Source organism: Primorskyibacter marinus (assembly GCF_003313245.1).
In the GTDB taxonomy this organism is placed as follows: domain Bacteria; phylum Pseudomonadota; class Alphaproteobacteria; order Rhodobacterales; family Rhodobacteraceae; genus Primorskyibacter; species Primorskyibacter marinus.
This window is the reverse complement of record NZ_QJSD01000010.1, coordinates 1-114,072: the sequence shown is the minus strand read 5'-3', so window position 1 is coordinate 114,072 and position 114,072 is coordinate 1. Positions and strand designations below refer to the sequence as shown.

Here is a 114,072-nt window from a genome sequence, read left to right as displayed (position 1 = left end):
GACTGGGAGGCTGAAGGTCGGCTTGCGACTATCGCGCCTGACGATCCCATCGTGCCGGAGATCTGTCTGCTCGCGGACGGTCTCCACCAGGCATTGCATTCAGCCGGACTCGCCGCGGTGGCGGACGAGCATACAATCTAAAGCCCGGAGCCCAGTCCCGCATCGCCGTAGGTCATCTTCGGCGATGCGAGGCGAAACCCGTCTATCACGATACGCGGAACATGACGCCGATGAATCAGGCAAACCGATACCGCATGAAAAGGGAGATCATCATGCTTAACACCACCACCCTCGACATTGACGAGGCGCGTTTCAACACTGCCTACTTGGTGGAGCAATACCTGCGCCGCCACGGCGCAAGTCTCTGCGACCTGCTCGATGCCCTCGATGACCCGAGCGGCTTCGCGGCGCTCTGCGATCTGCATGCGGCATACGGGCAGCCGATCCCGGATGTCGAAGCCGTCGAGTCCGCACTGCGGGACATCCACCGCATCCTGGCCGAACAGCCACTGTCATCGCTCGATCGGATCGGTCATGAGCGGTGCCTGTCGGCCGCCGACATGACGCGGTGGCATGGCGCGCGCGTCAGCGAGCTTCTCGCACGGTGCCGCCATGTCGCCTGAAACCGGGGTAAGCTGTGGCCTTCAGGTGGCACGGGCACGCCGCCTGAGCGTCTATCCCGATGAATTCGGGATGGAGCAAGAAATCTGCGACGTGACGCTATGGCTCATCGAGAAGCACAGCCTATCTCGTGTTCGCATATGGATCGACCGGCATTACACGCAAATCGGTCGGAAGTTTGCTGACTTGACCGTTGTGGCCTCTCCAAGCTATCCCGCGCGGTTGACCGAGGCGGCACACGAAGCCTTCCTCGCTCTCGGTTACAGGATCGAAGATACGGGCACCGATACATATGCCCACCCGTCCTGCTTCGGTCATCACTCTAAACACGATGCCCTGCGCGCCTATGGACGGATCGAAGCGGCCGTCAAGGCGTCGCGGGCGACCAACTGACAAAGAGCCGTTGACCGCCTCAAGTCGGTGGTCGACGGTCACCCCCCCTCATTCCTGCATGGGAAATTAGCTGTTTTGCGTCCCATAGATTCCGATGAGGTCAAGACAGAATGATTGCGAGCTCATTGTACGGATCATCGCCATTTTCGCGCATCTGAAAGCCTATGCGGTGGGGCCTGCGGCTGGTATCAATTTCAAACAGAAAAATTCCGAACGCAGCAAGGCAGGCCAGTCCAGATGTGACCGAACATACCACTCGAAATCTGACACACCTACCAGTATCCAACCCTCCGCCGGCGCCGCGCGAGACTGTATTCTCTTATCTTTCTCGCCTCGCTGCCACGTGGGACACAGATGTCATCGAGGTTGCCAACGATATGGGCACCTCGTTCAAACGGTTTCTCGAGCAAGGGCCCGAAGCGTTCGAAGCCCTTGCGGCATGGGCTGACCTTGAGCCGGGGCAATTGGAGGAAATGCTTTCTTGGACCGGTGTTCGGACGGGTAACGTACGTATGACGTTCCGTGGCGAGGTCTTCGTATCGCGTGCGCTTCGCAATCCGGTCATGCGAGGGTGCCCAGTCTGCCTGCGAGAAGACACCATGCAAAAGGACGGTCCGTCGACCGCCGCCATGGTAATGCGTGGCGACTGGCAGATGCGCGAAGCCAATATCTGCCTTCGGCACAACCACCCCCTGGTAAAGCTCTGGTCATCCGATCGCCCGAGAGAACGATATGACATCGCAGCGCGCCTCTCCGAGGTTAAAGACAGCATCCTCGCGGGGAAGTATGACCTGACGTTAGTGGAACCCACGCCGTATGATATCTGGCTTGATGGTCGCCTTCAGGATGGCCGGGACGAGACGTGGTTCTCGGGCCATCCCCTGTTCGCCGCGACGACCTTCTGCCGCCTAATGGGGCAGGCCATTCTTCAAGATGAGGGCGCCGAGGAAGGCCTGCCTCCCGGCGCGGATAGCGCAGCGGGCTTCGAGATCACCAAATTGGGCGAGAATGCCGTGCGGGAATCCTTGGCAAAAATTGGTCGCAACTGCGATGGCGAGCCCAACAAAGCTTACGGATTGTTGTTCTCTCGTCTCAATGGTGAGTACGTTGCAGTTGAAGAGTTCGCCTCCTACAGGCATTTGTTGCGGGATGTAATCCTCGATCACTGGCCTGTTGCCGCCGGGAAGAAACTTCTGGGGGAGGTCGTTGAAGAGCGGCGACTGTACTCGCTAACCACAGCATCACAAGAAGCAGGCATCGTACACGGAGCCATCGCGCACTTCCTGGTCGAGGCGGGCGCGATTTCCCTCGATGATGACAGGCCCCCTCGTCGCCGCTTGTTTGATGCCAGAAAATACGCCGATCTCCTTAGCGAAATTCCGACTCTCGTCGGGCCGATCGCCCTGCGCAAGTCCATCGGCGCGACAAAAAAGGAATTGGAAGCCTTCGAAAAGGAAGGTCTCCTGATTCCGCGTACCCAGGTCGCCAGGGTCAAAAACCCGTGGCGAATTTCCGACGGAGTTGATTTTGTCGCGGGCCTTTGCGAGAGGGCAAAGCCAGTTGCAGATCATGACCCAGATTGGGAAACACTCCTGCTCGCCCGCAAACGGACCCGGGTGAGCTTGCGGGACCAGATCGATGCCATTCACGACAACCAACTGACTCTCGGGAAGCGAGCCGCGGTGCGCGGCCTCCATGGACTGGTTGTCAAAAAATCCGAAATAGATCGCCTTCTCGCAGCGCAGCTCCAAGATGAAACTGTCGTCAAAACAGAGCCGCGCGGGGTGATGAGCGCCGCAGAATTCGGCCGATACATCGGGCTACGAAATCACGGGAACTTCATCTCCTTGATCGAAGCGGGTCATACTCCGGTTTTTCAAGAAACGAGCCCCAAGACTGGACGCCAGCAGTACCGGCTATCGGCTGAAGATATCGCATCCTTTCATGGGCGCTTCGTGACGCTAACCACACTTTCCAGGGAGACGGGGCAACATCGCAATACTTTAAGGAGCCTGCTTGAGGCTTCCGAAGTCGCTCCCTTCGCCCCTGGTGGCCAGGACTTCGGCCAAGTCTTCTTACGGGCAGAGGCGGTCAGGGCGTTTTGGTAGCTCCTATCCAGCGATCCTGGATGCGAAAGCTCGGCGTGGCCGAGCGGAAAATGCTAAAATAGCGAAACCTCAAAAAGATATATGGATATCATACCACTACGCGAATTCCCGCGATCTCGCAGGAATACTCTTGACACGGATTTGCATGAAAAGCCGCGTTTTGCGCACTCATATGCCCCCTCGGCAGTGAAGAAAGGAGTTGGCGACCCCGCCAGGACTTGAACCCGGAACCTAGCGCTTAGAAGGCGCTTGCTCTATCCAGTTGAGCTACGGGGCCGTGACGCCGTGATAACGGTTCGGAAAACGGTTCGCAACGCGCCCCGGAAAACCTAACCGGCTGTTTGCGCTCCTCTTTTCCTCCTCAGACCCTCCGCTTAGAAGTCGGATATTCTATCCAGTTGAATTACATGGGCGCACTTGATGATCTTCTATGCAAGTTCCACTTGATGTCAACCAACCCACGGACGAATAAGTGCCAATATGGCATTCATACTACCTGATATATACATATAAATCAGTGACTTAAGAAAACGTGGTAGGTGGTAGGGGGTTATTCCTGCTCTATCCAGTTGAGCTACGGAGCCGCTGAAAGCAGTCTGTAAAACAGTCCGCGATAATCTACTACTTGCTAATCAACGTCACTTCAAAGCAAAATTTTGGCTTGGCCAACCGATTGGAAGGTCGCACGCATCCGGCGTAGGCCGCGACGAGGTCAGCGCGCGTGCCCACGGTCCATTTCGATGAGTTGTGGCAAGTTTTCGATCCCGAACCTGATTTGCGGAACAACGCCCATGCGCTATCCTGGTGACGTCACCGGCCCGTCATCGTGAAACAGCCGGAAAATTCCAGTTTCAAACGGTCCAACCTTGGGGAGCAGAGCACGATATATATGGCTGTAAATCATACCGCACCACAAAAACGCGCATAGCTTTCGGCTGTTGATGGGGGTATCCGATGATGATCTCCGGAGGGTACCTGATTAAAACCATTTGAAAACCCTTGAAACCTTTCGGTTCCCGGCAGACATAGGGGCAGTCATAACAGGAGACCGCCCATGCCCGCGCCCAACCCCTCTGCGATGGAATTTCTATTGAGCCGGCGGTCGCGTCCCGCCAAGACCCTGACAGGCCCGGCACCCGACACGCAGGCGTTGGAGAAAATCCTGACCGCAGCGGCGCGGACGCCCGATCATGGCAAGCTGGAACCGTGGCGGTTCATCGTCCTTCAGGGGGCGGCGTTGCAACGTCTGGCCACTGCGGCCGAACGGCGGGGCAAAAGCCTGGGACTGGAGGAAAGCAAGATTGACAAGGGGCGGTCGCAGTTTTCCGACAGTCCGCTTTGTGTCGCGGTCGTGCAGGTAGAACGCAAAGCCGAGAAGGTGCCGTTGCTGGAGCAGACCTATTCCGCCGGAGCGGTGTGTCTTGCGCTTTTGAACGCGGCTCTGGCGACCGGCTGGGGGGCAAACTGGCTGTCTGGCTGGGTCGCGCATGATCGAATATTCATGGAAGAGGCGCTTGGCCTGACATCGCATGAACGTATCGCCGGATACATCCATATCGGGACAGAGACGACGGCCCCGCCTGAACGTCCGCGGCCGGTGCTGGACGACATCACGAGCTGGGTTTCAGAATGATCCTGTCGTCGTTTCTGGCGGCTGTCGCCCAGATCGGAGATATGCGGTTTCGCAAGGTTCTGGTGCTGGGGATCGGGCTGACAATCGCATTGCTGATAGGGGCCACGGCCGGTTTCTTGTGGCTGCTCGACGCAATCATCCCCGACGGCGTGACGCTGTTCGGCCGCGAGATCACCGCATTGGATGATTTCGCCAGTTGGGCGGCGATTGGCCTGATGATGGTTCTGTCGGTTTTTCTGATGGTGCCGGTTGCCTCTGCCATCACCTCGATGTTTCTTGACGATGTGGCGCAGGCGGTGGAGGACCGGCACTATCCCGATTTGCCTCCCGCAGCCCCAGTGCCTTTCGGGGACGCCCTGCGCGACACGGTCAATTTTCTCGGGGTGCTGATCCTCGCCAATATTATGGCGCTTATACTGGGGCTGATCTTTCTGCCCGCGTGGCCGTTTATTTTCTGGGGTGTGAACGGGTTTCTGTTGGGGCGGGAATACTTCACGCTTGCGGCGATGCGGCGGGTAGGCCGGGCCGAGGCGAAACGTCTGCGCAGGCGTCACATGGCGACGATCTGGCTGGCCGGCGTGCTGATGGCAGTGCCGCTATCGGTGCCGTTGGTGAACCTGTTGATCCCGATTTTGGGTGCTGCCACCTTTACCCATCTGTTTCATGAACTTCAGTCTCGGGTGCCATCCGGTTGAACATGTCCAGATCACGCACGGTGATCCACCCAGACAGGATGACGCCAGCGATAATGGCCCACAAGACCGCGGAGATCCCCGTGGTGATCAGGGCCTTCTTTTTCAGCCCGTGATGCTCTGGCGCACTTGCATGTGTGCCGGGCACGATCTTGTTCACATCGCCCTGGGTTTGCAAGCGAAGCGGAATGATGATCAGGAAGCACAGAAACCAGATCACCGCGAAAAGAACGACAGCAGAAACAATGGACATTTGACGATGCTCCTGGTTGTCAGACCTGTTCCAATTCGACCAGACAGCCGTTGAAATCCTTGGGGTGCAGGAACAGCACCGGCTTGCCATGCGCGCCGATCTTGGGCTCACCAGAGCCCAGCACGCGGGCACCTGTGGCCTTCAGGTGGTCACGCGCGGCCAGAATGTCATCGACCTCGTAGCAGATGTGATGGATGCCGCCTGCGGGGTTCTTTTCAAGAAAGCCGTTGATCGGGCTGTCGTCCCCCAAAGGGTAAAGCAGTTCGATCTTGGTGTTGGGCAATTCGATGAACACGACCGTTACGCCGTGATCGGGTTCGTCCTGGGGGGCACCAACGGATGCACCCAGCGCCGAACGATACTGAGCGCAGGCAGCGTCCAGATCCGGGACGGCAATGGCGACGTGATTCAGGCGACCGATCATCGGGAAATCTCCGTGGTTGTTTTGTCGCTTATGCATGGGGCGGGTGGTTGCGCGCAAGCAGGCTGCGTCCATTAACCGCTCATTAGGGCTGTTCAGGGCAGAGTGCCGAGGTCCGAATAGGAGGTTGCCATGGATGAACTGGACAAGATTGACCTGAGCCGACTGCCCACTGCCACGCGGCCCCTGCTTGGTCTGACCGTGCTGGTGGTCGAAGACAGCCGTTATGCGTGTGAGGCGATGCGCCTGATGTGCCTGCGTAGCGGGGCGCGTTTGCGCCGTGCCGATTGTCTGAAATCCGCGCGTCGGCACCTTCAGGTTTACCGTCCCTCGGTGGCAATCGTGGATATGGGGTTGCCGGACGGCTCCGGGGCCGATCTGATCGCCGAAATGGCGGGGGCGATGCCGCGTGTCGATGTCATCCTGGCCATCAGCGGCGATGATTTCGCCGAGACGGTCGCAATCGCGGCCGGTGCCGACGGTTTCCTGGCCAAGCCTCTTAGCGGTGTGTCACTGTTTCAGTCCGCAGTACTGGCTCACCTTCCAGCCGAGCGCAGGCCGGCGGGTCTGCGAACGGTTTCTGACGAGATCATTGTCCCGGATCCGGTCGCCTATCGCGACGATATGGCCCATGCCGCAGACGTGCTGAGCGATGCATGCGATGATCGCAGCATCGACTATGTCGTGCAGTTCCTGTCCGGTGTCGCGCGCAGCGCCGGGGATTCCACCCTTCTGGATGCGGCTGATGCTCTGGCCGCCTCACGCGAAAAAGGTCAGCCGGTGCAGTCGCTGGCGGCATCGCTTGCAGGTTTGGTACAGGAAAGGCTGGCTGAAAGGGTGGCGATCTGATCAGCGCACCAATGCGGGATCATCCGCGAAACGCACGGGTTTCGTCAGATCGCCAAGCCGTGTTTTCTGCTGCCCGTCGGACCCGAAGTTGTCAGGGTCCAGCCAGGTGTCAAAGGCGGCTTGCAAGGCTGGCCACTCCTTGTCGATCATGGCAAACCATGCCGTATCACGGTTGTGGCCTTTGACCACAGTGGCCTGTCTGAACACGCCTTCATAGCTGAAACCCAGCCGCTGCGCCGCGCGGCGCGACCCCATATTCAGCGCGTCACACTTCCATTCAAAGCGCCGATACCCGGTGTCGAACGCGTGGCGCATCATCAGGTAGATCGCCTCGGTTCCGGCACGGGTGCCTTGCAGAGCAGGCGCAAGGTTGATGTGTCCGACTTCGATAGAGCCTGCTTGCGGGGTGATCCGCAGATAGGCGGCGACACCGCCCCGGCGACCCGTGTCATTGTCGTGGATCGCATAGAAGGCCGGGTCGTCCAGCCCTTCGACACTTCGCAACCATTCTGCATAGTGGTCCAGGGACGAAAATGGCCCGTATGGCAGATAGTCCCAGACCGCATCATTCCCGTGATAGGCATCAAACAGCGCGGCTGCGTGGCGGTCCGTGCGCAACGGCTCGAGCAGGCAATACCGTCCCTTCATCGGCGCGACCGCGGGGCGCGGGGGCGGCGACCAGCCTTCGACGGTCTCGCGGCGACTGTACGGATCGCTCATTCAAGACCCTTTGCGATGAAAAGTGACATCAGGAACATTCTGCATTTCTGGCGCAGAACCATGTGACTTGCCATGATAAAATGGCCCCAACCTGGTTGACTGCATAGGGTTTCGCGACCTGGGAATTGGCGTTGCTACGATCCTGATGGAGCAGGGTCATAGCACCAGACGCGGGTTGTTTCCCATTTCCAGCCCCGGAAATATGGTGCTTTCCAAGTCACGGACCGACGTCCCGAACAGCTCGCGCATCAGCCATCCGGCATGTGCGCGCACGTCGCGGGTGGGCATCAGGTCCCGCCGTTTGTATAGCGCGCTTTCCTCCAGTCCCGGCCAATCGGTCACCACCCGCCCCCCCCGAATCGCGCCGCCCGCCATGACCATGGCACCTGCTGTTCCGTGATCCGTGCCGTTGGATCCGTTGAGGCGGACCGTTCGTCCGAACTCTGTCATCGCGACAACGGCCGTTTTGTCCCAGACCGGTCCCAGTCCTGATTTCAACTCCAGAATCACCTGCGCCAACCGCCCCAGCGCTTTGTTCAGGCCCTTGTATTGTTGAGAATGGGTGTCCCACCCGTTCAAAGAAAAAGACGCGATGCGGGTGGCACCGCGCAGCTGTTGCGCTGCAAATTCGGCAATCTTGGTTTCCGTCCCTCCACGCGTCGCCGCCAGCATGTTCTGCTGCATCTCGGCGAGTATCTCGCTTTCGCTGGCAAGGCTGCGCACCGGGTCGCCGTCCGACCCGGCAAGACCGTAAGCCTCTTTCAGGGCCGCGGAAAACAGAGGATCCTCGGCCATAACCATTTCCGCCAGCAACATGGCCTGCGGGCTGAGTTGCAGATCACTGTCGGGCGACCAGTTGGACACCGGGGTCTTGCCCGACAGAATCGCCATGTTGTCGCGCCCGATGGCAAAGGCCGACCGGGCGGTGATCCCCGGCATGGTTGTCATCATCCGGTTCAGCCAACCATCGCGCGCCAACCCCTGTGACAGATCGGGTGTTCCGGCCTCCAGCAGATCCTGCCCGTCGAAATGGCTGCGCTTGTCGCGATAGGGGGTCGAGACCGCGTGCACGAATCCCAGCTGCCCGGCATGCCACAAAGGCATCAGAGGGCGGAGAGCGGGGTGGATGGCAAAGAACCCATCCAGATCGACCGGTCCGGTGTCCGAGACCATGGGATGATGTCCGCGCAAGGCGCGATAGGCCGGATCGCCATAGGGGCGCACCACGCCAATACCGTCCATGCCACCGCGCAGGATGATCACGACCAGACGGTTGTCACCGGGGGCCGCGGCGAAGGTCATCGGCGTCAACAGCGGACTGGCCGCGACCGAGCATCCAAGGGCTGCGGAGCGTGTCAGAAAGGCGCGGCGGGTCAGGGGGCGTTGCGACATCGTGCTGCCTTTATTGGCGTTGAAATGCGGGGGAGGCGAGGATCAGGCCAATGCCATCCGCGCGGCTTTCGGCGGCCTTGGCGGCAAAGGCAGTGGCCGCGCTGCTGCGCGCACCAAGTGCAGTGCGCACAAAATCGCGTGGGTCCGGCAGGTCTGGTTGCAAGACTTGCGGCACGGCCACGGCCCATTGCAGGCGTGCGGCAATGCCTTGGGGCGTGACCCATTGGCGGTCTTCCTCTGGCCATCCATCGGGGCCTTCGGGGCGTTCCCAGATCTGGCCCATCAGCCCCATCGGTTGGATGATGTTCAGTTGAAGCGCGCGTTCGTCGAATTCCGCGATCAGCTCCGGCGCGACGGCAAGCGCACGGCAGGCGGAGCCGACAAAATCAATCGGTTGCTTGATGTTGCCTGCCGGGATCCAGGCGTCGGGGTGATTGAGCAGCGTTTCATACACCTGCATCAGATCTCCACGACTCTCATCGTAGCGTCGCGTCATCGCAACGACCAAGGCCTCTGTCGGGGTGTCGGATACGAAATGCACGGCAAGCTTCCAACACAGGTGCCGGGCTGTCGCGGGGTGGCGGGCCAGGTCGCGCAGGACAGCGTGTATGTCGCGAAGCCGCGCCGGACCGCCGCCATATTCCTTGCCAAGCACCGTCTTTACACCGGGCTCGGCGAAATGTTTGTTGAACTTGAACCCGGTGCGGATCTGAAAGGTCAGCCCGGTAAAAAGCTCTGCCAGTTGGCGCACATCTTGTTGTGTATATGGCCCGTCAACGCCAAGCGTGTGCAGTTCCAATACCTCGCGGGCAAGGTTTTCGTTCAGCCCGGTGTTCTTTTTCCGCCGCGTGGCCACGGCGCTGTTCGGCCCTACAGAGTTTTGCTGATCAAGGTAATGCAAGAACAACGGATGCTTTACCGCAGCGATCAAAAGCTCTTCAAACCGGCCGGCCAGATGCGGGCGGATGGCATCCTCGATATAGGGAGAGGTGGCGCGACGCAGCACGCCGGTTTTGCCTCGTGCCGTAAAGTGATCGCCCCAGAAATGCGCCAATCTTTCGCGCAATCCGTTTTCGGTCCAGGTGCGTCGCATCAATGTTTGCCCAAACCATCCGGCGGCGTCGATCCGCGCGGTCTGATTCAGGCGTCGGATCGCCTTTGTTGCCGCACGGGATGCGGGCGATCCGCGATCCTTGCGACGGATTGCGGACTGGCGTGCGCGCTCCAGCATCCGGCCCTGAAAGGTCTCGAACGATTCGATGGGAAAGCGGGCGGCCATCTTATCGGGGCCGGAAAGCGCGGCGAGTATTGCTTTGGTTGATTTTGCAGGGGCCAGCACCGGCGATAGCCCGCAGCCAAAGCGAATTTCTGCCAGATCTGGATCGAAGGACAAGACGGAACCTGCATCATGTTGTTGCTGAGCCTGAAGTGAATATAGCACCGGCAAAACGACATTACATCTGTCCTGATCGCAATGTCGGCGCTCCGCCGCCGAAGCCGTGCGGGAACGAATTTCGGGTGGGCTGCGTTTGCCTGCCATATCGAATTCGGAGGACAAGACATGCCATCTATCTACGACGCCATCCAAGAAGATCACAACCTGCATCGCGACCTTCTTGACCGGATTGCAGACACGTCAGGTGCCAGCGAGGAACGCAAGACCGCCTGGGACGCATTCTACCGCGAGATCAAATCCCATTCGGCGGCGGAGGAAGAGACGTTCTATTCCAAATTGATGCAGCAGACCTGGGGTCAGGACGCGGCACGCCACTCGGTGCACGAGCATGCACAGATGGACGAAATGCTGGAAGAACTGCGCGAGATGGATTTCTCATCGACCGGATGGCTGGCGCGGTTCAAGACGCTGAAACACGATTACGAACATCACATGGAAGAGGAAGAAGAGGACGTTTTCAAACGCGCTAGGCAAGTGATCGGAGAAGAAGAAAACGACGCTTACGGCGAACGGTTCCTCAAGCGCAAATCGCAAGAGGCCGAACTGATCCCTGAAAAGCGCGCGGATGCGCTTGAGGATTGATCAGGGCTTTTGGTCGCCCAAGGCGAAACGCGCCCCGGACTGGATCCGGGGCCTCGTCCTCAGCTCAAGTGGTGGCGGTTGGGCGAAAGGCCCCGGATCCAGTCCGGGGCACGCTCCAGATGAGCGAAACCATCGCCACCTTGGCAATCGTGTGGTTTGACAACAGTGCCGCTGCCCATCTGTGCTGATGTCAGGTGTCTTGCGGGATCACGCGCAGCGACAGTTCCATCAACTGGTCCGAAGTCGGTTCCGACGGGGCGTTCATCATCAGGTCTTCGGCGCGCTGGTTCATCGGGAACATGATGACTTCGCGGATATTGGCCTCGTCCGCCAGCAGCATCACGATCCGGTCGATGCCGGCCGCGCAGCCGCCATGGGGCGGCGCGCCAAAGCGGAACGCATTGACCATGCCGCCAAAGCGTTTTTCGACCTCATCCTTGCCGTAGCCCGCGATCTCGAACGCCTTGAACATGATCTCGGGGCGGTGGTTCCGGATCGCGCCCGATACCAGTTCGTAACCGTTGCAGGCAAGGTCATATTGATAGCCCAGCACATCCAGCGGGTCGCCGTCCAGTGCGGCCATTCCGCCTTGCGGCATCGAAAACGGGTTGTGTTCAAAGTCGATCTTGCCGGTCTCTTCGTCCTTTTCGTAGATCGGGAAATCCACGATCCACGCAAAGGCAAACCGGTCCTTGTCGGTCAGGCCGAGTTCCTCGCCGATGACGTTCCGCGCACGGCCCGCGACGGTTTCAAACGCTTTGGGCTTGCCGCCCAGGAAGAACGCGGCGTCGCCAATGCCAAGGCCCAATTGCTGGCGGATCGCCTCGGTCCGCTCAGGGCCGATGTTTTTCGCCAAAGGTCCAGCGGCTTCCATGCCGCCTTCGATCTCGCCGGATTTCAGCTTGGCTTGCGCTTCCTTGACCGTGATGCCCTGTTCCTGTGCAACGGCATCTGCCGTCTTTTCGCGCCAGAAGATGTAGCCCATGCCGGGCAGACCCTCTTTCTGGGCAAAGGCGTTCATCCGGTCACAGAACTTACGGCTGCCGCCCGTTGGGGCAGGGATGGCGCGCACCTGAGTGCCGTCCTGTTCCAGCAGCTTGGCGAAGATCGCAAAGCCGGAGCCTGCGAAATGCTCGGACACGACCTGCATCTTGATCGGGTTGCGCAGGTCCGGCTTGTCCGACCCGTACCAAAGCGCCGCGTCACGATAGCTGATCTGGGGCCAGTCCGCAGCCGCATCGACCTTGCGGCCACCGCCAAATTCCTCGAACACGCCGGCGATCACCGGGCTGATCGTATCAAACACGTCTTGCTGGCTGACAAAGGACATTTCCATGTCCAACTGATAGAAATCGGTGGGCGAGCGGTCTGCGCGCGGATCCTCGTCGCGGAAGCAGGGCGCGATCTGGAAATACTTGTCGAAGCCCGACACCATGATCAGCTGCTTGAATTGCTGTGGTGCTTGCGGCAGCGCGTAGAACTTGCCCGGATGCAAACGCGACGGCACCAGAAAGTCACGCGCGCCTTCGGGGCTGGAGGCGGTGATGATCGGCGTCTGGTATTCGCGGAACTTCCGGTCCCACATCTGCTGACGCAGGCTGCGCACCACGTCCGAGCGAAGGGTCATGTTGCGCTGCATCGCTTCGCGGCGCAGGTCGAGATAGCGATAGCGCAGGCGGGTTTCTTCAGGGTATTCCTGATCTCCGAAAACGATCAGCGGCAGCTCTTCGGCAGCGCCCAGAACCTCGATCTCTCGGATAAAGACCTCGATCTCGCCAGTGGGCAGCTTCGGGTTGATCAGGCTTTCGTCACGGGCCTTCACCTCGCCATCGATGCGGATGCACCATTCGCTGCGGACTTTCTCGACCTCGGCAAAGGCCGGGCTGTCGGGGTCGCAGATCAGCTGGGTGATGCCGTAATGGTCGCGCAGGTCGATGAACAGCACGCCGCCGTGGTCGCGGATGCGATGAACCCAACCAGAGAGCCGAACCGTCTGGCCCACATGGTCCTTGTTCAGCCCTTCGCAGGTATGGCTGCGGTATGCGTGCATGTCATTGCCTCTTCGAATGGATGGTTTGCGCGTCGGTACACCCGCGATAGGGCGGGAAGTCAAGCCAAACGCCCCGCGATTTTGCGCGAAATCGCCCGCATCCGCTGTGTTTGGGCGCTGAAATGCAATTCCACCCATCTGCGGCACCTTGTTGGCGCGCCAGATGCAAGCTGGCGGGCAGGGACAAAGACCGTGCAGGATTTGACTTGTGGGTCCGCGCCTGTGTACTGAGACGCGGCCCGCGCCTGCGCGTCGGTCTATTGTGATTTGTCTGTTTGCGGTCCCCACACCATACGAAAAAGCGCGTCGTTTTGGGGCTTGAACGTCAAGTTGCGATCACTATAACCCACGACAATTTGCGCCTTGGGGTGCGACTCCCCGCACCCTGAGCCCCGCCAACGCTGAAAGAGGTCTGCCCATGCCAAAACGCACCGATATTTCATCTATCATGATTATCGGCGCCGGCCCTATCGTGATTGGCCAGGCGTGCGAGTTCGACTATTCCGGCGCACAGGCCTGCAAGGCGCTGCGGGAAGAAGGCTACCGGGTGATCCTGGTAAACTCCAACCCTGCCACGATCATGACAGATCCCGGCTTGGCCGATGCCACCTATATCGAGCCAATCACGCCCGAGACCGTCGCCAAGATCATCGAAAAGGAACGCCCCGACGCGCTCTTGCCGACGATGGGCGGCCAGACCGGGCTGAACACTTCGCTCAAGCTGGAAGAGATGGGGGTTCTGGCGAAATACGGGGTCGAGATGATCGGCGCCAAGCGCGAAGCCATCGAGATGGCCGAAGACCGCAAACTGTTCCGCGAGGCGATGGACCGGATCGGGCTGGAAAACCCCAAGGCCACCATCATCACCGCGCCCAAAGGTGCGAAGGACAAGGTGGATCTGAACGCCGGGGTGCAACTGGCGCTCGATGCGCTTGAAGAGATCGGCCTGCCGGCGATCATCCGGCCCGCCTATACGCTGGGTGGCACTGGCGGCGGCGTGGCCTATAACCGCGAGGATTATATCCATTATTGCCGGACCGGCATGGATGCCTCGCCGGTGAACCAGATCCTCGTGGACGAATCGCTGCTGGGTTGGAAAGAGTTTGAAATGGAGGTCGTCCGCGACAAGGCGGATAATGCGATCATCGTCTGTGCGATCGAAAACGTCGATCCGATGGGCGTGCATACCGGTGACAGCATCACTGTGGCCCCCGCGCTGACGCTGACCGACAAGGAATACCAGATCATGCGCAACGGCTCTATCGCCGTGTTGCGCGAGATCGGCGTGGAAACCGGCGGGTCGAACGTGCAATGGGCGATCAACCCCGAAGACGGCCGTATGGTCGTGATCGAGATGAACCCGCGCGTGTCCCGGTCCTCGGCCCTGGCATCCAAGGCGACGGGTTTCCCGATTGCCAAGATCGCGGCGAAACTGGCTGTGGGTTTCACGTTGGACGAGCTGGACAATGACATCACCAAGGTCACGCCCGCCAGCTTCGAGCCGACCATTGATTATGTCGTCACCAAGATCCCGAAATTCGCGTTCGAGAAATTCCCGGGCAGCGAACCGCACCTGACCACCGCGATGAAATCGGTGGGCGAGGCGATGGCCATCGGCCGCACCATCCACGAGTCGCTTCAAAAGGCGCTGGCGTCGATGGAATCCGGGCTGACCGGCTTTGACGAGGTGGACATCGAAGGCGCGCCCGAAAAATCCGCTGTCATCAAGGCAATCGGCAAACAGACACCGGACCGGATGCGCACCATCGCCCAGGCCATGCGGCACGGGCTGAGCGACGATGAAATCCACGGCGTCACCATGTTCGACCCGTGGTTCCTGGCCCGCATCCGCGAGATCATCGAGGCCGAAGCCGTGGTGCGTGAAACCGGTCTGCCGACCGATGCGGACGGCATGCGCGATCTCAAGATGATGGGCTTTACGGACGCGCGTCTGGCCAAGCTGACAGGGTTTTCCGAAAAGGACGTGCGCAATCGGCGCCACGCACTTGGCGTCACCGCCGTGTTCAAGCGCATTGATACCTGTGCCGCCGAATTCGAGGCGCAGACGCCTTATATGTACTCCACCTACGAAGCCCCGATGATGGGCGAGGTGGAATGCGAGGCGCGCCCCTCGGATCGCAAGAAGGTCGTGATTCTGGGCGGCGGTCCCAACCGGATCGGGCAGGGGATCGAGTTTGATTATTGCTGCTGTCACGCCTGTTTCTCGCTGACCGATCAGGGCTACGAGACCATCATGGTCAACTGCAACCCGGAAACCGTCTCGACCGATTATGACACATCCGACCGGCTGTATTTTGAACCGCTGACCTTCGAGCATGTGATGGAGATCATGCGCGTGGAGCAGCAGAACGGCACGCTGCATGGCGTGATCGTGCAGTTCGGCGGGCAGACCCCGCTGAAGCTGGCAAACGCGCTGGAGGCAGAGGGCATTCCGATCCTCGGCACCACACCGGACGCCATCGACCTTGCCGAAGACCGCGAGCGTTTTCAGGCGCTGGTCAATCAGTTGGGTCTGAAACAACCGCGCAACGGCATCGCTTCGACCGACGCTCAGGCGCTGGCAATCGCGGATGACATCGGCTTTCCGCTGGTGATCCGTCCGTCCTATGTGCTGGGCGGCCGTGCGATGGAAATCGTGCGCGATATGGCGCATCTGGAACGCTACATCAAAGAGGCCGTGGTCGTGTCGGGCGACAGCCCCGTCTTGCTGGACAGCTACCTGTCGGGTGCCGTGGAATGCGATGTGGATGCCATTTCCGACGGCAAACAGGTGCATGTCGCGGGCATCATGCAGCATATCGAAGAGGCCGGCGTGCATTCCGGTGACAGTGCGTGTTCACTGCCGCCCTATTCGCTGTCCGACGAGATCATCGCCGAACTGAAAGTCCAGACAGAGGCGCTGGCGATTGCCCTGAACGTCGTCGGGCTGATGAACGTGCAGTTTGCCGTCAAGGACGGCGAGATCTACCTGATCGAGGTGAACCCCCGCGCCAGCCGCACCGTGCCCTTTGTTGCCAAGGCGACGGACTCGGCCATTGCCTCCATCGCCGCGCGTGTGATGGCCGGCGAACCGCTGTCCAACTTCCCCATGCGCGCGCCTTATCCGGCGGATGCGGGCTATGATGACGTGCTGCCGCTGGGCGATCCGATGACGCTGGCCGATCCGAACATGCCTTGGTTCAGCGTGAAAGAGGCGGTGCTGCCCTTTGCCCGCTTCCCCGGCGTGGACACAATTCTGGGACCGGAAATGCGTTCTACAGGCGAGGTCATGGGCTGGGACCGGTCCTTCCCGCGGGCCTTCCTCAAGGCGCAGATGGGGGCGGGTGCTGTCCTGCCGCAAGACGGCAACGTGTTCTTCTCTATCAAGGATACCGACAAGACGCCGGAACTGGTGGAAACCGCACAGGTCCTTGTGGGCCTTGGCATGAAAATCGTTGCCACGCGTGGAACGGCCACCTTCCTGGAAAAGCACGGCATCGACTGTCAGGTGGTCAACAAGGTTTACGAAGGCCGCCCCAACATCGTCGATATGATGAAGGACGAACAGATCGCGTTGGTTATGAACACGACCGAAGGCGCAATGGCCGTCGAAGACAGCCGCGAAATCCGGTCCGTCGCGCTTTATGACAAGATCCCCTATTACACGACTGCGGCGGGTGCGCATGCCACGGCTCTTGCGATGAAGGAACGCGGCGAGGCCGAACTGGTGGTGAAACCCCTGCAAGGCTGACGCCTGCACCTGACTTTCCAGGATGGCCGGGGGCGCTTGTGCCCGGCCATTTGCATTATCTCGTGCGTTTGACTCCTCACGCCCGGATCACGAGTTCGCGAGATCCGGAAATTTTCCAAGTTTTCCTGAAACTCTGCCCAAACCCGCTCGTGACTGTGTGCAGAAATCATCAACAGGAGGACTCACCATGGCCCATTTGGCCTCAAGCTACACATCCTTTGAAACCTTTCTGAACGGCGCGGATGCGTTCTGGTCGGTCGATCTGGCCGCGCTGAATTCCTCTGGCGTAACCGGCAATGCCGTATTGGCAATGGCCACCGAAGACGATGGCACCCGCTACCTGAATGTCTCCATCGCTGCTGAAGGGCTGGCGCCGTCGGTAACTCACCTTCAGCATATCCACGGACTGTTTGACGAAGATGGAAACCCGATCGATTCCACCACGCCCGGCCTGACAGAAGATGCCGATCTGGACGGCATGGTTGAGGTTCTCGAAGGTCTGACAAAATATGGTGACATCCTGTTGCCGCTGGTTTCACCCGAAGGTGGCGCATCGCCGATGGCAGATGTGAACGGGGAGTTGTCGTTCCTTCAGTCCTATAATCTGGAAGACGATTCCAACTTCTTCAGCCCGGTAACTTCGAACGATTACACCTCTGACGACATCATGCCTCTGTCCCTGCGCGAGATCGTTCTGCACGGGGTTGAAGTGCCTACGGGTATCGGCTCCGGCACGGGTGGCGAAGTTGATGGCAACCAGAATGGCCTTGTCACACTGCTACCTGCTGCGGCGGGCGAGATCGAACAGATCGATCTGACCCAAGCGCTTGATATCCTCGAAGACCAGCGGGCCGATGCCAGCGACATCTTCATCTTTGGTGCCGGCGCTGACGTGTTCGACGCGGGAGCTGGGGATGACGTGCTGCGCGGTGGTGACGGGAATGATACGCTTTCCGGCGGCACCGATGACGACTTCATTGACGGTGGCGCGGGTGATGACGTGCTCGACGGCGGGGCAGGTACGGATCATCTGATTGGCGGCACTGGCAATGACAGGTTGACCGGCGGCGGTGGCAGCGACCGTCTTGTTGGTCTGGACGGCAACGACATCCTGACAGGAAACGATTACGGTGACCAACTGCTGGGCGGCAACGGGGATGACTTCCTCAACGGTGGTCTCGGGTTCGACCGTCTGAACGGCGGCGACGGTGCCGACAGCTTCTTCCATGCCGGAACGAAAAAGCACGCGACAGACTGGGTGGCTGATTACGATGCGTCTGAAGGCGACCTTCTGGTCTACCGCAAGGGCGCGCAAGCCAGCGACTTCGCCGTTAACTTCGGAAACACGCCGGGCGCGGGTGACGGGGATGTCGACGAAGCTTTCGTCGTTCACCAACCCTCGGGCATGATCCTGTGGTCATTGGTCGATGGCGGCGCGCAGGACGAGATCAACTTGCAGATCGGCGGCGAGGTCTACGACCTGCTGGGCTGATCGGTTTGCGCGGGAAACAACTGCTCAAAAGCAGTGAAAGGGCACCGGATCAGGTGCCCTTTTTCCTGCGATCTGCGATCGACCTAAATTTGCATCAGCTTGTCGGATCAAGAAACGGCGCAAAGTGGGCGGAGATTATCCAACCCGACATCTGGCCGGGCAGGATGCTAGAAGTTGATTGTGACGTCGGGCAGTTTCAGCGCCTTCACCAAGTCGCGCAGTTCCTGACGCGCAGCGATATTGGAAATGTTAAGCTGCTTGACCCCGATATCCTTGAGGTCCAGCAGGGTCAGGCCGCGTGGAAACAACTCGCGGAATACCACCCGTTCGTTAAAGCCGGGGGAGACGCGAAACCCGATCCGTTTCGACAGCCGGTCCAGCGCCTGTTCCATTTTCTGCTTGTTGACCATGTTCTGTGAACCCAGGCGATTGCGCAGCACCACCCAGTCAATCGGCTTCAGCCCGGCCTGCGCGCGCAATTGGCGCGCATTCCAGACCATCTCGGAATAGACCGACGGACCCTTGATCGTGGTTCCGTTGGCATCCGTCTGGGCCAACAAATCAAAATCCACGAAACTGTCATTCAAGGGCGTGACCAGTGTATCGGCCAGCGAATGGGCAACCTGGCTAAGCCGGGTGTGCGAGCCAGGACAGTCGATCAGGATGAAATCGCTTTTGCCCTCCAACTCGGCAATGGCGGCGGACAGGCGGTGGTCGTAGATGTTTTCGCCTTCCGGAATGTTTGCCGGATCAATATCCGGAAGTTGCATGAAATTCGGTGACGGAAGGTCCAGACCTTCATGGGCAAGAAATTCACGCCGATTCAACGTGTAGCGCCCGAATGTCTGCTGGCGCAGATCAAGATCCAGCGCGCCGACCGTATGGCCCATTCTGACAAGGGCCGTCGCCACATGCATTGACACGGTTGACTTGCCCGCGCCGCCTTTTTCATTCCCGACTACGATAATATGCGCCACTGACCGACCCTTGTCTTTGAACCCACATGTTTGGCTGTGGTGCCTTTGCGAACACTCTATCTTGCGTGATTTCCCAAGAAAAGGGCCGCAAGACCTTGTCACCAACCGAATGTCGTGACGTGGCCGCCGGGCCGCAACTCTAGCAGCAGTCACGATGGGCATTTGTTGGAAAAGACGACCGGAGGCAGCAAAGAAAAACGCCGCCCCAGATGGAGCGGCGTTCTGCAAATTCGATTGAGCGAAGGCTTCAGAAGCCGAGGCCCTCGTATTTTTTCTTGAACTTGGTGACGCGGCCGCCGGTGTCCATCAGACGCGATGTGCCACCGTTCCAGGCAGGGTGCACCGATGGGTCGATGTCCAGTGAAAGCTGATCGCCTTCCTTGCCCCAGGTGGAGCGCATCTGAACCACGGTGCCGTCGGTCATTTTGACGCTGATCTCGTGGTATTCGGGGTGAATGTCTTTTTTCATCTCGCCGATCCTTACGCCTGAGCGCCCGCTTTGGGCTTGTAATTTGCGACTTCCGCAATCCGGGCCGACTTGCCGCGGCGGGTGCGCAGGTAGTACAGCTTGGCACGGCGCACACGGCCGCGACGCACCACGGTGATGCTGTCGATATTGGTCGAAAACAGCGGGAATACACGTTCCACGCCTTCGCCAAAGGAAATCTTGCGGACGGTGAACGATCCGGCAATGCCATGGCCGTTCTTGCGGCTGATGCAAACGCCTTCGTAGTTCTGAACCCGTGTGCGGGTACCTTCCGTCACCTTATAGCCGACACGAATCGTGTCTCCGGCTTTGAAATCGGGAACGTCTTTCCCGAGGGAGGCGATCTGTTCCGCCTCCAGTTGAGCGATGAGGTCCATTGACCTACTCCTATGTTGCCTGCGGTTGTTCCGCAAAGTTCTGTCGCGTCCTCAGAGCTCTTGGTCTTCTTCCGGGTCCCTGTTGTGCGCTGCACACCAAGCCCGCCAGAGGTCAGGTCGTCGTTCCTTGGTCAGCCTTTCGGCCATGTCCCGCTGCCAGTCCGCAATCTTCGCGTGATGGCCTGACAGAAGAATGTCAGGTATTTCGCGACCGTTCCAGACAGCTGGACGTGTGTATTGGGGGTGTTCCAGAAGGCCATGGGAGAAGGACTCCTCTTCCGTGGACGCCTGATTCCCAAGCACGCGGGGTATAAGCCGGACCGTGGCGTCAATCAAGGCCTGAGCTGCAATCTCTCCGCCGGTCATGACAAAGTCGCCCAATGAAACCTCGATGATGCCGTAATGGTCGATGACACGTTGATCGAGTCCCTCGAAACGGCCACAGATCAGCGTCACGCCGTCAGTCTGGCTAAGGCTGCGGGCCATGGCTTGATCAAACGGGCGTCCGCGTGGCGAAAGATAGATCAGCGGGACATTGCCACGGGTCCTGGATTGGACATGCTCAATCGCGGCACCCATGACATCGGCCCGCAGGACCATGCCCGCACCGCCGCCCGATGGCGTGTCATCGACATTGCGATGCTTGCCCTCGCCGAAACGACGCAAGTCGATGGCGTCAAGCTGCCACAGCCCCTCTTTTAGCGCCTTGCCGGTCAAAGACCCGCCGAGAACACCGGGGAACAGTTCCGGGAAAAGGGTGATGACCCGCGCCACCCATGCGCCCCGAAGCTCTGGCGTGTGGGTCATCAGCTCTTGCGGCTTGAGCGAGGCGCGGATGGTCTTGCGTCCGTGGGATTTTGGCTGGTCAGTCATAAGCCGCTGCATAGGGGCTTTGTGCGGGCTTGGGAATGCCTATTGCGTCGGTAAAGGCACGCGGCGGTGCATCGCGGAATAGTGGGACTGCTGTCGGGAATCCACTCATGGTTCGGCCCTGCACGGGTTCTGTCGATCCAGCCTTGCACAAGGCTGGAGGGCCATGGCTTGGCGGATGTCAGAACAGGCCGTCAGGCGGGTCGGCAACGATGCGGCCAGAGGCGATATCCACCGTCGGCACGCTGGCCATCGTGAAGGGCAGGAGCACGGTTTCGCTCTGCCCCGAGGCCTGAATTTCCAGAAGATCTGTGGCACCGTGGTTGAGCACCGCTTTCACGCGGCCAAGCTCTGCCCCGCCCGTGTCATGCACGGTGAGGCCAATCAGGTCGGCGTGGTAGTATTCGTCATCGGGAAGCGATGGCAGACGGTCGCGCGGCGCAAACAGCCTTGTGCCGCGCAGGGCGTCGGCCTGTTCCTTGGTGAGGATGCCGGACATCTGCGCGGCAAAGCCGTTCTTGACGGAGCGGGTCAGGGTGATGTCAAAGCTCTGCTTGCCGTCTTCCGTGCAGAGCGGCGCGTAGTCGGCAATGTCCCCAGGGTCAGCGGTGAAGCTTTTCAACCGCACCTCGCCCTTGACGCCAAAGGCACCCGCGATGGCCCCGACACAGATCAGATCGTTCATTTGATTGCCCCGACGCAATGGCCTTGTCGCATTTGTCCGGCCCCTTGCGTGCATTGTTCTGCCGCGTTGTTACGTTCGAACATCACGCCCGCAGCAAAGGCGAGAAGCGTGAAGATGGCAAGACGCAATAAGCGGAACATTTGGAATCCCGTCAAACAGGGGATGGGACCGGCGCTTTTTCAGCATGGCTGAAAATCGCCCCGCCCACCATCCCCGGCGGCACCCGCTTATTCTGCGGAGGCTTCTTCGTTGGCCGGTGCAGCAGCGGCTTCGGCTGCGGCGCTTGCCTTGGCGGTTTTTTCCTCGGCACGGTCCTGGGCTTTCTTGCCCGGAACAGCTTTCTTGGGGTTGCTGCGCTCTTTCTTGTCCAGAACGCCGGCGGCCTCGAGCATGCGCGACACGCGGTCGGTGACTTGCGCGCCTTCGCCCAGCCAATGCTTGACACGGTCGATGTCCATCTTGACGCGCTCTTCGCTGTCTTTGGCCAGCAGCGGGTTATAGGTGCCCAGCTTCTCGATGAAGCGGCCATCGCGCGGCATGCGGGTGTCGGTCACGACGATGCGGTAGAAGGGGCGCTTTTTGGAACCGCCACGGGCGAGACGAATTTTGGTAGCCATTGAGTTTCTCCTTTGAATGGCAGGGGTCGGCGAGGTGTTCCCGCCTTACGATTTGTGTTGTTCGTGATGTTTGATGACTTCCTGAATTATGAAGTTCAGGAATTTGGCGGCGAATTCAGGGTCCAGGTCGGCCTGCGTTGCCAGGTCTTGCAGCCGCTCGATCTGCCGTGCTTCGCGGGCAGGATCGGAGGGCGGAAGGTCGTGCTCTGCCTTCAGCGCGCCCACGGATTGGGTATGCTTGAAGCGTTCAGCCAAAGTGAAGACGAGGATCGCGTCCAGCCGGTCGATGCTTTCGCGATGCGATTTCAGCAATTCGGCGGCGCGGGTCACGCTATCGGTCATGTGCGGGCCTCGGTCATGGGGTGGAGAGCGCGATCCGTCAATTGCAAACCTCCATGGGCTTGAGCAGCGGATCAATGTCGTTCTGGCTTTCGCGCGTCGGGGTCATGCCAGCACCTCTGCCGGGCCGGGATGACGATAAAGCATCTCGTCGCCCATATGGATGTTCTTGTAGCTGCGCTCAAAACCGGCACCCAGACGTTCGGCCAGTGCCACGGAACGCGTATTTCCAGGCACGATGTTGGAGGTCAGCGTCTTCAGCCCCAGGTCCTCGTAGGCATATTGCCGGGCGCGGGTTGCGGCCTCATAGGCGATGCCGCGGCCTTCGAACCCTTCGAACACCACCCAGCCGATTTCTGGCTCTGGCCAACCTTCGGGATTCCAGATGCCGCAGATGCCTGCGGGCTGGCCGGTCTCACGGATTTCGATGGTGAAATAGCCATATCCGTGGATATGCCAATGCCCGACATTCAGGGCAAACCAGCGCCATGCGTCACCGCGGTTGGGCGACGCGCCAAAGCCCGCCGCGCGATCCTGATCCAGAAGGAAGGCGATCATCGGTTCGATGTCACGTTCTTCCGGGCCGCGCAGAATCAGGTTTGTCGTGTCCAGCACGGGGGCTTGAGTCAGGTTCATACGCGCCCCCCCGCCGCCGCAAGGCAGAGCAGGACGTCGAGATATGACGCGCGTGCATGATTATTGAAATCGGACATCACGTTACTTCTTCTTGCCGAAACCGCTGAGACCGGGTGGCAACCCGCCGCCGCCCAATCCGGGCAGCTTGCCGCCCGCGCCCAACTGCTTGGCCGCCGCTTCCAGCGCCTTGGGGTCCATGCCCTGCGCCATCTGCTCTGGCGTGGGGCCGCCTTTGCCCATCATGCCTTTCATCGCCTGTTTCAGCATGCCGCCTTTGCCCATCTTGCCCATCTTCTTCATCATGTCCGCCATCTGGCGGTGCATCTTGAGAAGCTTGTTGAGGTCGGACACCTCCATGCCCGCGCCGCGCGCGATGCGCTTTTTGCGGCTGGCCTGAAGCAGCGCGGGGTTGGCGCGTTCCTTCTTGGTCATCGACTGGATCAGCGCGATCTGACGCGTCAGCATCTTGTCGTCGATTCCGGCACCGTCCATCTGCTTGGACATCTTCGCGGCACCGGGCATCATCGACATCATGCCTTCCATGCCGCCCATCTTCATCATCTGCTCAAGCTGGCTCTTCAGGTCGTTCATGTTGAACTGACCCTTGGTGAAGCGGCGCATCATGCGCTCGGCCTGTTCGACCTCCAGCGTTTCCTGCGCCTTCTCAACCAGCGCAACAATGTCGCCCATGCCAAGAATTCGGCCCGAGATCCGTTCCGGTTCGAACGTCTCCAGCGCGTCCATTTTTTCGCCCAGGCCCACAAAGCGGATGGGCTTGCCAGTGACAGCGCGCATCGACAAGGCGGCACCGCCACGCCCATCGCCATCCATCCGGGTCAGGACAACGCCGGTCACGCCGATCTTGTCGTCAAATTCTGTCGCGACGTTGACCGCGTCCTGACCGGTCAGGCCATCGACCACCAGCAGCGTTTCGCGCGGGTTGGCGACGTCGCGAACGGCGGCGGCCTGTGCGATCAGTTCCTCGTCAATGTGCAGGCGTCCGGCGGTGTCCAGCATATAGACGTCGTATCCGCCAAGGCTGGCTTGGGTCTTGGCGCGCTTGGCGATCTGGACCGGATCTTCACCCTTGACGATGGGCAGCGTGTCCACACCGATCTGCGCGCCGAGTATTTGCAGCTGCTCCATCGCGGCCGGGCGGTTGACGTCAAGCGAGGCCATCAGCACGCGCTTGCCGTCCCGCTCTTTCAGCCGTTTGGCCAGTTTCGCGGTTGTCGTGGTCTTGCCCGAGCCTTGCAGGCCGACCATCAGGATCGGCGCAGGCGGGTTGTCGATCTTGAGCTTGCCGGGATCTTCGTCGCCGGTCAGCACATGGACCAGCTCGTCATGCACGATCTTGACGACCTGTTGGCCGGGTGTGACCGATTTGGTCACCGCCTGACCGGTCGCCTTGGCCTGCACTGCCTTGACGAAATCGCGCGCGACGGGCAGCGAAACGTCCGCCTCCAGCAGGGCGACACGCACTTCGCGCAGGGCGGTCTTGACATCGTCTTCGGACAGGGCACCCTGTTTGGTAAGCCGGTCGAAAACGCCGGAGAGACGCTCGGATAGATTTTCAAACATTCCCGCGGCTCCTTTGCCCGTTTCGATATGGTCCTACAGGTAAGCAGGGCCGGCCCAAATGCAATTGTCCCCCGTGGGCGAAACTCGCTGACGGGGGGCGATCCCTGACCACTCAGGGACCGGAAGCATGACAGACTTCCGGATGTATGTCGCGCGGATAGGCTAAAAGGGCGTAAGGAGTCAAGCCCGCACGGTCATATCCGGCACAGGGAGGATGGGATGCGGGACGGTGTAATCTTTGTAGCGACGGGGCAGGGCTATCTCGAACTGGCAATGCAGGCGGCAGAGAGCCTGCGCGCCACCAATCCGGGTTTGCCGGTGGATCTGTTCACAGATCTTCCGGATGCACCGGGGCTGGACCTTTTCGACGAAGTGCATGCCACGCAGGATTCGCACATGCGCGCCAAGCTGGATTGTTTCGCCCGCGCGCGATTCGAACGGGTGTTGTATCTGGATTGTGACGTTCTGGTGCTGGCATCCCTGGGGGATCTGTTTGCGTTGGCGGATCGGTTTGCGCTGTCGCTGGCGCATGACATGCGCCGCTGTTCGCCGTTGATACGACAGGGCCACGCTGTCACGACACCCTATGCATTTCCGCAACTGAATTCCGGCGTCATGCTGTATCGAAATGACATAGCGATGGCGGCATTTTTTGCCGAGTGGAAGCAACGGTATGTCGAGGCCGGCATCGCGCGCGATCAGGTGACATTGAAGGATCTGTTGTGGGTAAGCGACCTGCGTTTCTATGTCCTGCCGCCGGAATTCAACCTGCGCCGCGTGACCGAGTTGGACGCTTGGGAGCCGTTGGATGCCATCCCGACGATCCTGCATTCGCATCGATTGTTACAGCATTTGCGCGGGCAGGGCGCGCGCGTCACCACGTTTGAGGTTCTGCGAGAGTTGGAACGCGAGGCGCTCGAAGCGGAATGGGCATCGTTGGGGAGCGAGGGCCCGTGGCCGCGTTGAAATGGCCGTGTTCGCTAACGAACCGTCTGCTGCACACTGCGACTGTTCAGTTCTACGCCACCTCGAAACAGCCTGATCGTGCCGTGGTAGAGGCCCCTTGGCCAGGTGCGTCCGCTGCGTTTGCGACCGGTGGCCCGGAAAAACTGTGCCTGCGGTTTGTCCAGCGTCACCGATTGGCGAATGATCCGTCCTTCCGGGCCGGTCAGGGTCATTTCGATCATGTCGCCCTTCTGCCCGCCATAGGCCAGACCAAAGACGACCATTGCCGGCGACGCGGTGCTTAGCATCTGTCCTGCTTTGCCCGCCTTGATGTCGGAATAGTCGGGCACGGCCTCTGCTAGGCCGACATCAATGATGCCACCCGCGAAGGAAGGAAATTGATCTTGCCAAAGGGCGGGGGCGTCGGCACCACCACAGCCGTCGACACCGTTTGGTTCGAACGGATCGACAACGGTGCCATCGCGCCGAAGGGTGAGATGAAGATGCGGAAACTGGGTGCGGCCACTCAGGCCTATTGTGCCCAGTTGTTGCCCGGCGGCTACGGTCTGCCCTTGTTGCACGGCGATAGAGCCGCGGCGCATATGGCAATACTGCGTCTGCCAGCCATCCGCGTGGTCGATCACCACGCCATTGCCACAGTCCCGGCCGTCGATGGCTGTCATGTCGGCGTCGGCAAATACCCGGTCTGCCATGCCGTCGCGTGTTGCACGGACAGTGCCATCCGCAGCCGCCAGAACAGCCACGCCCTTCTGCATGTCCGCGATGGTCGCCAGCGCGAAATCCGTGCCCTGATGGCCGTCATAGCTTAGCGCGCCACAGAGAAAATCCTGCACTTCCGGCCCCGGCGCCCGGTCCATGTAATGCTGTATGTGGCATGTGTCACCCAGCGTACAATCGACGGGGGTCTGTAACGAAAACTCCCCCGCCGCGGATGTCGCGGCGAGGGAGATTGCTATCGCGGCCAGATGCCGGAACATTACTCTGCGGTCAGCAAGGGCGGCTTGTCACCTGACAGGCGCTTGCTTTCCGGGCCGCTCATTTCGAGATGCAATTTGCCATCTTTCAGCCCGACCTTGACCAGACCGCCCTTGGCCAGCTTGCCAAACAGCAACTCCTCGGCCAGCGGTTTCTTGATATATTCCTGGATCACGCGGCCCAGCGGGCGGGCGCCCATCTTGTCATCATAGCCCTTGTCGGCCAGCCAGGCGGCGGCGGGCCGTGTCAGCTCGATATGGACATTGCGGTCCATCAACTGCGCTTCGAGTTGCAGCACGAACTTCTCGACGACTTGCAGGATCACCTCTTTTGGCAGCGGCGCGAAGGAAATGACCGCGTCCAGACGGTTGCGGAATTCCGGCGTGAACGTCCGCTCGATCGCGGCGGTGTCTTCGCCCTCGCGGCGGTCACGACCAAAGCCGATCGCCGCCTTGGCCAGTTCGGTCGCGCCGGCATTCGAGGTCATGATCAGGATCACATTACGGAAATCCGTCGTGCGCCCGTTATGATCCGTCAGCTTGCCATGATCCATAACCTGCAACAGGATGTTGTAGACGTCCGGATGCGCCTTTTCCATCTCGTCCAGCAGCAGCACGCAATGCGGGTTCTGGTCCACACCATCGGTCAGCATACCGCCCTGATCGAAGCCCACATACCCCGGAGGCGCGCCAATCAGACGGCTGACCGCGTGCTTTTCCATATATTCGGACATGTCAAAGCGCAGCAATTCCACACCCAGCGTATCGGCCAGCTGCTTTGCCACTTCGGTTTTGCCCACACCGGTAGGCCCGGCAAACAGGTAGTTGCCGATGGGCTTTTCGGGTTCGCGCAAACCGGCACGCGCCAGTTTGATCGCCGAGGAAAGCGCATCAATCGCCGCATCCTGACCAAAGACCACGCGTTTCAGGCTGGCCTCCAGGTCCTTGAGCACTTCGGCATCGTCCTTGGAGACGTTCTTGGGCGGGATGCGGGCGATCTTGGCCACGACCGCCTCGATCTCCTTCGCGCCGATGGTCTTGCGGCGCTTCGATTCGGCCACCAGATGTTGCGCGGCCCCGGCCTCGTCGATGACGTCGATGGCCTTGTCGGGCAGCTTGCGGTCGTTGATGTAGCGTGCAGACAGTTCCACCGCCGATTTGATCGCGTCAGCGGTATACTTGATGTTGTGGTGATCCTCGAAATAAGGCTTGAGGCCCTTCAGGATCTTCACTGTGTCATCCACCGACGGCTCGCTGACATCGATTTTCTGGAAGCGACGGCTCAGCGCGCGATCCTTCTCGAAATGCTGACGGAACTCCTTGTAAGTGGTGGAGCCCATGCAGCGCAGCTTGCCGCCCTGAAGCGCGGGCTTCAGCAGGTTGGAGGCATCCATCGCCCCACCAGAGGTCGCGCCCGCACCGATGACGGTGTGGATCTCGTCGATGAACAGCACCGCGTCGGGGTGATCCTCAAGCTCTGTCACCACAGCCTTCAGCCGTTCCTCAAAGTCGCCACGATAGCGGGTGCCGGCCAGCAGTGCGCCCATGTCGAGCGAGAAGATGGTTGTTTCCGACAGAACCTCGGGCGTGTCGCCCGACACGATCTTGCGCGCCAGCCCTTCGGCGATGGCGGTTTTGCCAACGCCGGGATCGCCGACCAGCAGCGGGTTGTTCTTGCGGCGACGGCAGAGAACCTGAATGCAGCGTTCCACCTCGGAATTGCGGCCGATCAGCGGGTCGACGTCACCCTTGCGGGATTTTTCGTTCAGATCGACGCAATACTTGGCCAGAGCGGATTCCTTCTGGTCGCCATCGGTGACAGGCGGCGTTTCCTCCTCGATTTCGGTCGCGCCCTGCACGGGACGCGCTTCGCCGTAAGCGGGATCCTTGGCGACACCATGGGCGATGAAATTCACCGCATCATAGCGCGTCATGTCCTGTTGTTGCAGGAAATAGGCGGCGTTGCTTTCGCGTTCGGCAAAGATGGCCACCAGCACATTCGCACCGGTCACTTCGGTCCGGCCAGAGCTTTGCACATGGATCGCGGCGCGCTGGATCACCCGCTGGAATGCGGCCGTCGGCACAGCTTCGGAGCCTTCGATATCGGTCACGAGGTTGGATAGGTCGTCATCGATGTATTCGACAAGCGACGTGCGCAATTCCTCGGTATCGACCGAGCAGGCCTTCATCACCCGCGCGGCTTCCGGTTCGTCAATCAGGGCAAGCAGAAGATGTTCCAACGTGGCAAATTCATGCGCCCGTGAATTTGCCAGCGCCAACGCTGCGTGAATCGCCTGTTCTAGGGTCGTTGAGAATGAAGGCACGATGTTGGTGCTCCTCTTGTCTGGGTCGGTGCCGGTCTTAGCCTGCTCAACCATGGCCTCTTGGTATTAAAGTGTGGTGGATGTTCCCCCACATCTACAAGTTATTTCTGCATTTTGGCCGGTCACATTTGGGAGTAGTGCTGCAACGAAGCGTGAAATGCATCTAGAAGTTGTCCTTGCGCGTCCGTATTTCTGCGAAAACGCTGGCATCCGAAGCATCCCGCATACCGAGCGCTTCTTTGACTTGCGGAAGGTTCGCGCGCAGGAACGGATTGGTCTCCAGTTCCTCTGACAGAACGGAGGGCACCGTGGGGCGGCCTTCAGAGCGCGCGGCTGCAACCGCCTCGCATCTTGATTTAAGGCTCGGATTCTCCGGTTCAATACTCAGCGCGAATTTTGCATTGCTCATCGTATACTCGTGACCGGAGTAGATCTTCGTTTCGGGCGGCAAGGCGGCCAGTTTGGACAGGCTGTCCCACATCATTTCCGGCGTCCCCTCAAAGACCCGGCCACATCCCAGCGCCATCAGGCTGTCGGCGGTAAAGACGGCACCGGCATTGGGAAAATGAAACGCCATATGGCCAAGCGTATGGCCCGGCACCATCATCGGCACGACATAGCCTGCATCCGTGCCGCCGTTCATGCCCTCCTCCAGCGCCCTGTCCAGCGGGGGCAACTTGGCCTCTTCCGCTTTGGGGCCCATCACCTTGCATCCGTAACGCGCGCGCAATTCACTGACGCCGCCGACATGATCGTGATGGTGGTGGGTGATCATAATTACATCCAGACCCCAGCCTCGGTCCTCCAACGCCTTGATGATCGGGGCGGCTTCCGGAGCGTCGATCAGGCAAACGCCATCCGGCCCCTTGACGAGATAGGCATAATTGTCGGACAGGCAAGGCACGGTGATGATCTCAAGGGGCATGGTCTTTCCTTCGGTCTTGGATAAACTGCGGCCAGCTTCGCCGATCAATGAGAGGGCTGCAATGCATCTCGACGTGCAGGATCTGCGCAACTTCTATTATCGCAACGCGCTGGGGCGCGAGGCACAGAAGGTTCTGCGTGGCCAGATGCTTCGGCTCTGGCCCGAGGCGCAGGGGCAGATGGTCGCCGGATTCGGCTTTGCGGTGCCGCTGCTGCGCCCCTACCTGGCCAATGCGCGCCGGGTGGTCGCACTGATGCCCGGCCCCCAGGGCGTCATGCCCTGGCCGCCGGGCATGGCCAATGTCAGCGTGCTGTGTGACGAAACGCTCTGGCCGATCGAGACGGGTCATGTCGACAAGTTGGTCGTGATGCATGGATTGGAGGCGTCGGAACAGCCGACGGCGGTTCTGGACGAGTGTTTTCGGGTGTTGGGGCCGGGCGGCAAGGCGCTGTTCATTGTCCCCAATCGCGCGGGCCTGTGGTCACGCAGCGACGAGACGCCGTTCGGCTATGGACGTCCCTATACGTCGCGCCAACTGGAAACGCAGCTGAAAAAGCACAATTTCATGCCGGAACAGCAAGTGACCGCACTTTACCAGCCTCCCTCGCGTCGACGGTTCTGGATGAAAACCGCCCCGATGTGGGAACGGCTGGGGCATTCGGTCTCTGCCCTGATGTCGGGCGGGGTTCTGATGATCGAGGCATCAAAACGGGTGCAGGCACCGTCCGGCCCCGGAGAACGTGTGCGGGTACCGTCGCCGCTGGCCGTGCTCGGCAATGCGGAGGCCAAGCCCAAGCCGATCTGATCGCGGCAGGACGGTCGGGAAAAAAAACGCTGGCGCGGCACCTGGAAAAAAGGCAGGCTGCGCATCACACTGGCGTTCCGAGAACGGTTTGGACGCTTCAGAATCGTGCAAACGACGAGAAAATCAGGCGGTTTCTTCATTTTTTTGCACGCGCAGAAAGTCGCACTTTAGCTAACTGTTTGTAAATAAGCGGTTTTGCAGATTTTGTTATTCACCTCTACTATGTTGCTAGGTGAGGACGCCTCTGCTACATCCGCGCTGATTTAGTCGCCCCGGACCGATCCGGGGCACAACACCCCCGGACGCAATGCCATTAGCGGCAGGGTTTCGGGGCAAAGATATCGGAAGGGTGGACGTGTCTGAATCAGCTTCGATTTCCTCCGGCATCGCCGAACGCTATGCGACAGCAGTGTTTGAGATTGCCAAGGAGAATAACGGGCTTGCCCAATTGGAAAGCAACCTCGATGAGCTTCACGGAGCCCTGAAAGAGAGCGCAGATTTGCGCGCGCTTATCACGTCGCCGATCTACGGTCGGGACGAACAGCGTCAGGCAATCGACGCGATTGCCAAGAAGGCGGGCCTGATGCAGGCCTTGCAAAACGCGCTGAGCCTGATGGCGTCCAAGCGCCGCCTTTTCGTGGTGCCTGCGATGATCGACCAGCTGCGCGCGATGATTGCCGTCGAAAATGGTGAGGTGACCGCAGATGTTGTCTCGGCCAAGGCGCTGACGCCTGCGCAGGCAGAAGAACTTTCCAAGACGCTCAAGGCCCAGGTGGGCAAGGACGTCAAGATTAATGCGACCGTCGATGAAAGCCTCATCGGCGGTCTTGTCGTCAAGGTGGGCTCGAAGATGATCGACACGTCGATCCGCTCCAAGCTCAATTCCCTCCAGAATGCAATGAAAGAGGTCGGATAAATGGGTATCCAAGCAGCCGAGATTTCTGCGATCCTAAAGGAGCAGATAAAGAACTTTGGTCAGGAGGCCGAAGTTGCTGAAGTGGGCCGCGTGCTGTCCGTCGGTGACGGTATCGCGCGAGTCTACGGTCTCGACAACGTCCAGGCGGGCGAGATGGTCGAGTTTCCCGGCGGTATCCAGGGCATGGCGCTGAACCTTGAATCCGACAACGTCGGTGTGGTTATTTTCGGTTCCGACCGGGACATCAAGGAAGGCGACACCGTCAAGCGCACGAATTCCATCGTGGACGTGCCGATCGGTGACGAACTGCTGGGCCGTGTTGTTGACGGTCTGGGCAACCCGCTGGATGGCAAAGGCCCGATCAATGCGTCCAAGCGCGGCATTGCCGACGTCAAGGCACCCGGCATCATCCCGCGTAAATCGGTGCACGAGCCGATGGCAACCGGCATGAAGTCGATCGACGCGATGATCCCGATCGGCCGTGGCCAGCGCGAGCTGATCATTGGCGACCGTCAGACCGGCAAGACCGCTGTCGCACTTGACGCGATCCTGAACCAGAAGTCCTATAACGAAGCCGCAGGCGACGACGAGGGCAAGAAGCTTTACTGCGTTTATGTTGCCATCGGTCAGAAACGTTCCACCGTTGCGCAGTTGGTCAAGAAGCTCGAAGAGACCGGCGCGATGGAGTATTCCATCGTTGTTGCGGCCACCGCTTCCGATCCCGCGCCAATGCAGTTCCTTGCACCGTATTCCGCGACCGCGATGGCAGAGCATTTCCGCGACAACGGCCGCCACGCGCTGATCGTGTATGATGACCTTTCCAAACAGGCCGTGTCCTATCGCCAGATGTCGCTGCTTCTGCGCCGTCCGCCGGGCCGCGAAGCCTATCCTGGCGACGTTTTCTACCTTCACTCCCGTCTGCTCGAACGGTCCGCCAAACTGGGCGACGATCACGGCAACGGATCGCTGACGGCGCTGCCGATCATCGAAACCCAGGGTGGCGACGTTTCGGCCTTTATTCCGACCAACGTGATCTCCATCACCGACGGTCAGATCTTCCTTGAAACCGAACTGTTCTACCAGGGCATCCGTCCTGCCGTGAACACCGGTCTGTCGGTGTCGCGGGTTGGGTCTTCGGCGCAGACCAACGCGATGAAATCTGTCGCGGGTCCGGTGAAGCTGGAGCTTGCCCAGTACCGCGAAATGGCGGCCTTTGCGCAGTTCGGGTCTGACCTTGACGCCGCAACCCAGCAGTTGCTGAACCGCGGTGCGCGCCTGACAGAACTGATGAAGCAGCCGCAATATTCGCCGCTGACCAACGCGGAAATCGTCTGCGTGATCTTCGCGGGCACCAAAGGCTACCTCGACAAGATCGCCGTCAAGGACGTGGGTCGTTTCGAGCAGGGTCTGTTGCAGCATCTGCGCGGCAAACACTCTGATCTGCTGGACTTCATCACCAAGGAAGATCCCAAGATCAAGGGCGAAGCCGAAGACAAGATCCGCGCCGCACTGGACGAATACGCCGCAGACTTCGCATAAGAAGGAGATAGGCCTATGCCGAGTCTCAAGGACCTGAAAAATCGGATCGAGTCGGTCAAATCGACCCGCAAGATCACCAAGGCCATGCAGATGGTTGCCGCGGCGAAACTGCGCCGCGCGCAGGACTCTGCCGAGGCCGCCCGCCCCTATGCCGAGCGCTTCAACGAAGTGCTCGGGCAGTTGGCGGCGTCTGTCGCCGGGTCGGATTCCGCGCCACGCTTGCTGCGCGGAACTGGCAGTGACGACGTGCACCTGTTGGTCGTCATGACGGCTGAGCGTGGCCTTTGCGGTGGTTTCAACGCCAATATCGCAAAACTTGCAAAGCAGCATGCGACGGACTTGTTGGCCAAGGGCAAGACGGTGAAAATCATCACCGTTGGCAAGAAGGGGCGCGACAGTATGAGGCGCGACTTCGGCAAGCTGTTCATCGAGCATGTCGACATGAGCGAGGTCAAGCGTGTTGGCTATGCCGACGCACAGGGCATTGCCAAGAATGTCTTGTCACGCTTTGATGAAGGTGAATTTGACGTCGCGACGATCTTCTATTCGGAGTTTGTCAACGTGGTCGCACAGACCCCGATGGCACAGCAGATCATTCCGGCAAAATTCGACACCGCCGAAGACGAAGGCGATTCAGCCGCCACCGTCTACGAATACGAGCCCAGCGAAGAGGCGATCCTTGCCGACTTGCTGCCGCGCGGTGTGGCGACCCAGATCTTCGCAGCTCTGCTTGAAAACGGTGCCAGCGAACAGGGCGCACGGATGTCTGCCATGGATAACGCAACCCGTAACGCAGGCGAGATGATCGACAAGCTGACGATCGAATTTAACCGCTCGCGTCAGGCCGTCATCACCAACGAGCTTATCGAAATTATCTCGGGCGCTGAGGCGCTCTAAGGAACCGGAGACGAAACATGGCAAACGCAAAAGGCAAAATCACTCAGGTGATCGGCGCCGTTGTCGACGTGCAGTTCGGCGATCATCTGCCGCAGATCCTGAACGCATTGACCACTGACAACAATGGCAAGACACTGGTTCTGGAAGTTGCACAGCACCTTGGTGAAAACACCGTCCGGACCATCGCGATGGACGCGACCGAAGGTCTGGTGCGCGGTCAGGAAGTGACTGACACTGACGGCCAGATCCAGATGCCTGTTGGCACCGGAACACTGGGCCGCATTCTGAACGTTACCGGTGATCCGGTTGACGAAAAGGGCCCGGTTGAATCCACCGGCACCCGCGCGATTCATGGCGAAGCACCGGCCTTTGCCGAGCAGTCCACCGAAACCGAGATCCTGGTGACAGGCATCAAGGTGATCGACCTTCTGGCCCCCTACACCAAGGGTGGCAAGATTGGCCTGTTCGGCGGTGCCGGCGTGGGCAAGACGGTTCTCATCATGGAACTGATCAACAACATCGCCAAAGTGCATTCGGGCCTGTCGGTTTTCGCCGGCGTGGGCGAGCGGACGCGGGAAGGCAACGACCTGTATCACGAGATGATCGAATCCGGTGTTATCGTGCCCGACAACCTGTCGGAATCGAAAATTTCGCTGGTTTACGGCCAGATGAACGAGCCTCCCGGTGCGCGTATGCGGATCGCGCTGTCGGGTCTGACCCTGGCCGAGCAGTTCCGCGACGAATCCGGTTCGGACGTTCTGTTCTTCGTCGACAACATCTTCCGCTTCACGCAGGCGGGTTCCGAGGTGTCGGCCCTGCTTGGCCGTATTCCTTCCGCTGTGGGCTATCAGCCGACACTGGCCACCGACATGGGCGCCATGCAGGAACGTATCGCATCGACCAAAGCCGGTTCGATTACATCGGTTCAGGCCGTCTACGTTCCCGCGGATGACCTTACCGACCCTGCACCTGCAACCTCGTTTGCGCACCTCGATGCGACAACCGTTCTGTCGCGTGCGATTTCGGAACTCGGGATCTATCCGGCGGTTGACCCGCTCGACTCGACCTCGCGCCTGCTTGACCCGGCCGTGCTTGGCGAAGAGCACTACAAGGTCGCGACTGACGTTCAGCAGATCCTTCAGCGCTACAAGTCGCTGCAAGACATTATCGCCATTCTCGGGATGGACGAGTTGAGCGAAGAGGACAAACTGACCGTGGCACGCGCGCGGAAGCTTCAGCGCTTCCTGTCGCAGCCGTTCGACGTGGCGAAAGTGTTCACCGGCTCTGACGGTGTTCAGGTTCCGCTGGAAGAAACCATCGCGTCGTTCAAGGCCGTTGTCGCTGGCGAATACGATCACCTCCCCGAAGGCGCTTTCTACATGGTTGGCGGCATCGACGAGGTGAAGGCCAAGGCAGAGCGCATGGCCGCAGACGCCGCCTAATTGCTTGAGCTTGCGGGGGGCCGCGCCCCCCGCGCCTGACAGGAGGCCCAAATGGCTGAAACTATGCAATTCAATCTGGTAAGCCCGGAACGCAGCCTGATGTCGGGCCCCGTGCTATCGGTCGAGATTCCGGGCGCCGAAGGTGACCTGACGGCGCTGCCGAACCATGCGCCGACGCTGACCACGCTGCGCCCCGGCATCTTGCGTGTCGAGACCGAAAAGGGTGCCGAAGAATACATCGTGACCGGCGGGTTTGCCGAACTGGGTGAGGGCGTGACCGTTCTGGCCGAGAAAGCGATGCACCGCACTGACGTTGACCAAGCCACCTATGAGGCGCTGGTTGACGAGGCACACCAAGCCTATGGCAAGGCCAAGGAAGTGTTCAAGAACGAGCCTGGCCCGGTTGATGACGCGGTGAAACTGCTGCACGACATGGTCGCGATCGGCGGCAAGATCGGACTGTCGACGAAACAACCGTCGCTCTGATCCACTGCAATAAACCATACAAAATAAGGGGCGTCGCGAAAGCGGTGCCCCTTGTTCTATGTGGCAATCGTGGCTGGACGTTGCGGTTCGTGCCCGTGGGATCGGGGAAGCAGGCTACAATGAACCCGGCAGTCAGTCCTTTGCCCGGCGCAACACGCCGGGGCAAAGGATGATCTTCCCGTTCTGATCCGCCAGAGCAGCGTCTCAGGTGAAGTACATGCCCTCATAGATCGGCGTCAGGGTCTCTGTCTCGAACAGCGACGAAACCGAGGTGCCGTTCCAGATGTTCAGGATCGCCTGAGCAAACATCGGGGCAGTCGGCACGATGCGGATATTGGAGGCATTCCTGACCGGCTCTGGGGCGTGGATCGAATCTGTAACAACCAGCGATTTCATTACGGAATTTGTGATCCGCTCTACCGCCGGGCCGGACAGCACGCCGTGGGTGATGTAGGAATGAACTTCGGTTGCGCCGTGCTCCATCAGCACTTCGGCCGCTTTGCACAAGGTGCCGGCCGTGTCGCAAATATCGTCCACGATGATGCATTTCTTGCCGCTGACATCGCCGATCACAGTCATTTCGGCAATTTCGCCCGGTTTTTCACGGCGCTTGTCGACGATTGCCAGCGGCGCATTGATCCGCTTGGCCAATTCACGCGCCCGTGCAACGCCACCAACATCCGGAGACACCACCATGACGTCGCTCAGTTGCCCCTTGAACTGGTGAAGGATGTCCAGCGCGAAGATCGGGCTGGCATAAAGGTTGTCGACGGGAATGTCGAAGAACCCCTGAATCTGTGCCGCGTGCAGATCCATCGTCAAGACCCGCTCGATCCCGGATTCGACGATCATGTTCGCGACCAGCTTGGCAGAGATGGGCGTGCGGGCTTTTGATCTGCGATCCTGCCGCGCATAGCCAAAATAGGGGATCACCGCCGTGATGCGCGCAGCACTTGATCTGCGCAACGCGTCCGACATGATCAGCAGTTCCATCAGGTTGTCATTGGCGGGATTCGATGTCGGCTGGATGATGAACATATCCTCGCCACGGACGTTCTCGTAGACTTCGACAAAGATTTCCTGATCGTTGAACCGTTCGACCCGTGCATCCACGAGGCCGATATTCATGCCACGGTGCATCGACATGCGCCGTGCGATTGAGGTGGCCAATGGCAGGTTGGCATTGCCGGAAATAATCTTGGGTTCGATGATCGAAGGCATGTGTCTGGAGGGCTCCGCGCAGGTCTGTGACAAGAGAATCGAGAGATTGCGCACCGCTTAGCACGCGGTTACGGTCCCGCAAAGCTGCTCCGGCATCAGAGGGACCAAATGGCTCATATCGATTACTTCTTCACCACGCTTTCGCTCTATTCCTATCTTGCAGGCTTGCGTCTGGAAGAAGTGGCGCAAAAACATGGCGCGACCATCACCTACAAACCGTTCGACCTGATTACGGCATTCGGGCGGACGGGTGGCACGCCGCCGATGCAGCGGCACGTTTCGCGTCAGGAGTGGCGGGTACAGGAGATCGTTCGTCAGGCGAAGAAACTGGACATGCCGCTGAACATCAAACCTGCGCATTGGCCAACCAATGCCGCGCCTTCTGGCTATGCGATTATCGCGGCACAGAATGCGGGCGGCGGCGATCTGGGCGCTCTTGTGCATTCGTTCCTGCGCGCCTGCTGGGCAGAGGACCGTGACATCGCACAGGATGACGTGATCCGCGATTGTCTGGAAAAAGCCGGGTTTGCCCCGTCGCTCGCCGATGCGGGGTTGCTGACCGGGGCCGAAACCTATGCGGCCAACCTTGAAGAGGCGGTGAGCCGTGGCGTGTTTGGCGCGCCGTTCTACATCACCGATACCGATCAGCGTTTCTGGGGGCAGGACCGGATTGGTGATCTGGACCTGCATCTGGCGGGGAAGCTTTAGCTTTCGGGCGTTTTCTTTTGGCCGACCTTGGGTTCCGTCCCGGCGCGCAGCCGGGTGATATTGGCGCTGTGCCGCAGAAAGACCAGCACTGTCAGGATGAGTGCCAGCACAAAGATGCGGAATGGCCCGAGGATCAAGACCCATAGCGCGGTGCTTGCCGCGGCGACCAAAGCGCCTGCCGAGGATATGCGCGTCGCGGCGAAAGCTGCGGCCCATGTCGCACAGCAGGCCAGCCCCACCGGCCAGGCCAGCGCCAGCATCAGGCCAAGGAAGGTTGCCACGCCCTTGCCACCGCGAAAGCCCAGCCACACGGGCCAGCAATGACCGACAAAGGCGGCAAGCCCCGCGATCTGCGCCGCATCTTCACCGGCCAGCACGCGGGCGATCAGCACCGCAACCGCGCCTTTCGCGCCATCCAGCAACAATGTCGCCAGCGCCGCGCCCTTGTTGCCGGTGCGCAGCACGTTGGTCGCGCCGATATTGCCAGAGCCGATCTCGCGCAGATTGCCAAGGTTCATGGCGCGGGTGATGACCATGCCAAACGGCACAGAGCCCAGAAGATAGCCGATAACCGCCCAAGCCGCGAGAATTGCGGCTGAATGTTCGATGATCGGCATCACTCTCTCCCGTAGACCTGTTGGCCGCTGACATAGGTTGCCAGAACCCTACCTTGCATCCTTTGGCCGTCAAAGGGCGTGTTGCGCGACTTGGATCGTAACGTGTAGCGGTCCATGATGAACGGGGTATCAGGGTCGAACAGCACCAGATCGGCGGGTGCACCTTTGCTCAGTCGACCACAGGGCAGCCCCAACCGTTTTGCCGGGTTAAGCGACAGCGCCCGGAACAGCGCGGGCAGGTCCAGATGGCCAGCATGAACAAGGCGCAACGCGGCAGGCAGCAGCGTTTCCAACCCGACCGCGCCAGAGGCAGCCTCTTCATAGGGCAGGCGTTTGCTTTCTTCGTCCTGTGGAGTGTGCATTGAACTCAGCGTATCAATCAGGCCGGAGGCCAGCGCCTCGACCACGGCCAGCCGATCATCTTCGGACCGGAGCGGCGGTTTCAGCTTGAAGAAGGTACGATAGTCGGCCACGTCCAGCTCGTTCAGCGTCAGGTGGTGAATCGACGCGCCGGCGGTGATGTCCAGCCCGTTGCGCCGGGCCCGTTCCAGCGCGGGCAGGGCGCGGGCGGTGGTGATCTGGTCGGCGTGATAGCGCGCCCCGGTCATTTCCAGCAGGGCAATATCACGGTCCATCCCCATACGCTCGGCCATAGGCGAAACCGCAGGCAACCCGCGCAGCGAGGCAAATTTGCCCGACGTCACTGCGGCACCCGCCGAAAGCGTCGGTTCCTGCGGGTGGCCCACGACAAGCGCCCCAAGGCTGCGCGCATAGGTCAGCGCCCGCGACAGCACCTTGGTGTCGCGCACCACATGGTCACAATCCGAAAACGCCACCGCACCCGCATCCAGCAGGAACCCGATTTCGGTCATTTCGCGACCCTCGCGGCCCTTGGTCAGCGCGGCCATGGGCAGGACGTGGACGGGGGCGGCCTCGTTGGCGCGGCGGCGGATGAATTCCAGCGTCTCGGGCGTGTCGATTGCGGGCAGCGTGTCTGGCCGGGTGATGATCGTGGTCACACCGCCCGCCGCAGCCGCCAATCCGGCAGAGCCAAAGCTTTCCTTGTGGCGTTCGCCCGGTTCGCAGACCTTCACGCCCAGATCGACAATGCCGGGTGCGAGGCATTTCCCACCGCAGTCAAGAATATGCGCGGCGCGCGCCCTGGCACCCTCGATTTCGGAGACATCGGTCAGGACGGCACTGATTTCCGCGCCGTGGATCAGAACCGCACCTATACTGTCTGTCCCGGCTTCGGGATCAATCAGCCGGGCATTGCACAGAAGTGTTGTCATATCCTGCACCCCATCCGCGAAATTGGCTGACCCGCATGTACATCCGTAGTCATTCGCCAGCCCCTGAAATGCCCAGCACAATTGCGACGACCACGGCAACCGCCATCAGAAACAGTGTAAGCTTCAAGACCATTGGCAGGGCGGGTTTGACCGGTTCAGCCGCGTCATCGGCTGAAACCTGCCCCATGGCCGATGCAGAATGAAGCTGTTCCATTGTTTCGCGCGCGGGTTCCTGGCGAAGCGTCGCGATCCATCTCAGCGGTGCGCGTGGTTCGACTGTCACCGCATCTCCGGCAAACGCGCGCGATCCGACGATCAGCACGCTGTCGCGGATCGCATCCAGGCGGGCACGCAGCGGAGCGACCTCTGCCTCTGCGATGCCGTACCCTTCGATCAGCAACCCGCTAAGGCCCACCTCATCAAGATCTCCCGGATCGACCACATCCATGTAGCTGCGATCCATCCTCGTAAACGGCTTGCCTTCAGCGGTGGGGTTCAGCGCCGTGATCGGCCCCCATGTCCCTTCGCTGTCATCCAGAAAGGTCTGTCGCTGCCCGTCACCCGGCAGGTCGATCAGAAATACGCGGACAACTTCTGCCTCATGCGCGGGAATGTTGAAACGGTCACTCATGCCAGTACCTCTTGCGGGGTTGCGCGCAGATTGCGGGCCAGTATGTCCATTGCGGCCATGCGCACCGCGACGCCCATTTCGACCTGTTCCTGAATGACAGAACGGTTGATATCGTCGGCGATGGTGCCGTCAATCTCGACCCCGCGATTCATCGGGCCAGGATGCATGACAATAGCGTCCGGCTTGGCATGGGCCAGTTTTTGGGCGTCCAGCCCGAAACGGTGGTAATATTCGCGCTCTGACGGGATGAAGCCGCCATCCATGCGCTCTTTCTGAAGGCGCAGCATCATCACCACGTCCACATCTTGCAGGCCTTCGGCCATGTCCTGATAGACCTCGACGCCGAACTCCGCGATGCCAGCGGGCATCAGGGTAGGCGGGCCGATCAGCTTTACCCGGTTTTCCATCTTGCCCAGCAGCAGAATGTTCGACCGTGCAACGCGGCTATGGGCAATATCGCCGCAAATCGCGACGCTTAGCCGGTGCAGCCGCCCCTTGGCGCGCCGGATGGTCAGCGCGTCCAGCAAGGCTTGTGTCGGATGTTCGTGTCGGCCATCGCCCGCATTCAGGACGGCGCAGTTGACCTTTTGTGCCAGCAGGTCCACCGCGCCCGAATGCGGATGCCGCACCACCAGAAGATCGGGATGCATGGCGTTCAGCGTCAGCGCCGTGTCGATCAGCGTTTCGCCCTTCTTGATGGAGGACGCCTGCATCGACATGTTCATCACATCCGCGCCAAGCCGCATTCCGGCCAGCTCAAAACTCGCCTGCGTCCGGGTGGAGTTTTCGAAGAACATGTTGATCTGGGTCAGACCCGCCAGCGCGTCGCCATGTTTGGCGCGGCCGCGATTCAGATCGACATACCGCTCTGCCAAATCGAGGATCATGGAGATCTCATGCGGGGCGAGCGGTTCTATTCCCAGAAGATGCTTGTGTGAAAAGCGCATGGGCGGGCTCCCTGCCGTGACTGTGGGGCTTATAGGAAGTGGGGCGGCGGGCGGCAAGGGCTGCCTCGGACCGGTGCCGGACCTTCCCCCCGCGCGAACACGGCAGTAGGGTAGCGCCATGGATTCGGCGATGGATTGGCATAGAGCGCGGGCACTGCTGGAATGGCAGGTCGAACTGGGCGCGACAGACGCGGTGGGTGACACGCCGGTCAACCGCTATGAGGTTGCCGCGACGCTGAAAACTGAGGTTGCGAAGCCGGGCGTTGCTGCGGGCCCGGTGCGCGGTCCGACGACGCCGCGCGTTGACGCAGTGGCAGAGGCGCGATCGTCGGCAGAGTCGGCCAACAGCCTTGAGGCGTTGCGCACAGCGATGGACGCCTTCCCGCATTGCGAGTTGAAACGCGGCGCGCGCCAACTGGTGTTTTCGGACGGGATGCCGGGCGCGCGGTTGATGATCGTCGGGGAGGCGCCGGGGCGCGAAGAGGATTTGCAAGGCAAGCCGTTTGTCGGACGCGCGGGGCAATTGCTGGACCGGATGTTTGCGGCAATCGGATTGAGTCGTGGTGCCGCGCAGGTCGTGGACGCGGTCTATATCGCCAATGTGTTGCCCTGGCGGCCGCCGCGCAATCGTGACCCCGAGGCGGAAGAGATTGCGATGATGCTGCCGTTTCTGGAACGCCACATTGCACTGGCGCAGCCAGAGATTTTGGTCGCGGTGGGCAATATCTCGTGTCAGGCGTTGCTGGGACGGCGTGGCATTACCCGCTTGCGGGGGGGCTGGGCCGAGGCATTCGGCAAACCGGTGATGCCGATGTTTCATCCCGCTTACCTGTTGCGCAAACCGGCTGCCAAACGCGAGGCATGGGCGGACCTGCTTGAGGTGAATGCACGGCTGAAAGGGCGGACATGAGCAAGATTGACGAAGACAAACCATTTGTGCCGGTGCGCATCGCCGTGCTGACCGTCAGCGACAGCAGGGCGCTTGCCGACGACAGGTCCGGCGACGCCCTGGTGGCGCGGATTGAAGCCGCCGGACATGCCCTGGCAGACCGCAATATCATCCGCGACGAGCGTGAGGCGATCGCCGCACAGTTGCGCAACTGGTGCGCGGACCCGGAGGTGGATGTCGTGATTTCCACGGGTGGCACAGGCTTGACGGGGCGCGACGTAACCGTCGAGGCACATCGCGACGTCTATGAAAAAGAGATCGACGCGTTCGGGACGGTGTTCACCATCGTTTCCATGAAGAAGATCGGCACGAGTGCCGTGCAGAGCCGGGCAACAGGTGGCGTTGCTCAGGGCACCTATCTTTTCGCCCTGCCGGGCAGTCCGGGGGCCTGCAAGGACGCCTGGGACGAGATCCTGGCCTTCCAGCTCGACTACCGTCACCGGCCCTGCAACTTCGTCGAGATCATGCCCCGCTTGGATGAACATCTGCGGCGGAAGTAGCTTTGGGCTGCCCCGGATGATCCGGTGAGAAGACCATTTTCCAGTCGAAAGGTCCGGGCCTTGAGGTGAGGTAGGGAACGAGGGGCCAGCCCCTCGCGCTCCCCGGAGTATTTTTGCCAATGAGAATGGGCAGGGATCATGTCGCGGCAGAATGACGTTAAAAACGCCGTGGTCGGGAAACTTTGTGACGGAAATGCCTGGCTGACGCGTAACAGTCTTGTGGCTTGGCATGGTATCCGGGCCGGGTAGACTTGGGCAGTGGTGGCGGAGCCATCCGTTTGGAGTATGTGGCGGCGATGCGATTTCTGAGAAAAAGCCTGACTGGCCTGTTCCTTCTGTCTTTGACATTGGGGGTTCTGGTCTATGCAGCTCAGACCGTGCGTGAAGCGGTCGAGGATCGTTTAGGACGCGCGCCGCGCGCGGTTGAGGCGCGGGAGCGAATATTTGCGGTGAATGTGATTGTGGCGGAAGAGGAAACGCTTTCGCCTATTTTGCAATCCTACGGCGAGGTGCAGAGCCGTCGGACATTGGAAATACGGGCTGCTGCCAGCGGGGCGCTTCGCGAACTGGACCCAGCCTTCGTCGAGGGCGGGCGTGTCGAGGCCGGACAATTGTTGGCGCGGATTGATCCCGCAGATGCGCAGGCGGCGCTGGATCGGGTCAAGAGCGATATTCTGGATGCCGAGGCCGAAGCGCGCGAGGCGGCACGGGCGCTGGATCTGGCGCGTGACGAACAGGCCGCCGCCGAAGAGCAGTTCGAATTGCGCAACCGCGCTGCTGTGCGACAACGTGATCTGGTGGACCGGGGCGTCGGGACAGCCGCGGCAGTGGAAGAGGCCGAGCTAACAGCCTCGTCTGCGCGGCAGGCCGTGTTGGCGCGGCGGCAGGCGGTGGCGCAGGCAGAGGCCCGCATCGATCAGGCGGCGACGACCTTGGCGCGCACTGCGATTGCCTTGGCAGAGGCCGAGCGGCGGCTGGCGGATACCGAATTACGGGCCGGGTTTTCTGGTCTGCTGAGCGCCGTCAGCGTGGTCGAGGGGCGGCTTGTGTCGACCAATGAACAAATGGCGGAATTGCTTGATTCAGATGCCTTGGAGGTGGCGTTCCGGGTTTCGACACAGCAATATGTGCGCTTGCTGGACGGTGCGGGCCTTTTGCAGGACGCGCCGGTGACGGTGACGCTGGACCTTTTCGGATCGAACCTGACCGCGCAGGGCGTGCTGAACCGCGAGGGGGCGTCCGTGGGCGAGGGGCAGACCGGTCGGCTGCTGTTTGCGCGTCTGGAGGAGGCTGCCGGTTTCAAGCCCGGCGATTTTGTCACTGTAGAAATCGTCGAGCCGCCGTTGGAGCGGGTCGTGCGCCTGCCGGCCTCGGCCCTGAATGCGGCGTCGGAGGTGCTGATCCTCGGCGAGGACCAGAGGCTGGCCAGCCAGCCGGTCCGTTTGCTGCGGCGTCAGGGCGACGAGGTACTGGTGCGAGGCGAAGGGCTGGCTGGCCGCAGCGTTGTGGCGGAACGATCGCCTTTGCTGGGGGCGGGCATCAAAGTCCGGGCGCTACAGCCGGGCGGTGCAAAGCCTCCCGCAGAGCCGGATCTTCTGGAACTGACCGAAGAGCGTCGGGCGCGGCTGGTGGCCTTTGTCGAGGCCAATAACCGGATGCCTGCCGAAGCCAAGGCGCAGCTTTTGTCGCAGCTTGAAGAGACCAGAGTGCCCGCGGCAACGGTACAGCGCCTTGAATCGCGGATCGGGGGGTAGGGCGTATGCGAGCCATTCCAGACGGTGCCGGTGGTATCCTGTCCTATTTCACCCGGCACCGGACCATGGCGAACCTGCTGCTGGTGCTGCTGATTGCCGCGGGACTTATGGCATTGCCACGCATGCGGGCGCAGTTCTTCCCGGATGTGATCCTTGACAATGTGTCGGTCTCTGTCCGCTGGGACGGTGCTGGAGCGTCTGATGTGGACGGGGCCATCGTGCAGGTGCTGGAGCCTGCCCTGATGGCGGTTGAGGGGGTGGAAAGCACTGAATCCGCCTCGCGGGAAGGCTCTGCCAGCGTCCGGCTGGAGTTTGAACCCGGTTGGGATATGAGCCGGGCGGCGGATGATGTGCAGTCTGCCGTCGATGCCGTCAGCACGCTGCCCGAGGATGCCGAAGATCCCGAAGTGCGTCGTGGAACGTGGCGCGACAGGGTCACCGATCTGGTGATCACCGGGCCCGTCGGCGTTGATCAACTGGGCCGGTTCGCGGATGAGCTGGTCGCGCGGCTGTTCACCGAAGGCGTTACCCGGACAACGGTTCGCGGTTTGGCCGCACCCGAAACGGTGATCGAGGTGCCAAGCGCCAACCTGATCGCCCATGATGTGACAATGGCCGAGATTGCTGCGGCGATTGCCGAAGAGGTCGATGCAGACCCGGCCGGCGATGTGGGCGGTGCCAATGCGCGGGTGCGTACCGGGGTGGAAAAGCGCTCTGCCGCCCAGATCGCCGACATCGTCTTGCGGTCAAATTCGGACGGGTCGAACCTGACCGTCGGGGACGTGGCGGTGATCCGCGTCGAGGGGATTGACCGGCAACGCAGTTATTTTGTAGGCGAGAATCCAGCCCTGTCCGTCCGCGTTGATCGGTCCGACAAGGGGGATGCGATCGGCATCCAGCGTACCGTCGAGGAGGTCGCGCGCGACATGCAGGCGAGCCTGCCAGCGGGTGTCAGCATCGACCTGATCCGCACCCGCGCCGAAGCGATCACCGCACGGCTGACAATTCTGCTCTACAATGGCGCGACGGGCTTGGGGCTTGTCCTGCTTTTGCTGTTCTTGTTCCTGAACGCGCGGACGGCGTTCTGGGTGGCACTGGGTATTCCCACCTCGATGCTGGCGGCGATTGCGCTGATGTTCCTGTTCGGGATCACGATCAACATGATCTCGCTGTTTGCGCTTATCATCACGCTGGGCATCGTGGTGGATGATGCAATTGTCGTGGGCGAACATGCCGACCACCTGTCGCGCCACAACCTGACCCCGGTTGAAGCGGCTGAAAACGCCGCGCGCCGGATGGCGCTGCCGGTGTTTTCCGCTACGCTGACCACAGTGATCGCCTTTTTCGGGTTGGTCGCGGTGGGCGGGCGCTTTGGCGATCTGATCTCTGATATTCCGTTTACGGTGATCGTTGTTCTTCTGGCGTCGCTGGTGGAATGTTTCCTGATCCTGCCGAATCACATGAGCCACGCTCTGGCACATTCCGCCAAGGAGCATTGGTATGACCTGCCGTCGCGATTGGTAAATCGAGGTTTTCGCTGGGTACGGAAAAACCTGTTCCGGCAACTGATCGCGGGTGTCGTCAAGGCCCGCTATGTGGTGTTTGCGATGACGATTGCGCTGCTGGCAAGTCAGGTTGCGCTGCTGGTGCGCGGCGATGTGCAATGGCGGTTCTTCAACGCCCCCGAGCAGGCCTCTGTCACCGGCAACTTCGCCATGGCACCAGGGGCGACGCGCGCCGACACGCTGGAAATGATGCACGAGATGCAACGCGCGACCGAGGCATTGGCCAAGGAGTATGAGGACCGCTACGGCCTTAACCCGCTGGATTATGTCATCGCAGAGATCGGCGGCAATGCCGGGCGCGGCTTGTCGGGAACCGACACGAAGGATGCCGATCAACTGGGCGGGATCTCCATTGAACTGATCGAGTCTGACTTGCGCCCCTATTCGTCCTTTGCATTCGTCGGAGAGTTGCAGGACGCCGTGCAGATGCATCCGCTGGCCGAGACGGTCAGTTTTCGCGGCGGGCGGTCGGGGCCGGGGGGTGATGCGTTGGATGTGCAATTTTCCGGTGCCAGCGCGGAGACGCTGAAACAGGCCTCTGAGACGCTGAAATCTGCGCTGCTGCAATTCCCCGAGGTCTCAGCGGTCGAGGACAATCTGGCCTATGACAAGGAAGAGCTGATCCTGGAGTTGACCGCACAAGGGCAGGCGCTTGGCTTTACCATTGACGGGTTGGGTCGCGTTTTGCGCAACCGTCTGGGCGGGATCGAGGCCGCGACCTATCCGGACGGGCCGCGCAGTGCGGCGATCCGGGTGGAACTGCCGGATGGTGAGTTGACGGCAGATTTTCTGGAACGCACGCAGATGCGCACGCCTGCGGGCGAATATGTACCGCTTGCCGATATTGTCAGTGTGACACGCAGCACCGGCTTTTCCACGGTTCGGCGCGAGAACGGCGTGCGGTTGATCTCGGTCACTGGCGATATATCCGAGGATGATCCCGCGCGCGCCGAAGAGATCAGTCTGTTGCTGGAGCAGGACATCCTGCCCAGGATTGCGGCGGAACAGCAGGTTGAATGGCATTTGTCCGGCCTGTCCGAACAGGAAGACCGTTTCCTGAATGACGCGCGCACCGGGCTGATCCTTGTACTGCTGGGCATCTATGTCGTGCTGGCCTGGGTCTTTGCCAGTTGGACACGGCCGCTTGTGGTGATGGCGATCATCCCGTTTGGCCTTGTCGGGACGATCTACGGCCATGCGCTATGGGATGTGCCGCTAAGCATGTTCTCGGTCGTGGGTCTGCTGGGGATGACGGGCATCATCATCAACGATTCCATCGTGCTGGTAACGACGATTGACGAATACGCCGAAGAGCGCGGGCTTGTGCCGTCGATCATTGACGGCGCGGCGGACAGGTTGCGCCCGGTGATGCTGACCACGGCCACAACCGTGCTGGGACTGGCACCGCTGCTATATGAACGCTCTGCCGATGCGCAATTCCTGAAACCTACGGTGATCACGCTGGTCTACGGGCTGGGGTTTGGCATGCTGCTGGTGCTTTTGGTCGTGCCGTCGCTGATCGCGATGCAGCATGACGTGTCGCGGCAAATGGCGGCGCTGAAGACCGCGCTGCGCTTTCGCCGCTCGGCCGTGCGGCTGGGAATGGGTGCTGCGCTGTTGGCTGTGCTGGGCTGGCTGGCGGCGACGCTGGGCTATGTCGTGCTGACCGGCGCGCTGCTGCCCGTGTTTCTTGCCGCGCTGCCGATGCTGGCAGGGATTGCACCGCTGACGGCCGCCCTTGCGCTGTTTATTGCGGGCAGCGCCGTATTGGTGCTGTCGATCTATGTGCTAAGCGCCGTGGCGTGGATGCTGTCCCGTCCTGATCGCAGGCGGATTTGACCGGAACAGGCAGCGGACAAGCGGGTCAGGGCGCGGGGCAGCCCTGAATGTCCACGGCCCTCTTACTGCCGAGCACCGTGATCCGAATACCGTCGCGTTTCAGGGCAAAAGCCTTGCCGTTCACATGCATGATTTCGGAGCGTGCAACCAAAGTGCCCGCCTGCCGTTCGCTTCGCGCCTCGGCCACCCAGAGATAGGGATTGGCGGTCTCTACCACTGCAACCTCGGTTCCTCCGGCGCTGGGCATATCGATGCGCGCGGTGACGGTCAGACCATCGCGGGACGGTGCCAGTTCGCAACTCACACGGCCCACGCCAGCCTCTGTCGAGGTTAGCGGCACATTCGCCATCGCGGCAGAAATGCGCGGGTCCGGACGTGCGTTCCTGGCGGACAGATCGGCGCGAAAACGCAGCTCTTCCGGGATGCAGATGTCCTTGCAGATGCCGATCTGAACGCGGCCATTCAGGGCAATGTCATCGCTTGTCGTGGAAATGCGCAGGGGCAGGATGACCTCTTTGGTGTAGCCAATGGACTGCATCCCCTGCTGATCAAATACATGCGGCACCGGCCATGTGACTTGAACACCGGACACGCCTTGCGAGCCTTGCCAGCCAAAGACCGGCGGAATGCCCGCATCGCCCGGCGCGCGCCAGTAGGTTTTCCACCCCGGCGACATGACCAGCCGAAGGGCTGCAATGTGATCGCCAGAGGCCAATCGCCAGCCCGGCAACAGTTCTGCCCGGATCGGCGAGGACGAGCCTGCGGCCTGCAAGGCGGTGCCAAAAAGGCCAAGGCTCAGTACTGCGGCAGTTATCATACGACGTATCATTCCTTGGAAATGGGCCATGCTGCCTGAAATGCCAAGTCACTTTCCGGCGAGGCGCATATGAGCGCAGCCCTTGAACCTGCGGATGCGCGAGGCCATTGTCAGAAGGCACCAACCGGGGAGTGCTGACCGAAATGACCGAAACCACCGACCTTACCGGCAAGTTGTTGATCGCCATGCCGGGCATGGGCGATCCAAGGTTTGATCGTTCAGTCGTGTTCCTATGCGCGCATTCCGATGAGGGCGCGATGGGCCTGATCCTGAACAAGCCGACGCCAGATGTCACGATGGAGGCGTTGCTGGATCAATTGTCGATCGAGGCGTCGGGCGATCACATGAAGCAGCCTGTGCGTTTCGGTGGTCCGGTGGAGCAGGGGCGCGGCTTTGTTCTGCATTCGGACGAATACGAATCCGTGGTCTCGACGCTGAAGGTGCCCGGCGGTTTTGCAATGACCGCGACCTTGGATATTCTCGAAGATATCGGGTCCGGAAAGGGGCCAGAACGGCAATTGATGCTGTTGGGCTATGCCGGATGGGGGCCGGGGCAGCTCGAATCCGAGATTGTCGAGAATGGCTGGCTGACCTGCGAGGCCTCCAAAGCATTGGTTTTTGACATACCCGACACGGAAAAATGGGAAGCCGCGCTGGAAACCTTGGGCGTGGCAGCCCTGGCATTGTCGCCGGATGCCGGGCGGGCCTAGATAAGCCTCAGCTTTGTAGTTTTCTGTCGGCTGTGGGGGGGCGTTGACTGCACCACAGATGACCCCGGTGATGCGTTGCGCCACGAAAGACCACTGACTGTCGCGTGCGATCGGTCGGGCAAAGCCGATCAGTCGCGTGGCGCAGCGGCGCGGCTCAGCCGATCGTTGATTGCCGCGCCCAGCCCGTGCATGGGGATCGGCGCAACGGCGATGGGCCGACCGGACGCATCTAGTGTGTGGAGGTGGCCAAATAGATTGGCCGCAGCCTCTGTCAGATCGCCCGAGGGCGACAGGTTGAGATCGGCCGCCACCTTCCCGAACCCAAGCGTTGCTTCGCCTTCGCGCCAGTCAGTCGCGTTCAGCCGAACGGTTGCGGAAGGCGCATAATGGGACCGAAGCTGGCCGGGGGCAGAGATCGCGTCGGCACCGTCGCGCATGCCCAGCGGATGACCAAGCGCCTGTTCCAGCGCCTCGGCCGGAATGCCGCCCGGCCGCAATAGGCTGGCAGTACCCGTTGCGTCAACGATGCTCGATTCGACCCCCACAGGGCACGGCCCACCATCAAGGATCGCCGCGACGCGCGCGCCAAGGCCTTGGGCCACATGGTCGGGTGTGGTCGGGCTGATCTGGCCAGAGCGGTTGGCAGAGGGCGCAGCAATCGGGCCGCCAAATTCGCGCAGCAGCTTTTGCGCCAAAGGATGGGCCGGGACGCGCACCGCAACGGTGGACAATCCGGCAGAGACCAGCGGCGCGATGCCGCTGTCCGCGCGCAGTGGCAGGACCAGTGTCAGCGCGCCGGGCCAGAAGGCCGAGGCGAGCAGATCGGCGGTTTGCGTCCAGTGCACATAGGTGCGGGCGGCCTCGACATCCGGCACATGCACGATCAGCGGATTGAAGCTCGGTCGGCCCTTTGCCTCGAAAATGCGCGCGACGGCGCGGTCATTTCGCGCATCGGCCCCAAGCCCGTAGACGGTTTCCGTGGGCAGGGCGACCAGCGCGCCGTCCCGCAACAGCCTTGCTGCCTCGGTGATGCCAGACTGATCGGCGGAAAGACGCAATGGATGGGACATGGTTTGTGACGCCGCGTTTTGGGTTGATGCTGCCGCGCGCTTGCTTAGGCTACGCGGCAAAGGTTCCCGTGCATACAACTCTGCACGGTTGTTGCCAAGTTTGTCTCATAGCCGGATTATACCGACGCAGAATTCTGGAGGCCCCATGCCCTATCGCGCGCCCTTGTCTGACTATCGTTTCCTTTTTGATCAGGTGTTGGACTTGACGCAGGTCACTGCGACGGAACGATTTGCCGAAGCGACCCCGGACATGATCGAGGCGATTCTGACCGAAGCCGGGCGGATGTGCGAAGAGATTCTTGCACCGCTGCAACGCAATGGCGATCTGACACCGGCAAAGCTGGAAAACGGCGTTGTGCGCACGTCGCCGGGGTTTGCGGACGGGTATCGGGCCATTGCAGATGGTGGATGGGTCTCGATGGGGGCCGATCCGGAACATGGCGGCATGGGGCTGCCGATGGCTCTGGTCTCGGCGGTCAATGAAATGATGGGCGCGGCCTGCCTGTCCTTGCAGTTGAACCCGCTGATGACGCAGGGCCAGATCGAAGCGTTGGAACATCACGCCAGCGATGCGATCAAAGAGACCTATCTGCCCAAGCTGATCTCGGGCGAGTGGTGCGGCACGATGAACCTGACCGAACCTCAGGCCGGGTCGGATGTCGGCGCTCTCAACACCAAGGCCGTGGCCAATGGGGATGGCAGCTATGCTGTCACCGGCCAAAAGATCTATATCAGCTGGGGCGATAACGATTTTACCGGCAATGTCTGCCACCTTGTGCTTGCCCGCTTGCCTGACGCCGCGCCCGGAACCAAAGGGATCAGCCTGTTTCTGGTGCCGAAATATCTGCCGGACGAAGACGGCAATCCGGGCCGAGCGAATGATCTCAAGGTTGTCAGTCTGGAGCACAAGATGGGCCTGCACGGATCGCCCACCGCGGTCATGCAATATGACGGCGCGACAGGCTGGCTGATCGGCGAAGAGAATGACGGCATGCGCGCGATGTTCACCATGATGAACAATGCGCGGCTGGGTGTCGGCATTCAGGGGCTAAGCGTGGCCGAGGGCGCCTATCAGCATGCGCTGGCCTATGCGCAGGAACGCAAGCAGGGCCGGGTGCCGGTCAGCGGCGGCACGGGCACGATCATTGATCACGCCGATGTGCGGCGGATGCTGATGACGATGAAGGCGGATATTTTCGCGGTGCGGGCCATTGCGCTGGCCTGTGCCGTCTCAATCGACATGAAAACAGCGACCGGCGATGCCGAATGGGGTGCGCGCGCGGCGCTGCTGACGCCCATCGTCAAGGCGTTCGGCACCGATACAGGCATCGCCGTGGCAGAGATGGGCGTGCAGGTGCATGGCGGTATGGGCTACATCGAGGAAACCGGTGCCGCGCAATATTCCCGCGATGTGCGCGTCACCGCGATCTACGAGGGCACCAACGGCATTCAGGCGATGGACCTTGTGGGGCGCAAGATGATGGATGGCGGCGAGGCCGCGTTTCGCCTGATGGACGAGATCGAGACGGTCGCGGAACGCACCCGCAAGACGCTGCCCGACCTCGCCGAGCCCGTCTGGGAAGCAGCAGAGACGCTGCGCGAGACGATCGAGTGGATGGTGGCACAGACCGATATGAACAACCGCTTTGCAGGCGCGGTGCCGTTCCTGAAAGGCTTTGCCCGTGTCTTGGGCGCGCATTTCCACCTGATGGCCGCAGAGGCCGAAGGCGGCGACGGGCCGCGTAGCAAGCTGGCCCGGTTCTATATCAAACGGATGTTGCCGGAATATGCAGGTGCGCTGGCGCATGCGCGCGAAGGGACGGAAGGCCTGTACGCTCTGGACATCGACGAGTTGGTGGCGTGATGGATGGCGGTGCGGACGTGATTGGTTACCCTTGGTCAGACCCACCCTCTGGCGATCAGGCGATCGAGGTCGCGCCGGGCGTGTTGTGGATGCGCCTGCCGCTGCCGATGAAGCTTGACCACGTCAATGTCTATGCGCTGGACGAGGGCGACAGCTGGACGTTGGTCGATACCGGGTTCTCGTCGAAGAAGACACGCGCGCTGTGGCAGGGCTTGCTGGATGGTCCCTTGGCGGGCAAGCCCGTTGGGCGTGTCATTGTCACGCATCACCACCCGGATCATGTGGGTCTTGCGGGGTGGTTCCAAACCGAACACGGGGCCGAGCTGATCGCGACGCGCACCGCCTGGCTGTTTGCGCGGATGTTGCAACTGGACGAGCAGGCGCGCCCTGCCAGCGAAACGCTAGCCTATTATCGCCGCGCTGGGATGGACGCGGATGAGATCGCGCGCCGGGCCGAGGAACGTCCGTTCAACTTCTCGGATGTCGTCTATCCAATGCCGCTGGGATTCACCCGGATCAAGCAGGGCGACGTGATTCGCGCAGGCGGGCGCGATTGGGACGTACATATCGGCAATGGTCACGCGCCCGAGCATGCAACGCTTTGGAGCCGCGATGACAATCTGGTGATCGCGGGCGATCAGATCCTGCCTTCCATCAGTTCCAACCTCGGGGTCTATGCGACGGAACCCAAGGCCGATCCGGTGGGTGATTGGCTGGAGGCGTGTGAACGCCTGTCGCAACTCGCGCGTCCCGATCACCTTGTTCTGGGCGGGCATAAGCTGCCTTTCACGGGTCTGCCGACGCGCATGCGGCAGTTGATCGACAACCATCACGGCGCACTGAAGCGGCTGCTGGTGTACCTGGAAACGCCAAAAGCGGCAACGGAATGCTTCCCGGTCCTGTTCAAACGCCAGATTGGCGACGCGGAATTCGGCCTCGCCATGGTTGAGGCCGTGGCGCATTTGAACCATCTTCATCATCAGGGGCTGGTGGATCAGTCGACACGCAGCGATGGAGCGATGGTATATTGCCGCAGGACAAGCAAACAGAACGAGGGATGATCGAAACCTCGGCGGAATATGCCGAAAACGACGCCCTGCCGCGCCGCCATGAAGTGCATACCAATGGCGAGGAGGGATGCTCTGGCGCTGCCGATCTTCCCCAGGCGGTGCAACGTAAACCGTTGAAGCACAAAAGCCAGGCCGAATGGGCCTATGAGCGGCTGGTGCTGTATATCCAGAGCTTCGAGGAACAACTGGACAATGAACATGAGGTCGCCATGGGGCTGGCCGGTGGGCAGGTCGGCGTGCTGCGAATCGAGGGCATGGGCTTTTTCGATCCCGACATTCTGACCTTCTATGGCAGCGAATCGGGAGGAAAGCGGACCCAGTTGATCCAGCATGTCAGCCAGTTGAACGTGATGCTGCGCGCCGTGCCGAAAGAGCCTGAACAGGCCAGTGCGCAACGTATCGGCTTTCGTCTGGTTCAGGAGCTGGACAAGGCGTAGGGCGGCTTGTGCACCATGCGCTGCCTTGACGTGGTGACAGACATTTTCAAATGAAGTATGAGGCTGGAAATTGCTTAGCGAAGGGCGGAACTGACATGGCTGAACACAAGCATGGCTCGATGAATATCGAAGCACAGGAAAAGACGTTTGCGGGTTTTATCCGCTTTGCCACGAATGCGGTCATCGTGATCATCGTGATGCTGATTCTGGTGGCTTTGATTAACGGTTAACGATTGGCGCAGCCCCTGGGCGGGTGTGTTGCTGAAGGGGGTTGTGATGCGTTTTTTCACGGTGATTCTGGGCGTCATGGCGTCCGTGCTGCTATCGGCTTGCGGCGCGCATCAGGCGGGCAATGCGTCGCCCGAGGTCGTATCGCAGGCGCGGTATGTTCATAGCGGACCACCGGCGCTGACGCTTTTTACCATGGTCAACAATCGCACCGGCGCGGGCGGACATTCAAGCCTGATGATCAACGGCTCGCAACGGGTGATCTTTGATCCCGCAGGCACGGTGCGCCATGAAACAGTGCCTGAACGCGATGATGTATTGTACGGTATCACGCCGGGTGTTGCGGATTTCTATACCCGTGCCCATGCCCGCGCGACGCATCATGTTGTCGTACAGCGCATCGTCGTATCGCCAGAAGTGGCAGAACGCGCGCTGCAACTCGCAATCGCCAACGGATCCGTCGGTCAGGCGCAATGCGCGCTGAGTGTGTCTGCTATCCTGCGGCAACTGCCAGGCTTTCAGGGCGTGAAATCCACTTGGTTCCCGGTGAAGCTGAGCAAGAGTTTTGGGCAGGTTCCCGGCGTTGTCACTGAACGGCTCTACGAATATGACGACGAGGATAAACGCGTTGCCTTGCGCGCCTATGATCCGCAGAAAGTCGCGGCTCAGAACCAGTAAAGCATACCAAACAGCACCAGCGCACCGGCACCCATCGACGCAAAGACATTGCGCGTCACGATGCCGGTGCCGAGAGCTGCCAGCGCGGCAAGGCCGCGCGGCGCGTCAAGCATTCCGCCGGTCGCCTCCGGCCAGACGACAAGCGGTGCCACCAAGGCGGGAAAAATCGACACGGCCGTATAGCGCAGGTGGCGCAATGCCCATTCGGGCAGGGGGCGTCGCCCGACAAGACCCATGAAGACGAATCGCATCGCATAGCTGCCAAGGCCAAGCCCGGCAATCACCACCCATAATTGCCAACGATCAATCATGGCGTGATCCTTTCGCGTTGCATCAGTTCAACCCGCGCGCCGGTCAGCATCCCGCCCAGCCCCGCCACCAGCAACCCGGTGCCGTAGGGCAGCCAGGTCAGGCACAGCGCCAGAACCACGGCGACAAAGGCAGCGGCCATATGGGCGGCGGTGCGCATCATCGGGCCTGCCATGGCAATGAAGGCGATGGGCAGTGCGAAATCCAGCGCATAGGCCTCGGGGATCTGGGTGCCGAGTGCGGCACCGATCAACGTACTGGCAAACCAGCCGATCATCACCGGTGCCGCAGTTCCGAAGAAATACGCCACTTTCAGCGGCATCGGCATGGAAGGCTGTGCGTCATAGCGTGTGGCCGTTAGCGCATAGACCGGATCGACCAGCATATAGGCGGCGGCCAGACGGGCCTTCAGCGGTGCCCCACCCAGATGCGGGGCAAGGCCTGCCGAATACATCACCAGCCGCAGGTTGACCGCCAGCGCCGAGGCCAGAACCACGATGGTCGGGGCATTATCAAGCATCAGTTGCAGGGCCGTGAACTGTGCCGCACCCGCCACAACGACCAGGCTGAAGGACAGGATCTCCAGCAGGTTCAGGCCGCCCTCGGTTGCCAAGACACCGAACAGCACACCAAAGGGCGCGCTGACCAGAACGAACGGCAGACCGTCGACAACGCCGCGCCAGAAGGTGGCATTTTCAGTTGGTAGGGTCATGGGGATGTCGTCCGGAATGAACTCTTCCCGAATGTCCTAGTCAAACCGGGGCAGAGTTGCAAATGTGCGGAGGCTCTTGTCAGCGACGAGGCCGCGTCAGTCGAACGTGCCCGCGACACGCCCCAGCAACATGAAGGCGCGCGCGGTGCGGGTGTTGGCAAGCTCCGATATATCGGCATCGCTGGCGTCGGTCTCGAAGCTGGCGAAATTGCGGTCAAACAGCCGCAGGAAATGATGCGCCGCGTCGCGGAAGATCGGATCCTGCTTCATCCGCCCGGCAGCCAGCGCCAGCGAGGACCGGTCACGAATACCGCCCAGCGTCGCGATCGTGCGGCCGCGCTCTCCGGCGGCGAAGCGGCGCCAGATTTCGGTGCGTGCCATGTCAGGGGGCAGGTCATCCATATAAATGCCATCCTGCGACAGCAGGGTCAGCACGTCTTGTGCCGCCTGAATCAATTGCGCCGTCGCGCGGTCTTTCAAGGCGCGACGTAGCGCGGCAAAGCCGTCCTCATCCTCGGCCGTGTCGGGGAAATTCAGTGCGCGGATCATGTCGGCCTTGGGCAAGGGCGGTGCCAGTGCCTCGGCAGGGGTGCCAAGCGCCAACATGCCCTGTTCGTCGGCCTGCGGAGCAGAGGACCGGGCCGTTGGCGCGGGGCCAGGCGTCGCGCGGGGCATTTCGCGCGATGATGTGAACATTGCCAGCGCAGAGTCGGTCTTGCGTTGGGCGGCGGCGATCTCATCCAGCTTTTTGGCGATACTGGCGGAACCAGTGTCTCCCTTGCCTTGGGTTTGCGCCACATGGGCCTGTCGCATGGCGTCGGCCGCAGCCTGTATCCGGCGGCTTTCGTCGCGCATCACGCGCGACGATTTCACCGTTATCGCGGCCACCCAGACCATTGCGATCGGCAGAAACACGGTCATCAACGCCATCAGTACGCGCAGCCCGCCAAAGCTGTCATCGTCTGATGATCCGAACAGCAAAACCGCTCCGGCCACCAGCAACCACAGCGCCGAAAGCGCGATTGCAGCGATCTCTATCCCCGTCACCCCTTTTGCGCGGGGCCGGTCATAGATGCCCAACGGTGTCGGGCGGCTGTCAGGAACGTTGGCCATATCCGTGCCTCTGGCTAGCCTCGTTTCAGATATACGCGACCTTGAGTACTTCGTAGGATTTGTCGCCGCCGGGTGTGCGTACCTCGACGCTGTCGCCTTCTTCCTTGCCGATCAGGGCACGGGCGATGGGCGATTTGATGTTGAGAAGCCCCTTTTCGATATTCGCCTGATGTTCGCCGACGATCTGCCAGGTCTTTTCCTCGTCAGTGTCCTCGTCCACCAGCGTCACGGTCGCGCCGAATTTGATTGCGCCGGACAGCTTTGTCGGGTCAATCACCTCGGCCAGACCGATAACGCCTTCCAGTTCCTTGATCCGGCCTTCGATAAAGCTCTGTTTTTCGCGGGCGGAATGATATTCGGCATTTTCCGACAGATCACCATGTTCGCGCGCTTCGGCGATGGCGCGGATAATCGCCGGACGCTCCTCGGATTTGAGCGTCTTCAATTCGGTCTCAAGCGCGGTATGGCCCGCGCGGGTCATAGGTATCTTTTCCATTGGTCTGTTCCGAAGCAGGCACCCTGTCGTCGGTGCTGCATAATTGATGAATGATCGACATTTCAGGCGCTGCAAGACTGACCCGACGCCGTCGACTATTGCAATAGGATAGAAGAGGTTGACGCGCAATCGGATCGATTTCGGGCATCGGCGGGAAAATACCGACCTGGATTCTGGCAATAACGCAGTGTCGCGATTGACCGGATAGGCCCATCACTATAGCCATTCGCGCAACATTATTGCGGCCGCACGGGCCGGGAAGAGGAGCAACATGGCCGACGAAGCGCGCGAAGCGATGGAATATGATGTGGTAATCGTGGGGGCAGGGCCTGCCGGACTGTCTGCGGCAATCCGCTTGAAACAGTTGGACGCGGACTTGCAGGTCGTGGTGTTGGAAAAAGGCTCTGAGGTTGGGGCGCATATCCTGTCCGGCGCGGTACTTGATCCTTGCGGCCTTGATGCGGTGATCCCGGACTGGAAGGACAGGGGCGCGCCGCTAAACGTGCCCGTAAAAGACGATAATTTCTATGTTCTGGGCGAAGCGGGCAGCGTCCGCATCCCCAATTTCCCGATGCCGCCGCTGATGAACAACCACGGCAATTACATCGTCTCGATGGGCAATGTCTGCCGCTGGATGGCCGAACAGGCCGAGGAGTTGGGTGTCGAGATTTTCCCCGGCATGGCCTGTTCTGAACTGGTTTATGCCGAGGATGGCAGTGTCAAAGGCGTGGTCGCCGGAGAGTTCGGAAAGACCCCCGATGGCACGCCGGGGCCGGGCTATGAGCCGGGGATGGAATTGCACGGAAAATACGTCTTCCTTGGCGAAGGCGTGCGCGGATCACTGTCGAAAGAGGTGATCGCCAAATACGACCTCTCCGCCGGGAAAGAGCCGCAGAAATTCGGCCTCGGGATGAAGGAAATATGGGAAATTGACCCAGCCAAGCATCGCGAAGGCAGCGTCACCCATACCATGGGCTGGCCACTGGGCAGCAATGCGGGCGGTGGATCCTTCATCTATCACCTTGATAACAATCAGGTCTATGTCGGCTTTGTGGTGCATCTGAACTACAAGAATCCGCATCTTTATCCGTATATGGAATTCCAGCGATTCAAGCATCACCCGATGGTGGCAGAGCTGCTGAAAGGCGGTAAACGCGTGGCTTACGGTGCGCGCGCCATTACCGAAGGCGGCTATCAGTCGATGCCCAAGATGGTCGCGCCGGGGGTGGCATTGCTGGGCTGCTCGGTGGGCATGGTCAACGTGCCGCGCATCAAGGGCAACCACAACGCGATGCTGTCCGGCAAGGCGGCGGCAGAGGCGGCCCATGCGGCGCTTCAGGCCGGGCGGGCGTCGGATGAGTTGACCGATTACGAGGCTGATGTGCGCGATGGTGCGATTGGCCAAGACCTGAAAAAAGTGCGCAACGTCAAGCCGATGTGGTCAAAATGGGGTCTGACGGCGGGGCTGGCCCTTGGCGGCCTGGATATGTGGACCAACACGCTTGGCTTTTCGCTTTTTGGCACCCTTGGCCATGGCAAAACGGATGCCGAGGCGACCGACCCCGAAGACAAGCACAAGCCGATTGACTACCCCAAACCCGACGGCAAACTGAGTTTCGACCGCCTGACCAATGTCAGCTTTTCCTTCACCAACCATGACGAAAACCAGCCCGCGCATCTGAAGCTGAAGGATCCCGACGTGCCGGTAAAGATCGGCTTGGCGACCTATGGCGGCCCATCGGCGCGCTATTGTCCGGCGGGCGTCTACGAATTTGTGGAAAAGGACGGTAAGCCGGCATTCGTGATCAACTTTCAGAACTGCGTGCACTGCAAAACCTGCGACATCAAAGATCCCGCACAGAACATCACCTGGACAACCCCGCAAGGCGGCGACGGGCCAAACTATCCGAATATGTAAGCCGCAGCTGCGTTGCCGCGGCGTTATGTTGCCGCGACAACGCTTTGCTTACGATGATTCGAGCGTCTTAAACGCGCGATAAGGCTGGGAAAGGACGTTTTTGACGCGCCGCATTGCGTAATGATCGGCTGCGGGCTAGTTTTTCCACAACTGCGACGCATGAACGATGGAGGCCTTGGTGCCCAGAATGACAGCGAGAACGATCGGCGCGGCGATATTGGCTCTTGGCTTGTGTCTTCCCGGGGTGGTCGCGGCAAACGGCCTTTCCGGTTCATATCTGGCCGCAAGACAGGCCAGCTATGTCGGGGACTTCACGGCGGCGGCCAAGTATTACAACCGGACGCTCTATTACGATTCTTCCAATCCGCAATTGCTGGAACGCGCTGTTTTGGCAAATCTATCGCTTGGCAATCTGGACCGCGCCGTTGATCTTGCGGCGCGTCTGGAAAAGGACGGCGAGCGCAGCCAGATCGCCCAGATCGCATTGATGGCTGGTGAAGCGCACCGCGAGGCCTATCCCGAGATCCTGAAGAGGCTTCGTGAAGATCGCGGCGTAGGGCCGTTGATTGACGGGTTGGCGGACGCATGGTCAGAATTGGGGCGCGGTGACATGAGCGCGGCGCTTGTGGCTTTTGACGACGTATCCGACCAGCGCGGGCTTGAGGGCTTTGCACTTTATCACAAGGCGCTTGCGCTGGCGTCTGTTGGCGATCACGAAAGCGCCGAGGCGATCTTTGGCAGCAAGCAGACCGGCCCGATCCAGCAGACGCGGCGCGCTTTGGTTGCGCATGTCGAAGTGCTGTCGCAACTGGACCGGAACGATGACGCCCTGCAACTGATCAACGATACCTTTGCCGAGGGCGGCGATCCCGGCATCGAGACGCTGCGCAAGCGGCTGAAGGCAGGCGAACAACTGCCCTGGACGGCTGTTTCGGGCGCACGTCAGGGCCTTGCCGAGGTGTTCTATACGCTGGCGGTGGCGCTTTCCAACGAAGCAGAGGATGACTACACCCTGCTGTATTCGCGCGTGGCAGAGTATCTGCGCCCGGATCACGTCGACGCGATCCTGCTGTCTGCCGATATGCTTGAACGGCTTGAACAGCATGAGCTTGCCGTTGCGACATACAAACGCGTGCCGCGTGACGATCCGGCCTTCCACGCCGCAGAGCTGGGCCGTGCGGACGCTTTGCGCGCCAGTGGCAAGGTCGACGCGGCGGTTGAGGTTCTGGAACGGCTTGCCGAAACCCACGGTGATCTGCCAGTGGTTCAGTCGACGCTGGGCGACTTGATGCGGCAACTGGAACGTTTCGACGACGCGGTGACAGCCTATGATCGCGCGTTAGCGGCGTTCGATGGGCCCGAGCCCGGTCAATGGTTTCTGTATTATGCCCGCGGCATCAGCCACGAACGGCTTGACGACTGGCCAAACGCCGAGGCGGATTTCAGGTCCGCGCTGAAACTGAACCCCGAACAGCCGCAGGTTTTGAACTATCTTGGCTATTCGCTGGTTGAAAAGCAGGAAAAGCTGGACGAAGCGTTGAGCATGATTGAACGCGCCGTGGCGGCGCGTCCTGACAGCGGCTACATCGTCGATTCGCTGGGGTGGGTGCTGTACCGGCTTGGCCGCTACGAAGAGGCGGTGCCCCATATGGAGCGCGCGGCAGAGTTGATGGCCGTCGATCCGGTTGTGAACGACCATCTGGGAGATGTCTACTGGGCCGTCGGACGCAAGCTGGAGGCAGAATTCATGTGGCACCGCGCGCTAAGCTTCGTGGATTCAGAAGTTGCCTCTGACGAGGTGGATCCGGAGCGCATTCGGCGCAAGCTGGACATCGGGCTGGACGCGCTGCTTTCTGAAGAAGGACTGCCGCCGCTGAAGGTTGCCAATGATGGCGGTTGAGGCATTTGCCCCGGCCAAGATCAACCTTACACTTCATGTAACCGGTCGGCGGCCGGACGGGTATCATCTGCTCGATTCGCTGGTGGCCTTCGGTGATGTCGGTGACAGGCTACGGCTGACGCCCGAACCCGAGATGGTTCTGGATGTGACGGGCCCGTTTGCCGCAGGCGTCCCGGTGGATCGTCGCAATCTGATCTGGCGCGCGGCCGAGGCTGCCGGCTGGACGGGGCGGATCGAGCTTGAAAAACACATTCCGCATGGCGCGGGGCTGGGGGGTGGCTCTGCCGATGCCGCAGCCGTGTGGCGTAGCCTGTGCGGGGCAAATGCTGCTGATATGCTCGGTCTGGACACGGTCCTTGCGCTTGGGGCGGATGTGCCTGTGTGCCTGACCCCAATGCCGCAGCGGATGCAGGGTATCGGCGAGCGGCTGAGACCGGTCCGACCGGTGCCGGTGCTGAACCTCGTGCTGGTTAACCCCGGCGTTCAAGTTGCGACGCCAAAGGTCTTTCGTGCCCTCGCCCAACGCGAAAACCCAGAAATGCCCCATTGTGATGGTTGGACGTGCGAAGCGCAGTTCATCGACTGGTTGACCCGGCAGCGCAATGATCTGGAACTGCCAGCCTGTGAGCTGGCCCCAGAGATTATTTCGGCGCTGGAGGCCTTAGGCGGGTCTCTGCTTGCGCGTATGTCAGGCTCTGGCGCGACATGTTTCGGGATCTACGAAACCCCTGCACAGGCGCATGAAACCGCCAGCGAAATCGCGGCCCGACATTCGGATTGGTGGGTTGTGCACACGCAAACCGAAGGCGCGGGTCAGGCGAGGCGCGCCACCACATAATCGGCAAGATCAATCAGCATGTCCCGAAGATCGGACCGGGGCAGGGCACCAAGCGCGTCCTTGGCCTTTGCCGCCCAGGCGTTCGCATCGTCGCGGGTCGCCCTTAGCGTGTCGTGCTTGTTCAGCAACGCGATGGCGTGGTCCAGATCGCCATCCTCCTGCTTACCCTTCTCGATGGTGCGCAGCCAGAATGCCCGTTCTTCGGCATCGGCCGCGGCCACGGCCTTGATCACCGGCAGTGTCAGCTTGCGTTCGCGAAAATCGTCGCCGATATTTTTTCCGGTCGTGCCGCTGTTGCCCTGATAATCCAAAAGATCATCAGCGATCTGGAACGCGATCCCCAAAGCATCGCCATAGTCGAAAAGCGCGCGCACAATCTCGTCGGGCTGACCGGCGATCACGCCGCCGACCTCTGTCGCGGCGGAAAACAGCGCTGCCGTCTTGCCGCGCACGATCTTGAGATAAGTATCCTCGCCGGTGCGCAGATCCTGCGCTGCGGACAATTGCAACACCTCGCCCTCCGCAATGGTGGCAGAGGCGTTCGCCAGAATGTCGAGCACACGGATTGACCCGGTTTCGACCATCAACTGAAAGCTGCGCGCAAACAGATAATCGCCCACCAGCACGCTGGATTTGTTGTCCCAAAGCAGGTTCGCCGTTGGGCGCCCGCGCCGTTGCGCGCTCTCATCCACTACATCGTCATGCAGCAGCGTTGCGGTGTGAATAAACTCTACCGTTGCGGCCAGATGTACATGATACGGACCGTCATAGCCGCACATCCGCGCGGCAGCCAATGTCAGCATCGGACGCAGACGCTTGCCGCCGGCCTCGACCAGATGGGCCGTCACTTCGGGGATGCGTGGTGCATGCTCAGAGGCCATGCGCAGCCGAATCAATTCGTTGACCGCCATCATATCCTCGGCCAATGCGGCAGCGAGGCGGTCATGTGGTTTCACGGTGGCGTCGTCCAAACTCATCACACTCCCGTCACAAGGCTCGACAATCGTGCCACCTTGTCCTTACATCCCCGACATGGAAGAGCTTTTGCGTACCACCGACATCACGATCATCCCGCTGGCCCGCGCGCTCTTGCAGGACGAGGGTATAGACAGCTTTGAATTGGACGTAAACATGAGCGTTCTTGAAGGCAGCATCGGCATTTTGCCGCGGCGATTGATGGTGCGGACGGCAGATCTGCCGGCGGCCCGACAGTTGATGCTTGATAGTGGCGTTCCGCTTGACTGCTGAGCTGAGCCGCGACGCTTTTCTGGGCGGACGTGTTCATCTGTTCCAGCCTGTCGGCGGGTATCGTGCGGGGATAGATCCTGTCCTGTTGGCTGCAAGCGTGGCAGCAACTTCAGGCGATTCTGTGCTGGAACTTGGCTGCGGTGCCGGCCCCGGTTTGTGCTGTCTGGGCGCGCGCATCCCCGACCTGACGCTGACCGGTGTGGAAATCCAGCCGTATTACGCCAATCTGGCGCGCCGCAATCTGGCAGAGAACGGTTTGACGGCAGAGGTGGTCGTGGCCGATCTTTCATCCTTGCCCGCGTCGCTTCTGGCGCGTCAATTTGACCATGTTTTTGCGAACCCGCCTTATTTCAAATCCGGCAAGCGCAGCCAGGCAGACGATGACGGCCGGGAAATCGCGCTCGCTGCGAAAACGCCCCTCTCCGCCTGGGTCAACGTGGCGGCGCGACGATTGGTCCCGCGTGGTCAGGCGACGTTCATTCAGCGGATGGAAAGGTTGCCAGAATTGCTGACTGCGATGCAAGAAAGGCTTGGGTCTGTGCAGGTTCTGCCACTGGCACCGCGCGTCGGGCGAGACCCTCGGCTGGTGCTGGTGAGGGGGCGCAAAGGCGGGCGGGCCGATTTCCGGTTGCACGCCCCGGTGATTCTTCATGCAGGGCACACCCATGCACAAGACGGCGAAGATTACGCGGCCCCGATCAGCGACGTGTTAAGGCGCGGAGCGCCACTGAATTTTCCGGCGTAACGTCAGCTTCACCGGCAAGTTAGTGCTTTGGAAAACAACTGGTGACAATGCAGCGTGACAGACGTGCTGGAATATGCTGGACTGAAGATGTTGTCATATCAATGGAGGACGTGATGAGCTTGAGTTCGCATGTGCAGGAACTGAAGAAGAAACACCAACACCTCTCGGCTGCTGTGGAAGAGGCACAGCGTGCCCCCAGCGTCAGCGATCTTCATATCGCTGAAATGAAGAAGCAGAAACTGAAGCTGAAAGAAGAAATCGAGCGACTTAGCGTCTGAAGTCTTTGTTCCGGTAGCTTTTAGGGTCAGATGCCCGTTTCTGAAAAAAAACATGGCTTAAGCTGAGGTTTGGTCCAGACCATCCAGAAACCGGCAAGGCTGCGTAACGCCAGGCAGAAGACCAAAAGAAGTATCTTAATATGAAAGCGCCCCGGCCATACAGGCAGGGGCGCAATGTTTTGACACGATGTTCGCAGGGTATCAGGCGAAGAACTGGGCGCCGTTCGCACTGATTGTCGAACCGTTGATGAAACCGGCATCTTCAGACGCCAGGAACACCACGCAACGTGCAATCTCTTCAGGTTCGCCCAAGCGACCTGCCGGGATCTGGCCGATAATCGATTCGCGCACCTTTTCAGGCACTGCCATCACCATCTCGGTCGCGATATATCCAGGGCAAATCGCATTGGCGGTAATCCCGGCGCGGGCACCTTCCTGAGCAAGACTTTTGACGATGCCAAGATCGCCGGCCTTTGTCGCGGCATAGTTGACCTGAGCGAACTGACCCTTCTGACCATTGATGGAACTGATCACGATGACGCGGCCGAACTTGCGTTCGCGCATGCCGGGCCAGACCGGATGCACGGTGTTGAACACGCCGGTCAGGTTGGTGTCTATCACCTGTTGCCATTGGTCCTTGGTCATCTTGTGGAAGGGCGCATCGCGGGTAATTCCGGCATTGGCCACGACCACATCAACCGGACCCAGATCCTCTTCGACCTTGGCAATGCCGGCGACGCTGGAGTCGTAATCGGCGACGTTCCACTTATATGTCTTGATACCGGTTTCCTCGGTAAACTTGGCCGCGGCGTCGTCATTTCCGGCATAGGTTGCTGCAACCGTGTAACCGGCGGCTTGCAGCGCTTTCGAGATCGCCTCACCGATGCCCCGGCTTCCGCCTGTTACGAGTGCTACTCTTGCCATGATATTCTCCAATCTGTCAGGGTCCAGTAACTTTGCTACCGGTTGATCGCATCGTGCGCAACAATATTACGTTGATATTTTGGCGCTTTGGAGGAATTTCTGTTGGCTTTGGACTTGAGGAGGCTGGAAAAGGGACGCCTTGAGGCATCCCTTTCCGAACCGCTGAAGTCAGGGACGCTCAACGCAGAGCGCCACACCCATACCGCCGCCAATGCACAATGTCGCGAGACCTTTCTTGGCGTTGCGACGCTGCATTTCAAATAGGAGGGTGTTGAGGACACGGGCACCGGAGGCACCGATCGGATGACCAATGGCGATTGCGCCGCCATTCACGTTCACGATTGCCGGATCCCAGCCCATCTCCTTGTTCACGGCGCAAGCCTGTGCAGCGAAAGCTTCGTTCGCTTCGACAAGATCCAGATCTTCCGGCTTCCAACCCGCTTTCTCCAGTGCCTTGCGGCTGGCATTGATCGGACCTGCGCCCATGATCGACGGATCAAGACCCGCAGTGGCGTAGGAGGCGATTCGTGCAAGCGGGGTAATCCCGCGCTTTTCGGCATTCTGTGCAGACATCAGCAGGGCACCGGCGGCCCCGTCGTTAAGGCCGGATGCGTTGGCCGCTGTGACGCTGCCATCTTTTGTAAAGGCCGGGCGCAGCTTTTGCATGGCTTCGATCGTCGCGCCGTAGCGGATGTATTCGTCCTTATCGACAACGGTTTCGCCTTTGCGGGTCTTGACGGTAAAGGCAATCACCTCGTCATCGAATTTGCCGGCTGTCTGTGCCGCTTCTGCCTTGTTTTGCGAAGCGACGGCGAACTCGTCCTGTTGTTCACGGCTGATCTGCCATTTTTCCGCGACATTTTCGGCGGTCTGACCCATGTGATAGCCGTTGAATGCATCCCACAGACCATCGCGGATCATCGTGTCGATATATTTCACGTCGCCCATCTTGTGACCGGCTCGCAGATGCGCGGCATGGGGGCTGAGTGTCATGTTCTCCTGACCGCCGGCACAGACGATATCTGCATCGCCAAGCTGGATGTGTTGGGCGGCAAGCGCTACGGCGCGCAGACCGGATCCGCAAACCTGGTTGATACTCCAGGCCGAGGATTCAATCGGCAGACCTGCGTTGACATGTGCCTGACGTGCCGGGTTTTGCCCCTGCGCTGCGGTCAGAACCTGCCCCAGGATCGTTTCGGAGACTTCAGCGGCGTCAATCCCGGCGCGCTTTACCAGCGCTTGCAGAACGGCCGATCCCAAATCGTGGGCGGGGGTATTGGCGAACGCGCCCCCAAAACTGCCGACTGCGGTCCGCGCCGCAGATGCGATTACGACATTGGTCATAGATGTGCTCCACCTTAACTAATTGCGACGGAGGTCCGCACAGTTCCAGCAAAGCGCACAACCCCCACCCTACCGTAACGTAACTATATTATGCATTGGTGGGGGGCAACTACAGTCATGTCCCGAAATTGCCTCAGGCTGTGGCGCGTTGTGGCGCGCCTTTTTCCCACGGCGGGCAGACAGTCGGAGGACCGTAGAAATATCCTTGCAGGCAATCGACGCCAAGGCTTTGCAGAAATGCGGCATCCTCTGCCCGCTCGACCCGTTCGGCCACGGTGAACATGTCAAATTGCTGTGCGACAGAGATCATGGCGCGGGTAAGAACCTGATTGTCGGCATCGCGCGCAATATCAGTGATGAACTGCCCGTCAATCTTGAGGATGTCGAACTGGAAGTTCTTGAAGTGACGAAAGGCAGTATAGCCTGCCCCGAAATCGTCAAGTGCGAAAGAAATGCCCTTGTGTTGCAGGTCTTGCATGAACCCGACCACCAGTTCAGGCACCAACATCGCGGAGTTCTCAGTGATTTCCAGAATGAGACGTTCGCCGACAGTTGGATTGCGTGCCAGCCCGCGTTGCAGGACGCGTAGCCATTTCTTGTATCCGATGGATCGGGCCGACATGTTAATCGAAAGCCGCAACGTGGGTTGTGTTTCCAGTGCACGCAGGCCCTTTTCCAGGGCGATACAATCCAGCAGGCGCCCGGTTTCCGTTTCTTCCACCACGTTGATGAAGTCCTTGGCGGGGATCACCCGTCCGGTTTCATCCAGGACGCGAATCAGCCCTTCATAGAATGCCGTGCGTCTCGGATCGCGGGCCTGGACGACTGGCTGAAATGCAAGGAGAACCTGCCGATGGCGCACTGCGGCTTCGACCATTCTGACGGTGTTTGCATCGCGCTGTTCTATCGCAAGCGTCAGCGCATTGCGTGGCTGTTCGTTCAGTGCGGCTTTTCTCTGAAGACCCATGTGCCCTCCATTCGGTTGCTTGCAGACTGGACCCGAAGACCTTAAATTACGCTTAAATTTCACGTTTTGTTCTAATTTGAATCATCTGGATGTTCTTTCCTGCAAAACAGCGCCGTTGACAGCGCGCGGTTGCAGCGTATAAGCGCGGCTTCATTGGTGTTGGTGGACCCCGCAAGGGGACTCCTGTCAGTGTCGGATCAGAACCGGCGCAGAGGACAACGCCCTTCATAGCTGCCACTTGGCAGCGCCAAAAGAAGGAGATCAGCCGTGACCAAACGCACGTCTGCCAAATACAAACTCGACCGCCGGATGGGCGAAAACATCTGGGGTCGTCCGAAATCCCCGGTCAACCGTCGTGAATACGGTCCCGGCCAGCACGGTCAGCGCCGCAAGGGCAAGATATCCGACTTCGGTCTTCAGTTGCGCGCCAAGCAGAAGCTGAAAGGCTACTACGGCGATCTGACCGAAAAGCAATTCCGTCGTATTTTCCGTGAAGCAGAACGCCTGCGCGGCGATACTGGCGAACTGTTGGTCGGTCTGCTGGAGCGTCGTCTGGACGCCGTCATCTACCGTGCCAAGTTTGTGCCGACCGTGTTCGCAGCGCGTCAATTCGTGAACCACGGCCACGTCTTGGTGAACGGCAAACGCGTCAACATCCCCTCTTACCGTGTGAAAGAGGGTGACGTTATCGAGGTTCGCGAGAAGTCCAAGCAGTTGGCCACCATTCTGGAAGCGACCCAGTTGTCCGAGCGCGACGTGCCGGATTACATGGAAGTCGATCACTCCAAGCTGTCCGCGACATTCGTTCGGACGCCGGGCCTGGGCGATGTGCCTTATCCCGTCGTGATGGAACCGAATCTGGTTATCGAATTCTACGCCCAGAACTAAGGTTCGGGCAGATCCGAAGTCATCAAAGGGTCGCGCATTGGCGCGGCCCTTTTTCGTATGCGATCCTTTCGACGGCCGGGTGCCCACGCTGCCTCGGTCCTTGCCACTGGTCTCTGACGAAAAGCCCCGCTAAAGAGACGCGCAACAGGAGGCTGCACAATGGCAAGGATGAAACCGCAACCCGGAATCATGGATATCGCTCTTTATGTGGGCGGGGCGAGCCATATTGAGGGTGTTTCGGATGTGGTGAAACTGTCGTCGAACGAGAATCCGTTCGGCCCAAGCCCCGCGGCCATCGCTGCGGTAGAGCGGAGTGCGCGCAATCTGCATCGGTATCCGTCCACGGACCATGCGAGCCTGCGAAACGCCATTGCCGACGCACACGGATTGGATGTTGCTCGGATCATCTGCGGTGTCGGCTCGGACGAGATCATCACTTTTCTCTGCCAGGCCTATGCCGGTCCCGGCGACGAGGTGATCCACACACAGCACGGTTTTGCCATGTACCGCATCAGCGCGCTGGCCGCAGGGGCAACGCCGGTGGAGGTGGCAGAGCACAATCGCACTGTCGATGTGGATGCCATTCTTGCGGCCTGTACGGATCAAACGCGGCTGGTGTTTATCGCCAACCCGGCGAACCCGACCGGCACCTTTATTGCCTTGGACAAAGTGGAACGTCTGGCCGAAGCTCTGCCAGAGCAGTGTCTGCTGGTGCTGGATGGTGCCTATGCAGAGTTCGAACCGGGCTATGATGGCGGTGCCGGTCTGGTTGAAAAACACGACAATATCGTGATGACGCGCACCTTCTCAAAGCTTTACGGGCTGGGCGGGTTGCGCGTCGGTTGGGGCTATGCCTGTCAGGATGTGATCGACGTGCTGAACCGGGTGCGGGGGCCGTTCAACCTGTCCTCGACTGCGCTGGACGCGGCCGAGGCGGCGCTGGGGGATCGCAGCTACACCGAAAAATGCCTGTCCGAAAATGCCAGAATGCGCCTCTGGTTGACCGAGGCGTTGCGCGAGTTGGGTGTTGGCGTGGATGACAGCCATGCCAATTTCGTGCTGGCACGGTTCGGTTCTGCGGCCGATGCGGATGCCTGTGAGGCGCATCTCAAGACCCAGGGCCTGATCGTCCGTCGCGTGGGCGGCTATAAGTTACCTGAGGCGTTGCGGATCACAGTCGGCGATGAAAGCGCATGTCGCAGGGTTGTGCATGCCATCAGTCAATTCAAGGCGGTCGTCGTATGAGTGTAATCTACGAAAAGGTTGCCCTGATCGGCCTGGGTCTGATCGCATCATCGATGTTCTGGGCCAGCAAGCGCGGCGGTTTAGCGGGCAATGTCTCGGGCTATGCGCGCAGCGAGGCCACGCGCGATACCGCACGTCGGATCGGGTTGTGCGACGTGGTCAATGACAACGTGGTCGAAGCGGTCAAAGACGCCGATCTGGTTGTGCTATGCGTGCCGGTGGGGGCCATGGGCACAGTTGCGCAAGAAATCGCACCGCATCTGAAACCCGGCTGCACGGTCAGCGATGTCGGTTCCGTCAAAGGCGCGGTGGTTCAGGCTGTTGCCCCGCATCTACCCAAAAATGTGCATTTCGTCCCGGGTCATCCTTTGGCGGGCACCGAACATTCCGGCCCCGAATCAGGCTTTGCCACGCTTTTCGACAATCGCTGGTGCCTGTTGGTGCCACCCGAAGGCACGGATCCGGACGCGGTGGCGAAACTTCGCCGATTCTGGGAGGGGCTTGGTGCCAATGTCGAAGAGATGGACCCCGCGCACCATGACCTCGTGCTGGCCGTCACCAGCCACACGCCGCACCTGATTGCCTATACGATGGTTGGCGTGGCCGATGATCTTGGACGCGTGACAGATTCCGAAGTTATCAAGTATTCTGCCGCTGGTTTCAGGGACTTCACCCGCATCGCGGCGAGTGACCCGACGATGTGGCGCGACGTGTTCCTGAATAACAAACAGGCCACGCTGGAGATTCTCGGGCGCTTCACCGAAGAACTGTTTGCGCTGCAACGCGCAATCCGAACGGGCGATGGGGACGAGCTTTTCGACTATTTCACTCGAACCCGCGCAATCCGCCGTGGTATCATCGAGGCCGGGCAGGATACTGACGCCCCCGATTTTGGACGAACGAAGGCAAAGCATTGATGCGAGTATTGGCGGGTTTGGCACTGGTGTTTCTGGCGGGCATGGTCGCGGCAGAAGCACCGGATGGCAAGACCCGCCCGATGGCTCGGCAGGACGCCGCGCTGGTAGCCATGGCGGAGCGTGCCGACAGATTGGCGCTGCTGCGACCCATGGCGCGGCCGATGAAGCCCAGCCCCAACGCATTTGTCGAAACCACCGATCTGCTGGCATTGGATGCTGACGGGACGATGGTTGTGCTGTCCACCTCTGGCATGCGGCGGTCCCTGCGGCCAATGTTGCGCCCACGCGCCATTGTGGAGCAGGTGATGGCCAAGCGAAGGGCGCAGAAACGCGGGGCGGTCTGTGGCGATCTGGCCTTGCAGGGCGAGGCGATCGGCTATGTGCCGGGACGGATCAACGCCTGTGGGATCAAGGATGCGGTGCGGCTGCGGTCGGTCTCTGGGATCGCGCTCAGCCAGCAGGCGGTCATCGACTGCACCACCGCAAAGGCGTTGAAAACCTGGGTGGAGCGCGGTGTGAAACCCGCAATCGGGACGCGCGGCGGCGGTGTGGCGCAGTTACGGGTGGCTGCACATTACGCTTGCCGGACGCGCAACAATCAGCCCGGTGCCAAGGTCAGCGAGCATGGCAAGGGCCGGGCCATCGACATATCGGGCCTTCGTTTGAAGGATGGCACGCAGATCACGGTCCTGCGTGGCTGGGGGTCAAGAAGCTATGGCAATGCCTTGCGAAAGATGCGCATTGCCGCTTGCGGGCCGTTCGGAACGGTGCTTGGGCCGGGGTCCGACGGGTATCACCGCGACCATTTCCATTTTGACACGGCACGGTATCGCAGCGGGGCCTATTGCCGGTAACGTTCTGGTAGAATGGCGCTAACCGACAGCGAAGATCATCATTGGTCCGGATCATCACTGGCCCGAGCGACGCGTGGACCGCATTGGTCGGCTTGCGATCCAATGCCGGGGCATTGCATCGCAAGGGCCGGAGCCGCGCGCTGTCAGCCCCCGCCTAGCTGTCCGTCTCGTCCGAGATCAGCGTCTTGATGATGGCCTTTGCACTGTCTGACGCCCAGTCGGCATCGCCTTGCAGCCGTGCAACTTCCTGACCTTCAGGGTTCATCAGTACGGTGATCGGCAGCCCGAGAACCGCCATCTCACGCGCCACCGCCTGTTTGGGGTCGCGGTGCAGGGGCAGATTGCTCACGCCGATCTCTTTGAAGAACGTCTTCATGGCCGGGGGCGGGTTGCGGCCGGTGGCAATGGTGACGACCTCGAATGCGTCGCCTCCAAATTCCTCCTGCAAGGCCGACAGCATCGGCATTTCCTCGCGGCAGGGCGCACACCATGTCGCCCAGAAGTTCACCAGCACCCATTTGCCCTGATAGTCCGACAGCGTCATCTCGGCACCGTCCACGGTCTGAAACGCATTTGCGCTGACCGGCTTGGCGTCGGTGAAGACCAGTTTTTTCATGTCGCCTTCGCGCAGGGCATCGATGGCGGACAGATCGGACGCGAGCGCAGCATTTGCACCCAGACCAAGGGCTAGATAAAGGAGAGCGGAACGGAACAGGCGCATTTTTCCTCCAAGGGGGCACGACATGGCAGACCAATCCTCGAACCAAATGTGGGGCGGCCGCTTTGCCGCTGGGCCGGACGCGATCATGGAGGCAATAAACGCCTCGATCGGGTTCGACAAGCGGATGGCGGCGCAAGACATTGCCGGATCAAGGGCCCATGCCGCCATGCTTGGCGCTACGGGCATTCTGGACCCTAAAGATGTCGAGGCCATTCGGGAAGGCCTGCTCACGGTCTTGTCAGAGATCGAAGGCGGAACCTTTGCCTTCTCCACCGCGCTGGAAGACATTCACATGAATGTGGAGGCGCGGCTGAAGGAGATTATCGGAGAGCCCGCGGGACGCCTGCACACTGGCCGCTCGCGCAACGATCAGGTTGCCACGGATTTCAAATTGTGGGTGCGTGACCAGTTGGACGCGGCAGAGACAGGTCTACTGGCGCTTATGAAGGCGCTGGTGGCGCAGGCAGAGGTGGGCGCGGATTGGGTCATGCCGGGCTTTACACATCTGCAAACAGCGCAGCCCGTGACATGGGGGCATCACATGATGGCCTATGTCGAGATGTTTGCGCGCGATCTGTCGCGGGTCCGGGACGCACGGGCGCGGATGAACGAATCGCCTTTGGGGGCGGCGGCACTGGCGGGCACCGGCTTTGCGATTGATCGCCACATGACCGCCGAGGCACTGGGTTTCGACAGACCAAGCGCCAATTCTCTGGATGCTGTCAGCGACCGGGATTTCGCGCTGGAATTTTTGGGCGCGGCGAGCATTTGCGCCATGCATCTCAGCCGCTTTGCCGAAGAGCTGGTGATCTGGTCCTCGGCGCAGTTCCGGTTTGTGGTGCTGTCGGACCGGTTTTCGACCGGGTCGTCGATCATGCCGCAAAAGAAGAATCCGGACGCGGCGGAGCTGATCCGCGCCAAGGTGGGCCGGATATTTGGTGCGCAGACGGCCCTGATGATGGTGATGAAAGGGCTGCCCTTGGCCTATTCCAAGGACATGCAGGAAGACAAGGAACAGGTCTTTGATGCCGCCGATAACTGGATGCTGGCGCTGGCCGCGATGGAGGGCATGGTGCGCGACATGACTGCCAATCGCGAGGCGTTGGAAGCGGCGGCCGGGGCTGGGTTCTCGACCGCGACGGATCTGGCCGATTGGCTGGTGCGGGAGCTGGGCCTGCCGTTCCGCGATGCCCATCACGTCACCGGCAGTCTCGTGGCGAAGGCGGAGGCCAGGGAATGCGACCTGCCGGACCTGTCGCTGGACGAGATGCAGAGCGTGCATGACGGGATCACCCAAGCCGTCTATGATGTGCTTGGGGTACATAATTCGGTCGCCTCACGGATCAGCTATGGCGGCACGGCACCGGTTCGGGTGCGTGAGCAGGCCGCCCGCTGGAAGGAGGTCCTTGGATGAAGGCTGTTGGCGTTCTGGCGTTGATCTTGTTGGTGGGCTGTGGTGCCGATGGCGACCCGATCCGCCCGTCATTGTCCACGACGATATCGGCAGGTACGGGTGGCGTGCGGACATCGACTGCTGTTGGTGTGAAGAGCGGTCCGGTCAGCGTGTTGGTCGGGCTTTAGACTCCGGACGCCGGTGCGGATCGCTGCTCGGGTTTGATCTGGCGGAGTGCGCGCTGCGCACGCTTTTTTATTTGCGTACACGCAGTTGGGGGCAGTCTGCCCCCGGCGCTTGGCGCGCCTCCCCCGAGAGTATTTGAACCAAGAAGAAGCTTCAGGGCTGGTTTTGGCGCGGCTTGCGGGCTATGGCGACGAGCAGCAGTTTCGGGGGCTTTTATGGACCATTTTCTTTATCGTGACGGGGCGCTTTTTGCCGAGGATATAGCAGTGGCGGAAATTGCCGCTGCTGTGGAAACGCCGTTCTATCTGTATTCGACAGCCACGTTGTTGCGACATTATCGCCTGTTCGACGAAGCGCTGGACGGTCTTCCGCATCTGGTCTGCTATGCGATGAAGGCAAATTCCAATCAGGCGATTCTGCGGACGCTTGCCGAAGCTGGCGCTGGCATGGATGTGGTCTCGGGCGGGGAATATGCGCGTGCCAAGGCGGCGGGTGTGCCTGCGGAGCGCATCGTCTTTTCCGGTGTTGGCAAGACGCTGGCGGAGATCCGCATGGCGCTTGCAGGCGGTATTCGTCAATTCAACGTCGAGAGCGAGCCGGAAATGGAGGCGATTTCTGCCGTGGCCACGTCGATGGGCGTGGTGGCGCCGATTGCGTTGCGCGTCAATCCGGATGTCGACGCAAAAACGCATGCCAAGATCGCGACCGGCAAGTCCGAGAACAAGTTCGGGATACCAATTGCGCGGGCCCGCGAGGTTTATGCGCAGGCCGCGTGTTTGCCGGGGCTGGAAGTCGTGGGCATCGACGTTCACATCGGCAGCCAGTTGACGCAGTTGGAGCCTTTCGAGGCGGCCTACAAGAAAGTTGCGGATCTGACGGAGGTGCTGCGCGCAGATGGGCACAGGATTACGCGTCTGGATCTGGGGGGGGGCTTGGGCATTCCCTATTCACGTTCGAACGAGGCACCGCCCTTGCCCACGGATTATGGTGCTTTGATCAAGCGCACTGTTGGCCATCTGGGCTGTGAGATAGAGATTGAACCGGGGCGTCTCATCGCTGGCAATGCCGGTATTCTTGTCAGTCGGGTGATTTATGTGAAATCCGGCGAGGGGCGAGATTTCCTGATCCTCGATGCGGCGATGAACGATCTTATTCGTCCCGCGATGTATGACGCCTATCACGATATCGTTCCGGTGGTGGAGCCTGCCGCAGCGGCTGAGCAGCAGCCATATGATGTGGTTGGACCGGTCTGTGAGACCGGTGACACCTTCGCCAAGGCGCGCCAGATGCCGCCGGTGGTTGCGGGCGACCTGTTGGCGTTCCGGTCGGCCGGGGCGTATGGCGCGGTGATGGCGAGTGAATACAACACCCGGCCGCTGATCCCCGAAGTGTTGGTGCATGGCGATCAATTCGCCGTCATTCGGGCGCGGCCGACCTTTGACGAAATCATAAATCGAGATACCATTCCCGCATGGTTGTGACGCGTCCCGGCGTACAGCCCTGAAAAGGAGTGCGCATGGCCGCGACCGACAGGCAGGCAGACGACGTCCTCAGACATATTCGGCGACCGCTGCTGCTGACCCGGCTGGGCATGGTGGCAGAGGCCGTCGTGCGTGCGTTCTGGCCGCTTTGGTCGGTGCTGTTTGTGGCCGTAGCTTTGTTGATGCTCGGGCTTCAGGACGGCGTCGCGGTAGAGTGGGTCTGGGGCGCGGCTGCGGCGCTGGGTCTGGCGTCTGTGGCCACTTTGACGATCGGCATCCGGCGGTTCCGTTGGCCGTCGCGGATTGGCGCGATGGCTCGTATGGATGCGGCGATGCCGGGGCGGCCTATCCAAACTGCCATGGATCATCAGGCGATCGGTGCGGGCGACGCGGCGTCCCGCGCGGTTTGGACCGCGCATCAGACGCGGATGCGCGCGCGCCTTGAGACGGCGACCGCTGTGCAACCGGACTTGCGGGCCTCCAAGGCGGACCCCTTCGCGCTGCGCTATGTGGCACTGCTGGTGCTGAGCGTGGGTCTGCTGTTCGGGTCGGTCTGGAAGATGGGCTCTGTCACGGCGATGACACCGGGCGGCACCTCGCTGGCGTCGGGACCGTCATGGGAAGGTTGGGTCGAACCGCCGGTCTATACCCGAATGCCCGCGCTCTACCTGAACGATATTGCACCGGGCGAACTGACCGTGCCGGAAGGCAGCCGGGTGATGCTGCGCTTTTACGGCGAGGTCGGTGCGCTGCGGGTGACAGAGGACATCTCTGGCGTGCCGTTGCAACAGGAGGCCGAGGCGCAAACCGCCTATGACCTTACGGTTGCGCAAAGCGGCGCGCTGTCGGTTGACGGACCCGGCGGGCGGGTCTGGGAGGTGCTGATGCGCCTTGACGAGCTGCCGCAGGTTGCGCTGGAAGGCGAGGTCGAAGCCTCGGCGCGCGGCGAGATTTCGCTGCCGTTTTCCGCAAGAGATGACCACGGGGTGGTGCGCGGACAGGCGCGGATTGCTCTTTCGATGGATCGGCTCGACCGTCGTCATGGTTTGTTGGCGGAACCAGAGCCGCAAGATCCCATCACGGTCGAACTGCCGATGCCGATTTCCGGCGACCGGGCGGAGTTTGAAGAAATCCTGATCGAAGATTTCTCTCAGCATCCGTGGGCGAACATGCCCGTCACGGTGACATTGACGGTCGAGGATGCTGCGGGCCAGTCCAGTGAACCGGCTGTCGAAGAAATCACGCTGATGGGGCGGCGGTTCTTTGAGCCGCTTGCGGCGGCGGTGATCGAACAGCGCCGCGATCTGCTGTGGAGCCGGGACAACGCGGCGCGCGTCGCGCAGATCATGCGGGCCGTGTCGTACCAGCCCGAGGCGGTATTCCGCTCTTCGGTAACCTATCTGCGCTTTCGGACCATTCTGCGCCGACTGGAGACGTTTACGCAGTTTGGCCAGCTGACTTTGGAAGAACGCGACGAGATCGCGCAGGCAATGTGGGATCTTGCCGTGATTCTGGAGGACGGCGACCTGGGCGACGCGCTGGAACGTTTGCGGCGCGCGCAGGAACGACTGTCAGAGGCGATGCGCAATGGTGCCACGGATCAGGAAATCGCGGAGCTGATGCAAGAATTGCGCGATGCCACGGATGACTACATGCGCCAGCTTAGCCGTCAGGCGCAAGAGCAGGGCGAGGATGGCGATCAGTCTGCTCAGCAGCAGGGTGAGACCATGCAAATGTCTCAGGATGATTTGCAACGCATGATGGATCGCATTCAGGAGTTGATGGAGCAGGGTCGCATGGCCGAAGCCCAGCAGGCGCTGGATGAATTACGCCAGATGATGGAGAATATGCGCGTCACCCAAGGCGAGGGCGGGGAAGGTCAGCAATCGCCGGGCGAACAGGCGATGGAAGGTCTGGCCGACACGCTGCGCGAACAACAAGGATTGTCGGATCAGGCCTTTCGTGACCTTCAGGAACAGTTCAATCCTGGTCAGCAGGGTCAGCAGGGTCAGCAGGGTCAGCAGGGTCAGCAGGGTCAGGGGCAGCGCGGGCAGGGAGGTCAGCCCGGTGCCAGTGATGACCTCGGCCAGTCGCTTGCCGATCGGCAGGGTGCCTTGCGGCAAGAGTTGGAGCGTCAGCGCGGCAACCTTCCCGGCGCGGGCACCGAAGGCGGCGATGCCGCGCGCGAGGCGCTGGACCGCGCCGAGGATGCGATGGACGGTGCCGAACAGGCGCTGCGCGGCGACGATCTTGCCGAAGCGATTGATCGTCAGGCCGAAGCGATGGATGCGCTGCGCGACGGTATGCGCAACCTTGGCGAGGCGATGGCCCAAGAGCAGCAAAATCAGGGCCAGCAAGGTATGGCAGACGGGCAGCAGCCCGGTGAACGTCAGGACCCGCTGGGGCGCAATGCCGGGACCAACGGTCAGATTGGCAGCGAAGACAGCATCTTGCAGGGTGAAGACGTCTATCGGCGTGCGCGCGAGTTGTTGGATGAGATCCGTCGCCGCACCGGCGATGGCGAACGCCCGGATGCAGAGATCGAGTATCTGGAGCGTTTGCTGGAACGTTTCTGATCGCGAAAGCCACAGCCTCTGCCAGCCCGGAATGCCGCTAATCCGTCCCCTGTCGCATTCAAGCCGGATTGTGTCGGATGCCCCATGCGGAAGGCCGATATTTTACGTCTTATGCAAGCAACAGGTGGATAAGGGAGTCGTCCGTTGAAAACGCATGTCAAAGCTCTGGTCGTCGGCGGTGGCGCCGTGGGCACGTCAATCGCCTATCATCTGGCCCGTGCCGGCTGGACCGATGTGATGCTGCTGGAACGGGACGAATTGACCAGCGGATCGACATGGCATGCGGCGGGCTTGCTGCCCTATTTCAACATGTCCTATGCCTCGACCCATATCCACGACTATTCGATCAGGTTCTACAAGACACTGGAGGCAGAGACCGGGCTGAATGCCGGTTTCTCGGTCGTCGGCAACCTGCGCATGGCCCAAAGCCAGGAGCGGATGGACGAATACATGCTCTATGCCACCACGGCGGAAACCGTGGACGTGCCCTATGAGTGGATGACACCGGCCCAGATCAAGGAGCGTTGGCCGCTGGTGCGTACCGAGGATCTGAAAGGCGCGATCTTCCATCCCACCGACGGCTATATCAACCCCGCCGATGTGACCATGGCGATGGCAAAGGGCGCGCGGCAGCGCGGTGTCACGATCGAACGCAAGTGGCAGGTGGATGGCTACGAATGGACCGGCGACCACTGGGATGTGACGGTCACGAAGATGGTCGAGCGGGGCGGCAACCTTGTCGCTTCGGACGAGCAGAGGGTGATCCATGCCGAGCATGTGGTGACGGCCACGGGCAACCATGCGCAGCGCACGGCGCGGCTGCTGGGGATCAAGACGCCTGCAATTCCCATCGAGCATCAGTTCATCGTGACAGAGCCGGATCCGGCTTTGGTAGAATGGCGCAAGACCAATGGCGAGCATCCGGTGCTGCGTGATGTCGATGCGCGCTGGTATGTGCGCGAGGAGCGCGGCGGCTGGATCTTGGGGCCGTATGAGGACGGCGCGCCCGCGCGGTTCCGCTACGGCGTGCCCGACAGTTTCCGCGCCGACCTTTTCCCGCTGAATCTGGAGCGGATCGAGCAGGAATACATGGATTTCATCCACCGCATTCCGTCCACCGAAGAGGTCGGCCTTAAGGACGATTTCAACGGCCCGATCTGCTACACGCCCGATGGCAACCCGCTGCTGGGGCCAGCGCCGGGGCTTCGCAATATGTGGCTGGCCGAGGGGTTTTCGTTCGGGATCACCGCAGGCGGTGGTGCAGGGTATTACCTTGCGCAGCTGATGGTAGAGGGCGAAGCGGATATCGACATGGCCTCGCTAGACCCCAAGCGCTACGGGTCCTGGATGACCTCGGAATATGCGACGGTGAAAAACGAGGAAACCTATCCTTTCCTGTTGAAACTGCACTGGCCGGATGAAGAGCGTCCTGCCGCCCGCCCGCTGCGCACCGCCCCTGCCTATGATCGCCAAAAGGCGCTTGGGGCGCAGTTCGGTCAGGTCAATGGCTGGGAACGCCCGAACTACTACGGCCCAGTGGATGCGCCGGAGGATTTCGATGAAAGCACAAATTCCTTCCGCCGTGGCGGTTGGTGGCAATATGCCGTCGAAGAGGCCAGGGCGATCCGCGAGGGCGTCGGCCTGATCGACGCCACGGCGTTCACCAAACATGTCGTCAAAGGGCCGGGCGCGACGCAGTTCCTTGACTGGTTCACATGCAACAGGTTGCCGAAGGTCGGGCGTATCAACCTGACCTATGCGCTGACCGGGGCAGGCACGACGCGCACGGAATACACAATCGTGCGGCTGGCCCAGGATGAATATTACCTCGTGTCCGCCGGTGCATGGACGGCCTACGATTCCGATTATCTGCGCAAGGCGGCCGAGGATAAGGCGGCAGAGTTTGGCTATATCGAAATTCAGGATGTGACGACCCAATGGGGGGTCTTCGCCATTGCAGGTCCGAAAACGCGCGACGTTCTCAACCAGCTTATCTGCGATGCAGAGCCGGAAACCGTCTTGTCCAACAAGCGGTTCCCGTGGCTGACGATGCGCGAGATAGAGTTGAAGATGTGTCCGGTTCGCGCGATCCGTGTCGCCTATACCGGCGAACTGGGCTGGGAACTGCACCACCCGATCGAGATGCAGACCTACCTGTGGGACTTGCTGATGAAAGCGGGCGAGGAACACGGGATGAGGCTGGTCGGCGCACGGGCCCAGAACTGGCTGCGTCAGGAAAAAAGCTATCGCGCCTTTGGGACCGAACTGGGCCGCGATGCCACTCCGATGGAGGCCGATCTGCCGCGCTTCATCGACCTGTCGAAGGAGTTTCATGGCAAGGACGCCATGCAGGAAATCGGGGTGCGGTCAAAATGCGTGACATTGCTGATTGACGGGCCGGAAGATGCCGATCCTTGGGGCCGCGAGGCGTTGTATGATGGTGAAACGCGGGTCGGGCGGCTGACCTCGGGCGGTTATTCGGTGAGTTTCGGCAAATCCATCGGCATGGGCTATGTGCGTCCCGATCTTGCGGAACCCGGCACAATGCTGAAGGTCAAGATGTTCGACAAGCTGTGGGATGCCGAGATTACCGAGGACAGCCCCTATGATCCGACAAACGCCACGATCCGAAAGGACGGCTGACCACAAAATGCGTTGCGGGCTCTAGGGAAGGGGCCAGAAACAAGGAAGGCGGCGCCGAATGACGCCGCCTTCTTTTGGTGTTGTCGTCCAGATTTCAGCCAAGCAGTCGGCGCGCGATGACCTGCGCCTGAATCTCTGCCGCGCCCTCGAATATATTCAGGATGCGCGCGTCGCACAGGATGCGGCTGATGGAGTATTCCAGCGCGAAGCCGTTGCCGCCGTGGATCTGCAAGCCATTATCGGCAGCAGCCCAAGCGACACGCGCGCCCAGCAGCTTCGCCATTCCAGCCTCCAGATCGCAGCGGTGACCGTGGTCCTTTTCCCAAGCGGAAAAATAGGTCAACTGCCGTGCGACCGTGATCTCGACCGCCATCATCGCCAGCTTACCCGACACGCGCGGGAAGTTGATCAGCGATTTGCCGAATTGCTTGCGGTCCTGCGCGTAGCGCATCGACACGTCCAAAGCGGCCTGCGCAACGCCGATGGCGCGGGCGGCGGTCTGGATCCGAGCAGATTCGAAGGTTTCCATCAACTGCTTGAAACCCTTGCCTTCCTCGCCGCCCAGAAGGTTTTCTTTCTTGACGCAGAAGTTGTCGAAGGCGAGTTCATACTCCTTCATCCCGCGATAGCCCAGAACCTCGATCTCGCCGCCGGTCATGCCTTCGGTGGGGAAGGGGGCCTCATCCGTGCCGGGGGGTTTCTCGGCCAGGAACATGGACAGACCACGGTGATCGGTTGACGCAGGATCGGTGCGGGCCAGCAGCGTCATCACATGGGTGCGTGCGGCATGGGTGATCCAGGTCTTGTTGCCCGTCACACGGTATTCATCGCCGTCCTTGACAGCACGGGTGCGCAGCGCGCCAAGGTCGGACCCGGTATTGGGTTCGGTAAACACGGCCGTGGGCAGGATCTCTCCGCTGGCGATGCGGGGCAGCCAGCTTTCTTTCTGCGCATCGGTGCCGCCGCACAGGATCAGCTCTGCCGCGATCTCGGATCGGGTGCCAAGGCTGCCAACGCCGATATAGCCACGCGACAGTTCTTCGGACACCACTACCATCGAGGCCTTGGACAGACCCAGCCCGCCATGTTCCTCTGGGATGGTCAGGCCAAAAACGCCCATCTCCGCCAGTTCCTCGATGATTTCCATCGGGATCAGCTCATCCTTGAGATGCCAGTCATGAGCATGCGGTTCGACCCGATCAACGGCAAAGCGACGGAATTGCTCGCGGATCATCTCCAGCTCGTCCTCAAGCCCCGATGCACCGAAGGTGATGTTGGCCGACTGCTCTTGCATCAATTCCACGAGACGGGAACGTGCCGCCTGACTATTGCCCTTTTGGGTCAGCGTTTCGATCTGTGGCGTGGACAGTGGATCAAGGTCATCGCGGGAAAGGCCAAGATCCCCGGTGCGCGAGATTTCGCCCTGACTCATCGGAATGCCGCCGATGATCTGATTGAGGTACTCGCCAAAGGCAATCTGGTGGATCAATTGCTCGATCTCGCCAAATTTTCCGTCCGTTTGCAGCCGTTCCGCCCATTTTTGCATCTGGCGCAGGGCTTCGGAATAGGTCGCAAGCCAGGCAAGCCCGTGGGTGGCGTTTTGATTGGCCTCAACCCGTGCGCCGGAAACGCGCCCGTCTTGGCTTACCCGCTCGCGCAGAGCCGCGCGCGCGGTCTCGAAAACCTGCGCAACGGGTTCGACGGTCGCACCGGTCAGTGTGAGCAGGTCGGGAAGCAAGATCGAGTCGGTCATCGTCAGGTCCTGTCCGTCATGGGCCATGATTCACATCCTTCTTTTCTGCGCTACGGCATAATCTTTTTGCGCATGCAGCGCAACAAAAATACCTAAACCATGGTCCATATTGTTCAATAGTTACGCATCCAAATATTCCTGTAATTCAGAGTGCAGCATGTTATCGGCAATTATGGAGGTGATTTTCGATCTCATGTCACCTGCCCAACTGGCAGGTGCATTGGCGGTGGCAGTGGTCGCGGGACTGGTCAAGGGGCTGGTCGGCTTTGCCTTGCCGATGATCCTGATATCGGGGATTGGCAGCTTCGCATCGCCAGAGCTTGCCTTGGCCGGGTTGATTTTGCCGACGCTGGTGACGAACGGCATGCAGGCGCTGCGACATGGTCCGCGCGCCGCAATGCAATCGGTGTCGCGTTACCGGGTCTTTCTGCTTGCCATGCTGGTGATGCTGCTGCTTTCCGCCCAGTTTGTGCGCGTGTTGCCGATAAAGGTCATGCTGCTGATCATCGGCGTTCCGATCACGCTGTTTGCGATCTTGCAGCTGGCCGGCGTGCCGTTGCGGCTGGCGCGCGGGCCATCACAAATGATCGAACTTGTTGTAGGCGGTTTCGCCGGGGTCATTGGCGGGCTGTCCGGGGTCTGGGGGCCACCAACAATCGCGTATCTGACGGCGCTGGACACGGAAAAGCGTGAACATGTCCGCGTTCAGGGGGTGATCTACGCTGTCGGGGCTGTCGCGCTGTTTGCTGCGCATGTCGGGTCTGGCGTGCTGAATGCAACGACATTCTGGTTCTCGCTGATACTTGTGCCACCCTGTGTGATCGCGATGTATGTCGGTGCCAAGGTGCAGGACCGCATCAACCAGGCGGCATTCCGGCAGGCGACACTGGTTGTGCTGCTGATTGCCGGTCTGAACCTGCTGCGCCGCGGGTTGTTCGCGTAACGGGCCTTGCCGCGAAATAGGAAAGAGCGCCCAAGGATCTCTCGGGCGCTCCTGTCATTCGCGATAGAGGACTCGTCAGCCGATGGCGGCGGCTTTTACGTCATCGTCAATATACGGCACATATTGCGCAAAATTCTCGGCAAACATGTGAACCAGCTTCGCGGCCTGAACGTCATAGGCTTGCGCGTCTTCCCATGTGCGGCGCGGGTCCAGCAACACCTCGGCCACGCCTGGAACAGAGACGGGTACTTCGAAGCCGAAATTCGGATCCTTGCGGAATTCGGCGTCGGCCAAAGAGGCATCAAGCGCCGAGGACAGGAGCGCGCGGGTTGCCTTGATCGGCATCCGGCTGCCGGTTCCGTAGGCACCGCCGGTCCAGCCGGTATTGACCAGCCAGCAGGTTGCACCGTGCTTGGCGATCTTGTCGCGCAGCAGGTTGCCATACACTTCTGGGCGGCGCGGCATGAAGGGCGCCCCGAAACAGGTCGAGAATGTGGGCTCTGGCTCTGTCACGCCGCGTTCCGTACCCGCGACCTTGGACGTGAAACCGGACAGGAAGTGATACATCGCCTGCGCAGGCGTCAGCCGTGCAATCGGCGGAAGTACACCGAATGCGTCGCAAGTCAGCATGATGATATTCTTGGGATGACCGCCCATCGCGTTGGCGCTGGCATTGGAGATGTATTCGAGCGGATAGGCGCAGCGCATATTGGCTGTAAGGCTGTCGTCGTTGAAATCCAGCTCGAACGTTTCGGGGTCGAACACCATATTTTCGATCACGGTGCCGAATTTCTTGGTGGTTGCGTAAATCTCTGGCTCGGCTTCCTGGCTGAGGTTGATCGTCTTGGCGTAGCAGCCGCCTTCAAAGTTGAACGTGCCGCGATCCGACCAGCCATGTTCATCATCACCGATCAGCACACGGCTGGGATCCGCCGAAAGCGTCGTTTTCCCGGTCCCGGACAGGCCGAAGAATATTGCTGCATCGACCGGATTGCCCGGCGCATGGTTTGCCGAGCAATGCATCGGCATGATATTTTTTTCCGGCAGAAGGTAGTTCAGCAAAGTAAACACGGACTTCTTGTTCTCACCGGCGTATTCCGTGCCGCCAATCAGGATCATCTTGGCGTCCATATTTAGCGCGATCACGGTTTCGGTCCGGCAATTATGCCGCGCCGGATCGGCCTTGAAGCTGGGGCAGTTGATGATGGTGAAGTCAGCGGTGAAGTCGTCCAGTTCGTCACGATCCGGGCGGCGCAGCATGTGCCGGATGAACAGTCCGTGCCATGCCAGTTCCGTGACCATTCGGACATCGACGGAATGCGCGGGATCTGCGCCGGCAACGAGGTCCTGCACGAAATAGTCGCGGCCCTTCATATGCTCCAGCATATCGGCAAGCAGGGCAGAAAACCCTTCGGGCGACATTGCCTTGTTGTTGTCCCACCAGATCTTATCCGCGACGCTGTCGGTTTTTACCACATGTTTGTCCAAGGGCGACCGTCCGGTGAACTTGCCCGTTGTCACCAGAAAAGTGCCACCTTCACCCAAAGTCCCTTCGTCACGTTTGAGAGCAGCTTCAATCAGCGCAGGCTCCATAAGATTGTAATAGACATTGCCCAGCCCCTTGATCCCCTGATCGTCAAGGCGGAATTGCGGGTTCACCCGTCCAAATGTCATTTTTCCAAGCTCCTGTAGCCGCACGAGACGCGGCGATTTGCAGACGTGGCGCCAAGCTTCTTATGCGCGCCATCCCCCGCAGAGCGCAGGGGGCAAGGCCGTCCTTATCATGCCAAATTATGTCGTGAACAGGACGCAAACGCACAGTTAGCGCAACCAAGGAGTGTTTAGCGCAATCATCTTGCGTGGCTGGTTTTTGAACGTCGGAAATTAAGGGATTGGTAAGGTTTTCTCACGACAACTGGAAGGTCAGGGCACAGATGATTCGCGTGTGCGGTGTGTGGCGCGGACTGGTATGCATGCGGTCGCAGAAGAGGCTGCAAAATGGGCAGTGAAAGGAATGGTTTAATGTCGAGAATCGCGCTGGTGGACGATGATCGAAATATCCTGACATCGGTTGCGATGACACTTGAGGCCGAGGGTTTCCAGGTCGAGACATATAATGACGGGCAGGCAGCGCTGGATGGTTTCAGTAAGAAACTTCCCGATATGGCCGTGTTCGACATAAAAATGCCTCGCATGGACGGAATGGATTTGTTGCAGCGCGTTCGGCAGAAATCTTCGATGCCGGTGATTTTCCTGACCTCCAAGGACGACGAGATCGACGAGGTTCTGGGTCTTCGAATGGGCGCGGACGATTATGTGAAAAAGCCGTTCAGTCAAAGGCTTCTGGTAGAGCGGATCCGGACATTGTTGCGTCGGCAGGAAGTCGTGGAAAGCGATATTGTCGGTGACGCGGAAGAAACCAAGCTGATGGAGCGGGGCAATCTGACGATGGATCCGATGCGCCACTCTGTACAGTGGAAGGGACGTGATGTTGCGCTGACTGTTACGGAGTTTCTGTTGTTGCAGGCACTTGCGCAACGTCCGGGGTTCGTGAAGTCACGCGATCAACTTATGGATGTGGCCTATGACGACCAAGTTTATGTCGATGATCGCACCATCGACAGCCACATCAAACGTTTGCGCAAGAAAATGCGGATCGCAGACGCTGACTTTTCTGCGATCGAAACGCTGTATGGTGTTGGCTATCGTTACAATGAAGAGTGACTATGACATTTGCGGAGGGCATCCAGGAACGTAGGAGCGGCGGACGACGTGCTGATGGTGCTGTTTCGGACGATGCCGCTGCTTCTGAACTATTGATCCGTCCATCAAGACGTAGATTGTTTTCATTCAAACATTCGCCTTTGACGCGCAAGATCATCCTTTTCAACCTGATCGCTTTGACGGTGGTTATCGGTGGCTTGTTGTATGTCAATCCGTCAGACGATGGGTGGGCCAGCCTCCGTCGCCAGAACCTCATTGCCGAGGCGGAGTTGATTGCCGACGTGTTCGAGGCCCATTTGATCAGACCTGACATAGATGCCCTTAATCAAGGCGATATCGAACCTATTCTGGGTGGGCTAAGTCGACGAAACGGTGCTGAAGTATACGTTTTTAATCAAGCCGGGACGTTGATCGCTGAGCGTGTCGCCACTTTGGGCATGGCTCCGGAAGATTCTGTCGAAAGACCTGTCATCAGCGAGTTACTCTCACGCCTCGGGAAAAGTGTGTCGTGGATGCTGGCCCTGGTTCAGGAGGACGAAGCGCCGCCGATATCTACTGTTGACCGGACGCGGATGATCGCAGGACAGATCTTGGCGACTGACGCGACCGCCACGTCTGATGTCGAGATGATCCTAAGCACTGACGGCGGCCAGAGATTCATCGTGGTCGCCCCGATTTTCCGAAATGGCCTTGGAATTGGTGCGGTTGGGCTGGTCCGGACCGAAATCGAGATAGACGCGCTGGAACGAGCGGACCGAGAACGCATGTACCGGATGTTTATTATCGCGACTCTGGTCTCTATCGGCCTAAGTCTGTTGCTGGCCTCAACCATTGCCACCCCGTTGACTGATCTCGCCGATGCGGCGGAACTTGGTCGCGAACGCAATCGGCGCAACGCCACGACCGGACGCATTCGTATTCCCGACCTTACCGCGCGACCGGACGAGATTGGCAGGCTTTCCGGCGCTTTACGGGGCATGGTTTCGGCGCTTTACGACAGGATCGACAGCAATGAACAATTTGCCGCGGACGTGTCGCATGAGATAAAAAACCCGCTGGCGTCATTGCGGTCTGCGGTCGGCACAATGCGCGTCGCAAAACGCGCCGATCAGCAGGAAAAATTGCTCGATGTGATCGAACACGACGTGCGCAGACTTGATCGACTGGTCAGTGACATTTCAAACGCATCCCGGCTGGACAGCGAGTTGGTCAAAGAAGAAGAGATCCAATTCAATTTATTGGAGACGCTTGGGACACTCGCAGAGTTTCTGGGCGAGGATGCGCGTCAGCGCGGGATCGAGTTTGTTGTTGATTTGCCGGACGTGCCAATTCACCTGCACGGGCTCGAAGCTCGTCTTGCGCAGGTTTTTGTCAATCTCATCACCAACGCAATCAGCTTTTGCGAGGATGGTGATGCGATCCGCATCTGGGCAAGACAACGAGAGAATAGAGTGCTTGTCGTCGTCGAAGATACCGGGCCAGGTATTCCGGAACAGGCGTTGACCCAGATATTCAAGCGGTTCTACTCTCAGCGACCGGACGGCGATTTCGGTAACAATTCGGGTCTCGGGCTGGCAATTTCCAAACAAATTGTAGAGGCGCATGACGGCGTTATCTGGGCGGAGAACATTCGCCCGACCGAAGCAGATATAACCTCAGAGCCGTCGGGCGCGCGGTTTGTTGTCGGGCTTCCAGTCTGATCCGCACCATTTCTATATGTGCTATTGCCGTCAGGCAGCCAATCCGCTTTCGTCACAACCGTCTCGAAAAGCGGTTGTGGTCCGAGCCGACCACACCGATTGTCATGTATTAGGGACCGCTGTTGCGAATTGAAGGCAAGCTTGCGTTATGAACAAACAGTCCACGATCCTGCATGCCTCGACAGTGTCACTCGGGAACAAAGGTGCGGTCTTCCTGGGGGCATCGGGGGCGGGAAAGTCCGGATTGGCACTGGAGATGATGGCGCTTGGGGCGCGACTCATTGCGGATGACCGAACGGAATTATGTCGTTGGGACGGTGCGGATGAAATTATTGCGCGCGCTCCGAAAGGTCTGCCGCCGTTGATCGAAGCCAGAGGCATAGGATTGTTGAATGCGCCCTTGGCAGGTTCGGTTCGTGTGGCGGTAGTGGTTGACCTTGACGAGACAGAAGGCCAACGTATGCCTGAACTGCGGAACACCTTGCTGCTTGGCCGGTACATTCCCCTTCTTCACAGGCCCGCGACCCCCCATTTTGCTGCGTCGCTTTATCACTATCTCATGTTTGGACGGAAAGATTGATATGGCTGCCCCTGACGCCGATACGCAAAGAGTGATCCTGGTCACCGGCCCGTCGGGTGCCGGCCGAACAACTGCGCTCAACGCGCTCGAAGATCTGGGCTTTGAAGCGATCGACAACCTGCCCCTTGGTCTGATCCCGCGGCTGATTGACGGCGTATCGCTGCGCCCGATGGCGTTGGGAATTGACGCAAGGGGGCGAGATTTCTCTCCGGAAGGCTTGTTGGGTTTGCAGGCGCGATTGTCCAACGATCAGCGGGTGACGGTCGAATTGCTGTATCTGGATTGTCGGGCAGAGGTTCTTCTGCGTCGATTCTCCGAAACACGCAGGCGCCATCCGCTATCGCCCGACGACGCACCGGGCGAAGGGGTCGCGCGCGAAATGGACATGTTGGCACCGGTGCGAAGTGGTGCGGACCTGTTGGTCGAAACCAGCGACCTGACGCCGCATGACCTGCGTGCGCAGGTGCAACGCTGGTTCGGATCCGAGACCGGGCAGGGTATGGCAGTCGCTTTGCATTCGTTCAGCTACAAGCGCGGGCTGCCGAACGGGCTGGACATGGTTTTTGATTGTCGTTTTCTGCACAACCCGTTCTGGCAGAAGGATCTGCGAAAACTGACAGGGCTGGACGCGGCGGTGTCAGACTATGTGAGCCGCGATGCGCGCCATGCCCCGTTCATTGAAAAGGTCACCGATCTTGTTGCTTTTGTGCTTCCGGCGACGGTCGAGGAAGGAAAGGCCCATTTTTCGGTCGGTTTCGGATGCACCGGCGGGCAACACCGATCCGTTGCCGTCACGGAATGCGTCGCCGCTGCCCTTGCGCTACAGGGCTGGCGGGTGTCAATAAGGCATCGCGAACTTGAACGTCTTGGCCTTGCGGCCGAAACGTCTCGCATCGTGAAAATTGGCGGAGAGGCCCGAAATTGATCGGCATCGTGATCGTTGCACATGGCGGACTGGCGAGAGAATATCTCGCGGCAGTCGAACATGTGGTTGGTGAATTGCAAGCTGTGCGGACGATCTCTATCGAGGCCGATCACAACCGTGCGGTCAAGCAATCCGAGATTTGTGCGGCAGCGGATGCCGTCGATCATGGCGATGGCGTGGTGGTCGTTACGGATATGTTCGGTGGGTCGCCTTCCAACCTGGCGCTTAAGGCATGTAAGCCAATGAACCGGCGCATTCTTTACGGTGCCAATCTGCCGATGTTGATCAAACTGGCAAAAAGTCGCCAAATGTCTGTTACCGATGCGGTTCGTTCGGCCCTGGAGGCCGGGCGAAAGTATATTGACAGTCAGAATATTTCTCTGGACTAGGGCGCATCATGTCAAACTTCATCCGTCGCACGCTTCAGGTCGTGAATGAAAAGGGGCTGCACGCCCGTGCCTCGGCCAAGCTGGTCGAAGTCGTGGAAGGCTTTGATGCCTCCGTAGAGGTCTGCAAGGATGGGATGAACGCATCCGGCGACAGCATCATGGGGCTTTTGATGTTGGCAGCCTCCAAAGGAAGCACTATTGAAGTCGAAATATCTGGCCCGGATGCCGGAGCGCTGGCAGATGCGGTGGAAGCTCTGGTTGCCGATCGGTTTGGCGAGGACATGTGACAGGCGTCCGGAAGGGAAATCCTGATTTGGTTGACAGCACGGAACCTCGGCCTGACATGATGCCGCGAAAGACTCGGCAATTGCTGGGGCAGGGAGACGGGACCAATCTCGCCGACCAACCCTATGATCGGCGCAGATTGTCTTATGCCAATACTTTTGACAGGGCGCTTCAGGTCAAAACCATACAGGTGATGGAACTTCTGACCGGCAAGCTTCGCTTGCTGCGTCGCATTCGCGAATTTGAAGGGATGGGCGTACCTGAAGGTCAGGCGTTCTGGAAGCAGGCGCTGGAAGTCATGGGAATAGAGCTTGCCACTCCCGCTGAACAGATCGCGCGTATCCCCAAAGAAGGCCCGCTTGTCATCACCGCGAACCATCCGCACGGCCTGATCGACGGGATGGTGTTGGCGGAACTGATTGGCCGAGTGCGGACCGACTACAAGATTCTCACCCGCTCGCTGCTGACAGGGGTCGGCGAGATCGAGCAATTCATGATCCCTGTGCCGTTTGCGCATGAGGCAGATGCGCTGCAACAAAACCTCGAAATGCGCAAACGTGCCATGCAGCATCTGAAGGATGGCGGCGTGGTCGTTCTGTTTCCGTCGGGGGTCGTGGCGTCGTCGCCGACCATGATGGGCGAAGCGGTGGAGGCCGACTGGAATCCGTTCACCGCCAAGATGATCCAAAGGTCCGAGGCGCGCGTTTTGCCGATCTATTTCCCCGGCTCCAATTCGCGTTGGTATCAGATGGCCAACCGCGTGTCGGCGACGCTTCGGCAGGGATTATTGCTTTATGAAGTCGTGCATGCGCTGGACAAGCCGCAAGCACCGGTCGTCGGGCATCCGATTGAACGGGATGCAATCCAGGACTGGGCCAGTAATCCGCGCGGTTTCGTTGGCTGGCTTCGCGAACAGACGCTGGCGCTAAGCAAATCCTGACCTGCGCTGGTCAGCGCGTCGGCACTGGCGTGTCGCCACGGTAGTCGTAGAAGCCGCGTTTGGTCTTGCGGCCCAGCCAGCCGGCTTCGACATATTTGGTCAGCAAAGGGCAGGGGCGATATTTCGTATCCGCCAGCCCGTCATGCAGCACGTTCATAATCGCAAGGCAGGTGTCGAGACCGATGAAATCCGCCAGTTCCAGCGGTCCCATCGGGTGATTGGCACCCAGTTTCATCGACTGGTCGATGGAGTTCACGTTTCCCACGCCTTCATACAGCGTGTAAACCGCTTCGTTGATCATCGGCACCAGAATGCGGTTGACGATGAATGCCGGGAAGTCTTCGGCGGAGGCCGAGGTTTTGCCCAGCTTTTCAACCACACCCAAGCAGGCATCATAGGTTTCGTCGTCGGTCGCGATCCCGCGGATCAGTTCGACCAACTGCATCACGGGCACCGGGTTCATAAAGTGGAAGCCCATGAATTTCTCGGGCCGATCCGTACGGCTGGCAAGCCGGGTGATCGAAATTGACGAGGTGTTGGAGGTCAGGATCGTGTGCGGTTCGAGATGCGGCAGCAATGCGTCAAAGATCTTTTGCTTGACCTCTTCGCGCTCTGTCGCGGCCTCGATCACAAGATCTGTTTTGCCTAGGTCTGTCAGTGCCATCGTCGTGCCGATCCGCGCCATCGCGGCGGCTTTCTCATCGGCAGAGATCTTTTCGCGGCTGACCTGCCGTTCAAGATTGCGGTCGATCAAGGCTACGGCCTTGTCCAACGCATCCTGATTGATGTCGTTGAGCAGCACCTCATATCCGGCAACCGCCAACACATGCGCGATGCCATTGCCCATCTGCCCCGCGCCCACAACTCCGATCCGCGTGATATCCATACTTGTCCGTCCTGGTGAAAATGCTGCGCCGCAATCATAGGCGCGCGCGGGAGGGGGGTGCAAGGGCAGGTGACTAAACTTCTTCTCAACTTCGCGCTTTAGCCAAATCACAACAGATTCAGGCGATTCTGTGTCCGGGTGAAAATAATGGTGGGTAAGATGACCTATGAAAGAGCGGGCCGAACTGGCCTGGAGTACTATCCGTGTCGGTATGACAATTCGCGCATCTTGTTCCGTGGTCCAAGACGACAGTTGCAAGGGGAGTATATCGCCTTTCTGGGCGGGACAGAGATCTATGGACGTTTTGTACGAGATCCGGTCCCCGTCCTTGTCGAAAAGTCGATAAACAGAACCTGCATCAATTTTGGAACGCCGAATGCCGGGCTGGATGTATATTTGAATGAACCGGTGGTGTTGCACGCAGCAGAGCAAGCTGCGGTGACCGTTCTTCAGGTGATGGGCGCGTCGAATATGTCCAACCGCTTCTATTCTGTGCATCCACGAAGAAACGATCGTTTCCTGAAGGCGTCCAGGTCGTTGCAAGAACTGTACAGCGAGGTCGACTTTACCGATTTCAATTTCAATCGGCATATGCTGCAAAGCCTTCAGCGTTTATCGGTGGAACGGTTTGAAATAGTGAAAGAGGAACTCCGCAACGCGTGGCTGGCCCGAATGCGGCACTTGCTGCTCTCGCTTCGCGGGCGGGCCGTCCTGTTATGGTTCGCCGAACATGCGCCAGAAAATTGTGATATCGCCAAGGACCAAGATCCGATGTTCGTGAACCGCGCGATGGTCGAGGCGATCCGCCCCCAAGCCGCGGACGTCATCGAAGTTGTCGCCAGTAAAGCAGCTCTTGAACGCCGTGCAGAGGGGATGGTCTTTGCCGAAACCGATCGTCTGGCCGTGGGGGAACTGATGGGGCCAATCGCGCATCAAGAGGCCGCCGCCGCCATCGCTCCGCGGCTGTCCCGGATGTTGGATGAATCGCAAAGTTAAGATGCATTTGCGATGGGCGTATATGACCCGCCCCGCATATTTTCGTCTATTGGCGAGGGCGTGTTAGGGGCCGGTCAAATCTGGCGGCAATTTCTGCGGCAACGGGTGCAAAAGAAGCCGTGTGCCAAGGGTGTTCAAACGCATATGATTTTTGCAGGCAGGACTTAGAAAGTTGGCGGAGTGCAGGCGCTGATGATCCGACAGATCGTGGTCCCGACGTTTCGAAAACGATGCGGTTCGCGGCTATCAAAGAGGTATCCCGCGCCGGGACCAAGGACTTTTACCACGTCACCAACGGTGACCTCTATCTGGCCCTCGATAACGATACCGGCCTCTTCGCCGATATGACTCAGAAGCTCGGGGCCGGTATCCGATTTTGGCGGATATGTTTCGTCAAGAAGTTGCAGCGCGTGGGTGCTGGCATTGCCCAACTGTCTCAGAGACACGGCGGCAGGCCCCGACTTTGGGGCTACTTCGATAAACTCTTCCGGCAAGTAAAATAGCTTGGGTTCGGTTGCTTCTTCGATATCGGCAAAAAACTCCGCGATGCTTATTGGAATCGCGTCGAGCAAACTCTTCAGCGAGGCCACCGAAGGGCTGGTCCGGTCCTTTTCGATAAGTGAAATCGTGCCGTTGGTAAGCCCCGCACGCGAGGCCAGCTCACGTTGGGAAAGGCCGTGAGCCTTGCGGATCGTCTGTAACCTCTTTCCGATATTCAAAAAATTCGTCCTTTTTTCGACAACTTAGCGCGAGCAGCCGACGTAATGAACTCAAAATTCGCTGAAGTCTTCTGGCATTTGGGCTACTCAAGTGAATTTTCGATGTTGCACCCAATCTGATGGCGAAGGTCAATTTCGGTTGACAGATATTTTAAACATAATAAGAGAATTTTAAACATCCAAATTGCAACCTGGGTCAAACCGGAAAGGGTCAAGAGATGGCTAGGACTGCGACCAGAAAAACGACGAAAGCTCCTGCGAAGGGCAAGCCCGCAATCGCTGTTGTTCCCGACGCAGGTTTGAGCAAGACCAATGACGCGTTGATAGCACGGCGTAACGCGTCCGTTGCGCGCGGTGTGGCGTCCGCAACGCCGATCTTTGCCAAACACGCGGAAAACGCCGAAATTTGGGACGTCGATGGCAATCGCTATCTCGATTTTGCGGGCGGAATCGCGGTGTTGAACACCGGACATCGTCATCCCAAAGTCATTGCCGCTGCCAAGGCCCAGGAAGATCACTACACGCATACCAGTTTTCAGGTTGTGCCATATGAGCCATATATTGCGCTGGCAGAGAAGCTGAACGCATTGGCACCGGGCGATTTTCCCAAGAAGTCGCTGTTGGTGACGACCGGTGCCGAGGCTGTCGAGAACGCGGTCAAGATCGCGCGCGCGGCAACCGGGCGCCCTGGCGTCATCGCCTTTACGGGCGGGTATCACGGCCGCACTTTGCTGACGCTTGGCATGACCGGAAAAGTCAGCCCTTACAAAAAGGACGTCGGTCCATTCCCGCCCGACATTTTCCGCGCGCCATTCCCGTCTGTTCGTGACGGTATCACCGTTCAGGATGCATTGACGGGGTTGCAAAACCTTTTCCTGACCGATGCCCAGCCCGAACGCATTGCAGCGATCATCATCGAACCCGTTTTGGGGGAAGGGGGCTATACGCCCGTGCCGTTCGAGATGCTGACTGCCCTGCGCGGGATTTGCGACAAACATGGCATCATGCTGATCGCAGACGAGATTCAGGCGGGTTTCGGACGTACCGGGACATGGTTCGCGATAGAGCATTCCGGTGTCGTTCCCGACCTCATCACCGTGGCAAAATCCATGGCAGGCGGCTATCCGATTGCCGGTGTCATTGGCCGTGCAGAGGTGATGGACGCGGTGATTCCCGGCGGGCTTGGCGGAACCTATGGCGGTAACCCGGTGGCTTGCGCTGCTGCCCTGGCGGCAATCGAGGCGATCGAAGAAGAAGGCTTGCTTGCGCGGTCAACCGCCCTGGGCGAGACGTTCCGCGCGCGGTTCGCCGAGATCGGTGCCCGCGTTGCGCCGTTCCGCATGTGGGACATTCGTGGCCTTGGCGCGATGCTGGCAGTAGAATTCGTCACCGATTTTGAAACCGCCACTCCTGATGCGGCGCTGACAAAATCCGTTGTCGCCCACGCATTGAAGCGCGGCCTGATCTTGTTGTCCTGCGGAATGCACGGCAATGCGTTGCGGATCATGGTGCCTTTGACCGCGTCAGACGAACTTGTCGAAGAGGGGCTGACGATCTTTGAGGCCGCGCTGAGCGATGCGATTGCAGAAGCCCAGGGCTGACCGGCCCGGATGAACCAGAAAAGGCGGGCATAAAGCCCGCCTTCCGTAATGGGGCGGGCCTCTGTCAAGGGTTTCGGGCAAGTCAAAAATCCCGGCGAAGATTTCATTCTTCACCGAGTTTTAAGGCACAAATTCAGAATCTTACTTTTTCTTTTTCACTGCATCCGCACGTCAGGACTGAAGGACACCCCCTGCACGGGCTTCGCTCTTCCGTCCGTAGTCAGCCTCATGGCTGCCACTCTATGCCTGGTCCAAATCTGATCCCTGGGTACCTATCTTTTACGCGTATTCAGCGTTAGCCGATAACTTGCGGGCTTCCGGCATCTCCAGGAACCTCGTCCCGGCAAGGGACCTCGTCGTACCTGTCGTCAGGTGCAGTGCGTTCCTCCGTCCGATCAAGTTCTGGAATTGTTTTACTCAGACCGTTGCCGGGGAGCTCTGCGCATGGCGGAATGGTGTGCCGTCTCGCCACATGCGGTGCAAAACAACGCCAATGCGCCGCGCAAGTGCAATCAAGGCCCGTTTCGATCCACGCCGATGGGCCACTCTGAGCGCCCAAGCCTGGAGCCAGTTTGGTGACCCACGGTGCATCAAGATCATCGCCGCTTGATACAAGGCCGTTCGAAGGCCTCGGTCGCCGGCTCGGGTGATCTGCCCGACAATGTCCATCTCTCCGGATTGAGTGCGCCTCGGCGTCAGCCCCACCCACGGACCAACATCCTTCGATCGCACAAACCGGGTCGGATCGTCGATCGCGGATTTGACCGTCAGGGCGACGATCCGACCGACGCCCGGCATCGTCATCATCAGACGGCAAACGTCGTCTTGTTTTGCCAGATCCGCGATTGTCGCATCCAATTCAGCCAACTCGGCGCGCAACTGCGCACGCGCGCGCAAAAGGGCCTCTGTCGACGCCGACAGGATTTCATTTTGCTCAACCAATTCCCTCACCCGGGCCTCGTACCTGATCCGGGTGACATGCCCGAGCTTCAGACCGAAGTTCCGCAGAACACCACGCATAGAAAGCTCGAGGTTGATGATCACCTGTTGAACTGATTTTCTCGCCGTCAACAGAGCGCGGATTTCCTGAGAGGACACAGATTTGCGGTGTACGGGCCTGTACCATCCCATTTGAAGCAACCGCGCAATCCCCTGAGCATCGCGCCTGTCGGTTTTGATCGGCATAGCTTTCAAGGCGGCCTTCACCAACCGCGTTTCCATCAAAACCACGTCAAAGCCGGCCTCTTCGATGCCCCTGCTCAGCCATTGGGACAGTGGTCCGGCTTCGAGCCCAATTGCATCGACCGCGTAAGGTAATGACGTCATCGCACGCACCAGCGCCTCAGGCTCGCTGGCTGCCTCCAACTCCTCAACAACCTTCCCTTGCGGCCCCAGCACACAAATCGCCGTGCTTGCCAGAGATACATCCAATCCGATAAATACATTCATGTCGTTGCCCTTCTATTCTTAGGAATTGAGGCGCATGGAAACATACGACCTCGTAGACGCGCAGCAGGCGCATCAAGGGCAACGGCACTTCAGATCATGCTGACAAACAAGCGAAACGTGCTCGATTCGCCGAAAGCCCCATTACGGCATCTTTTTCCTTTCGGAGGCGGAAGTATCTGGCTTCACAGCCTCGACAGATACCCCGGATGTTAAAAATATTGCACACCCATGCAGAAAAAATGTGAATTTGGTTGCAGGACTGGTCTGGAGTCGCCAAACTCCAAGTCCAGTTGCCAAGTGCGGACATTTCGCTTTCAAATGAGGGAAGTAGGATCACCAGGATAGCGCGAGCGTATAACGGACGTGCCAAGCCTTCCGGAGAGAAGGCGGACAGGATTGCGACGAACCGGGAGAAGATTATGAGAGCTTATCGCTCTATCAGAAACCAGTCTGATGCAGACTGCAAACTTGACGCAGATACGTTGCGCAACTTTTGCAGGTCACCGGTTTCCGACTTGGTTTTGAGGGCGTAGTACATGCGCGAGCCAGAGTTTGTTATCGTCCGGTCCGGACCACTCTGCGAGCATGGAGATCTATGTAAATGACCCCTTTTGCCATTGCCGGCGTGCAGATGTACGTCAACCCATTGCAGCCCAATGTCGACGGTATGCTGCAACGTCTCGACGTTCTCATGGCCCGCTTTCCCTGGACACAAATGGTGTTGTTCAGCGAATTGGCACCTTTTGGCCCGCTTGAAAAATTCAAACTTGCACAAGAAAACGAGACCATTGACCGGTTTTGCGAGGCTGCCCGTCGCCATAAGGTCTGGCTGATCCCCGGCTCGATGTTTCTGACCCATCCGGTAAATGGCAAAGTCTACAATACGTCTTTGGTCATCAACCCGGATGGGCAGGTTATTCGCCGCTACGCCAAGATGTTCCCGTTCTTGCCCTATGAGGCGGGCATCGCCGCGGGAACGGAGTTTTGCGTGTTCGACGTACCTGAAATTGGGCGTTTCGGACTGTCGATTTGTTATGATATGTGGTTTCCGGAGACGACGCGCCAACTGACAAGTCAGGGCGTCGAGGTGCTGTTGCATCCGGTTCTGACCGGCACCACGGACCGCGACGCGGAACTGGCAATCGCGCGTGCGACGGCGGCACAGTTCCAGTGCTATGTCTTTGATGTGAACGGCTTGGGGGCTGGTGGGGTTGGGAAATCCTGTGTGGTCGATCCGACGTCATTGGTGTTGCACCAGTCGGCTGGGCAGGAAGACATGTTCCCGATCGAGGTTGATCTGTCGATGGTGCGCCGTCAGCGTGAAACCGGAATGAAGGGGCTGGGTCAGGTACTCAAAAGCTTCCGCGATCGGTCCACGGATTTTTCGGTCTATGACCGGACCAGCGGCACCGATGCATTTCTCAATACGCTGGGACCGCTTGAGATTCCGCAACAGGGATCGCGGGCCGGTTTGCATGTAGACGTACCAACCGGGAACGACACTGAGCTTGATGGCGGGCACCCTGACTTCGGACTGGGGAAAGCGGCGTTGCCGGAGAGATTATTAGGTGGCTAGGGCAATCTGACGTCGCGGTCGCGCTGCGGACAAAGGATCTTGTTCTGGCCCTCGTGGCAGGAGAGAGACCTATGGATTCCGTAAGCGACTACTATTCCGCGACTCAATTGCGTTCCGACAGGTGGAGCGCCCTGCGAGATGCGATCACGTCCATCTCGCGAGAAACAACTGTCAAGAAAGCCAATGCTTTAAAGGCCACGGTCACTTCATTATTCGATTCCTTGGCCGTCATTGAACCCTATTGGGCTTTTCCGGGCATGGCGGCGTTCGACCACATGCGCCGCCAGTTCGAGCACGGAAATTATGACGACGTTGGCTTTACCGTCCGGCGGGTGACGCGCGCCCTGACAACGGGTGCATATCGTCGCCGCACGATCCCTCTGGACCGTGACAGTGTGGATGATGAAGAGCATAATGACGAGGCGATGCTGTCGCCAGAAGCTCGGGCGATGACACGGCCCTATTTCGAAGTGCTGATCGTTGACGATGTAAGTGATCAACAGGAACGCTGGCTAAGGTCCAACGTCAGCCGTATGCGCCGCCCTGAAGACCCGTTCCATTATGAAGCAGTGGTTGTTCCCAGTCTTGAGGATGCTTTGATTGCGGTTCTGTTCAATCACAACATCCAAGCAATCGTCGTGCGGCCGGGCCTGACCCTGAAATCGAAAAACGACAACGAAATACTTGCGAAATATCTGCGTAACGCCAGCGAAGCAAACGAACTGGATGGAACGCAGCCAGAGGATTATGGTCCAGAACTGTGCAGGCTGATTGATCGGGTACGGCCCGAGCTTGATGCCTATCTGGTCACGGAACGCTCGGTCGAGGAGATCGCTGGCCTGGATTTGGGAATCTGTCGCCGGGTCTTTTACAATCAAGAAGATTTTATGGAACTGCACCTGAATATCCTTCGGGGTGTGGGCGCACGCAACAAGACGCCTTTCTTCAATGCACTTGTTGAATATTCCAAACAGCCAACCGGTGTGTTCCACGCCATGCCGATCAGCCGCGGCAAGTCGATAACCCGCTCCCACTGGATTCAGGATATGGGGGCGTTTTACGGGCCGAATATCTTCTTGGCCGAAACCTCGGCAACGTCGGGTGGGCTGGACAGCCTTCTGGAACCGCAGGGCCCGATCAAGGAAGCGCAGGAACTCGCCAGTCGCGCCTTCGGGTCAAAGCAAACCTTCTTTGCGACCAACGGGACATCGACTTGCAACAAGATTGTCGTGCAGGCGCTGGTGCGCCCCGGCGACATCGTACTGGTCGACCGGGACTGCCACAAATCCCACCATTACGGCATGGTTCTGGCAGGGGCGGAGGTTGTCTACCTCGACAGTTATCCGCTGAATGAATATTCGATGTACGGGGCTGTGCCGCTTCGTGAAATCAAGCACCAACTGCTGGAGTTGAAAGCCGCCGGGAAGCTGGACCGGGTGCGGATGCTGTTGCTGACCAACTGCACGTTTGATGGTTTGGTCTATAATGTCGAGCGCGTGATGGAGGAATGTCTGGCAATCAAGCCGGACCTCGTATTCCTTTGGGATGAGGCGTGGTTCGCCTTCGCGCGTTTCAGCCCGACATATCGTCGGCGCACCGCAATGCGTACCGCAAACGATCTGCGGACCCGCTTGCGGACCGAAGAGCACAAGTCGAATTACGAGGCACAGCAGCAAGAATTGCTTGATGCGCCCGACGAGGAATGGCTGGACACCCGGCTTATCGCACCTCCCAATGCGCGGATCAGGGCGTATTCCACGCAATCGACGCATAAGACGCTGACATCCCTCCGGCAGGGGTCCATGATCCACGTCAACGATCAGGATTTCAAAGGCGAGGTGGAGCAATCGTTCCACGAGGCCTACATGACCCATACGTCCACTTCGCCGAACTATCAGATCATCGCGTCTCTGGATGTTGGGCGGCGTCAGGTTGAACTCGAAGGATTTGAATTCGTTCAGCGACAAGTCGAAGCTGCAATGTCGATGCGCAAAGCTATCAGCAGCCACCCTTTGCTTCAGAAATATTTCAAGGTGTTGACCGCTGGCGACATGATCCCGGACCATCATCGTCAAAGCGGTGTGACCAGCTATTTCGATAGTGACCAGGGCTGGACCGACATGTGGGACTGCTGGGAGCAAGACGATTTCGTTCTGGACGCCACGCGCGTGACCCTTGCCGTCGGCGGCACGGGTTGGGACGGCGATACGTTCAAGAATGATGTCCTGATGGATAAATACGGAATCCAGATCAACAAAACCTCGCGTAATACGGTTCTGTTTATGACCAATATAGGGACGACGCGATCATCGGTCGCCTATCTGATTGAAGTTCTGGTCGAGATTGCCAAGGAGTTGGACGAACTTCTGGACGATGCGTCCAAAATGGAACGGCTGTCTTTTGACAAAAGGGTCAAGAACCTGACCGAAAACTACCCGCCATTGCCCGATTTCAGTCGGTTTCACGATGCATTCCGGCCCGACAATGTGACACCCGAAGGGGATATTCGGACAGCCTATTACCTAAGCTACGATGAAAAAAACTGCGACTACCTGGAATTGGATGGCACACTGAAAGAGGCGCTGGATTCAGGAAGGGAAGTCGTCTCGGCCAGCTTCATTATTCCCTATCCGCCCGGCTTTCCGATATTGGTGCCTGGGCAGGTTATTTCTCAGGAAATATTGGCATTCATGCGCGCGCTTGATGTCAATGAGATCCATGGATACCGCGCCGATCTGGGTCTGCGGGTCTTCACCTCGGAAGCGTTGGAAACTTTGTCGGAATCCAAACACCAGAAAACTGCCGCTGAATAAGGAAGGAATATAGGAATGGCCATTGTGCTTAGGAATATTTCGGAGATACGCCGCTTCTTTCACCGGAATGAAGATCCGATCTACTTTATTTCCGCGACGAACTTCAACCTTCTGGGATTGGACGAATGGGTCAAGAATTTCAAATATATCTGCTATATTGATTGTTACGGCGGCAAGCATCCAAACGTGTTTTGTCCGTCCGAACAGCCGCATGCGGAATTCCAGTCCATCGAGGATATAAACAACTACCTGTTGCAGCATAAAGAGGTCATCGACTTCATCAAGCGGCGCGGGGGAAAGCCCAAGTTTGTCTTCCTGATGTTCGACGAGGAAACAGAGCGTCTGTCCAAGGAGCTTGGCGCCGATGTCTGGTTCCCGAAAGCCAAACTGCGCACGGCAATGGACAACAAGATCGAGACTGTCCGCATCGGCAACAAGGCCGGGGTTCCGTCCGTGCCGAACGTTTTGGCCGAGGTGAAATCCTATGAGGATCTGCAAAAGACCTGCGAAAAGGCGGGTATCGGGCACGATCTGGTTCTGCAATCGGCCTTTGGCGACAGCGGCCATACAACTTTCTTCATCAAGTCCGAAGCTGATTTCCGCCGACATGAGCATGAGATCATAGGCGAAGGCGAGATCAAGATCATGAAGCGGATCGATTGCCGTGGTTCGGCGATCGAGGCGTGTGCCACGAAAGAAGGCACGATTGTTGGGCCGTTGATGACAGAACTTGTCGGTTTCAGTGATCTGACGCCATACCGGGGCGGCTGGTGTGGCAATGAAATCCTGTCGACCGCGTTCCCGCCAAAGGTGCGCCAAAAGGCGCGCGAGTTGACCTTCAAATTCGGTGAGCAACTCCGCAAGGAAGGGTATCGCGGCTACTTTGAACTGGATTTCCTGATCGACAAGAAAACCGGGGACTTGTGGTTGGGCGAATTGAATCCGCGTATCACAGGGGCGTCGTCCATGACCAACCACGCCGCCTTTGCCCATGCCGACGCGCCGCTGTTCCTGTTCCATCTGCTTGAGTTCTCCAAGAAGAAATTCAGCCTTGATACGACAGAGTTGAATGATCGTTGGGCCGACCCTGACATGATCGACAGTTGGTCGCAGATGGTCATCAAACACACGGTTGACGAGGTTGATATATGCACCGCGGCACCTGAGACCGGCATCTACAAGATGCTGGAAGATGGTCGGGTGGTCTTTGACCGGTTTGACTATCACCGTCGTGCCGTGGAATCCGAAAACGAGGCATTCTTCTTGCAGATCATGCAGCCGGGATCTTACCGCTATGAGGGTGCCGATATCGGTATCCTGGTGACGCGCGGGCGCTCCATGACAAAGGGATTTGCGCTGAACGAGCGCGCCAAGAAGTGGATTCACGGCATCAAGCAAACTGTTGAAGGCAAGCCGTTGCCCGTGGCGGATGCAGGTCCGGCCGTCGCCGATCCTGCTTTCAAGATCCTGTAAGGGATGTGTGATGCTTTGGCGCGCGCTTAGCGAAGATCTGCCCGGTCCCAAATGGGCCGGGCTCTTCGCGGAATACTGGCCGGATTACAGGCGTTGGTGGTTGAAAGAAGGCGACGCCGCCCGGCCAAGCTATCTCGAAAGCAGGCGCGCGCTTCTAACCCATATGCCGGAAATCGTGCCGCTTTATGATGAACTGTGCGAATTGGCCGGTGGCGGCGATCAGGCCGCACGGTTCCTGAGCTTCTATGACCCGCCGCCCTACCTGTCGGGGTGCAGTCAGGCAATCTGGACGGGGCAAGAGCCGGTCCTCGTACGCAACTATGACTATGACCCAAACGCGTTTGACAGCCTTGTGCTGAAAACCGCCTGGCAGGGCAGGGGCGTGATCGGCACCTCTGACGGGCTTTGGGGGCTGGTTGACGGGATGAACGACGCGGGATTGTCTATCTCGCTGACATTTGGCGGCAGGCGCGTGATTGGCGACGGTTTTGGCGTGCCGATCATTCTGCGCTACATTCTGCAAACCTGTGAGACGACCGGAGAGGCCGGTAAGGCCCTGGCACGCCTGCCAACGCATATGAGCTATAATGTGACGGTTCTGGATGCCAAGCGTCAGTATCTGACGGCGATGATGGCACCCGACAGACCGGCGATCATCACGCATGCCGCGGTTGCGACAAACCATCAGGAAAACGTCGAGTGGATAAGTCATGCGCGATTCACCGCGACGGTCGAGCGTGAGCGTTTCCTTCTTCAACGCCTGACGCTGCACCGTGACCCGGAGGATAAATTCATAGGTGCATTCCTGCGTCCGCCGCTCTATTCGACAGCGTTCGATGTTGGTTTCGGCACGCTTTACACGGCAGTCTATCGCCCACGTTTGGGCGAAATGGAAATTCGCTGGCCCGGAACGGTGTGGCCGCAGTCGTTTGCAAATTTTCAGGAAGGCGGGCGCAGAGTGCGCATTCCCGGTGCCGCCTGACGCCGGCTTATACATTCACAGGCAAGCAGAGGTTTTTTAGCGAAGCCCTGCGGCCGGTGCATGTTCCGATGGTGTGAGGGCGCGCTCAGCTTTGAAAACTGGAGAAATCAAGCTGCATTCTTATACCACAAAGGGCCGACGATGCCTCGCCGACCCTTTGCATTTTTTCCGCCTGACTGAGGATGATCCCTTCAGACAGTATGGCACTCTGTCAGAGCTTTTCTGTCAGTTCCGGGACAGCATCGAACAGGTCGGCGACAAGACCAAAATCCGCGACCTGGAAAATAGGCGCTTCTTCGTCCTTGTTGATGGCGACGATCACCTTGCTGTCCTTCATGCCGGCCAAGTGCTGGATCGCCCCTGAAATGCCGACTGCAATGTAAAGATCCGGTGCCACGACCTTGCCCGTCTGGCCCACCTGCCAGTCGTTGGGGGCGTAGCCGGAATCGACGGCGGCACGGGACGCGCCCACGGCAGCACCCAGCTTGTCTGCCAGCTTTTCGATCATGGCGAAGTTCTCTTCCGAACCGATGCCGCGACCACCCGAAACGACAACGCCGGCCGAGGTCAGATCGGGACGGTCGCTTTCGGCCACCTTGTCCTCGACCCATTCGGACAGGCCGGGATTGTCTGTCGCAGAGATATTCTCGACTGCGGCGGCGTCCTGACTGCCAGCCGCATCAAAGGTCGATGTCCGGAAAGAGATTACCTTGGTCGCGTCCGCGGATTTCACTGTCTGGATGGCGTTGCCGGCATAGATCGGACGCTCGAAAGTGGACCCGTCAACAACGCCGGACACATCGGTCAGCACCATCACGTCCAGAAGCGCCGCAACGCGGGGCAGGATGTTTTTCGCGTCCGTGGTGGCGGGGGCAACGATATGTTCATAATCGCCCGCCAGGCTGACGATCAGGGCGGCGGTCGCTTCTGCCAGGCGGTGGCCAAGGCTGGCATCTTCGGCGCAAAGCACCTTGGCCACGCCGTCGATCTTTGCGGCGGCTTCTGCTGCGGTGGCGGCCGTGGCCCCAACACAAAGCGCCGTCACGTCGCCTAGCGATTGGGCGGCGGTTACGGCCTTGGCGGTGGCGTCCAGCGCCAGTTCGCCGTCATTCACTTCGGCAAGGAGAAGAACAGCCATTACACAGCCCCCACTTCTTTGAGTTTCGCAACAAGTTCGTCGACCGACCCCACCTTGATGCCGGCAGCACGCTCTGCCGGTTCCGAGGTCTTGACGACCTCAAGCCGCGGCGCGCAATCGACGCCGTAATCGGCGGCGGTCTTCTCGTCCATCGGCTTTTTCTTGGCCTTCATGATGTTGGGCAGCGAGGCATAGCGCGGTTCGTTCAGGCGCAGGTCCACGGTGACAATGGCAGGCATCTTGACCTTGATGGTCTGCAAGCCGCCATCCACTTCGCGCGTGACATTGGCATGGTCGCCGTCGATCTCCAGCTTGGAAGCAAAGGTCGCCTGCGACCAGCCCAACAGCGCCGAGACCATCTGGCCGGTGGCGTTCATGTCATTGTCGATCGCCTGCTTGCCGCAAAGCACAAGGCCCGGCTGCTCTTCTTCCACGATCTTCGCAAGGATCTTGGCAACGGCGAGCGGTTCGATATCGGTGTGCACGTCATCGGCGGCGATCACCAGAATGGCGCGGTCGGCCCCCATCGCCAGCGCGGTACGCAGGGTTTCCTGGCTTTGCTTCACGCCGATGCTGACGGCGATGATTTCATCTGCCTTGCCTGCTTCCTTGAGGCGGATTGCCTCTTCCACGGCAATTTCGTCGAAGGGGTTCATCGACATCTTCACATTGGCAAGATCGACACCCGAACCGTCCGCCTTCACACGAACTTTCACGTTATAGTCGATCACGCGCTTGACCGGCACAAGGACCTTCATCGGCGTAGCTCTCCTTTTGATGATCAGCCGCCCGATGGACGGCCTTTGAAGACTTCTTTGCGGTTGATAGCGGCTCTGAACGCGGGGAAACAGGCCAAAATCGTCCCGTTAGCGCCAACCTACGTCGGGTTTTTGAAGCAGAGCCCCGACAGCGATACCGTGTTGTGCGCAAATTTTGGTGTTCAGTCCGTCAGTTGAAGCGATTGTCTCTGGGAAAGCCGCGCGGGGCCATGCGGCCGGATCCTGCGCGCTTTCCGATCCAGTCGCCAAGATCGGATTCGGTGCGTGTGCGCCCTGCGGGGTCGCGCCACGAGAGCCCTTCTGCCAAGGTGAACGTTGTGGCGTCGGACAGTCCCCCGTCCTTGAATTTCTGTAGCCGGACGCCCTTGCCGCGCGCCATTTCGGGCAGTTCGTCCAGCGGGAAGACCAGCACTTTGCGGTTTTCACCCACCACGGCGACATGATCGCCGCTGACGGGTTTGCACACCAGCGCGCGTGTGTCACCACGGACGTTCAGCACCTGTTTGCCGCTGCGGGTCTGGGCCAGAACTTCGGCCTCGGGCACCACAAATCCGTCGCCCGCGGTGGAGGCGACAAGCAGCTTGTTGTCGGGTTTGTGGATAAACAGATCGACGATTTCGGCCTCGTTGGGCAGATCGACCATCAGGCGCAGCGGTTCGCCCATACCCCGCCCACCGGGCAGGTTTGCGCCGGACACGGTGTAGAACCGTCCAGTTGATCCAAAAACAAGCAGCCGGTCCGTCGTTTCCGCGTGGAAGATGAACCGTGGCCCATCGCCATCCTTGAATTTCAGCTCGCGGGTCAGGTCGATATGGCCGGTCATGGCGCGAATCCAGCCCATCTGCGAACACACGACGGTGATTGGCTCGCGCTCGATCATCGCTTCAAGCGGGACATCGGGCGTGTCGGTGGCCTCGGCAAAGGTGGTCCGGCGGGCACCGCCTTCGTAATCCTTGCCAAACGCTTTTTTCGTTGCGCGCAGTTGGTCGGAAATTTGTGCCCATTGCAGGCTGTCATCTTGCAGCAGATCCTCCAGCCCGGCGCGTTCCTCCATCAGCGTGTCGCGTTCGCGGACCAGTTCCATTTCCTCAAGGCGACGCAGGCTGCGCAGACGCATGTTGAGGATCGCCTCGGCCTGCACTTCGGTCAGGCCTAGTCCGTCATCACTCGCGGCAGGCGGCGGGACATAATCGTTCTGATCGGTGGCACGCACGAAGGTCCGGCTCCAATCCTCGCGCATCAGCGCGGATTTGGGGTCGTCATCATAGCGGATGATGTCGATCACACGGTCGAGGTTGAGGAAGGCGACGATCAAGCCCTCCAGAACCTCCAGCCGGTGGTCGATCTTTTCCATCCGGTGCTGGCTGCGGCGGATCAGAACCTCGCGGCGGAAGTCCAGAAAGGCACGCAGCACCTCTTTCATCGAGCAGACCTTGGGCGTCAGCCCGTCGATCAGCACGTTCATGTTGAGGCTGAAGCGGACCTCAAGGTCGGAACTGCGGAACAGCATTCCCATCAGCACATCCGCGTCCACATTCTTGGACCGAGGTTCCAGCACCATACGAATGTCATCGGCGGATTCGTCGCGGATATCGGCGAGGATCGGGATTTTCTTGGTCTGGATCAGCTCTGCAATGCGTTCGACCAGCTTGGATTTCTGAACCTGATAGGGGATTTCGGTGACGATCACCTGCCATTGGCCACGGCCCAGATCCTCGATATGCCAGCGGCACCGCAGACGGAATGACCCGCGCCCGGTGCGGTAGGCCTGCGCGATATTGTCGGACGGTTCGACCAGTACGCCGCCCGTCGGAAAGTCGGGGCCGGGCACATATTGCAGCAAGGTATCGTCGCGGGCGTCGGGCGTGCGGATCAGATGCAGACAGGCATCCACCAGTTCGGCGATATTATGCGGCGGAATGTTCGTCGCCATGCCCACGGCGATGCCGGATGATCCGTTGGCCAGCAGGTTCGGGAAGGTCGCGGGCAGCACGACAGGTTCGGTCAGGGTGCCATCGTAGTTGTCGCGGAAATCAACGGCGTTTTCGTTCAGACCTTGCAGCAAAGCCTCGGAAACAACGGTCAGCCGTGCTTCGGTGTAGCGGCTGGCGGCGGGGTTGTCGCCGTCGATATTGCCGAAATTGCCCTGACCATCGACCAGCGGATAGCGCACGTTGAAATCCTGCGCCAAGCGCGCCATCGCATCGTAAATCGCGGAATCGCCGTGCGGATGATAGTTGCCCATCACGTCGCCAGAGATCTTTGCGGATTTCCGATACCCCCCGGTGGAGGTCAGCCGCAACTCGCGCATTGCGAACAGGATGCGTCGGTGAACCGGCTTCAGCCCGTCACGCGCATCGGGCAATGCGCGGTGCATGATCGTGCTCAGCGCATAAGTCAGGTATCGATCGCCAATCGCTCTGCGCAGCGGTTCTGCGAGATCGCGGGGGGTTATCTTGTTGTCGTTATCACCGTCATCCATAGATGATGTGATAGCCGTGCGAAATGACAGGGTAAAGCTGTGCCGGGGAATTTTCGCGAGATTTACACATCTGAATACAGGGCGAATCGTCTATAATCGGACACACGGCGGAATGTGTCGCTGTTTTTAAGTGGTTTTAACAGTCCGAAGAGCGGTTCGATGGTACGATTTATGATGCTGACATTTGCGGTGCTTGGTTGGGGCTTTTACGAGCTGAGTGGCGGGCCGGACTTCGTGCCCGAAACTGTGAAATCCGATCCGAGGGTTGAGATAAGCAGCGTCGCGCGCGCTGATATATCCGCAGCAGAGCTGTTATCCGTCGCTCCGGCAAACGGAAATGCCTCGTCAATGGCTGCACGGGGCCAGGCCGCCCAGTCCGGGGGCGTACGGCTGACGTCGTTTTCTTCGCCCGAGATGCCTGCCGAACTGACACGTCAGGACAAGGCGAATCACGCTCGGCGCGCGACGACGCTTGTGCCTCTTGATGTGCGCAGGCCCGTCGTAGATTCAGAAATAGCAACGGCTGCGGTCTCCGACGTCGGTATGGACATCCGCGTTGTGAACGGCGATCGCGTCAACATGCGCAATGGTCCCGGCACCAACTTTAGCGTGCTTGGCACGCTGGAGCGTGGCGTGGCGGTGGAGGTGCTGCAAGAAACGGGTGGTGGCTGGGTCAAGCTGCGCGTTGCCGACACAGGTCGCGTCGGCTGGATGGCGGGGTTCCTCCTGTCATCGGCTGATTGATGCCATCGCGGACGCAAAGCTGCCCCCGTTCGATTGCGTCTGCATGACGAATGCACTAGCCCCACCGCAACGTCGCGCGAGTAGGCCATGCCCAGAAAATCCATCCTCATTACCGGCTGCTCTTCGGGGATCGGCTATGACGCCGCACATGCCTTGCGCGACGCCGGCTGGCAGGTTTTTGCCTCGTGCCGGCAAGAGGCCGATTGCGCGCAACTGATCTCGGAAGGGTTCGCATCGCCGCGTATCGACTATGCCGACCCGGAAAGCATCGTTCTGGGCCTGTCAGAAGTGCTGGAGGCGACAGACGGAACGCTTGACGCGCTGTTCAACAACGGCGCTTTCGCCACGCCCGGCGCTGTCGAGGATCTGCCACGCGGCGCGTTGCAGGAGATATTCGAAACCAATGTGTTTGGTGTCCACGAGTTGACGACACTGGTTCTGCCGATCATGCGGGCGCAAGGGCAGGGACGGATCATCAACTGCTCTTCCGTGCTGGGGCTGGTGACGGCCCCATGGCGGGGGGCTTATGTGGCGTCGAAATTCGCGCTTGAAGGATTGACCGATTCGCAACGGATCGAAATGCGCGACACTGACATCAAGGTGATCCTGATAGAGCCGGGTCCGATCGCCACGCCCTTCCGGAAGAACTCGATTCCACATTTCGAACGCTGGGTGGACTGGGAAAACTCTGCTCGCGCGGCGCAATATCGCGACACGCTTTTGAAACGGCTGTACGAAGATGATGGGCCGACGCCGTTCGAATTGCCCCCGGCCGCGGTGTCCAAAGTGCTGATGCGCGCCTTGGATGCGCGCAGGCCGCGTGCACGCTATGCCGTCACCGTGCCGACCCGTGCGATGGCGTTTCTGCGCCGCATTCTGCCGGTTCGGATGCTGGATGCGCTGCTTTCACGCGGGTAGTGCGCCCGATTAGGCATTCGCTTTTGCGCAGATTTGGCCTACATCGGCGTGAATATCCTGATGCGAGGGCGATATGACCAAGGATCCATTCTTCATAGTGATCGTCGTGGTGATGGCTGCGGTTGTCTTGATCCTGATGACCGGGATCGGAGGCTTCGCAAAGGGCGGAGAGTTCAACAAGAAACATGCCAACCGGATCATGCGCTACCGGATCGTCGCCCAGTTTGTGGCGGTGGTACTGATCCTGATCTTCGTGTGGCTAAGACGATAGGGGCAGACCGATGGTGGTATTGAACAAGATTTACACCAAGACTGGCGACAAGGGCGAAACCGCATTGGGCAACGGCGCGCGGGTGGCCAAACATTCGATGCGTGTGACAGCCTATGGCACGGTGGACGAGTTGAACTCGGTTCTGGGTGTGGCACGGCTGCATGCTGATGATGATCTGGACGCGCTGCTGCGACGTATCCAGAACGACCTGTTCGATCTTGGGGCCGATCTGTGCCGCCCCGACATGGAAAAAGACGCGGAATCCGAATACCCGCCCTTGCGGATAGTGGATGCACAAGTGTCACGGCTGGAGGCCGAGATCGACGGCATGAACGCCGATCTTGCACCGCTTCGCAGCTTTATCCTTCCCGGCGGCAGCGCGCTTTCGGCGCATCTGCACATGTGCCGCACCGTGTCGCGCCGTGCCGAGCGACTGGCGGTTGAACTTGCCGCGGCAGAGCAGGTCAATCCGGCAGCGGTAAAATATCTCAACCGCCTGTCTGATTGGTTTTTCGTCGCCGCCCGCCGCGCCAACGACAACGGTGCCCAGGATGTCTTGTGGGTTCCGGGGGCAAATCGCTGAAAGTGACGGCACGTCCAGTGGACGTGTCGGCCCCCGGAAGCGCCGCAAGGCGCAGGCCCGAAGGGCGGGGGAAAATCGCTGACAGGCGTAGCTGCGGCGATTAATGGCGGCGCCTTGTCAGACCGGTTCAGCCTCCAGCCAGACCCCGCCTTCGGGGCGCAGCGTAAGGATCATGACCGGATCGGGCGCACGCCCTTTGACAGACGTAAAGCGGAAGCCTGCCAGTAGGGTGGCGAGGATCAGAACGGCCTCCTGCAAGGCGAAACTGGCACCGATGCAAATGCGGGGGCCGTCGCCGAACGGCAGGTAGGCATACCGGTCGATTTTGCCGCCATCGGCCCATCGGTCAGGGCGAAACGCATCCGGATCGTCCCAGAGTTGATGGTGCCGGTGCAAAGCATAGATCGGGACCATCACAGTATCGCCGGGGCGGATCTTCCGTCCGCACAATTCATCGGCCTGCCGAGCGGTGCGCGACACCAGCGCTGCGGGCGGATACAAACGCAAGGCCTCGTCCACGATGCGCCGGATCAGCCCAAGCTTGGGGATGTCGCCGGCCTCAAAGCCCGTCCGTCCCCCAAGAACACGCTGCGCCTCTGCCCGCGCCTCGTCCTGAACGGCCGGATCGAACGCACAAAGGTAAAGCGACCAGGACAGCGCCAGTGCGGTGGTTTCGTGCCCCGCGACGATGAATGTCAGAAGGTTGTCGCGCATCTCGGCGGTGTTCATTCGTCGCCCGGTATCCGGGTCTTCGCCCGCAAGCAGCAGGTCCAGAAGGTCCGGGACGCCGGTGCTTTGCCGCGCCGCGCGCGCTTCAATCGCGCGATCCGCCAGCGATTTCGTGTCCTTCATCGCTTTCCCGGAAATCAGCCGCCCCGGCCGCGGGATCCAGTCCGGCAGCCCGAACAGATCAAACAGCGAGACTTTTCCGGCTTCGGAGATATATTGCTCGATCGCGTCATGCACCGCGCCGCGGTCGATCCCCTGATCGTCGGAAAACGTCACCTCGGAGATGACATCGAATGTGGTCGCGACCATCTCGTCATACATATTGACGGCGCGACCCTGCTGGGCCAGCAAGCGGCCCAGCGTGCGCCCGGCTGCATCGGTCATCACAGGCGCCAGATTGGATACGTTGCGGTGCGAAAAGGCGGGTGCCGTGGCGCGTCGCTGCCAGCGCCAATGCGCACCTTCCGCGATAAACAGAGATTCGCCAATCGCCGGACGTAGCAGGTTTTTTGTCACATCCGATTTCGGATAATTGTCCAGCTTTTCAAGAAGGATCCGCCGCAACGCGCCCGGATCCATCACCATGTGCCAACGCTTGCCCGTGCGCCCGGAGACCATCGGTTGTCTTGTGGCAATGTCGGGGATGATCGACAACAGGTTGGTGCGCGCCGCGCGCAGGCTGGCCAGCACGCCCATCGGCTGGGTCACGAGCGGAACACGCACCGGAAGCGCGGCCTGTGTCTTGACGCCCAAAGGGGGCTGTATAGCTGGCATCCGTCACCTCATTTCTGCATCAGATATAGGTGTCCGGGGCCGGACTGCAAACAGCGGCGCATTGCGTGCGGGCCATGTGTCAGGTAACCCGGTCGGACAAGATGTTCCAAGTCGAGGTAGCCTTCATGTTCCGACCCTTCATCCTGTCGCTTATCGCCTGTGTGGGGTTGGCGGCCTGTGGCGATGCCACACGCGACCTGAAAGACCGGCCCGATCCGTTGGGTGATTTCAGCCTTGGTTTCGTCGCAGCGGCCGCCCCGTCGCCGCAAAAGCTGTTGGTGTCGCGGGCTGCAACGTCCGAGGAATGGGTCAAGGTGGTCGAAGAGGCGTATCTGCAACGCTTTGGCCGGTTTGAGGGCGAAAAGCGCTATAATATGGGGCTGAGAGTCGAGGCCTATTCATTGCCGCCGCCCTTGGTGCCGGGCAAATCGGCTGTGCAGATCGCCGTGACGGTCTGGGATGACGCCGCCGCCAGCAAGCTGAATGACAAGCCAGAGCCCATTGCCGTCATCAAGGTTTTCGAAACCCGGCTGGCCTCCTCTCGCGAAGAGTCGATGAAAGCGCTTGCCGAGGAGGCGGCGTTGGAAACCGAAAAGTGGTTGCGCGCGCAACAGGCAGAGCAGGGCTGGTTCGGCGGGCCGGTATCCGAGAGCGAAGACACCATGGCCAGCGCCGCTGTTGCAGAAAACGCCGTGACTGACGGGACCGTCGCGGTGGGCGACCCTGAGATGGGGCAGGCAGCGGCCACCGGTAACTGACGCTTGATTTCCCTGTCTTGATTCACTACATCGCCCGCGATGCAACTCGGGTTGATATGACCCCCCAATAGACGAGGCGCCTGAAGGTATGGCAAAGGAAAAGTTTGAGCGTTCCAAGCCGCATTGCAACATTGGCACGATTGGCCATGTGGACCACGGCAAGACGACGCTGACGGCTGCGATCACGAAATATTACGGTGACTTTCAGGCGTATGACCAGATTGACGGTGCGCCCGAAGAAAAGGCGCGCGGGATCACGATCTCGACCGCGCATGTCGAGTATGAGACCGAGAACCGCCATTACGCGCATGTCGACTGCCCCGGCCACGCTGACTATGTGAAAAACATGATCACCGGTGCGGCGCAGATGGATGGCGCGATCCTGGTTGTGAACGCCGCTGACGGCCCGATGCCCCAGACGCGCGAGCACATCCTGCTGGGCCGCCAGGTTGGCATCCCCGCGATGGTCGTGTTCCTGAACAAGGTTGACCAGGTCGACGACGAAGAACTGCTTGAGCTGGTCGAGATGGAAGTGCGCGAGCTTCTGTCGGATTATGACTATCCGGGCGACGATATTCCGATCATCGCCGGTTCGGCCCTGGCCGCTCTGGAAGGTCGCGACAACGCGATCGGCGAAGACAAGATCAAGGAACTGATGGCGGCTGTCGACGAGTACATCCCCCAGCCCGCGCGCGCCGTGGACCAGCCCTTCCTGATGCCGATCGAGGACGTGTTCTCGATTTCCGGCCGCGGGACGGTTGTGACCGGCCGTGTCGAGCGCGGCGTTGTGAACGTTGGCGACGAGCTTGAAATCGTTGGCATTCGCGACACGCGCAAGACGACCTGCACCGGTGTGGAAATGTTCCGCAAGCTGCTGGATCGTGGTGAAGCGGGCGACAACATCGGCGCCCTGCTGCGCGGCATCGACCGTGAAGGCGTCGAGCGTGGTCAGGTTCTGTGTAAGCCGGGTTCCGTGAAGCCACACACCAAGTTCGAGGCAGAAGCCTATATCCTGACCAAGGACGAAGGTGGCCGTCACACGCCGTTCTTCGCCAACTACCGTCCGCAGTTCTACTTCCGCACGACGGATGTGACCGGCACGGTTGTTCTTCCCGAAGGCACCGAAATGGTGATGCCGGGCGACAACCTGAAGTTCGAAGTTGAACTGATCGCGCCGATCGCGATGGAAGAAAAGCTGCGCTTCGCCATCCGCGAAGGCGGCCGCACGGTCGGCTCCGGCGTCGTCTCGAAAATCATCGAGTAATCAAACTGACTGCGCGGGGAGAAAACAATCCTCCCCGCAGGGTTCGACG

106 protein-coding genes and 1 tRNA gene (1 of these 107 only partly in view) are annotated in these 114,072 nt (G+C 59.8%); 63 read left to right on the top strand and 44 right to left on the bottom strand.

Annotated features, from left to right (window positions below):
• The 4 genes from DMZ65_RS13080 to DMZ65_RS13065 all read left to right on the top strand — a co-directional run.
• Positions 1-141, top strand: the end of a protein-coding gene (locus DMZ65_RS13080; protein ID WP_116599326.1) for a hypothetical protein. Its footprint begins 255 nt before the window's first position; only the last 141 of its 396 coding nucleotides appear in the window; the start codon falls outside the window, past its left edge; it ends in the stop codon at positions 139-141.
• 131 nt (positions 142-272) lie between these two features.
• Positions 273-623, top strand: coding sequence for a hypothetical protein (locus tag DMZ65_RS13075; RefSeq protein WP_157960624.1), 351 nt, complete (start codon positions 273-275; stop codon positions 621-623).
• Positions 613-1,014, top strand: a complete 402-nt coding sequence (locus DMZ65_RS13070) for a hypothetical protein (RefSeq protein ID WP_116599324.1) — start codon at positions 613-615, stop codon at positions 1,012-1,014. The genes DMZ65_RS13075 and DMZ65_RS13070 overlap by 11 nt, the downstream gene beginning before the upstream one ends.
• Before the next feature lie 164 nt (positions 1,015-1,178).
• Positions 1,179-3,122: a TniQ family protein gene (locus DMZ65_RS13065; protein WP_116599323.1), complete on the top strand. Its 1,944-nt coding sequence runs from the start codon at positions 1,179-1,181 to the stop codon at positions 3,120-3,122.
• 200 nt (positions 3,123-3,322) lie between these two features.
• On the opposite strand, the gene DMZ65_RS13060 is transcribed toward DMZ65_RS13065, so the two are convergent.
• Positions 3,323-3,399 (bottom strand) — tRNA-Arg (locus tag DMZ65_RS13060).
• Between the two features lie 777 nt (positions 3,400-4,176).
• Here DMZ65_RS13060 and DMZ65_RS13055 point away from each other — a divergent pair.
• Both DMZ65_RS13055 and DMZ65_RS13050 read left to right on the top strand, forming a co-directional pair.
• The gene (locus tag DMZ65_RS13055) at positions 4,177-4,755 is read left to right on the top strand and encodes a nitroreductase family protein (RefSeq protein ID WP_116599322.1); all 579 of its coding nucleotides are present in this window, start codon (positions 4,177-4,179) and stop codon (positions 4,753-4,755) included.
• Positions 4,752-5,450 carry an EI24 domain-containing protein gene (locus DMZ65_RS13050; protein WP_116599321.1) on the top strand — a complete coding sequence of 233 codons (699 nt, stop codon included), beginning with the start codon at positions 4,752-4,754 and terminating at the stop codon, positions 5,448-5,450. Before DMZ65_RS13055 ends, DMZ65_RS13050 begins: the two co-directional genes overlap by 4 nt.
• On the opposite strand, the gene DMZ65_RS13045 is transcribed toward DMZ65_RS13050, so the two are convergent.
• Entirely contained in the window at positions 5,404-5,700 is a 297-nt protein-coding gene (locus DMZ65_RS13045; RefSeq protein WP_116599320.1) for a DUF1467 family protein, read from the bottom strand. The two genes, DMZ65_RS13050 and DMZ65_RS13045, sit on opposite strands and share 47 nt — an antisense overlap.
• 19 nt (positions 5,701-5,719) lie before the next feature.
• Positions 5,720-6,124 (bottom strand): methylmalonyl-CoA epimerase, encoded by a 405-nt coding sequence (gene mce / locus DMZ65_RS13040; protein ID WP_116599319.1) that lies wholly within the window; start codon positions 6,122-6,124, stop codon positions 5,720-5,722.
• A 129-nt stretch (positions 6,125-6,253) separates the two neighbouring features.
• On the opposite strand from mce, the gene DMZ65_RS13035 reads away from it, so the two are divergent.
• On the top strand, positions 6,254-6,970 hold the full coding sequence (locus tag DMZ65_RS13035) for a response regulator (protein ID WP_116599318.1): 717 nt from the start codon (positions 6,254-6,256) through the stop codon (positions 6,968-6,970).
• On the opposite strand, the gene DMZ65_RS13030 is transcribed toward DMZ65_RS13035, so the two are convergent.
• From DMZ65_RS13030 to DMZ65_RS13020, 3 genes are all read right to left on the bottom strand, one after another.
• A complete protein-coding gene (locus DMZ65_RS13030) occupies positions 6,971-7,690 on the bottom strand; it encodes a GNAT family N-acetyltransferase (protein ID WP_116599317.1) in 720 nt (239 codons plus the stop codon).
• Between the two features lie 156 nt (positions 7,691-7,846).
• Positions 7,847-9,082, bottom strand: coding sequence for a DUF1501 domain-containing protein (locus DMZ65_RS13025; RefSeq protein ID WP_116599316.1), 1,236 nt, complete (start codon positions 9,080-9,082; stop codon positions 7,847-7,849).
• Between the two features lie 10 nt (positions 9,083-9,092).
• On the bottom strand, positions 9,093-10,475 hold the full coding sequence (locus DMZ65_RS13020) for a DUF1800 domain-containing protein (protein WP_116599342.1): 1,383 nt from the start codon (positions 10,473-10,475) through the stop codon (positions 9,093-9,095).
• 168 nt (positions 10,476-10,643) lie between these two features.
• Here DMZ65_RS13020 and DMZ65_RS13015 point away from each other — a divergent pair, with 168 nt between their 5' ends.
• Positions 10,644-11,120, top strand: coding sequence for a hemerythrin domain-containing protein (locus tag DMZ65_RS13015; RefSeq protein WP_116599315.1), 477 nt, complete (start codon positions 10,644-10,646; stop codon positions 11,118-11,120).
• 190 nt (positions 11,121-11,310) lie between these two features.
• Here the strand turns inward: DMZ65_RS13015 and aspS are convergent, their stop codons facing one another.
• Positions 11,311-13,170 (bottom strand): aspartate--tRNA ligase, encoded by a 1,860-nt coding sequence (gene aspS / locus DMZ65_RS13010; RefSeq protein ID WP_116599341.1) that lies wholly within the window; start codon positions 13,168-13,170, stop codon positions 11,311-11,313.
• Positions 13,171-13,588: 418 nt separating this feature from the next.
• On the opposite strand from aspS, the gene carB reads away from it, so the two are divergent.
• Both carB and DMZ65_RS19720 read left to right on the top strand, forming a co-directional pair.
• Positions 13,589-16,921: a carbamoyl-phosphate synthase large subunit gene (gene carB, locus DMZ65_RS13005; RefSeq protein ID WP_116599314.1), complete on the top strand. Its 3,333-nt coding sequence runs from the start codon at positions 13,589-13,591 to the stop codon at positions 16,919-16,921.
• Positions 16,922-17,108: 187 nt separating this feature from the next.
• Positions 17,109-18,413 (top strand): calcium-binding protein, encoded by a 1,305-nt coding sequence (locus DMZ65_RS19720; protein ID WP_232824990.1) that lies wholly within the window; start codon positions 17,109-17,111, stop codon positions 18,411-18,413.
• 167 nt (positions 18,414-18,580) lie between these two features.
• Here DMZ65_RS19720 and DMZ65_RS12995 read toward each other — a convergent pair whose 3' ends face one another.
• The 9 genes from DMZ65_RS12995 to ffh form a co-directional block, all read right to left on the bottom strand.
• On the bottom strand, positions 18,581-19,390 hold the full coding sequence (locus DMZ65_RS12995) for a division plane positioning ATPase MipZ (protein WP_116599313.1): 810 nt from the start codon (positions 19,388-19,390) through the stop codon (positions 18,581-18,583).
• A gap of 247 nt (positions 19,391-19,637) precedes the next feature.
• A complete protein-coding gene (rpmE, locus tag DMZ65_RS12990; protein WP_116599312.1) occupies positions 19,638-19,859 on the bottom strand; it encodes a 50S ribosomal protein L31 in 222 nt (73 codons plus the stop codon).
• A gap of 11 nt (positions 19,860-19,870) precedes the next feature.
• Entirely contained in the window at positions 19,871-20,254 is a 384-nt protein-coding gene (rplS, locus tag DMZ65_RS12985) for a 50S ribosomal protein L19 (protein WP_084351817.1), read from the bottom strand.
• A 51-nt stretch (positions 20,255-20,305) separates the two neighbouring features.
• Positions 20,306-21,127 carry a tRNA (guanosine(37)-N1)-methyltransferase TrmD gene (gene trmD, locus DMZ65_RS12980; protein WP_116599339.1) on the bottom strand — a complete coding sequence of 274 codons (822 nt, stop codon included), beginning with the start codon at positions 21,125-21,127 and terminating at the stop codon, positions 20,306-20,308.
• 178 nt (positions 21,128-21,305) lie between these two features.
• Positions 21,306-21,809 (bottom strand): ribosome maturation factor RimM, encoded by a 504-nt coding sequence (gene rimM, locus DMZ65_RS12975; RefSeq protein ID WP_116599311.1) that lies wholly within the window; start codon positions 21,807-21,809, stop codon positions 21,306-21,308.
• Between the two features lie 227 nt (positions 21,810-22,036).
• Entirely contained in the window at positions 22,037-22,426 is a 390-nt protein-coding gene (gene rpsP / locus DMZ65_RS12970) for a 30S ribosomal protein S16 (protein ID WP_116599310.1), read from the bottom strand.
• A 45-nt stretch (positions 22,427-22,471) separates the two neighbouring features.
• Positions 22,472-22,768, bottom strand: coding sequence for a chorismate mutase (locus DMZ65_RS12965; RefSeq protein WP_116599309.1), 297 nt, complete (start codon positions 22,766-22,768; stop codon positions 22,472-22,474).
• A 102-nt stretch (positions 22,769-22,870) separates the two neighbouring features.
• On the bottom strand, positions 22,871-23,401 hold the full coding sequence (locus tag DMZ65_RS12960; RefSeq protein ID WP_116599308.1) for a GNAT family N-acetyltransferase: 531 nt from the start codon (positions 23,399-23,401) through the stop codon (positions 22,871-22,873).
• A gap of 81 nt (positions 23,402-23,482) precedes the next feature.
• On the bottom strand, positions 23,483-24,982 hold the full coding sequence (gene ffh / locus DMZ65_RS12955) for a signal recognition particle protein (protein ID WP_116599307.1): 1,500 nt from the start codon (positions 24,980-24,982) through the stop codon (positions 23,483-23,485).
• Positions 24,983-25,201: 219 nt separating this feature from the next.
• Between ffh and DMZ65_RS12950 the strand changes: the two genes are divergently transcribed.
• Positions 25,202-25,948, top strand: a complete 747-nt coding sequence (locus tag DMZ65_RS12950) for a glycosyltransferase family protein (RefSeq protein WP_116599306.1) — start codon at positions 25,202-25,204, stop codon at positions 25,946-25,948.
• A gap of 14 nt (positions 25,949-25,962) precedes the next feature.
• Here DMZ65_RS12950 and DMZ65_RS12945 read toward each other — a convergent pair whose 3' ends face one another.
• The 3 genes from DMZ65_RS12945 to gloB form a co-directional block, all read right to left on the bottom strand.
• The gene (locus DMZ65_RS12945; protein WP_116599305.1) at positions 25,963-26,925 is read right to left on the bottom strand and encodes a M23 family metallopeptidase; all 963 of its coding nucleotides are present in this window, start codon (positions 26,923-26,925) and stop codon (positions 25,963-25,965) included.
• Entirely contained in the window at positions 26,925-29,246 is a 2,322-nt protein-coding gene (gene clpA, locus DMZ65_RS12940; RefSeq protein WP_116599338.1) for an ATP-dependent Clp protease ATP-binding subunit ClpA, read from the bottom strand. The genes DMZ65_RS12945 and clpA overlap by 1 nt, the downstream gene beginning before the upstream one ends.
• Before the next feature lie 163 nt (positions 29,247-29,409).
• Positions 29,410-30,171 carry a hydroxyacylglutathione hydrolase gene (gene gloB / locus DMZ65_RS12935; protein WP_116599337.1) on the bottom strand — a complete coding sequence of 254 codons (762 nt, stop codon included), beginning with the start codon at positions 30,169-30,171 and terminating at the stop codon, positions 29,410-29,412.
• 61 nt (positions 30,172-30,232) lie between these two features.
• Between gloB and DMZ65_RS12930 the strand changes: the two genes are divergently transcribed.
• From DMZ65_RS12930 to DMZ65_RS12905, 6 genes are all read left to right on the top strand, one after another.
• A complete protein-coding gene (locus DMZ65_RS12930; RefSeq protein ID WP_116599304.1) occupies positions 30,233-30,976 on the top strand; it encodes a class I SAM-dependent methyltransferase in 744 nt (247 codons plus the stop codon).
• A 349-nt stretch (positions 30,977-31,325) separates the two neighbouring features.
• Positions 31,326-31,892 carry a F0F1 ATP synthase subunit delta gene (locus DMZ65_RS12925; protein WP_116599303.1) on the top strand — a complete coding sequence of 189 codons (567 nt, stop codon included), beginning with the start codon at positions 31,326-31,328 and terminating at the stop codon, positions 31,890-31,892.
• The gene (gene atpA, locus DMZ65_RS12920; protein WP_116599302.1) at positions 31,893-33,431 is read left to right on the top strand and encodes a F0F1 ATP synthase subunit alpha; all 1,539 of its coding nucleotides are present in this window, start codon (positions 31,893-31,895) and stop codon (positions 33,429-33,431) included. It begins immediately after the preceding gene.
• A gap of 15 nt (positions 33,432-33,446) precedes the next feature.
• Positions 33,447-34,328, top strand: a complete 882-nt coding sequence (locus DMZ65_RS12915; RefSeq protein ID WP_116599301.1) for a F0F1 ATP synthase subunit gamma — start codon at positions 33,447-33,449, stop codon at positions 34,326-34,328.
• Between the two features lie 17 nt (positions 34,329-34,345).
• Positions 34,346-35,770: a F0F1 ATP synthase subunit beta gene (gene atpD, locus DMZ65_RS12910; RefSeq protein ID WP_116599300.1), complete on the top strand. Its 1,425-nt coding sequence runs from the start codon at positions 34,346-34,348 to the stop codon at positions 35,768-35,770.
• Between the two features lie 51 nt (positions 35,771-35,821).
• A complete protein-coding gene (locus DMZ65_RS12905; protein ID WP_116599299.1) occupies positions 35,822-36,256 on the top strand; it encodes a F0F1 ATP synthase subunit epsilon in 435 nt (144 codons plus the stop codon).
• Positions 36,257-36,460: 204 nt separating this feature from the next.
• On the opposite strand, the gene DMZ65_RS12900 is transcribed toward DMZ65_RS12905, so the two are convergent.
• Positions 36,461-37,477 carry a ribose-phosphate pyrophosphokinase gene (locus DMZ65_RS12900; protein WP_116599298.1) on the bottom strand — a complete coding sequence of 339 codons (1,017 nt, stop codon included), beginning with the start codon at positions 37,475-37,477 and terminating at the stop codon, positions 36,461-36,463.
• Between the two features lie 108 nt (positions 37,478-37,585).
• On the opposite strand from DMZ65_RS12900, the gene DMZ65_RS12895 reads away from it, so the two are divergent.
• The gene (locus DMZ65_RS12895; RefSeq protein WP_116599297.1) at positions 37,586-38,185 is read left to right on the top strand and encodes a 2-hydroxychromene-2-carboxylate isomerase; all 600 of its coding nucleotides are present in this window, start codon (positions 37,586-37,588) and stop codon (positions 38,183-38,185) included.
• Here the strand turns inward: DMZ65_RS12895 and plsY are convergent.
• The 4 genes from plsY to DMZ65_RS12875 are packed head-to-tail and all read right to left on the bottom strand — an operon-like array spanning position 38,182 to position 41,672.
• On the bottom strand, positions 38,182-38,802 hold the full coding sequence (gene plsY, locus DMZ65_RS12890; protein ID WP_116599296.1) for a glycerol-3-phosphate 1-O-acyltransferase PlsY: 621 nt from the start codon (positions 38,800-38,802) through the stop codon (positions 38,182-38,184). The two genes, DMZ65_RS12895 and plsY, sit on opposite strands and share 4 nt — an antisense overlap.
• A complete protein-coding gene (pyrC, locus tag DMZ65_RS12885) occupies positions 38,802-40,094 on the bottom strand; it encodes a dihydroorotase (protein ID WP_116599295.1) in 1,293 nt (430 codons plus the stop codon). The genes plsY and pyrC overlap by 1 nt, the downstream gene beginning before the upstream one ends.
• Positions 40,095-40,143: 49 nt before the next feature.
• Positions 40,144-40,725 (bottom strand): hypothetical protein, encoded by a 582-nt coding sequence (locus DMZ65_RS12880; RefSeq protein ID WP_116599294.1) that lies wholly within the window; start codon positions 40,723-40,725, stop codon positions 40,144-40,146.
• On the bottom strand, positions 40,722-41,672 hold the full coding sequence (locus DMZ65_RS12875; RefSeq protein WP_116599293.1) for an aspartate carbamoyltransferase catalytic subunit: 951 nt from the start codon (positions 41,670-41,672) through the stop codon (positions 40,722-40,724). The genes DMZ65_RS12880 and DMZ65_RS12875 overlap by 4 nt, the downstream gene beginning before the upstream one ends.
• A gap of 118 nt (positions 41,673-41,790) precedes the next feature.
• Here DMZ65_RS12875 and DMZ65_RS12870 point away from each other — a divergent pair, with 118 nt between their 5' ends.
• The 4 genes from DMZ65_RS12870 (at position 41,791) to DMZ65_RS12855 (ending at position 48,279) form a co-directional block, all read left to right on the top strand.
• Complete coding sequence (locus DMZ65_RS12870; RefSeq protein WP_116599292.1) at positions 41,791-42,582, top strand: uracil-DNA glycosylase; 792 nt, start codon at positions 41,791-41,793, stop codon at positions 42,580-42,582.
• The gene (moaB, locus tag DMZ65_RS12865) at positions 42,579-43,121 is read left to right on the top strand and encodes a molybdenum cofactor biosynthesis protein B (protein WP_116599291.1); all 543 of its coding nucleotides are present in this window, start codon (positions 42,579-42,581) and stop codon (positions 43,119-43,121) included. Before DMZ65_RS12870 ends, moaB begins: the two co-directional genes overlap by 4 nt.
• Before the next feature lie 296 nt (positions 43,122-43,417).
• On the top strand, positions 43,418-44,875 hold the full coding sequence (locus DMZ65_RS12860; protein WP_116599336.1) for an efflux RND transporter periplasmic adaptor subunit: 1,458 nt from the start codon (positions 43,418-43,420) through the stop codon (positions 44,873-44,875).
• 5 nt (positions 44,876-44,880) lie between these two features.
• A complete protein-coding gene (locus DMZ65_RS12855) occupies positions 44,881-48,279 on the top strand; it encodes an efflux RND transporter permease subunit (protein ID WP_116599290.1) in 3,399 nt (1,132 codons plus the stop codon).
• 25 nt (positions 48,280-48,304) lie between these two features.
• On the opposite strand, the gene DMZ65_RS12850 is transcribed toward DMZ65_RS12855, so the two are convergent.
• Positions 48,305-49,108, bottom strand: a complete 804-nt coding sequence (locus tag DMZ65_RS12850) for a protein-disulfide reductase DsbD domain-containing protein (protein WP_116599289.1) — start codon at positions 49,106-49,108, stop codon at positions 48,305-48,307.
• Between the two features lie 131 nt (positions 49,109-49,239).
• On the opposite strand from DMZ65_RS12850, the gene DMZ65_RS12845 reads away from it, so the two are divergent.
• Positions 49,240-49,806 carry a YqgE/AlgH family protein gene (locus tag DMZ65_RS12845; protein WP_116599335.1) on the top strand — a complete coding sequence of 189 codons (567 nt, stop codon included), beginning with the start codon at positions 49,240-49,242 and terminating at the stop codon, positions 49,804-49,806.
• A 128-nt stretch (positions 49,807-49,934) separates the two neighbouring features.
• Here DMZ65_RS12845 and DMZ65_RS12840 read toward each other — a convergent pair whose 3' ends face one another.
• The gene (locus DMZ65_RS12840) at positions 49,935-50,876 is read right to left on the bottom strand and encodes an L-threonylcarbamoyladenylate synthase (protein ID WP_116599288.1); all 942 of its coding nucleotides are present in this window, start codon (positions 50,874-50,876) and stop codon (positions 49,935-49,937) included.
• Positions 50,877-51,021: 145 nt separating this feature from the next.
• On the opposite strand from DMZ65_RS12840, the gene DMZ65_RS12835 reads away from it, so the two are divergent.
• The 5 genes from DMZ65_RS12835 to DMZ65_RS12815 all read left to right on the top strand — a co-directional run bounded on the left by DMZ65_RS12835 (position 51,022) and on the right by DMZ65_RS12815 (position 55,153).
• Positions 51,022-52,740: an acyl-CoA dehydrogenase gene (locus DMZ65_RS12835; RefSeq protein ID WP_116599287.1), complete on the top strand. Its 1,719-nt coding sequence runs from the start codon at positions 51,022-51,024 to the stop codon at positions 52,738-52,740.
• Positions 52,740-53,801: an MBL fold metallo-hydrolase gene (locus DMZ65_RS12830; RefSeq protein WP_116599286.1), complete on the top strand. Its 1,062-nt coding sequence runs from the start codon at positions 52,740-52,742 to the stop codon at positions 53,799-53,801. The genes DMZ65_RS12835 and DMZ65_RS12830 overlap by 1 nt, the downstream gene beginning before the upstream one ends.
• Positions 53,798-54,247, top strand: coding sequence for a DUF6173 family protein (locus DMZ65_RS12825; protein ID WP_116599285.1), 450 nt, complete (start codon positions 53,798-53,800; stop codon positions 54,245-54,247). The genes DMZ65_RS12830 and DMZ65_RS12825 overlap by 4 nt, the downstream gene beginning before the upstream one ends.
• A gap of 95 nt (positions 54,248-54,342) precedes the next feature.
• Positions 54,343-54,477, top strand: a complete 135-nt coding sequence (locus tag DMZ65_RS12820; RefSeq protein ID WP_116599284.1) for an aa3-type cytochrome c oxidase subunit IV — start codon at positions 54,343-54,345, stop codon at positions 54,475-54,477.
• A gap of 46 nt (positions 54,478-54,523) precedes the next feature.
• On the top strand, positions 54,524-55,153 hold the full coding sequence (locus DMZ65_RS12815) for a hypothetical protein (protein WP_198662694.1): 630 nt from the start codon (positions 54,524-54,526) through the stop codon (positions 55,151-55,153).
• On the opposite strand, the gene DMZ65_RS12810 is transcribed toward DMZ65_RS12815, so the two are convergent.
• The 4 genes from DMZ65_RS12810 to greA all read right to left on the bottom strand — a co-directional run bounded on the left by DMZ65_RS12810 (position 55,141) and on the right by greA (position 57,783).
• The gene (locus DMZ65_RS12810) at positions 55,141-55,464 is read right to left on the bottom strand and encodes an AzlD domain-containing protein (RefSeq protein ID WP_116599283.1); all 324 of its coding nucleotides are present in this window, start codon (positions 55,462-55,464) and stop codon (positions 55,141-55,143) included. The two genes, DMZ65_RS12815 and DMZ65_RS12810, sit on opposite strands and share 13 nt — an antisense overlap.
• Positions 55,461-56,174, bottom strand: a complete 714-nt coding sequence (locus DMZ65_RS12805; protein ID WP_116599282.1) for an AzlC family ABC transporter permease — start codon at positions 56,172-56,174, stop codon at positions 55,461-55,463. Before DMZ65_RS12805 ends, DMZ65_RS12810 begins: the two co-directional genes overlap by 4 nt.
• 96 nt (positions 56,175-56,270) lie before the next feature.
• Positions 56,271-57,287: a hypothetical protein gene (locus DMZ65_RS12800; RefSeq protein WP_116599281.1), complete on the bottom strand. Its 1,017-nt coding sequence runs from the start codon at positions 57,285-57,287 to the stop codon at positions 56,271-56,273.
• Between the two features lie 25 nt (positions 57,288-57,312).
• Positions 57,313-57,783 (bottom strand): transcription elongation factor GreA, encoded by a 471-nt coding sequence (greA, locus tag DMZ65_RS12795; RefSeq protein ID WP_084351888.1) that lies wholly within the window; start codon positions 57,781-57,783, stop codon positions 57,313-57,315.
• Between the two features lie 271 nt (positions 57,784-58,054).
• Between greA and DMZ65_RS12790 the strand changes: the two genes are divergently transcribed.
• The 3 genes from DMZ65_RS12790 to DMZ65_RS12780 all read left to right on the top strand — a co-directional run bounded on the left by DMZ65_RS12790 (position 58,055) and on the right by DMZ65_RS12780 (position 62,439).
• A complete protein-coding gene (locus DMZ65_RS12790) occupies positions 58,055-59,701 on the top strand; it encodes an electron transfer flavoprotein-ubiquinone oxidoreductase (protein ID WP_116599280.1) in 1,647 nt (548 codons plus the stop codon).
• A 187-nt stretch (positions 59,702-59,888) separates the two neighbouring features.
• Positions 59,889-61,601: a tetratricopeptide repeat protein gene (locus DMZ65_RS12785; RefSeq protein ID WP_116599333.1), complete on the top strand. Its 1,713-nt coding sequence runs from the start codon at positions 59,889-59,891 to the stop codon at positions 61,599-61,601.
• Positions 61,591-62,439, top strand: a complete 849-nt coding sequence (locus DMZ65_RS12780) for a 4-(cytidine 5'-diphospho)-2-C-methyl-D-erythritol kinase (protein ID WP_116599332.1) — start codon at positions 61,591-61,593, stop codon at positions 62,437-62,439. The genes DMZ65_RS12785 and DMZ65_RS12780 overlap by 11 nt, the downstream gene beginning before the upstream one ends.
• Here the strand turns inward: DMZ65_RS12780 and DMZ65_RS12775 are convergent.
• Positions 62,415-63,416, bottom strand: a complete 1,002-nt coding sequence (locus DMZ65_RS12775) for a polyprenyl synthetase family protein (protein WP_116599279.1) — start codon at positions 63,414-63,416, stop codon at positions 62,415-62,417. The genes DMZ65_RS12780 and DMZ65_RS12775 overlap by 25 nt on opposite strands.
• A 55-nt stretch (positions 63,417-63,471) precedes the next feature.
• Between DMZ65_RS12775 and DMZ65_RS12770 the strand changes: the two genes are divergently transcribed.
• From DMZ65_RS12770 to DMZ65_RS12760, 3 genes are all read left to right on the top strand, one after another.
• Positions 63,472-63,687, top strand: coding sequence for a putative signal transducing protein (locus DMZ65_RS12770; protein ID WP_116599278.1), 216 nt, complete (start codon positions 63,472-63,474; stop codon positions 63,685-63,687).
• Positions 63,677-64,432, top strand: coding sequence for a tRNA1(Val) (adenine(37)-N6)-methyltransferase (locus tag DMZ65_RS12765; RefSeq protein ID WP_116599277.1), 756 nt, complete (start codon positions 63,677-63,679; stop codon positions 64,430-64,432). Before DMZ65_RS12770 ends, DMZ65_RS12765 begins: the two co-directional genes overlap by 11 nt.
• Positions 64,433-64,545: 113 nt before the next feature.
• Positions 64,546-64,710, top strand: a complete 165-nt coding sequence (locus tag DMZ65_RS12760) for a YdcH family protein (protein ID WP_084352246.1) — start codon at positions 64,546-64,548, stop codon at positions 64,708-64,710.
• Positions 64,711-64,911: 201 nt separating this feature from the next.
• Here the strand turns inward: DMZ65_RS12760 and phbB are convergent, their stop codons facing one another.
• The 3 genes from phbB to DMZ65_RS12745 all read right to left on the bottom strand — a co-directional run bounded on the left by phbB (position 64,912) and on the right by DMZ65_RS12745 (position 67,945).
• Positions 64,912-65,634, bottom strand: coding sequence for an acetoacetyl-CoA reductase (gene phbB / locus DMZ65_RS12755; protein ID WP_116599276.1), 723 nt, complete (start codon positions 65,632-65,634; stop codon positions 64,912-64,914).
• Between the two features lie 168 nt (positions 65,635-65,802).
• On the bottom strand, positions 65,803-66,978 hold the full coding sequence (locus tag DMZ65_RS12750) for an acetyl-CoA C-acetyltransferase (protein ID WP_116599275.1): 1,176 nt from the start codon (positions 66,976-66,978) through the stop codon (positions 65,803-65,805).
• A 133-nt stretch (positions 66,979-67,111) separates the two neighbouring features.
• Complete coding sequence (locus tag DMZ65_RS12745) at positions 67,112-67,945, bottom strand: EAL domain-containing protein (RefSeq protein ID WP_116599274.1); 834 nt, start codon at positions 67,943-67,945, stop codon at positions 67,112-67,114.
• Between the two features lie 267 nt (positions 67,946-68,212).
• On the opposite strand from DMZ65_RS12745, the gene rpsD reads away from it, so the two are divergent.
• From rpsD to DMZ65_RS12725, 4 genes are all read left to right on the top strand, one after another.
• Positions 68,213-68,833 (top strand): 30S ribosomal protein S4, encoded by a 621-nt coding sequence (gene rpsD / locus DMZ65_RS12740; protein WP_116599273.1) that lies wholly within the window; start codon positions 68,213-68,215, stop codon positions 68,831-68,833.
• Between the two features lie 159 nt (positions 68,834-68,992).
• A complete protein-coding gene (hisC, locus tag DMZ65_RS12735) occupies positions 68,993-70,078 on the top strand; it encodes a histidinol-phosphate transaminase (RefSeq protein WP_116599272.1) in 1,086 nt (361 codons plus the stop codon).
• The gene (locus DMZ65_RS12730) at positions 70,075-70,995 is read left to right on the top strand and encodes a prephenate/arogenate dehydrogenase family protein (RefSeq protein WP_116599271.1); all 921 of its coding nucleotides are present in this window, start codon (positions 70,075-70,077) and stop codon (positions 70,993-70,995) included. The genes hisC and DMZ65_RS12730 overlap by 4 nt, the downstream gene beginning before the upstream one ends.
• The gene (locus tag DMZ65_RS12725; RefSeq protein ID WP_116599270.1) at positions 70,995-71,849 is read left to right on the top strand and encodes an extensin-like domain-containing protein; all 855 of its coding nucleotides are present in this window, start codon (positions 70,995-70,997) and stop codon (positions 71,847-71,849) included. Before DMZ65_RS12730 ends, DMZ65_RS12725 begins: the two co-directional genes overlap by 1 nt.
• Before the next feature lie 154 nt (positions 71,850-72,003).
• Here the strand turns inward: DMZ65_RS12725 and DMZ65_RS12720 are convergent, their stop codons facing one another.
• Entirely contained in the window at positions 72,004-72,570 is a 567-nt protein-coding gene (locus DMZ65_RS12720) for a TlpA family protein disulfide reductase (RefSeq protein ID WP_116599269.1), read from the bottom strand.
• Positions 72,571-72,592: 22 nt separating this feature from the next.
• Between DMZ65_RS12720 and argH the strand changes: the two genes are divergently transcribed.
• The 5 genes from argH (at position 72,593) to DMZ65_RS12700 (ending at position 80,849) form a co-directional block, all read left to right on the top strand.
• Positions 72,593-73,984, top strand: coding sequence for an argininosuccinate lyase (argH, locus tag DMZ65_RS12715; RefSeq protein WP_116599268.1), 1,392 nt, complete (start codon positions 72,593-72,595; stop codon positions 73,982-73,984).
• Entirely contained in the window at positions 73,981-74,151 is a 171-nt protein-coding gene (locus tag DMZ65_RS19715) for a hypothetical protein (RefSeq protein ID WP_198662693.1), read from the top strand. The genes argH and DMZ65_RS19715 overlap by 4 nt, the downstream gene beginning before the upstream one ends.
• Positions 74,152-74,364: 213 nt before the next feature.
• Positions 74,365-75,630 (top strand): diaminopimelate decarboxylase, encoded by a 1,266-nt coding sequence (gene lysA / locus DMZ65_RS12710; RefSeq protein WP_116599267.1) that lies wholly within the window; start codon positions 74,365-74,367, stop codon positions 75,628-75,630.
• Between the two features lie 35 nt (positions 75,631-75,665).
• Complete coding sequence (locus DMZ65_RS12705) at positions 75,666-78,206, top strand: TIGR02302 family protein (RefSeq protein WP_116599331.1); 2,541 nt, start codon at positions 75,666-75,668, stop codon at positions 78,204-78,206.
• A gap of 144 nt (positions 78,207-78,350) precedes the next feature.
• Complete coding sequence (locus DMZ65_RS12700; protein WP_116599266.1) at positions 78,351-80,849, top strand: GcvT family protein; 2,499 nt, start codon at positions 78,351-78,353, stop codon at positions 80,847-80,849.
• A gap of 94 nt (positions 80,850-80,943) precedes the next feature.
• On the opposite strand, the gene DMZ65_RS12695 is transcribed toward DMZ65_RS12700, so the two are convergent.
• Positions 80,944-82,629 (bottom strand): acyl-CoA dehydrogenase family protein, encoded by a 1,686-nt coding sequence (locus DMZ65_RS12695; RefSeq protein WP_116599265.1) that lies wholly within the window; start codon positions 82,627-82,629, stop codon positions 80,944-80,946.
• Between the two features lie 145 nt (positions 82,630-82,774).
• Between DMZ65_RS12695 and DMZ65_RS12690 the strand changes: the two genes are divergently transcribed.
• Positions 82,775-83,545, top strand: a complete 771-nt coding sequence (locus DMZ65_RS12690; protein ID WP_116599264.1) for a sulfite exporter TauE/SafE family protein — start codon at positions 82,775-82,777, stop codon at positions 83,543-83,545.
• Between the two features lie 75 nt (positions 83,546-83,620).
• Here DMZ65_RS12690 and DMZ65_RS12685 read toward each other — a convergent pair whose 3' ends face one another.
• Positions 83,621-85,219 carry a phosphoenolpyruvate carboxykinase gene (locus DMZ65_RS12685; protein WP_116599263.1) on the bottom strand — a complete coding sequence of 533 codons (1,599 nt, stop codon included), beginning with the start codon at positions 85,217-85,219 and terminating at the stop codon, positions 83,621-83,623.
• Between the two features lie 348 nt (positions 85,220-85,567).
• On the opposite strand from DMZ65_RS12685, the gene DMZ65_RS12680 reads away from it, so the two are divergent.
• From DMZ65_RS12680 to DMZ65_RS12650, 7 genes are all read left to right on the top strand, one after another.
• A complete protein-coding gene (locus DMZ65_RS12680) occupies positions 85,568-86,269 on the top strand; it encodes a response regulator transcription factor (RefSeq protein ID WP_116599262.1) in 702 nt (233 codons plus the stop codon).
• A 2-nt stretch (positions 86,270-86,271) separates the two neighbouring features.
• Positions 86,272-87,969, top strand: a complete 1,698-nt coding sequence (locus DMZ65_RS12675) for a sensor histidine kinase (protein ID WP_116599261.1) — start codon at positions 86,272-86,274, stop codon at positions 87,967-87,969.
• A gap of 148 nt (positions 87,970-88,117) precedes the next feature.
• Complete coding sequence (locus DMZ65_RS12670) at positions 88,118-88,549, top strand: HPr kinase/phosphorylase (RefSeq protein ID WP_116599260.1); 432 nt, start codon at positions 88,118-88,120, stop codon at positions 88,547-88,549.
• A gap of 1 nt (position 88,550) precedes the next feature.
• Positions 88,551-89,474, top strand: a complete 924-nt coding sequence (rapZ, locus tag DMZ65_RS12665; protein WP_116599259.1) for an RNase adapter RapZ — start codon at positions 88,551-88,553, stop codon at positions 89,472-89,474.
• The gene (locus tag DMZ65_RS12660) at positions 89,471-89,863 is read left to right on the top strand and encodes a PTS sugar transporter subunit IIA (RefSeq protein ID WP_084351938.1); all 393 of its coding nucleotides are present in this window, start codon (positions 89,471-89,473) and stop codon (positions 89,861-89,863) included. Before rapZ ends, DMZ65_RS12660 begins: the two co-directional genes overlap by 4 nt.
• 8 nt (positions 89,864-89,871) lie before the next feature.
• Positions 89,872-90,150 (top strand): HPr family phosphocarrier protein, encoded by a 279-nt coding sequence (locus tag DMZ65_RS12655; RefSeq protein ID WP_116599258.1) that lies wholly within the window; start codon positions 89,872-89,874, stop codon positions 90,148-90,150.
• A 59-nt stretch (positions 90,151-90,209) separates the two neighbouring features.
• Positions 90,210-91,088: a lysophospholipid acyltransferase family protein gene (locus tag DMZ65_RS12650; RefSeq protein WP_116599330.1), complete on the top strand. Its 879-nt coding sequence runs from the start codon at positions 90,210-90,212 to the stop codon at positions 91,086-91,088.
• A 10-nt stretch (positions 91,089-91,098) separates the two neighbouring features.
• Here DMZ65_RS12650 and DMZ65_RS12645 read toward each other — a convergent pair whose 3' ends face one another.
• On the bottom strand, positions 91,099-91,974 hold the full coding sequence (locus DMZ65_RS12645; protein WP_116599257.1) for a 3-hydroxybutyryl-CoA dehydrogenase: 876 nt from the start codon (positions 91,972-91,974) through the stop codon (positions 91,099-91,101).
• A 147-nt stretch (positions 91,975-92,121) separates the two neighbouring features.
• Here DMZ65_RS12645 and DMZ65_RS12640 point away from each other — a divergent pair, with 147 nt between their 5' ends.
• On the top strand, positions 92,122-92,970 hold the full coding sequence (locus DMZ65_RS12640; RefSeq protein ID WP_232824989.1) for a DUF6473 family protein: 849 nt from the start codon (positions 92,122-92,124) through the stop codon (positions 92,968-92,970).
• A gap of 164 nt (positions 92,971-93,134) precedes the next feature.
• Here DMZ65_RS12640 and DMZ65_RS12635 read toward each other — a convergent pair whose 3' ends face one another.
• Positions 93,135-93,689 carry a cupin domain-containing protein gene (locus DMZ65_RS12635; protein WP_116599256.1) on the bottom strand — a complete coding sequence of 185 codons (555 nt, stop codon included), beginning with the start codon at positions 93,687-93,689 and terminating at the stop codon, positions 93,135-93,137.
• A gap of 299 nt (positions 93,690-93,988) precedes the next feature.
• Here DMZ65_RS12635 and gabT point away from each other — a divergent pair, with 299 nt between their 5' ends.
• Positions 93,989-95,290 carry a 4-aminobutyrate--2-oxoglutarate transaminase gene (gene gabT, locus DMZ65_RS12630; protein WP_232824988.1) on the top strand — a complete coding sequence of 434 codons (1,302 nt, stop codon included), beginning with the start codon at positions 93,989-93,991 and terminating at the stop codon, positions 95,288-95,290.
• A gap of 417 nt (positions 95,291-95,707) precedes the next feature.
• Here gabT and DMZ65_RS12625 read toward each other — a convergent pair whose 3' ends face one another.
• Entirely contained in the window at positions 95,708-96,739 is a 1,032-nt protein-coding gene (locus DMZ65_RS12625; protein ID WP_116599254.1) for an IS110 family RNA-guided transposase, read from the bottom strand.
• A gap of 601 nt (positions 96,740-97,340) precedes the next feature.
• On the opposite strand from DMZ65_RS12625, the gene DMZ65_RS12620 reads away from it, so the two are divergent.
• From DMZ65_RS12620 to DMZ65_RS12605, 4 genes are all read left to right on the top strand, one after another.
• Positions 97,341-98,315, top strand: coding sequence for a carbon-nitrogen hydrolase family protein (locus tag DMZ65_RS12620; protein WP_116599253.1), 975 nt, complete (start codon positions 97,341-97,343; stop codon positions 98,313-98,315).
• 71 nt (positions 98,316-98,386) lie between these two features.
• Positions 98,387-101,128, top strand: a complete 2,742-nt coding sequence (locus DMZ65_RS12615; protein WP_116599252.1) for an aminotransferase class I/II-fold pyridoxal phosphate-dependent enzyme — start codon at positions 98,387-98,389, stop codon at positions 101,126-101,128.
• A gap of 15 nt (positions 101,129-101,143) precedes the next feature.
• Positions 101,144-102,601 carry a biotin carboxylase gene (locus DMZ65_RS12610; protein ID WP_116599251.1) on the top strand — a complete coding sequence of 486 codons (1,458 nt, stop codon included), beginning with the start codon at positions 101,144-101,146 and terminating at the stop codon, positions 102,599-102,601.
• 10 nt (positions 102,602-102,611) lie between these two features.
• Positions 102,612-103,583 (top strand): C45 family autoproteolytic acyltransferase/hydrolase, encoded by a 972-nt coding sequence (locus DMZ65_RS12605; RefSeq protein WP_116599250.1) that lies wholly within the window; start codon positions 102,612-102,614, stop codon positions 103,581-103,583.
• 211 nt (positions 103,584-103,794) lie between these two features.
• Here the strand turns inward: DMZ65_RS12605 and DMZ65_RS12600 are convergent, their stop codons facing one another.
• The 3 genes from DMZ65_RS12600 to DMZ65_RS12590 form a co-directional block, all read right to left on the bottom strand.
• Complete coding sequence (locus DMZ65_RS12600; RefSeq protein WP_116599249.1) at positions 103,795-104,721, bottom strand: electron transfer flavoprotein subunit alpha/FixB family protein; 927 nt, start codon at positions 104,719-104,721, stop codon at positions 103,795-103,797.
• Entirely contained in the window at positions 104,721-105,479 is a 759-nt protein-coding gene (locus DMZ65_RS12595; protein ID WP_116599248.1) for an electron transfer flavoprotein subunit beta/FixA family protein, read from the bottom strand. The genes DMZ65_RS12600 and DMZ65_RS12595 overlap by 1 nt, the downstream gene beginning before the upstream one ends.
• Positions 105,480-105,669: 190 nt before the next feature.
• Positions 105,670-107,982, bottom strand: a complete 2,313-nt coding sequence (locus DMZ65_RS12590) for a DNA topoisomerase IV subunit A (protein WP_116599247.1) — start codon at positions 107,980-107,982, stop codon at positions 105,670-105,672.
• A 159-nt stretch (positions 107,983-108,141) separates the two neighbouring features.
• On the opposite strand from DMZ65_RS12590, the gene DMZ65_RS12585 reads away from it, so the two are divergent.
• The 4 genes from DMZ65_RS12585 to DMZ65_RS12570 all read left to right on the top strand — a co-directional run bounded on the left by DMZ65_RS12585 (position 108,142) and on the right by DMZ65_RS12570 (position 110,498).
• Positions 108,142-108,726, top strand: coding sequence for an SH3 domain-containing protein (locus tag DMZ65_RS12585; RefSeq protein WP_116599246.1), 585 nt, complete (start codon positions 108,142-108,144; stop codon positions 108,724-108,726).
• 87 nt (positions 108,727-108,813) lie between these two features.
• A complete protein-coding gene (locus DMZ65_RS12580) occupies positions 108,814-109,644 on the top strand; it encodes an SDR family NAD(P)-dependent oxidoreductase (protein WP_116599245.1) in 831 nt (276 codons plus the stop codon).
• A 73-nt stretch (positions 109,645-109,717) separates the two neighbouring features.
• Positions 109,718-109,915, top strand: a complete 198-nt coding sequence (locus tag DMZ65_RS12575; protein WP_116599244.1) for a twin transmembrane helix small protein — start codon at positions 109,718-109,720, stop codon at positions 109,913-109,915.
• 10 nt (positions 109,916-109,925) lie between these two features.
• Positions 109,926-110,498 (top strand): cob(I)yrinic acid a,c-diamide adenosyltransferase, encoded by a 573-nt coding sequence (locus DMZ65_RS12570; RefSeq protein WP_116599243.1) that lies wholly within the window; start codon positions 109,926-109,928, stop codon positions 110,496-110,498.
• Positions 110,499-110,615: 117 nt separating this feature from the next.
• Here the strand turns inward: DMZ65_RS12570 and DMZ65_RS12565 are convergent, their stop codons facing one another.
• Entirely contained in the window at positions 110,616-112,001 is a 1,386-nt protein-coding gene (locus DMZ65_RS12565; protein WP_232824987.1) for a cytochrome P450, read from the bottom strand.
• A 125-nt stretch (positions 112,002-112,126) separates the two neighbouring features.
• Here DMZ65_RS12565 and DMZ65_RS12560 point away from each other — a divergent pair, with 125 nt between their 5' ends.
• Positions 112,127-112,759, top strand: coding sequence for a hypothetical protein (locus DMZ65_RS12560; RefSeq protein WP_157960622.1), 633 nt, complete (start codon positions 112,127-112,129; stop codon positions 112,757-112,759).
• An 88-nt stretch (positions 112,760-112,847) separates the two neighbouring features.
• Positions 112,848-114,023 (top strand): elongation factor Tu, encoded by a 1,176-nt coding sequence (gene tuf, locus DMZ65_RS12555; protein WP_116599241.1) that lies wholly within the window; start codon positions 112,848-112,850, stop codon positions 114,021-114,023.
• Positions 114,024-114,072 lie beyond the last annotated feature (49 nt).

Coding starts and splice junctions, on each gene's coding strand:
- DMZ65_RS12815 (WP_198662694.1), top strand. CDS start 54,524: ATGCGTTTTTTCACGGTGATTCTGGGCGTCATGGCGTCCGTGCTGCTA.
- DMZ65_RS12850 (WP_116599289.1), bottom strand. CDS start 49,108: ATGATACGTCGTATGATAACTGCCGCAGTACTGAGCCTTGGCCTTTTT.
- mce (WP_116599319.1), bottom strand. CDS start 6,124: ATGATCGGTCGCCTGAATCACGTCGCCATTGCCGTCCCGGATCTGGAC.
- DMZ65_RS12705 (WP_116599331.1), top strand. CDS start 75,666: ATGGCCGCGACCGACAGGCAGGCAGACGACGTCCTCAGACATATTCGG.
- DMZ65_RS12570 (WP_116599243.1), top strand. CDS start 109,926: ATGGTGGTATTGAACAAGATTTACACCAAGACTGGCGACAAGGGCGAA.
- DMZ65_RS12960 (WP_116599308.1), bottom strand. CDS start 23,401: ATGAACCTGACTCAAGCCCCCGTGCTGGACACGACAAACCTGATTCTG.
- greA (WP_084351888.1), bottom strand. CDS start 57,783: ATGGAAAAGATACCTATGACCCGCGCGGGCCATACCGCGCTTGAGACC.
- DMZ65_RS12855 (WP_116599290.1), top strand. CDS start 44,881: ATGCGAGCCATTCCAGACGGTGCCGGTGGTATCCTGTCCTATTTCACC.
- DMZ65_RS12695 (WP_116599265.1), bottom strand. CDS start 82,629: ATGGCCCATGACGGACAGGACCTGACGATGACCGACTCGATCTTGCTT.
- DMZ65_RS12965 (WP_116599309.1), bottom strand. CDS start 22,768: ATGACCGATAGCGTGACCCGCGCCGCCGAATTGCTGAAATCGCATCGC.
- rapZ (WP_116599259.1), top strand. CDS start 88,551: ATGGCTGCCCCTGACGCCGATACGCAAAGAGTGATCCTGGTCACCGGC.
- moaB (WP_116599291.1), top strand. CDS start 42,579: ATGAGCAAGATTGACGAAGACAAACCATTTGTGCCGGTGCGCATCGCC.
- trmD (WP_116599339.1), bottom strand. CDS start 21,127: ATGACTGACCAGCCAAAATCCCACGGACGCAAGACCATCCGCGCCTCG.
- DMZ65_RS12620 (WP_116599253.1), top strand. CDS start 97,341: ATGACCCCTTTTGCCATTGCCGGCGTGCAGATGTACGTCAACCCATTG.
- hisC (WP_116599272.1), top strand. CDS start 68,993: ATGGCAAGGATGAAACCGCAACCCGGAATCATGGATATCGCTCTTTAT.
- DMZ65_RS12675 (WP_116599261.1), top strand. CDS start 86,272: ATGACATTTGCGGAGGGCATCCAGGAACGTAGGAGCGGCGGACGACGT.
- rpsP (WP_116599310.1), bottom strand. CDS start 22,426: ATGGCTACCAAAATTCGTCTCGCCCGTGGCGGTTCCAAAAAGCGCCCC.
- DMZ65_RS12790 (WP_116599280.1), top strand. CDS start 58,055: ATGGCCGACGAAGCGCGCGAAGCGATGGAATATGATGTGGTAATCGTG.
- DMZ65_RS12680 (WP_116599262.1), top strand. CDS start 85,568: ATGTCGAGAATCGCGCTGGTGGACGATGATCGAAATATCCTGACATCG.
- DMZ65_RS19720 (WP_232824990.1), top strand. CDS start 17,109: ATGGCCCATTTGGCCTCAAGCTACACATCCTTTGAAACCTTTCTGAAC.
- DMZ65_RS13070 (WP_116599324.1), top strand. CDS start 613: ATGTCGCCTGAAACCGGGGTAAGCTGTGGCCTTCAGGTGGCACGGGCA.
- DMZ65_RS12840 (WP_116599288.1), bottom strand. CDS start 50,876: ATGTCCCATCCATTGCGTCTTTCCGCCGATCAGTCTGGCATCACCGAG.
- DMZ65_RS12825 (WP_116599285.1), top strand. CDS start 53,798: ATGATCGAAACCTCGGCGGAATATGCCGAAAACGACGCCCTGCCGCGC.
- DMZ65_RS12805 (WP_116599282.1), bottom strand. CDS start 56,174: ATGACCCTACCAACTGAAAATGCCACCTTCTGGCGCGGCGTTGTCGAC.
- DMZ65_RS12900 (WP_116599298.1), bottom strand. CDS start 37,477: ATGCCTTCGATCATCGAACCCAAGATTATTTCCGGCAATGCCAACCTG.
- DMZ65_RS12685 (WP_116599263.1), bottom strand. CDS start 85,219: ATGACATTTGGACGGGTGAACCCGCAATTCCGCCTTGACGATCAGGGG.
- atpA (WP_116599302.1), top strand. CDS start 31,893: ATGGGTATCCAAGCAGCCGAGATTTCTGCGATCCTAAAGGAGCAGATA.
- DMZ65_RS12800 (WP_116599281.1), bottom strand. CDS start 57,287: ATGGCCAACGTTCCTGACAGCCGCCCGACACCGTTGGGCATCTATGAC.
- DMZ65_RS12640 (WP_232824989.1), top strand. CDS start 92,122: ATGGTGGGTAAGATGACCTATGAAAGAGCGGGCCGAACTGGCCTGGAG.
- DMZ65_RS12820 (WP_116599284.1), top strand. CDS start 54,343: ATGGCTGAACACAAGCATGGCTCGATGAATATCGAAGCACAGGAAAAG.
- tuf (WP_116599241.1), top strand. CDS start 112,848: ATGGCAAAGGAAAAGTTTGAGCGTTCCAAGCCGCATTGCAACATTGGC.
- DMZ65_RS12690 (WP_116599264.1), top strand. CDS start 82,775: ATGGAGGTGATTTTCGATCTCATGTCACCTGCCCAACTGGCAGGTGCA.
- DMZ65_RS12860 (WP_116599336.1), top strand. CDS start 43,418: ATGCGATTTCTGAGAAAAAGCCTGACTGGCCTGTTCCTTCTGTCTTTG.
- DMZ65_RS12780 (WP_116599332.1), top strand. CDS start 61,591: ATGGCGGTTGAGGCATTTGCCCCGGCCAAGATCAACCTTACACTTCAT.
- DMZ65_RS12560 (WP_157960622.1), top strand. CDS start 112,127: ATGTTCCGACCCTTCATCCTGTCGCTTATCGCCTGTGTGGGGTTGGCG.
- plsY (WP_116599296.1), bottom strand. CDS start 38,802: ATGCCGATCATCGAACATTCAGCCGCAATTCTCGCGGCTTGGGCGGTT.
- rimM (WP_116599311.1), bottom strand. CDS start 21,809: ATGAACGATCTGATCTGTGTCGGGGCCATCGCGGGTGCCTTTGGCGTC.
- DMZ65_RS12725 (WP_116599270.1), top strand. CDS start 70,995: ATGCGAGTATTGGCGGGTTTGGCACTGGTGTTTCTGGCGGGCATGGTC.
- DMZ65_RS12775 (WP_116599279.1), bottom strand. CDS start 63,416: ATGAGTTTGGACGACGCCACCGTGAAACCACATGACCGCCTCGCTGCC.
- DMZ65_RS12745 (WP_116599274.1), bottom strand. CDS start 67,945: ATGGGTCTTCAGAGAAAAGCCGCACTGAACGAACAGCCACGCAATGCG.
- DMZ65_RS13045 (WP_116599320.1), bottom strand. CDS start 5,700: ATGTCCATTGTTTCTGCTGTCGTTCTTTTCGCGGTGATCTGGTTTCTG.
- DMZ65_RS12870 (WP_116599292.1), top strand. CDS start 41,791: ATGGATTCGGCGATGGATTGGCATAGAGCGCGGGCACTGCTGGAATGG.
- DMZ65_RS13035 (WP_116599318.1), top strand. CDS start 6,254: ATGGATGAACTGGACAAGATTGACCTGAGCCGACTGCCCACTGCCACG.
- DMZ65_RS12655 (WP_116599258.1), top strand. CDS start 89,872: ATGTCAAACTTCATCCGTCGCACGCTTCAGGTCGTGAATGAAAAGGGG.
- DMZ65_RS12670 (WP_116599260.1), top strand. CDS start 88,118: ATGAACAAACAGTCCACGATCCTGCATGCCTCGACAGTGTCACTCGGG.
- DMZ65_RS12610 (WP_116599251.1), top strand. CDS start 101,144: ATGGCCATTGTGCTTAGGAATATTTCGGAGATACGCCGCTTCTTTCAC.
- argH (WP_116599268.1), top strand. CDS start 72,593: ATGGCAGACCAATCCTCGAACCAAATGTGGGGCGGCCGCTTTGCCGCT.
- DMZ65_RS12750 (WP_116599275.1), bottom strand. CDS start 66,978: ATGACCAATGTCGTAATCGCATCTGCGGCGCGGACCGCAGTCGGCAGT.
- DMZ65_RS12730 (WP_116599271.1), top strand. CDS start 70,075: ATGAGTGTAATCTACGAAAAGGTTGCCCTGATCGGCCTGGGTCTGATC.
- DMZ65_RS12600 (WP_116599249.1), bottom strand. CDS start 104,721: ATGGCTGTTCTTCTCCTTGCCGAAGTGAATGACGGCGAACTGGCGCTG.
- DMZ65_RS12875 (WP_116599293.1), bottom strand. CDS start 41,672: ATGCGCTTTTCACACAAGCATCTTCTGGGAATAGAACCGCTCGCCCCG.
- DMZ65_RS13030 (WP_116599317.1), bottom strand. CDS start 7,690: ATGAGCGATCCGTACAGTCGCCGCGAGACCGTCGAAGGCTGGTCGCCG.
- DMZ65_RS13065 (WP_116599323.1), top strand. CDS start 1,179: ATGCGGTGGGGCCTGCGGCTGGTATCAATTTCAAACAGAAAAATTCCG.
- atpD (WP_116599300.1), top strand. CDS start 34,346: ATGGCAAACGCAAAAGGCAAAATCACTCAGGTGATCGGCGCCGTTGTC.
- DMZ65_RS12950 (WP_116599306.1), top strand. CDS start 25,202: ATGCGGGACGGTGTAATCTTTGTAGCGACGGGGCAGGGCTATCTCGAA.
- DMZ65_RS12565 (WP_232824987.1), bottom strand. CDS start 112,001: ATGCCAGCTATACAGCCCCCTTTGGGCGTCAAGACACAGGCCGCGCTT.
- DMZ65_RS12760 (WP_084352246.1), top strand. CDS start 64,546: ATGAGCTTGAGTTCGCATGTGCAGGAACTGAAGAAGAAACACCAACAC.
- DMZ65_RS12810 (WP_116599283.1), bottom strand. CDS start 55,464: ATGATTGATCGTTGGCAATTATGGGTGGTGATTGCCGGGCTTGGCCTT.
- phbB (WP_116599276.1), bottom strand. CDS start 65,634: ATGGCAAGAGTAGCACTCGTAACAGGCGGAAGCCGGGGCATCGGTGAG.
- DMZ65_RS12575 (WP_116599244.1), top strand. CDS start 109,718: ATGACCAAGGATCCATTCTTCATAGTGATCGTCGTGGTGATGGCTGCG.
- aspS (WP_116599341.1), bottom strand. CDS start 13,170: ATGCACGCATACCGCAGCCATACCTGCGAAGGGCTGAACAAGGACCAT.
- DMZ65_RS19715 (WP_198662693.1), top strand. CDS start 73,981: ATGAAGGCTGTTGGCGTTCTGGCGTTGATCTTGTTGGTGGGCTGTGGT.
- DMZ65_RS12585 (WP_116599246.1), top strand. CDS start 108,142: ATGGTACGATTTATGATGCTGACATTTGCGGTGCTTGGTTGGGGCTTT.
- DMZ65_RS13050 (WP_116599321.1), top strand. CDS start 4,752: ATGATCCTGTCGTCGTTTCTGGCGGCTGTCGCCCAGATCGGAGATATG.
- rplS (WP_084351817.1), bottom strand. CDS start 20,254: ATGGACCTCATCGCTCAACTGGAGGCGGAACAGATCGCCTCCCTCGGG.
- DMZ65_RS12830 (WP_116599286.1), top strand. CDS start 52,740: ATGGATGGCGGTGCGGACGTGATTGGTTACCCTTGGTCAGACCCACCC.
- pyrC (WP_116599295.1), bottom strand. CDS start 40,094: ATGACAACACTTCTGTGCAATGCCCGGCTGATTGATCCCGAAGCCGGG.
- DMZ65_RS12595 (WP_116599248.1), bottom strand. CDS start 105,479: ATGAAGGTCCTTGTGCCGGTCAAGCGCGTGATCGACTATAACGTGAAA.
- DMZ65_RS12650 (WP_116599330.1), top strand. CDS start 90,210: ATGCCGCGAAAGACTCGGCAATTGCTGGGGCAGGGAGACGGGACCAAT.
- DMZ65_RS13015 (WP_116599315.1), top strand. CDS start 10,644: ATGCCATCTATCTACGACGCCATCCAAGAAGATCACAACCTGCATCGC.
- DMZ65_RS12880 (WP_116599294.1), bottom strand. CDS start 40,725: ATGAGTGACCGTTTCAACATTCCCGCGCATGAGGCAGAAGTTGTCCGC.
- DMZ65_RS12645 (WP_116599257.1), bottom strand. CDS start 91,974: ATGGATATCACGCGGATCGGAGTTGTGGGCGCGGGGCAGATGGGCAAT.
- DMZ65_RS12945 (WP_116599305.1), bottom strand. CDS start 26,925: ATGTTCCGGCATCTGGCCGCGATAGCAATCTCCCTCGCCGCGACATCC.
- carB (WP_116599314.1), top strand. CDS start 13,589: ATGCCAAAACGCACCGATATTTCATCTATCATGATTATCGGCGCCGGC.
- DMZ65_RS12720 (WP_116599269.1), bottom strand. CDS start 72,570: ATGCGCCTGTTCCGTTCCGCTCTCCTTTATCTAGCCCTTGGTCTGGGT.
- gloB (WP_116599337.1), bottom strand. CDS start 30,171: ATGCCCCTTGAGATCATCACCGTGCCTTGCCTGTCCGACAATTATGCC.
- DMZ65_RS12605 (WP_116599250.1), top strand. CDS start 102,612: ATGCTTTGGCGCGCGCTTAGCGAAGATCTGCCCGGTCCCAAATGGGCC.
- DMZ65_RS12625 (WP_116599254.1), bottom strand. CDS start 96,739: ATGAATGTATTTATCGGATTGGATGTATCTCTGGCAAGCACGGCGATT.
- DMZ65_RS12915 (WP_116599301.1), top strand. CDS start 33,447: ATGCCGAGTCTCAAGGACCTGAAAAATCGGATCGAGTCGGTCAAATCG.
- DMZ65_RS13075 (WP_157960624.1), top strand. CDS start 273: ATGCTTAACACCACCACCCTCGACATTGACGAGGCGCGTTTCAACACT.
- DMZ65_RS13055 (WP_116599322.1), top strand. CDS start 4,177: ATGCCCGCGCCCAACCCCTCTGCGATGGAATTTCTATTGAGCCGGCGG.
- DMZ65_RS12580 (WP_116599245.1), top strand. CDS start 108,814: ATGCCCAGAAAATCCATCCTCATTACCGGCTGCTCTTCGGGGATCGGC.
- DMZ65_RS12785 (WP_116599333.1), top strand. CDS start 59,889: ATGACAGCGAGAACGATCGGCGCGGCGATATTGGCTCTTGGCTTGTGT.
- DMZ65_RS12770 (WP_116599278.1), top strand. CDS start 63,472: ATGGAAGAGCTTTTGCGTACCACCGACATCACGATCATCCCGCTGGCC.
- DMZ65_RS13025 (WP_116599316.1), bottom strand. CDS start 9,082: ATGTCGCAACGCCCCCTGACCCGCCGCGCCTTTCTGACACGCTCCGCA.
- ffh (WP_116599307.1), bottom strand. CDS start 24,982: ATGTTTGAAAATCTATCCGAGCGTCTCTCCGGCGTTTTCGACCGGCTT.
- DMZ65_RS12835 (WP_116599287.1), top strand. CDS start 51,022: ATGCCCTATCGCGCGCCCTTGTCTGACTATCGTTTCCTTTTTGATCAG.
- DMZ65_RS12905 (WP_116599299.1), top strand. CDS start 35,822: ATGGCTGAAACTATGCAATTCAATCTGGTAAGCCCGGAACGCAGCCTG.
- DMZ65_RS12615 (WP_116599252.1), top strand. CDS start 98,387: ATGGATTCCGTAAGCGACTACTATTCCGCGACTCAATTGCGTTCCGAC.
- DMZ65_RS12930 (WP_116599304.1), top strand. CDS start 30,233: ATGCATCTCGACGTGCAGGATCTGCGCAACTTCTATTATCGCAACGCG.
- DMZ65_RS12895 (WP_116599297.1), top strand. CDS start 37,586: ATGGCTCATATCGATTACTTCTTCACCACGCTTTCGCTCTATTCCTAT.
- DMZ65_RS12590 (WP_116599247.1), bottom strand. CDS start 107,982: ATGGATGACGGTGATAACGACAACAAGATAACCCCCCGCGATCTCGCA.
- DMZ65_RS12845 (WP_116599335.1), top strand. CDS start 49,240: ATGACCGAAACCACCGACCTTACCGGCAAGTTGTTGATCGCCATGCCG.
- lysA (WP_116599267.1), top strand. CDS start 74,365: ATGGACCATTTTCTTTATCGTGACGGGGCGCTTTTTGCCGAGGATATA.
- rpmE (WP_116599312.1), bottom strand. CDS start 19,859: ATGAAAAAAGACATTCACCCCGAATACCACGAGATCAGCGTCAAAATG.